This window comes from Providencia sp. PROV076, from assembly GCF_028483405.1.
In the GTDB taxonomy this organism is placed as follows: Bacteria; Pseudomonadota; Gammaproteobacteria; order Enterobacterales; family Enterobacteriaceae; genus Providencia; species Providencia huaxiensis.
Window position 1 is genome coordinate 1 of sequence record NZ_JAMPRR010000008.1, and the last position, 115,343, is coordinate 115,343.

Annotated in this window: 102 protein-coding genes and 1 tRNA gene (1 of these 103 running past the window's edge); 51 read left to right on the forward strand and 52 right to left on the reverse strand. The window is 40.9% G+C overall.

From position 1 onward, the window contains the following. From PSF67_RS06475 to PSF67_RS06495, 5 genes are all read right to left on the reverse strand, one after another. Positions 1-330: Ig-like domain-containing protein (locus tag PSF67_RS06475; protein ID WP_272676661.1), on the reverse strand; the 330-nt coding region annotated here is incomplete at its 3' end. Positions 331-629: 299 nt separating this feature from the next. After that, positions 630-773, reverse strand: coding sequence for a hypothetical protein (locus tag PSF67_RS06480; protein ID WP_272676662.1), 144 nt, complete (start codon positions 771-773; stop codon positions 630-632). Positions 774-836: 63 nt separating this feature from the next. After that, positions 837-1,346, reverse strand: a complete 510-nt coding sequence (locus tag PSF67_RS06485) for a cell envelope biogenesis protein OmpA (protein ID WP_166265886.1) — start codon at positions 1,344-1,346, stop codon at positions 837-839. Between the two features lie 945 nt (positions 1,347-2,291). After that, a complete protein-coding gene (gene adiA, locus PSF67_RS06490) occupies positions 2,292-4,565 on the reverse strand; it encodes an arginine decarboxylase (protein ID WP_272676663.1) in 2,274 nt (757 codons plus the stop codon). Between the two features lie 104 nt (positions 4,566-4,669). Continuing rightward, on the reverse strand, positions 4,670-5,530 hold the full coding sequence (locus PSF67_RS06495) for a MurR/RpiR family transcriptional regulator (RefSeq protein ID WP_102138899.1): 861 nt from the start codon (positions 5,528-5,530) through the stop codon (positions 4,670-4,672). A 255-nt stretch (positions 5,531-5,785) separates the two neighbouring features. On the opposite strand from PSF67_RS06495, the gene murQ reads away from it, so the two are divergent. From murQ to PSF67_RS06515, 4 genes are all read left to right on the forward strand, one after another. Then, complete coding sequence (gene murQ / locus PSF67_RS06500) at positions 5,786-6,697, forward strand: N-acetylmuramic acid 6-phosphate etherase (protein ID WP_206276975.1); 912 nt, start codon at positions 5,786-5,788, stop codon at positions 6,695-6,697. A 26-nt stretch (positions 6,698-6,723) separates the two neighbouring features. Next, positions 6,724-8,187 (forward strand): PTS N-acetylmuramic acid transporter subunit IIBC, encoded by a 1,464-nt coding sequence (murP, locus tag PSF67_RS06505; protein ID WP_102138897.1) that lies wholly within the window; start codon positions 6,724-6,726, stop codon positions 8,185-8,187. 114 nt (positions 8,188-8,301) lie between these two features. Further along, positions 8,302-8,658 carry a type II toxin-antitoxin system RelE/ParE family toxin gene (locus PSF67_RS06510; RefSeq protein WP_272676709.1) on the forward strand — a complete coding sequence of 119 codons (357 nt, stop codon included), beginning with the start codon at positions 8,302-8,304 and terminating at the stop codon, positions 8,656-8,658. Next, positions 8,642-8,941, forward strand: a complete 300-nt coding sequence (locus PSF67_RS06515) for a helix-turn-helix domain-containing protein (protein WP_102138896.1) — start codon at positions 8,642-8,644, stop codon at positions 8,939-8,941. Before PSF67_RS06510 ends, PSF67_RS06515 begins: the two co-directional genes overlap by 17 nt. A gap of 44 nt (positions 8,942-8,985) precedes the next feature. On the opposite strand, the gene PSF67_RS06520 is transcribed toward PSF67_RS06515, so the two are convergent. Beyond that, positions 8,986-9,591, reverse strand: coding sequence for a LysE family translocator (locus tag PSF67_RS06520; protein WP_195698081.1), 606 nt, complete (start codon positions 9,589-9,591; stop codon positions 8,986-8,988). Between the two features lie 101 nt (positions 9,592-9,692). On the opposite strand from PSF67_RS06520, the gene PSF67_RS06525 reads away from it, so the two are divergent. From PSF67_RS06525 to PSF67_RS06535, 3 genes are all read left to right on the forward strand, one after another. Continuing rightward, a complete protein-coding gene (locus PSF67_RS06525; RefSeq protein ID WP_102138894.1) occupies positions 9,693-10,676 on the forward strand; it encodes a hydrolase in 984 nt (327 codons plus the stop codon). Beyond that, positions 10,673-10,891, forward strand: coding sequence for a YheU family protein (locus PSF67_RS06530; RefSeq protein WP_102138893.1), 219 nt, complete (start codon positions 10,673-10,675; stop codon positions 10,889-10,891). Before PSF67_RS06525 ends, PSF67_RS06530 begins: the two co-directional genes overlap by 4 nt. A 178-nt stretch (positions 10,892-11,069) precedes the next feature. Continuing rightward, entirely contained in the window at positions 11,070-11,939 is an 870-nt protein-coding gene (locus PSF67_RS06535) for a phosphoribulokinase (protein ID WP_004265947.1), read from the forward strand. A 90-nt stretch (positions 11,940-12,029) separates the two neighbouring features. Here the strand turns inward: PSF67_RS06535 and PSF67_RS06540 are convergent, their stop codons facing one another. Next, positions 12,030-12,431 (reverse strand): OsmC family protein, encoded by a 402-nt coding sequence (locus PSF67_RS06540; RefSeq protein WP_102138892.1) that lies wholly within the window; start codon positions 12,429-12,431, stop codon positions 12,030-12,032. A 355-nt stretch (positions 12,432-12,786) separates the two neighbouring features. Between PSF67_RS06540 and crp the strand changes: the two genes are divergently transcribed. Then, positions 12,787-13,419, forward strand: a complete 633-nt coding sequence (gene crp / locus PSF67_RS06545; protein ID WP_006813718.1) for a cAMP-activated global transcriptional regulator CRP — start codon at positions 12,787-12,789, stop codon at positions 13,417-13,419. A 192-nt stretch (positions 13,420-13,611) separates the two neighbouring features. Further along, positions 13,612-14,991, forward strand: a complete 1,380-nt coding sequence (locus tag PSF67_RS06550; protein ID WP_272676664.1) for a hypothetical protein — start codon at positions 13,612-13,614, stop codon at positions 14,989-14,991. A gap of 49 nt (positions 14,992-15,040) precedes the next feature. Here the strand turns inward: PSF67_RS06550 and PSF67_RS06555 are convergent, their stop codons facing one another. The 3 genes from PSF67_RS06555 to ppiA all read right to left on the reverse strand — a co-directional run bounded on the left by PSF67_RS06555 (position 15,041) and on the right by ppiA (position 17,981). Continuing rightward, positions 15,041-16,255 (reverse strand): aspartate aminotransferase family protein, encoded by a 1,215-nt coding sequence (locus PSF67_RS06555; RefSeq protein WP_272530534.1) that lies wholly within the window; start codon positions 16,253-16,255, stop codon positions 15,041-15,043. A gap of 129 nt (positions 16,256-16,384) precedes the next feature. Then, positions 16,385-16,960 (reverse strand): aminodeoxychorismate synthase component II, encoded by a 576-nt coding sequence (locus tag PSF67_RS06560; protein ID WP_102138889.1) that lies wholly within the window; start codon positions 16,958-16,960, stop codon positions 16,385-16,387. A 448-nt stretch (positions 16,961-17,408) separates the two neighbouring features. Further along, a complete protein-coding gene (gene ppiA / locus PSF67_RS06565; protein WP_102138888.1) occupies positions 17,409-17,981 on the reverse strand; it encodes a peptidylprolyl isomerase A in 573 nt (190 codons plus the stop codon). A 322-nt stretch (positions 17,982-18,303) separates the two neighbouring features. On the opposite strand from ppiA, the gene yihA reads away from it, so the two are divergent. Continuing rightward, the gene (gene yihA / locus PSF67_RS06570; protein WP_102138887.1) at positions 18,304-18,915 is read left to right on the forward strand and encodes a ribosome biogenesis GTP-binding protein YihA/YsxC; all 612 of its coding nucleotides are present in this window, start codon (positions 18,304-18,306) and stop codon (positions 18,913-18,915) included. A 113-nt stretch (positions 18,916-19,028) separates the two neighbouring features. Here the strand turns inward: yihA and PSF67_RS22085 are convergent, their stop codons facing one another. From PSF67_RS22085 to PSF67_RS06590, 5 genes are all read right to left on the reverse strand, one after another. Beyond that, positions 19,029-19,076 (reverse strand): hypothetical protein, encoded by a 48-nt coding sequence (locus tag PSF67_RS22085; protein ID WP_438361642.1) that lies wholly within the window; start codon positions 19,074-19,076, stop codon positions 19,029-19,031. A 337-nt stretch (positions 19,077-19,413) separates the two neighbouring features. Continuing rightward, the gene (gene polA, locus PSF67_RS06575) at positions 19,414-22,206 is read right to left on the reverse strand and encodes a DNA polymerase I (protein ID WP_166265913.1); all 2,793 of its coding nucleotides are present in this window, start codon (positions 22,204-22,206) and stop codon (positions 19,414-19,416) included. Positions 22,207-22,603: 397 nt separating this feature from the next. Beyond that, on the reverse strand, positions 22,604-23,224 hold the full coding sequence (dsbA, locus tag PSF67_RS06580) for a thiol:disulfide interchange protein DsbA (RefSeq protein WP_102138885.1): 621 nt from the start codon (positions 23,222-23,224) through the stop codon (positions 22,604-22,606). Positions 23,225-23,257: 33 nt separating this feature from the next. Then, positions 23,258-24,253: a serine/threonine protein kinase gene (locus tag PSF67_RS06585; RefSeq protein WP_102138884.1), complete on the reverse strand. Its 996-nt coding sequence runs from the start codon at positions 24,251-24,253 to the stop codon at positions 23,258-23,260. A gap of 6 nt (positions 24,254-24,259) precedes the next feature. Next, a complete protein-coding gene (locus PSF67_RS06590; RefSeq protein WP_004262581.1) occupies positions 24,260-24,529 on the reverse strand; it encodes a YihD family protein in 270 nt (89 codons plus the stop codon). 216 nt (positions 24,530-24,745) lie between these two features. On the opposite strand from PSF67_RS06590, the gene mobA reads away from it, so the two are divergent. The 8 genes from mobA to PSF67_RS06630 all read left to right on the forward strand — a co-directional run bounded on the left by mobA (position 24,746) and on the right by PSF67_RS06630 (position 33,386). Next, positions 24,746-25,339, forward strand: coding sequence for a molybdenum cofactor guanylyltransferase MobA (gene mobA, locus PSF67_RS06595; protein ID WP_272676665.1), 594 nt, complete (start codon positions 24,746-24,748; stop codon positions 25,337-25,339). Beyond that, on the forward strand, positions 25,336-25,872 hold the full coding sequence (mobB, locus tag PSF67_RS06600) for a molybdopterin-guanine dinucleotide biosynthesis protein MobB (protein WP_102138882.1): 537 nt from the start codon (positions 25,336-25,338) through the stop codon (positions 25,870-25,872). The genes mobA and mobB overlap by 4 nt, the downstream gene beginning before the upstream one ends. 224 nt (positions 25,873-26,096) lie before the next feature. Continuing rightward, positions 26,097-26,939: a BglG family transcription antiterminator LicT gene (licT, locus tag PSF67_RS06605; protein ID WP_272676666.1), complete on the forward strand. Its 843-nt coding sequence runs from the start codon at positions 26,097-26,099 to the stop codon at positions 26,937-26,939. A gap of 190 nt (positions 26,940-27,129) precedes the next feature. Next, positions 27,130-29,034, forward strand: a complete 1,905-nt coding sequence (gene bglF / locus PSF67_RS06610; RefSeq protein ID WP_210848646.1) for a PTS beta-glucoside transporter subunit IIABC — start codon at positions 27,130-27,132, stop codon at positions 29,032-29,034. A gap of 10 nt (positions 29,035-29,044) precedes the next feature. Further along, positions 29,045-30,436 (forward strand): 6-phospho-beta-glucosidase, encoded by a 1,392-nt coding sequence (ascB, locus tag PSF67_RS06615; RefSeq protein ID WP_102138879.1) that lies wholly within the window; start codon positions 29,045-29,047, stop codon positions 30,434-30,436. 142 nt (positions 30,437-30,578) lie between these two features. Further along, the gene (locus tag PSF67_RS06620) at positions 30,579-31,883 is read left to right on the forward strand and encodes a carbohydrate porin (protein ID WP_102138878.1); all 1,305 of its coding nucleotides are present in this window, start codon (positions 30,579-30,581) and stop codon (positions 31,881-31,883) included. Positions 31,884-32,038: 155 nt separating this feature from the next. Then, positions 32,039-32,737, forward strand: a complete 699-nt coding sequence (locus PSF67_RS06625) for a helix-turn-helix transcriptional regulator (protein WP_272676667.1) — start codon at positions 32,039-32,041, stop codon at positions 32,735-32,737. A 49-nt stretch (positions 32,738-32,786) separates the two neighbouring features. After that, entirely contained in the window at positions 32,787-33,386 is a 600-nt protein-coding gene (locus PSF67_RS06630) for a glutathione S-transferase family protein (RefSeq protein ID WP_272676668.1), read from the forward strand. Between the two features lie 55 nt (positions 33,387-33,441). On the opposite strand, the gene gorA is transcribed toward PSF67_RS06630, so the two are convergent. Further along, entirely contained in the window at positions 33,442-34,794 is a 1,353-nt protein-coding gene (gene gorA, locus PSF67_RS06635) for a glutathione-disulfide reductase (protein ID WP_102138925.1), read from the reverse strand. A 138-nt stretch (positions 34,795-34,932) separates the two neighbouring features. After that, positions 34,933-35,775 carry a 23S rRNA (adenine(2030)-N(6))-methyltransferase RlmJ gene (locus PSF67_RS06640; RefSeq protein ID WP_102138875.1) on the reverse strand — a complete coding sequence of 281 codons (843 nt, stop codon included), beginning with the start codon at positions 35,773-35,775 and terminating at the stop codon, positions 34,933-34,935. 233 nt (positions 35,776-36,008) lie between these two features. On the opposite strand from PSF67_RS06640, the gene PSF67_RS06645 reads away from it, so the two are divergent. Together PSF67_RS06645 and yhjD are read left to right on the forward strand one after the other, a co-directional pair. Then, positions 36,009-36,413: a DUF1090 domain-containing protein gene (locus tag PSF67_RS06645; RefSeq protein ID WP_166266209.1), complete on the forward strand. Its 405-nt coding sequence runs from the start codon at positions 36,009-36,011 to the stop codon at positions 36,411-36,413. A 204-nt stretch (positions 36,414-36,617) separates the two neighbouring features. After that, on the forward strand, positions 36,618-37,610 hold the full coding sequence (yhjD, locus tag PSF67_RS06650) for an inner membrane protein YhjD (RefSeq protein ID WP_272676669.1): 993 nt from the start codon (positions 36,618-36,620) through the stop codon (positions 37,608-37,610). Positions 37,611-37,650: 40 nt separating this feature from the next. Here yhjD and PSF67_RS06655 read toward each other — a convergent pair whose 3' ends face one another. Then, complete coding sequence (locus tag PSF67_RS06655) at positions 37,651-38,718, reverse strand: NAD(P)H-dependent flavin oxidoreductase (RefSeq protein ID WP_206276280.1); 1,068 nt, start codon at positions 38,716-38,718, stop codon at positions 37,651-37,653. 210 nt (positions 38,719-38,928) lie between these two features. Here PSF67_RS06655 and PSF67_RS06660 point away from each other — a divergent pair, with 210 nt between their 5' ends. Beyond that, positions 38,929-39,945: a serine hydrolase domain-containing protein gene (locus PSF67_RS06660; protein ID WP_272676670.1), complete on the forward strand. Its 1,017-nt coding sequence runs from the start codon at positions 38,929-38,931 to the stop codon at positions 39,943-39,945. A 48-nt stretch (positions 39,946-39,993) separates the two neighbouring features. On the opposite strand, the gene PSF67_RS06665 is transcribed toward PSF67_RS06660, so the two are convergent. The 11 genes from PSF67_RS06665 to glyQ all read right to left on the reverse strand — a co-directional run bounded on the left by PSF67_RS06665 (position 39,994) and on the right by glyQ (position 53,929). Further along, positions 39,994-41,490 carry an insulinase family protein gene (locus tag PSF67_RS06665; protein WP_102138870.1) on the reverse strand — a complete coding sequence of 499 codons (1,497 nt, stop codon included), beginning with the start codon at positions 41,488-41,490 and terminating at the stop codon, positions 39,994-39,996. A 169-nt stretch (positions 41,491-41,659) separates the two neighbouring features. Then, positions 41,660-42,358 (reverse strand): HAMP domain-containing protein, encoded by a 699-nt coding sequence (locus PSF67_RS06670; RefSeq protein WP_102138869.1) that lies wholly within the window; start codon positions 42,356-42,358, stop codon positions 41,660-41,662. Between the two features lie 195 nt (positions 42,359-42,553). Next, positions 42,554-43,558 (reverse strand): dipeptide ABC transporter ATP-binding subunit DppF, encoded by a 1,005-nt coding sequence (gene dppF, locus PSF67_RS06675; protein ID WP_195698069.1) that lies wholly within the window; start codon positions 43,556-43,558, stop codon positions 42,554-42,556. Then, entirely contained in the window at positions 43,555-44,535 is a 981-nt protein-coding gene (dppD, locus tag PSF67_RS06680) for a dipeptide ABC transporter ATP-binding protein (protein WP_102138867.1), read from the reverse strand. Before dppD ends, dppF begins: the two co-directional genes overlap by 4 nt. 12 nt (positions 44,536-44,547) lie before the next feature. Continuing rightward, positions 44,548-45,450 (reverse strand): dipeptide ABC transporter permease DppC, encoded by a 903-nt coding sequence (dppC, locus tag PSF67_RS06685; protein WP_102138866.1) that lies wholly within the window; start codon positions 45,448-45,450, stop codon positions 44,548-44,550. Between the two features lie 10 nt (positions 45,451-45,460). After that, positions 45,461-46,480, reverse strand: coding sequence for a dipeptide ABC transporter permease DppB (dppB, locus tag PSF67_RS06690; RefSeq protein WP_272676671.1), 1,020 nt, complete (start codon positions 46,478-46,480; stop codon positions 45,461-45,463). Between the two features lie 168 nt (positions 46,481-46,648). After that, positions 46,649-48,256, reverse strand: a complete 1,608-nt coding sequence (dppA, locus tag PSF67_RS06695; protein ID WP_102138864.1) for a dipeptide ABC transporter periplasmic-binding protein DppA — start codon at positions 48,254-48,256, stop codon at positions 46,649-46,651. 618 nt (positions 48,257-48,874) lie between these two features. Beyond that, a complete protein-coding gene (locus PSF67_RS06700) occupies positions 48,875-50,467 on the reverse strand; it encodes a ShlB/FhaC/HecB family hemolysin secretion/activation protein (protein WP_272676672.1) in 1,593 nt (530 codons plus the stop codon). 177 nt (positions 50,468-50,644) lie between these two features. Then, positions 50,645-50,721: transfer RNA gene (locus PSF67_RS06705), tRNA-Pro, on the reverse strand. Between the two features lie 220 nt (positions 50,722-50,941). Beyond that, positions 50,942-53,011 carry a glycine--tRNA ligase subunit beta gene (gene glyS, locus PSF67_RS06710; RefSeq protein ID WP_272676673.1) on the reverse strand — a complete coding sequence of 690 codons (2,070 nt, stop codon included), beginning with the start codon at positions 53,009-53,011 and terminating at the stop codon, positions 50,942-50,944. 9 nt (positions 53,012-53,020) lie between these two features. Beyond that, complete coding sequence (glyQ, locus tag PSF67_RS06715) at positions 53,021-53,929, reverse strand: glycine--tRNA ligase subunit alpha (protein ID WP_102138861.1); 909 nt, start codon at positions 53,927-53,929, stop codon at positions 53,021-53,023. 202 nt (positions 53,930-54,131) lie between these two features. On the opposite strand from glyQ, the gene PSF67_RS06720 reads away from it, so the two are divergent. Together PSF67_RS06720 and PSF67_RS06725 are read left to right on the forward strand one after the other, a co-directional pair. Then, positions 54,132-54,695 carry a DNA-3-methyladenine glycosylase I gene (locus PSF67_RS06720; protein WP_102138860.1) on the forward strand — a complete coding sequence of 188 codons (564 nt, stop codon included), beginning with the start codon at positions 54,132-54,134 and terminating at the stop codon, positions 54,693-54,695. Between the two features lie 205 nt (positions 54,696-54,900). Then, the gene (locus PSF67_RS06725; RefSeq protein ID WP_195698067.1) at positions 54,901-56,157 is read left to right on the forward strand and encodes a valine--pyruvate transaminase; all 1,257 of its coding nucleotides are present in this window, start codon (positions 54,901-54,903) and stop codon (positions 56,155-56,157) included. Positions 56,158-56,477: 320 nt separating this feature from the next. On the opposite strand, the gene PSF67_RS06730 is transcribed toward PSF67_RS06725, so the two are convergent. Further along, positions 56,478-58,136, reverse strand: a complete 1,659-nt coding sequence (locus PSF67_RS06730; RefSeq protein ID WP_102138858.1) for a putative transporter — start codon at positions 58,134-58,136, stop codon at positions 56,478-56,480. Positions 58,137-58,526: 390 nt separating this feature from the next. On the opposite strand from PSF67_RS06730, the gene PSF67_RS06735 reads away from it, so the two are divergent. Next, complete coding sequence (locus tag PSF67_RS06735; RefSeq protein WP_102138857.1) at positions 58,527-58,841, forward strand: YceK/YidQ family lipoprotein; 315 nt, start codon at positions 58,527-58,529, stop codon at positions 58,839-58,841. Positions 58,842-59,148: 307 nt separating this feature from the next. On the opposite strand, the gene PSF67_RS06740 is transcribed toward PSF67_RS06735, so the two are convergent. Then, on the reverse strand, positions 59,149-60,477 hold the full coding sequence (locus PSF67_RS06740) for a DUF3748 domain-containing protein (RefSeq protein ID WP_195698066.1): 1,329 nt from the start codon (positions 60,475-60,477) through the stop codon (positions 59,149-59,151). 122 nt (positions 60,478-60,599) lie between these two features. Between PSF67_RS06740 and PSF67_RS06745 the strand changes: the two genes are divergently transcribed. Continuing rightward, entirely contained in the window at positions 60,600-61,214 is a 615-nt protein-coding gene (locus tag PSF67_RS06745) for a trimeric intracellular cation channel family protein (RefSeq protein WP_102138856.1), read from the forward strand. 27 nt (positions 61,215-61,241) lie between these two features. Here the strand turns inward: PSF67_RS06745 and ligB are convergent, their stop codons facing one another. Then, the gene (gene ligB, locus PSF67_RS06750) at positions 61,242-62,966 is read right to left on the reverse strand and encodes an NAD-dependent DNA ligase LigB (protein ID WP_272676674.1); all 1,725 of its coding nucleotides are present in this window, start codon (positions 62,964-62,966) and stop codon (positions 61,242-61,244) included. Between the two features lie 316 nt (positions 62,967-63,282). On the opposite strand from ligB, the gene gmk reads away from it, so the two are divergent. Genes gmk through recG form a run of 5 tightly spaced genes read left to right on the forward strand, consistent with a single transcriptional unit; the run spans position 63,283 to position 69,208 of the window. Continuing rightward, positions 63,283-63,906, forward strand: coding sequence for a guanylate kinase (gmk, locus tag PSF67_RS06755; protein WP_166265946.1), 624 nt, complete (start codon positions 63,283-63,285; stop codon positions 63,904-63,906). A gap of 56 nt (positions 63,907-63,962) precedes the next feature. After that, entirely contained in the window at positions 63,963-64,238 is a 276-nt protein-coding gene (rpoZ, locus tag PSF67_RS06760) for a DNA-directed RNA polymerase subunit omega (RefSeq protein ID WP_102138853.1), read from the forward strand. A 19-nt stretch (positions 64,239-64,257) separates the two neighbouring features. After that, positions 64,258-66,375 (forward strand): bifunctional GTP diphosphokinase/guanosine-3',5'-bis pyrophosphate 3'-pyrophosphohydrolase, encoded by a 2,118-nt coding sequence (gene spoT / locus PSF67_RS06765; protein WP_102138852.1) that lies wholly within the window; start codon positions 64,258-64,260, stop codon positions 66,373-66,375. Positions 66,376-66,397: 22 nt separating this feature from the next. Continuing rightward, positions 66,398-67,111 carry a tRNA (guanosine(18)-2'-O)-methyltransferase TrmH gene (gene trmH / locus PSF67_RS06770; RefSeq protein WP_195698064.1) on the forward strand — a complete coding sequence of 238 codons (714 nt, stop codon included), beginning with the start codon at positions 66,398-66,400 and terminating at the stop codon, positions 67,109-67,111. A 15-nt stretch (positions 67,112-67,126) separates the two neighbouring features. Next, on the forward strand, positions 67,127-69,208 hold the full coding sequence (recG, locus tag PSF67_RS06775; protein WP_272676675.1) for an ATP-dependent DNA helicase RecG: 2,082 nt from the start codon (positions 67,127-67,129) through the stop codon (positions 69,206-69,208). 97 nt (positions 69,209-69,305) lie between these two features. Here recG and gltS read toward each other — a convergent pair whose 3' ends face one another. Then, on the reverse strand, positions 69,306-70,520 hold the full coding sequence (gene gltS / locus PSF67_RS06780; protein WP_102138849.1) for a sodium/glutamate symporter: 1,215 nt from the start codon (positions 70,518-70,520) through the stop codon (positions 69,306-69,308). 235 nt (positions 70,521-70,755) lie between these two features. On the opposite strand from gltS, the gene PSF67_RS06785 reads away from it, so the two are divergent. Next, on the forward strand, positions 70,756-72,144 hold the full coding sequence (locus PSF67_RS06785; RefSeq protein WP_272676676.1) for a uracil-xanthine permease family protein: 1,389 nt from the start codon (positions 70,756-70,758) through the stop codon (positions 72,142-72,144). A gap of 125 nt (positions 72,145-72,269) precedes the next feature. After that, the gene (locus PSF67_RS06790) at positions 72,270-74,027 is read left to right on the forward strand and encodes an AsmA family protein (RefSeq protein WP_272676677.1); all 1,758 of its coding nucleotides are present in this window, start codon (positions 72,270-72,272) and stop codon (positions 74,025-74,027) included. 92 nt (positions 74,028-74,119) lie between these two features. Here PSF67_RS06790 and fabY read toward each other — a convergent pair whose 3' ends face one another. The 3 genes from fabY to yihX form a co-directional block, all read right to left on the reverse strand. Continuing rightward, positions 74,120-75,034, reverse strand: a complete 915-nt coding sequence (gene fabY, locus PSF67_RS06795) for a fatty acid biosynthesis protein FabY (protein WP_181490012.1) — start codon at positions 75,032-75,034, stop codon at positions 74,120-74,122. Between the two features lie 23 nt (positions 75,035-75,057). Continuing rightward, positions 75,058-75,495, reverse strand: coding sequence for a D-aminoacyl-tRNA deacylase (dtd, locus tag PSF67_RS06800; protein ID WP_166265963.1), 438 nt, complete (start codon positions 75,493-75,495; stop codon positions 75,058-75,060). A 61-nt stretch (positions 75,496-75,556) separates the two neighbouring features. Then, positions 75,557-76,171, reverse strand: coding sequence for a glucose-1-phosphatase (gene yihX, locus PSF67_RS06805; protein ID WP_004266093.1), 615 nt, complete (start codon positions 76,169-76,171; stop codon positions 75,557-75,559). Between the two features lie 351 nt (positions 76,172-76,522). On the opposite strand from yihX, the gene PSF67_RS06810 reads away from it, so the two are divergent. Next, on the forward strand, positions 76,523-77,125 hold the full coding sequence (locus PSF67_RS06810; protein ID WP_272676678.1) for a hypothetical protein: 603 nt from the start codon (positions 76,523-76,525) through the stop codon (positions 77,123-77,125). Positions 77,126-77,210: 85 nt separating this feature from the next. Here the strand turns inward: PSF67_RS06810 and typA are convergent, their stop codons facing one another. Beyond that, a complete protein-coding gene (typA, locus tag PSF67_RS06815) occupies positions 77,211-79,034 on the reverse strand; it encodes a ribosome-dependent GTPase TypA (protein ID WP_102138844.1) in 1,824 nt (607 codons plus the stop codon). A 432-nt stretch (positions 79,035-79,466) separates the two neighbouring features. Here typA and PSF67_RS06820 point away from each other — a divergent pair, with 432 nt between their 5' ends. From PSF67_RS06820 to PSF67_RS06885, 14 genes are all read left to right on the forward strand, one after another. Continuing rightward, the gene (locus PSF67_RS06820) at positions 79,467-80,333 is read left to right on the forward strand and encodes a PadR family transcriptional regulator (protein WP_232368219.1); all 867 of its coding nucleotides are present in this window, start codon (positions 79,467-79,469) and stop codon (positions 80,331-80,333) included. Positions 80,334-80,728: 395 nt separating this feature from the next. Further along, positions 80,729-82,138: a glutamate--ammonia ligase gene (gene glnA / locus PSF67_RS06825; protein ID WP_004262716.1), complete on the forward strand. Its 1,410-nt coding sequence runs from the start codon at positions 80,729-80,731 to the stop codon at positions 82,136-82,138. A 156-nt stretch (positions 82,139-82,294) separates the two neighbouring features. After that, a complete protein-coding gene (glnL, locus tag PSF67_RS06830) occupies positions 82,295-83,344 on the forward strand; it encodes a nitrogen regulation protein NR(II) (protein ID WP_102138843.1) in 1,050 nt (349 codons plus the stop codon). Between the two features lie 9 nt (positions 83,345-83,353). Next, positions 83,354-84,826 (forward strand): nitrogen regulation protein NR(I), encoded by a 1,473-nt coding sequence (gene glnG, locus PSF67_RS06835; protein WP_272676679.1) that lies wholly within the window; start codon positions 83,354-83,356, stop codon positions 84,824-84,826. A 671-nt stretch (positions 84,827-85,497) separates the two neighbouring features. Next, positions 85,498-86,022, forward strand: coding sequence for a fimbrial protein (locus PSF67_RS06840; RefSeq protein WP_102138834.1), 525 nt, complete (start codon positions 85,498-85,500; stop codon positions 86,020-86,022). 59 nt (positions 86,023-86,081) lie between these two features. Further along, positions 86,082-86,750 carry a fimbrial biogenesis chaperone gene (locus PSF67_RS06845; RefSeq protein ID WP_195698051.1) on the forward strand — a complete coding sequence of 223 codons (669 nt, stop codon included), beginning with the start codon at positions 86,082-86,084 and terminating at the stop codon, positions 86,748-86,750. A 26-nt stretch (positions 86,751-86,776) separates the two neighbouring features. Next, positions 86,777-89,287 (forward strand): fimbria/pilus outer membrane usher protein, encoded by a 2,511-nt coding sequence (locus PSF67_RS06850; RefSeq protein WP_206276008.1) that lies wholly within the window; start codon positions 86,777-86,779, stop codon positions 89,285-89,287. Between the two features lie 14 nt (positions 89,288-89,301). Further along, a complete protein-coding gene (locus PSF67_RS06855) occupies positions 89,302-90,261 on the forward strand; it encodes a fimbrial protein (RefSeq protein WP_231068097.1) in 960 nt (319 codons plus the stop codon). A 9-nt stretch (positions 90,262-90,270) separates the two neighbouring features. Then, positions 90,271-90,786, forward strand: coding sequence for a fimbrial protein (locus PSF67_RS06860; protein ID WP_004262778.1), 516 nt, complete (start codon positions 90,271-90,273; stop codon positions 90,784-90,786). Positions 90,787-90,799: 13 nt separating this feature from the next. Beyond that, positions 90,800-91,297 carry a fimbrial protein gene (locus PSF67_RS06865; RefSeq protein ID WP_166265995.1) on the forward strand — a complete coding sequence of 166 codons (498 nt, stop codon included), beginning with the start codon at positions 90,800-90,802 and terminating at the stop codon, positions 91,295-91,297. Between the two features lie 51 nt (positions 91,298-91,348). Next, positions 91,349-91,633 carry a helix-turn-helix domain-containing protein gene (locus PSF67_RS06870; RefSeq protein ID WP_206276010.1) on the forward strand — a complete coding sequence of 95 codons (285 nt, stop codon included), beginning with the start codon at positions 91,349-91,351 and terminating at the stop codon, positions 91,631-91,633. A 9-nt stretch (positions 91,634-91,642) separates the two neighbouring features. After that, positions 91,643-92,629, forward strand: a complete 987-nt coding sequence (locus PSF67_RS06875) for a fimbrial protein (protein WP_272676680.1) — start codon at positions 91,643-91,645, stop codon at positions 92,627-92,629. Positions 92,630-92,817: 188 nt separating this feature from the next. Beyond that, complete coding sequence (locus PSF67_RS06880; RefSeq protein ID WP_272676681.1) at positions 92,818-93,039, forward strand: helix-turn-helix domain-containing protein; 222 nt, start codon at positions 92,818-92,820, stop codon at positions 93,037-93,039. Positions 93,040-93,137: 98 nt separating this feature from the next. Next, on the forward strand, positions 93,138-93,425 hold the full coding sequence (locus tag PSF67_RS06885; protein ID WP_272676682.1) for a helix-turn-helix domain-containing protein: 288 nt from the start codon (positions 93,138-93,140) through the stop codon (positions 93,423-93,425). A gap of 78 nt (positions 93,426-93,503) precedes the next feature. Here the strand turns inward: PSF67_RS06885 and PSF67_RS06890 are convergent, their stop codons facing one another. Then, a complete protein-coding gene (locus PSF67_RS06890) occupies positions 93,504-94,385 on the reverse strand; it encodes a LysR family transcriptional regulator (RefSeq protein ID WP_272676683.1) in 882 nt (293 codons plus the stop codon). Between the two features lie 182 nt (positions 94,386-94,567). On the opposite strand from PSF67_RS06890, the gene ampC reads away from it, so the two are divergent. Beyond that, entirely contained in the window at positions 94,568-95,710 is a 1,143-nt protein-coding gene (ampC, locus tag PSF67_RS06895) for a class C beta-lactamase (protein WP_210848634.1), read from the forward strand. 175 nt (positions 95,711-95,885) lie between these two features. Here the strand turns inward: ampC and hemN are convergent, their stop codons facing one another. The 14 genes from hemN to greB all read right to left on the reverse strand — a co-directional run bounded on the left by hemN (position 95,886) and on the right by greB (position 110,347). Then, entirely contained in the window at positions 95,886-97,259 is a 1,374-nt protein-coding gene (hemN, locus tag PSF67_RS06900) for an oxygen-independent coproporphyrinogen III oxidase (RefSeq protein ID WP_102138824.1), read from the reverse strand. Between the two features lie 207 nt (positions 97,260-97,466). Then, positions 97,467-97,982: a Der GTPase-activating protein YihI gene (yihI, locus tag PSF67_RS06905; RefSeq protein WP_166266012.1), complete on the reverse strand. Its 516-nt coding sequence runs from the start codon at positions 97,980-97,982 to the stop codon at positions 97,467-97,469. A 366-nt stretch (positions 97,983-98,348) separates the two neighbouring features. Continuing rightward, positions 98,349-99,683 (reverse strand): NCS2 family permease, encoded by a 1,335-nt coding sequence (locus PSF67_RS06910; protein ID WP_102138822.1) that lies wholly within the window; start codon positions 99,681-99,683, stop codon positions 98,349-98,351. 185 nt (positions 99,684-99,868) lie between these two features. Next, on the reverse strand, positions 99,869-100,621 hold the full coding sequence (locus PSF67_RS06915) for an amino acid ABC transporter permease (RefSeq protein WP_166266015.1): 753 nt from the start codon (positions 100,619-100,621) through the stop codon (positions 99,869-99,871). A 1-nt stretch (position 100,622) separates the two neighbouring features. Beyond that, positions 100,623-101,375, reverse strand: a complete 753-nt coding sequence (locus tag PSF67_RS06920; protein ID WP_272676684.1) for an amino acid ABC transporter permease — start codon at positions 101,373-101,375, stop codon at positions 100,623-100,625. Between the two features lie 110 nt (positions 101,376-101,485). Beyond that, on the reverse strand, positions 101,486-102,325 hold the full coding sequence (locus PSF67_RS06925; RefSeq protein WP_272676685.1) for an ABC transporter substrate-binding protein: 840 nt from the start codon (positions 102,323-102,325) through the stop codon (positions 101,486-101,488). A 339-nt stretch (positions 102,326-102,664) separates the two neighbouring features. Next, positions 102,665-103,381, reverse strand: coding sequence for a phosphate signaling complex protein PhoU (gene phoU, locus PSF67_RS06930; protein ID WP_102138818.1), 717 nt, complete (start codon positions 103,379-103,381; stop codon positions 102,665-102,667). Between the two features lie 13 nt (positions 103,382-103,394). Next, positions 103,395-104,171, reverse strand: a complete 777-nt coding sequence (gene pstB, locus PSF67_RS06935; RefSeq protein WP_004262838.1) for a phosphate ABC transporter ATP-binding protein PstB — start codon at positions 104,169-104,171, stop codon at positions 103,395-103,397. Between the two features lie 38 nt (positions 104,172-104,209). After that, positions 104,210-105,091: a phosphate ABC transporter permease PstA gene (gene pstA, locus PSF67_RS06940; protein WP_036958603.1), complete on the reverse strand. Its 882-nt coding sequence runs from the start codon at positions 105,089-105,091 to the stop codon at positions 104,210-104,212. A 1-nt stretch (position 105,092) separates the two neighbouring features. Further along, on the reverse strand, positions 105,093-106,049 hold the full coding sequence (gene pstC, locus PSF67_RS06945; RefSeq protein WP_004262847.1) for a phosphate ABC transporter permease PstC: 957 nt from the start codon (positions 106,047-106,049) through the stop codon (positions 105,093-105,095). 130 nt (positions 106,050-106,179) lie between these two features. Continuing rightward, a complete protein-coding gene (pstS, locus tag PSF67_RS06950; protein ID WP_102138817.1) occupies positions 106,180-107,223 on the reverse strand; it encodes a phosphate ABC transporter substrate-binding protein PstS in 1,044 nt (347 codons plus the stop codon). Positions 107,224-107,697: 474 nt separating this feature from the next. Next, the gene (gene envZ / locus PSF67_RS06955) at positions 107,698-109,029 is read right to left on the reverse strand and encodes a two-component system sensor histidine kinase EnvZ (protein ID WP_102138816.1); all 1,332 of its coding nucleotides are present in this window, start codon (positions 109,027-109,029) and stop codon (positions 107,698-107,700) included. Next, positions 109,026-109,745 (reverse strand): osmolarity response regulator transcription factor OmpR, encoded by a 720-nt coding sequence (gene ompR / locus PSF67_RS06960; protein ID WP_004266122.1) that lies wholly within the window; start codon positions 109,743-109,745, stop codon positions 109,026-109,028. Before ompR ends, envZ begins: the two co-directional genes overlap by 4 nt. Before the next feature lie 116 nt (positions 109,746-109,861). Next, entirely contained in the window at positions 109,862-110,347 is a 486-nt protein-coding gene (gene greB, locus PSF67_RS06965; RefSeq protein ID WP_102138815.1) for a transcription elongation factor GreB, read from the reverse strand. Between the two features lie 183 nt (positions 110,348-110,530). On the opposite strand from greB, the gene PSF67_RS06970 reads away from it, so the two are divergent. The 3 genes from PSF67_RS06970 to feoB all read left to right on the forward strand — a co-directional run. After that, positions 110,531-112,861, forward strand: coding sequence for a Tex family protein (locus tag PSF67_RS06970; RefSeq protein WP_239978516.1), 2,331 nt, complete (start codon positions 110,531-110,533; stop codon positions 112,859-112,861). Between the two features lie 341 nt (positions 112,862-113,202). Next, complete coding sequence (gene feoA, locus PSF67_RS06975; RefSeq protein WP_004262866.1) at positions 113,203-113,433, forward strand: ferrous iron transporter A; 231 nt, start codon at positions 113,203-113,205, stop codon at positions 113,431-113,433. Between the two features lie 30 nt (positions 113,434-113,463). Next, a protein-coding gene (gene feoB, locus PSF67_RS06980) for a Fe(2+) transporter permease subunit FeoB (protein WP_272676686.1) crosses the window boundary here: on the forward strand, positions 113,464-115,343 show its 5' portion. Its footprint extends 439 nt past the window's final position; 1,880 of the gene's 2,319 nt are visible here — the first part of the coding sequence; it begins with the start codon at positions 113,464-113,466; the stop codon falls past the right edge of the window.

A 115,343-nucleotide genomic window follows, 5' to 3' on the forward strand; every position in this document is an offset into this window, starting at 1 on the left:
TTTGACGGTGTAGGTGATGGTGTCAGTCCCCACTTCCCCGCGATTTGGGGTGTAAACCAGTTTGCCATCAGCGTCGAATGTTGCCGTGCCTTTGGTACCGTTAGTCACAATGGTGACGGTGCTTGGGTCGATATCGCCATCCAAGTCAGTGTCATTTTTCAACACATCCATTGTCACTGGCACGCCGTCTTTGGTCACACCACGGTCATCTTTTGCTTCGGGGGCATACTCTACTGGTTTAGAGCTACTACTTCCGCCACCTGAACTTGAAGCAATAACACCAGCAATAGGAATAAGCGCAGCTAACCACCATGGGTTAAATGCCCACACTGGTGCTAATGCATCACCGCCAATGGCTTGCCCTGTCGCTTGACCATCCGCTAATTGACTAATTGCATCACTTTTTTCGGCACTTTCTGGAATGTATGGGAAATACTGGCCATTTTCATGTTGACCAATAATTAGATTAGAACTTCCCTCGTGATAGCCAATTTCACCATTATCTGCAAAATAATTTTCGATAATAATATCTGGTTGCTCGATATCACTACCTTCAAAAGCAATAAATAAATTTTTATCAACTCGTTTGACTGCGATATTTTCTGGTGCAAAATTAGTTTCTTCATCAATTAAGAGATAATTAACATTTTTTTTGCATTAATATGTAATGGCTGATTTTGTTGGCCTATACCCTGTTGCCCGGCAATAATAGAATGTTGCTCAATTGTTTTTTCGCTATTATTAATCTTAATTGATATTTTTTTTATAGACATAGTTATCCATTGCCTCATTGAAGACAATTATTCATTGTTTTAAATTTATTGGAGTATTTTCAGTTATTGACAATCTTTGAGCATGTCAACACGCGATAAGGTATGAGACTGAACACTTATATTTCCTTTAATATCATTCAGTTCCTTCTCATCCATCGCTCTTAGTTTAGTTTTCCCATCAACTTCAACAATCAAAAATAGATGCTTTTTTCCAGCGTCTAATTGGAAAAAATCGGAAGAATTTAATTTAGTATTATAGCGTTCTTTTACGTCTGTCTTATGAGCTGTTAAATTGTTTCTTCCAGCACACAACTCAATGCCCTTAACGGAATTACTTTCTAGCGAAGTTAAATATTCATTATTCACAAATATATTAATTGTTTTCCCTTTGACTTGATTGTCTAGGCGATAAAATAAAACCAATGCTTTATTATCATTGACCACATTATATTCTTTAAGAGTGTTCTTATTGTTCCATGACTCTTTATTATAACCATGTAGTCCATTATTCTTCATGCAGCCAGAGAGTGCAATTACACACAGTATTATTGCAACCCCATATACTTTTCTCATAACAACCCTTTTTGATACAGTCAATTTTTATTTAAAACGGAAGCTATTCCCTTATTTAAATAAGGAAATTAATATTGAATTGGTGACATCTAGAAATTGGATTTAATTAGAACCCAATAGCAAAAATATATGATTTGTACTCTATTGTTCTAACCTTATAATTTCCCCTCGCAAGGTAAAATATTTAGTTACATGTTGAAACTTTTGGCATTATATAGTTTGCAATTGATATACGTCAAATAAATAACCAATAGCTATATCAATCGAATGAATAGATATCAATATTGGCCGTTATTTTTTCGATTGACTTTAACCTGCTGTTTTATAACACAAAAAAATTGTTTAAAGTTTAAAATATTTTTTTATAACTCTTAAGGAGTAAAGAGCAAAAGATTAAAAAACAATTAAAATAAATATATTAATTTGAAAATATCACCTTTGTAAGTGTTTTAAATATTTTCAATCCTCTCTTTAATATGTTGCCAATTTGTTTTTTATTTGTTTAATTTGCGTATAATTTAGCCATGAGCAAGCAGAAAAACAGATATTTTCATAGCGTAATATTCCTATTATATATAGGGTTATTAAAGCATGATGTGAATATTCACATATGAAAATTAAATACGTTCTTTATCGAAACAATTATAAATTAGGAAATCTAGACTTTATTCAGGAATTATTATTCTCTTTTTTAGCATGATTATTCCTAGTTGAACGTTATCAAAGTATTCTTATTTAGATGAATAGAACTATCACATAATACCCATATAAATAATTGGGTTAATCCCCTCTTTCACGTAAAACATAATATTAGAATAACTTTTAAAGATATTTAATTATTAAGTCATTAAATATTTCTAATGACTTAATAATCCCTGACAGCTTAATAGTTAAATATACTTATCCTATGATTATTTCTCTTTCTTAATGTTTTACTAAAAAAGATTAGTTAATTTCCCGTACACACATCACATAATACTGGCCATCAATAATTTCAGTACCTTCGGTTTCATGCTCAAAACCCGGAAACTCGCTGTCCCATGCTTGAAGACTATGCAAGTAGCCGATATGCGGGCTGTTTTTATCGCCAAAGCTTTCACCCGATAACAACATAGGGATACCCGGTGGATAAGGAATAATCGAGTTAGCCGCAATACGTCCGGCAAGTTTATCTAAAGGAACCGCCTCAACGCGGTTAGCGACAATTTCTTGATAAGCATCGCGTGGGCTCATCATCACGGCAGGAAGTTGCTCATAAGCCTGATTTAACTGCCCTCCAGGGTTATTTTTTTGCAGATACACAAACATTTTATTGCCTAGATCACGGAGCCCCATCTCACTATAGATCTCAGGAGCCGCTTCAACGACTTCAGGTAATACCTTTTTCAGTGCCGTATTGTTGTCATAATGGCGCTTAAACGACAGCAGCGCATTGACCAGCGTTCCCCATTTCCCTTTTGTAATTCCCATCGAAAACAAGAACATAATTTGGAAATCAGTCGTACGGGTCGGCACAATACCATAGTGATTTAACCATGCCGTGACTAACGCAGCGGGGACGCCGCTACCCAGTAATTTACCGTCATCTCCCATTCCCGGTGACAAGATACTCACTTTAATCGGGTCCAGCATTGCCCAATTTTCAGGGATATCTTTAAAACCATGCCATTTATCTTCGGGGTTCATCACCCAACAGCTTTGTTCTTTCATCAACAGCTCAACAGGGGCGTCTTCAAAAGCATAGCGCTTGCCTGTTGCTGGGTCTTTTACCATTTCTTGATTCCATGGTTTGAAGAACCATTCATCGTCATTAATAAATTCTTTGTATAGATAGCCCAGTGATTGACGGAAGTCTATGGCTTCACGGATCACTTCATCAGTAAGTGAGCGCCCACTGTTACCGTCCATCATGTCTGCGGCAATATCATTTGAGGCACAAATTGCATATAGCGGCGAAGTGGTCGCATGCATATGATAGGCTTGGTTAAAACGATTGAAATCAATCGAATTACGGCCATTTCGAACGTGGATAAATGAAGCTTGCGAAAGCGCATTCAATAATTTGTGCGTAGAGTGAGTCGCAAAAACAGTGGGTTCATCGTCTTTTCTAGGATCATCACGCATCGCAAAGTGGTCATGGTAGATAGGGTTAAAACGTGCGTAGCCGTACCATGCCTCGTCGAAATGGATTCTATCTAATGATTTATCCAGCAAATCCTGTACTTTACGTGCGTGATAACATACGCCATCGTAAGTACAGTTGGTTACGACGCTATATGCAGGTCGTTTGCCTATTTTATCCGAAGTTAATGGATTTTCAGCGATTTTCTCAGCAATCGCTTCCGGTGTCATTTCTTGAGGGTAAATCGGGCCAATGATGCCATAACGATTGCGGCTTGGTGTCATATAAACCGGTTTTGCTCCAGTTAAAATCAAACCTTGCTCAATAGATTTGTGGCAGTTGCGGTCAATCACAACAACATCGTCATCCGTCATGCAAGCTTGCATGATCGTTCGGTTCGAACCTGATGTTCCCACGACCACGGAATAAGATTGGTCAGCCCCAAAAATGCGTGCGGCATTCCTTTCACATTCACCAAATGCGCCAGTGTGGTCTAACAGTGAACCCACAGCAACCCGCTCTATACCAATATCCGTACGAAATAAGTTCTCCCCAAAGAAATCATGATAGATGCGACCTGCGGGGGTTTTGGTGAACCCAACACCACCTTGATGCCCCGGTGCTGCCCATGAATATTCATGTACATCACTGTATTTAATCAAGCTTTTCATCAACGGGGGTAATAAATTAGCACGGTAACGGATAATCGCGGCAAGGACACGGCCTGCAATAAAATCTGCGGAATCTTCTAAAATCCACGCAAATTCATCGACTTGTTCCATCATCTTACGGTCAAATGCCGTCAAGGCTTCTTCACGATCACTTAATAAAAAGACAGGGACATCTTCTTGCCTGCGGTGAAGTTGGGTAATTAACTGATGTGCTTGCGTTTGTTCCTGCGTGTCTGACATATCACGACCATATAACAAACAGTCAATACTGGTATTTGACCGAATGTATGCCATCCCATCTTCAAAATTACGAATGATCACGGTTTCTACGTGCTCATCTTTAAGTTCACTGGCGAGTCTTGCTACGGCATGGCTAATAACGGAGTCGTCATCGGTTAATTCCGTATAAACTATGAGTGCTCTCATCAATAACTCCCTTTTAACGTTTTAAAATCAAAATACTTATGATATTAGTCTTAACGCAAATAAAGCTTGATTGCAAAGTTATCGATGAGGATCTAAGCCATCAATCATTCATCTAATTTATTAATCACTACTCTTGCATTCATAACCAATGACTTCGCTTTCGCTTCCCTTCGTTGCAATAACGCCATAAAGATCAAATCAGTCAGTGTGTTTTGTGCAGTTCTTGATGAAATTGACGAACTACGCCATTCGTCCTCCTCTGCGATACTTTCAAGAACATAATCAGCAATTTGCCCCAATGGTGAATCACCATCACGAGTAATCGCGATAACGCACGCCCCTTGTTTACGTGCAATGTTCGCTGCTGTTAGCATGTCTTTACGCCTTCCTGTAAAAGAAATGACGATTTGTACATCATGGGTATTAAGCGTGAGCGCAGCCGCTATTTGCACATGATGGTCTGACTCCACGAGTGTTGTAATACCAATTTTTTGTAATTTGTAACTTAAATCTTTCGCTGTTAATCCTGACCCACCAATACCGACAATTTGAACTCTCTGTGATTGGTCTATTCGTTCAACAATTCTTTCAAATTGCTTGAAATCAATTAGTTTTGTTGTTTCTGTGATTGAATGATTTTTTTCCATTGCCAATTTCTGAGCAACAACCATCAAGTTGTCATCAGGCGCAATACGATTATGTAGAGCAGAATGAGGCGCTCCTTCCTTAAGTTGCTGGCGCCCAATAATCTCACTAAGTGCGAGTTTCAAAGCGGGATACCCCTTTACCCCAACTTTCTGACTAAACTTAACGATAGCAGACTGGCTGACATCTAAAATTTCCGCTAATTGCTGAGATGACAGATTCAGTACATTTTCGGGATTTTCAAGGATAAATTGTGCAATTTTGCGTTGGTTTTCCGCTAATCGCGGTAATGAGCAAGTAATGATATCTAATAGTGTCATGACACCCTCTCGAGATTAGCGTTCTTTTTTCGTTTTACAGAATAAATTAATAATAAATTATTCCTATTTTATTTGACCGATGACTTGAAAATAATTGTTTAAATTCAATCAACAATAGACATTCAATCTAAACTAAGTAACAAAATATTCTTTTATATTCGCAAATTAGAATAGGTAACACCGTGATTTTAATCACACCAAAGGAATAAATAATTCCTTAATATTAGTTCAATAACTGATTTAGGAGCAATTTTTATGACTATCGACTTAAGCAAAATGGTAACTGAAAGCCGTAATGAGGCCAGTACCAATATCGACCAACTCTCAACGGCTGAAATGCTGAAGGTCATTAATGATGAGGACAAGCTCGTTCCGTTAGCGGTTGAAAAAGTGCTCCCTGAAATTGCCCAACTGGTTGATAAAGTTGCAGAAGCCTTTTTAAAAGGGGGTCGTTTGATTTACTCGGGTGCAGGAACCTCTGGCCGTTTAGGGATCCTTGATGCCAGTGAGTGCCCACCAACTTATGGAACGCCCCATGAACAAGTTGTCGGTTTAATTGCCGGTGGTCACCAAGCTATCTTCCGTGCCGTAGAAAATGCAGAGGATAAGCCTGAGCTGGGTGAACAAGACCTCAAAGATATTCAATTCAATAAAAATGATGTACTCGTCGGCATCGCGGCCAGTGGGCGTACTCCCTATGTGTTAGGCGCGCTCGCTTACGCACGCCAAATTGGTGCCACCACCGCGGCTATCAGCTGTAACCCTAATAGCCCTGTGGCTAATAGTGCTGATATCGCCATCACACCCGTTGTTGGCCCAGAGGTCGTTACGGGTTCTTCCCGTATGAAAGCGGGAACAGCCCAAAAATTGGTACTAAATATGATAACCACAGGGGCAATGATCCGTATCGGAAAAGTGTTTGGTAATTTAATGGTCGATGTCGAAGCAACAAATGCCAAACTTATTGAAAGACAAACAAAAATTGTGATGGAAGCGACACAATGCGATAGAAACACCGCAGAGTCTGCGCTTCAACAATGTGATAGGCACTGTAAAACCGCCATTTTAATGGTGTTATCTGGCTTGAATGCCGATGAAGCACGCCAGTTACTCTCTAATAATAATGGCTTTATTCGCACAGCACTCAATATCGCTACCTCCGCCTAACCTGCGGATTTTATGAGATAAATAGCATGGCTAAAATAACAATAGAAATGATGCAGCAAGTTCTGCAACACGTTGGTGGTCGTCGCAACATTAAGTTAGCAGGCAACTGTATGACACGCCTACGCTTGACGCTCAATGACGATCAGTTGGTCGACAAAGCCGCACTTAAACAAATCGCAGGAGTCCTTGGTGTTATTGAAAGTGATGAACAACTGCAAATCATCGTGGGCCCCGGCAAAGCACAAACTGCTGCGGATTTAATGAATCAATTGCTAGAAAGTGAAGATGACGACCATCAGGAGCCATCTTCCCCTCAAGACCTGAAAGATATTGCATCCGCAAACAAGCAGCAACTGAAAAAGAAACAAACCAGTGCCGTTCACCGATTTTTATCAAAATTTGCCACGATATTTACACCATTAATTCCGGGTTTTATTGCTGCTGGCTTATTATTAGGTTTTGCAACACTGGCAAAACAGAGCTATTTTCCTGCGGGTCTCCCGACAAAGCCTGAAGAACAAACCCTACTCGTACATACTATTTTATATATGTCAGTATTTAGCAAAGGGCTGTTTAGCTTTCTAAGTATTCTTATTGGTTATAACACTCAAAAAGCCTTTGGCGGTAGCGCAGTAAATGGCGCCATCATCGCTTCACTGTTTGTTCTTGGATACAACCCAGAAATAGCCAAAGGGTTCTATTCTGACATGAATAGCTTCTTCGGGTTAGCTATCGACCCAAGAGGTAACATTATTGGGGTCTTGATTGCATGTATTTTTGGCGCATGGGTCGAAAAACAGGTACGTAAAATCATCCCAGCTAACCTTGATATGATTTTAACTTCAACAATTACCCTGTTAATTGTTGGTGCTGCGGTGTTTATCTTCATCATGCCAATTGGCAGTTGGTTATTCTCTGGCATGTCATGGCTTTTTGTGCATTTAAGCAGCAACCCATTCGGAACGGCAATACTAGCAGGGCTGTTCTTGATTGCAGTAATGTTTGGCGTGCACCAAGGTTTTGTTCCGGTATATATGGCATTGGTTGAAACTCAAGGCTTTAACTCACTTTTCCCTATCCTAGCGATGGCAGGTGGTGGGCAAGTTGGTGCCGCAATGGCGTTGTATGTTAAAGCCGCGAAAGATTCGATATTACGTAACCAAATTCGTGGGGCCATCATTCCAGGTTTCTTAGGTGTCGGTGAGCCGCTGATCTACGGTGTCACTCTTCCGCGGATGAAGCCGTTTGTCACAGCATGTTTAGGTGGTGCTGCGGGAGGTTTCTTTGTTGGATTAGTGGCTTGGATGGGGTTACCGGTTGGTTTAAATACCGTCTTTGGCCCATCCGGCTTAGTCGCTATCCCAATGATGACCTCTGCTGATGGCGTGTTCCCAGGAATGTTAGTTTATGTAGGCGGGTTATTCACATCCTACTTATTCGGTTTTATTTTTACTTACTTCTTTGGGACAAAAAATGTCGATTTAGACTAATAACTCGATCAAACAAAAAAGCAGCTAGTTGGCTGCTTTTTTGTTCTTGACATCATAAGCCACAGCTTATACTTTCTGTATACGTCATAGCTTATGCAAGGATGCATCGTGTGGATAGTCATATTAACACCTCGTTTTGAAACCTGGCTAAACAAACAAAATGGGCGCACTCAAGAAAAAATTTTAGCTGCACTTAGAAATTTAGAAGTTTTTGGCCCAAGATTGCCTCGCCCCTATGCCGATACAATAAAAGGCTCTAAGTACAGCAACATGAAAGAGCTCAGGGTTCAACATGCAGGCAAAGCCCTCCGCGCATTTTTTGTATTTGATATTCAGCGGCAAGCGATTGTTTTATGTGATGGTGATAAAAGTAATGACAAACTTTTTTATCAAACTATGGTACGAATCGCGGATGATGAGTTTACTGCATATCTAAAATTGATGGAGAAAAAAAATGAAGACCCTACATGATGTAATTGCTGAACGCTGCCCAGAAAGCCAAGCAAGAATTAACGAGTTAGCGGATGAAATGATACTTGCAACGGGGCTTCAGTTAATGCGAGAGGAACTTAATATTTCGCAAAAGATGCTAGCCAGCCGCCTTGGTATTTCTCAACCAGCTATTACTCAAATTGAACAACGAGGCAATGATCTTAAACTGGCAACATTAAAACGCTATGTTGAAGCAATTGGAGGTAAACTCAGCCTTACGATTGAATTACCGACAGGTAATAGCCGAGTCTTTCATATCTAGATTCACCAAGAAGCTCAATTATACTCGCTTCTTGGTAAAGCTGATCATTCCAACCAAATTAACGGCACACACAGTGCGGTTAATAAGCCCATTACCCAGTTAAAAATAAACCAAGCACGGCGGCTGCGTAAAAATAAGCTAATTAAAGAACCAAACCCCATCCAAATCAGGCCAGCCAGCAAATTCACGATCACAAAGGCAACACTCATCATTAAAATTGATTGAGTAAATAACTCACCGGGGAGGCTAAATCCCCCTACAGCACCTAAACCCATCATCCACGCTTTTGGGTTTAAAAATTGCAATAAGCCCCCTTGATACCAAGTCACGCTTTTCGCGACTTCGCTATTGGTCTTAAGTGGTGCATAATTAGCGGTGGCGGTTTTCCATGCGAGCCAAAGTAAATACAAGCTCCCAGCAATTTTTAATGCGATATGAATGGCGGGATAAAGCAGTAAAAGTGCAGCAATACCGAATGCAGAAAGATAAAGTATGGATTGCATGCCTAACATAATACCAAAGCATAATGTTATCGTATGGCGAAAACCGTAGTTTGCTGCACTTGACGTTAGCAACATATTGTTAGGGCCGGGAGTGACTGCAGCAATGAATAAAAACGTAAAAAGAGAAAAAACCAGCCCCAATGTCATTTATAATTTAGCCTCAAACTCAAATTTGTTTACTTGCATCACAAAAAAATAACAGTATGTTATGTGACTCACAAGAGTCTCCATTAAATAAAAATAAGGCTATGTCAGAAAACTTTCGTCCAATAAGTTGGGCTAAAAATCCACACCTCCAAACATTACTGCCAAGGATTTTCCGTAGAACACCGAAAATCAAACCGATATGGCAGCGCCTTGAATTGCCAGATGGCGATTTTATCGATCTCGCTTGGAGCGAAAAACCTGAGCTAGCGGCGCACAAGCCACGTTTAGTGATATTCCATGGCCTAGAAGGGAATTTTAAGAGCCCTTATGCCCATGGGATGCTAGAAGCTGCCCAAAATAACGGTTGGTTGGGTGTGGTTATGCATTTTAGGGGTTGTAGCGGTGAGCCAAATCGCCAGCAGCGAATTTACCATTCTGGCGAAACAAATGACGCCCGCTATTTCCTACGTTGGCTAAAAAAGACCTTTGGGGATGCACCAACCGCAGCTGTTGGTTATTCTCTTGGGGGCAATATGTTAGCGTGCTATCTCGCAGAAAGTGGGCAAAATGCAGATATCGATGCAGGTGTTGTTGTTTCTGCCCCTTTGATGTTGGAAGCCTGTTCTTTGCGAATGGAAAAAGGGATATCTCAATTCTATCAACGCTATTTACTAAATGGCTTAAAACGTAATGCAACGCGTAAATTAGTGCGCTACCCGGGATCACTCCCTTTAAACCTACTGCAATTGAAGCAGCTTAAGCGGATCCGTGAGTTTGATGATGTGATTACTGCGCGTATTCATGGGTTTGATGATGCTACCGATTATTATCAAAAATGCAGTGCATTGCCCAAATTAGCTTATATCACTAAACCAACGTTAATTATTCACGCCAAAGATGATCCATTTATGGCACCTGAAGTTGTGCCTGATTTATCATTTTTACCCCACAATGTGGAATACCAAATGACGGAACATGGCGGACACGTAGGCTTTGTGAGCGGTACCTTGAGAAAACCGCAAATGTGGTTAGAAACCCGCATTCCCCAATGGTTAATGCCTTATTTAAATAAGGAAATAATGTGATTGTTCCATGGCAAGAACTTGCCCCTGAAACATTGGAAAATCTGATTGAAAGCTATGTTTTACGAGAAGGGACAGACTATGGCTCCCATGAAAAAAGCTTGCAAGATAAGGTTAACGATGTGAAACGGCAGTTAGTTTCTGGTGAAATTGTGCTAGTCTGGTCTGAATTGCATGAATCGGTTAATTTCATGCCTAAGGGAAGTTTTTCTTTATGATATTTTTATTCCGTGGTTCATTTTGACGTCATCATCTACCATAAATTAAGTTGGGTGTTTTCTAACGCAACCATGTTGTAAAACTATCAAATAAGGCTCATAACCCTAACACCCGTTAATCCGCTTCATGCACTGTTGATTAAAATAGTGCTTATTAGCGCAACACAGGGAGTCTGCGATGTCCAAAAAGCACCCAATCATAGCCATCACCGGTTCAAGCGGTGCTGGCACAACCTCAACTAGCCAAGCATTTCGTAAAGTTTTTCACCAATTAAATATCCAACCGGCAACACTGGAAGGGGATAGCTTTCACCGCTATACACGTCCTGAAATGGATATGGCTATCCGTAAAGCCAGAGAACAAGGGCGGCACATCAGTTATTTTGGCCCCGAAGCGAATGATTTTGCTTTGCTTGAACAAACCTTAGTCGACTACGCAAAAACCGGCTGTGGGCAGTCCCGTAAATATCTACATACTTATGATGAAGCGGTACCTTATGGCTTACAACCTGGGACATTCACCCCTTGGGAACCGCTGCCAGACAAAACAGATATTTTATTTTATGAGGGGCTGCATGGGGGTGTTGTTACTCCAGAACATAATGTTGCACAACATGTTGATTTGCTTGTCGGTGTTGTCCCTATTGTCAACTTAGAATGGATCCAAAAATTGATCCGCGATACCACAGAGCGAGGGCACTCTCGCGAAGCAGTCATGGACTCGGTTGTGCGTTCTATGGGGGACTATATTAATTACATCACGCCACAATTCTCTCGCACTCACATCAATTTCCAACGTGTTCCAACGGTAGACACATCTAACCCATTCTCAGCAAAAGCAATTCCGTCACAAGACGAAAGCTTTATTGTGATCCGTTTTCGTGGGCTAGAACAAATTGATTTCCCCTATTTGCTATCAATGATATCTGGCTCATTTATTTCCGCAATGAATACAATTGTCGTTCCAGGAGGGAAATTGGGGTTAGCAATGGAATTAATTATGGCACCAATAGTCGAAAAATTAATTAATCAAAAGAACAACAATTAAATTATTTTTTGATTAATAAACAAGATGCTTATCATTAATTAAGATAAGCATCTTTCAATTCAAATATATTAGTAAAAATTAAATTTATTTTTAGTTTTTTATTTCAAAGCTGTGTGTGACTTCAACGGTTTTCTCTAACATCAATGCCACTGAGCAATATTTTTCAGCAGAAAGTTGAACAGCACGTTCGACCGCTTTTTCCGTTAATTCATTCCCAGTTACAATAAAATGCAAATGGATTTTCACAAAATAACGCGGGGCTTCTTCACGGCGCTGTGAGGTTAATTTAACTTCACAATCAGTAACATCGTAACGGCCCTTTTGTAAAATCGAAACGACATCAATCGCGCTACAGCCGCCGGCCGCCATTAGCACCATTTCCATTGGACTTGGCGCTTTATCGCCCGCATTGCCATCCATCATCACTTGGTGCCCAGACGCTGACTCCCCTAAAAAAGAAAGTCCTTCAACCCACTTTACTCTTGCTTCCATTGTATTTCCCCTTGAAATGAAATCGATTTAAAGGCTACATTGTTCCATAGATACAATGAATGTTATATCAACTTTATTTGGCTGAAGCGATACAGGGAAGACTTTCTGTATTGGATATGCTACAAACAATACTTAGTTGATAGGATTAAGATCAAAACTCAACGGTTTAATTGATCATATTATAGTGTTGATATCAATTTGCGTTACCAAAAGCAATCAAAAGCGCTGAAGTAATCAGCCTCTTGATTATTTAAAGGTATATAAGGCAAATTAATATGCTAAGCTAGTGACTTTAAAGCCAGCCTTTCTAGACGTTTTTCCGAATGGCTGCAATAACATACAGAGGATAACGCTAATGGTTCTCGGCAAGCCACAAACAGACCCTACTCTTGAATGGTTTTTGTCACACTGCCATATTCATAAATATCCATCCAAGAGCACTCTTATCCATCAGGGTGAGAAAGCAGAAACCCTTTACTATATCGTTAAAGGTTCGGTGGCTGTTTTAATTAAAGATGAAGAAGGCAAAGAAATGATCCTCTCTTACCTGAATCAAGGGGATTTCATTGGTGAGCTTGGGTTATTTGAAGAAGGGCAAGAACGCACTGCGTGGGTTAGAGCAAAAGTCGCCTGCGAAGTTGCTGAAATTTCATATAAAAAATTCCGTCAATTGATTCAGGTAAACCCTGATATTTTAATGCGCCTTTCTGCGCAAATGGCTAGCCGCCTACAAACAACATCTGAGAAAGTCGGTAACCTTGCATTCTTGGACGTTACTGGCCGTATTGCTCAAACGCTATTAAATTTAGCCAAACAACCCGATGCAATGACACATCCAGACGGTATGCAAATCAAAATCACTCGTCAGGAAATAGGCCAAATCGTAGGTTGTTCCCGTGAAACAGTTGGTCGTATTTTAAAAATGTTAGAAGACCAAAACCTGATCTCTGCACATGGTAAAACCATTGTTGTTTACGGCACTCGTTAATTAACCTTTCAGCCTCACTCCCTTGGTGGGGCGCACACCTTCTAATAGCGTTATATCATGGGTATAACGCTATTTCGCAAAAATACGATTTTTTATATATCATTTTTTAATGAGTGTCGTTTCTTTATATTTTCATACCTGACACTACCCTAATATAGTTTCTAACCATACTATTATTTAGGAACATTTATTATGCTAGAAAATATTAAGACAACGAGTAAGGCCGTGCTCAAAATAGAGAACAAAATATTACATGATAATATCGAATCATTTCAAAATGAAATAGAATCCTTAAAAACTGAAATAAATAAAGTATCATTTAGTAAGAATATTTTTTTCAGCTTAAAAGAAAATGAATATCTAAGTTCCATGCTGGATAATGCATTAAAAATTGATTCAATAGAAATGCAAAATAATGAATTTACCAATATTTTAGAAAAACAGGTAACCCAGATTAGATTATTGATCATAAAACTTGACGATGTTAGAAACACCGGAACTAAGAAATTTTTTAATTATTACGCCAATAACTCAACTTGCTTGAAGAAAGCCCCCCCAAAAGACACAATAAAAAAAACAGATTTTTCAACTCAAACAGATAAAGAATATATAATTAAATCAAGTGGATATGCGCAAATAAAAAAATTACTCAACCGTAGAGAAAATATAAAACATAACGAACAAATCACCAACAGAGAAAATATAAAACATAACGAACAAATCACCAACAGAGAAAATAAAATAAATAAACTCATCACTCATTGCAAAAAGATAAATGACGTTAAAGAAAACAATCTATTTAAAAAAATAAATTCAGACATAGATGATGCCTTACTTTATATTAATGATGAAATTAGAATACCTAATGTAGTTACTAATAAAGAAGATCCATTTAATGGTGTGCTTTATCTTTCAAAAAAAGAACATAGAAAAAGCAATGAAAGTTTATCTTCTAGCTCATCTGGCTATCATTCTGATGATATAAGTAATTATAAAGAAAAGCAAAAAAGCCTAATACCTAAACGAATCAAAACGTACGATTTTTCACAGGTTAAAAAAATAGAGCATCCAATTAAATCAAAAAAAAGCCATATTCCTCAGTTAATTAAAACTAATAGACCATCAACGACGAATAAAACAGAAATACCTACTGAAATAATGGACAGCTATTTACTAAATACAAGCTTAAAAAAACCACTTTATCAAATTCCAAAACCAGGAAAAATTAGAAAGGCCGACAAAATTACCTATGGACATAGTGATTCTACCAATCGACTCCACAAAGGAGAGAAAGCAATCGTTAATTTACCTGAATACCTAAAAGCAACTAATGCTAGCTCCTTAGTAATTAGACAAACGCAATTATCTAGACTAAGACAACGTCTGCCTATTGATAAAACTTCCCAAATTCATAAAGCAACCTCAATGACCCCAATGAAATTGAGTAAAATAGAAAAAGGAATAGAAAAAACGTCTAATGAATTAAAGCAACTTAGTAGCAAGATGCAGAAAGAAATACAGTTTCAAAAAAATACTATTTCAAAATTAAATTCAATAAAAAAAATTAAATAACATTAAAAAATAGATTGCAGAAAATATTTTCTGCAATCTTATCTCATGGTTAACTCAGCAATTTCCCGATCGCCGCATCTAATTTCGCCATCCCACTATTAATTTCTTCCTCAGAAATAATCAGTGAGGGCGTAAAACGCAATACGTTAGTGCCTGCATTTAACATCATTAAGCCTTCTACAGCACTGGCTTGCAAAATATCTTTCGAACGTTTTAATAATTTGCCATCTAACTCCGCGCCGATTAATAACCCCATTCCTCTGATCTCAGAAAAGATGTGGTATTTATCGTTAAGTTTATTTAAATGAGCAACAAATAATTCACGACGCTTTTCGACACCACTTAACACTTCTTCAGTATTAATAATATCAAATGCCGCATTCCCCACCGCACAAGCTAATGGATTGCCACCATAAGTCGTACCGTGCGCCCCCACTTCCATGGTTTTTGCCACTTCTTCAGTGGTGATCATTGCACTGATAGGAAAACCGCCACCCAATGCTTTTGCCGTGGTTAAAATATCAGGCACAACGTTGAAATGCATATAAGAAAATAGTTTGCCTGTACGCCCCATACCGCTTTGTACTTCATCAAAAATCAACAATGCGTTATTGTCGTCACACAGCTTACGAACTCCTTGCAGAAATTCTGATGTTGCTGCGGTTACACCACCTTCCCCTTGTACGGGCTCTAACACCACTGCACAGGTATTTTCATCAATCACCGCTTTGACTGCATCAAGGTCATTAAAAGGCACATGAATAATATCCGCGGGTTTTGGCCCAAAGCCATCTGCATATTTCGCTTGCCCACCAACCGAAACGGTAAATAATGTGCGCCCATGAAAAGCTTGTTTAAAAGCAATAATCTTAGTTTTATATGGGTTATATTTGGTGATAGCGTAGCGACGCGCTAATTTAAACGCGGCTTCGTTAGCTTCTGAGCCGGAATTCACAAAAAATGCACGGTCAGCAAATGTCGCATTCGTGAGCTTTTGTGCTAACTTCAGCGCCTGCTCGTTGGTGAAAATATTACTGACATGCCATAGCTTTTCGCTTTGTTCACGCACAGCCGACACCAAACTAGGGTGGCAATGCCCCAAAGCAAGAACAGCGATCCCACCAGCAAAATCAATATATTCTTTACCTTGCTGATCCCAAACGCGGCTCCCTTCGCCTTTAACTGGAATAAATTCCGCCGGCGAAAAAATAGGCAACATAACTTGATCAAAAGTCTGCCGATTTACTACTGGTTGCTCTGACATACCCCTCACCTGCTCTTATTTAATGCGAAAATGAAAACATAAGCATTAAATATGAATAAAAAATCAAAAAAGAGCAATAGCAATGGGCATAATATGCATAATTAATTTATTCTGAACGATATTTCTAAATTAATATTTCAGAAAATTATTGAGTAATTCATGACCTTGTTCACTCAGAATGCTTTCAGGATGGAACTGAACGCCCTCTATAGGCAAGGTTTTGTGCCGTATTCCCATGATTTCATCAACATCACCATTATTCAGTGACCACGCTGATACATCAAAAGAAACAGGAAGCGTCTCTGCCGCAATCACCAGAGAATGGTAGCGTGTCACTGTCAAGGGGCGGTTCAAGCCCTTGAATACACCTTGATGGTTATGGTGGATAGCAGAGGTTTTACCGTGCATAACTTCTCGTGCTTTAACGACTGATGCACCAAAAGCTTGCCCAATCGCTTGATGCCCTAAGCAAATGCCTAAAATAGGTAGTTTACCTGCAAAGTATTTGATCGCCTCAAGGGAGATGCCAGCCTCATCCGGTGTACATGGCCCAGGTGAAATCACAAGATGTGTAGGCGAAAGCTGTTCAATTTCTTCGATGGTAATTTCATCATTACGTTTTACAACAACTTCAGTCCCTAACTCACAAAAGTATTGGTATAAGTTGTAAGTAAATGAATCGTAATTATCAATAAGTAGAAGCATATTAGCCTATCCGACTGATTTTTATCATTATGTATTAATTCTTATGCATATTTTTATCGTGTTGGCAATCAGAACGATGATTAAAACACCATAAAAATAATAAGGGCGGCTATCATAGCACAGCCAAAGCAGGAAAATAGCCTATTTAAGTCAATGATTGTTTTTTATCGGAGATAAGTTTCCATATAAAAATCATGGAATTATATTTACATCCCTATAACAAACCCGTATTTTGATTAAGATTTACTTTAAATACAACGAAATAAAAGGTTATTAAAAATGAGTAGAAGCTGACACATTTTAGTTAAGGCAGTCAATGAAGGGAAACTCAAAGGGGGGGTGAAAACGTTGTTTTTTATAAAAGTGGGCACGTTAAAGCAACCTACCCACTGTATTCGACACGATAGTTTTTAATCACTACCGTTTTTGATCGCTACCATTTTGATCACTATGGCTTTTTAATCACTTCAGCAGAAATGATTGTAATAGGGTCAACCGGGACATTCTGATATGGCCCCACGTTTTCCGTTTTTACTTTAGAGATTTTATCTGCAACATCCATCCCTTTCACCACTTTACCAAATACAGCGTAACCAAAATCACGTTGGCCGTGATCTAAGAAAGCATTATCTGCAACATTGATGAAAAATTGGCTCGTCGCACTGTCTTTATTCGCTGTACGCGCCATTGAGATAGTACCGCGCAAGTTACGTAAACCGTTATCCGCTTCGTTTTTAATCGGTGCACGGGTTTGTTTTTGTTGTAAATCTTTATCAAACGCACCGCCTTGGATCATAAACCCAGGAATAACACGGTGGAAAGTGGTTCCGTTGTAATAACCTTCATTAACATACTGAACGAAGTTTTCTGTCGTAACAGGGGCTTTTTTGCTATTCAGTTCTAATTCGATATCACCCGCTGACGTGACTAATTTGATATAAGTCTCACCCGCAGATAATGCAAGAGAAGATGCGCTCATTGCGCAGACGGCCAAAAGTGGCACAAAAATTCGTTTTAACATGTAAGATCCCTTTCGTTATAGCTCATTACAACTGCAATCTAGCAATTCTAGAGTGAAGCCAACAAGAATGCTGAAGATTTACCTATATTTACGCCAAAAAATAGAAACACACTAAATACGCTAAATTCTAGACCAATTTCAGTAAAAGACGTCATGAATAATGGCTATTTCTCTATTATTGCCATTTCATCGCACACAACACATAAAAATAAGACCGTCCTCAAAAGGAAAAGTGGCTGAGAGGATATTTCGAGTTGTCGTGAAGCGCTAAGCAAAGCTATAATCCCCGAGCCTTTTGAGGCTAACTCAGGGAGAACGACAAATGGCAATTAAAAATCATAACTACCAGATGGCAAAATTTGTCATCAGTGCACCCGATATCCGTCATCTACCTAAAGATACCGGAATTGAGGTGGCTTTTGCTGGCCGCTCTAATGCGGGGAAATCCAGTGCATTGAATGCATTAACACAGCAAAAAAGCTTAGCACGTACCAGTAAAACACCAGGAAGAACTCAGCTAATCAACCTATTTGAAGTTGAGGAAGGCGTTCGCCTTGTTGACCTTCCGGGATATGGTTATGCCGAAGTTCCTGAAGAAATGAAACGTAAATGGCAACAAGCACTCGGGGAATATCTCCAAAAGAGAGAATGTATTAAGGGGCTTGTTGTATTAATGGATATTCGCCATCCATTAAAAGACCTCGATATGCAAATGATTGAATGGTCTGTTGCAATGAATGTACCCGTTTTAGTTTTGCTCACTAAAGCAGACAAACTTGCCTCTGGTGCAAGAAAGAAACAGTTAACGGAAGTTCGCCAAGCACTTGCTCCACTTGAAGGGGATATTGAAGTGGAATACTTTTCAGCGCTGAAAAAGATTGGTGTTGATAAACTCCGCATTAAGCTAGATAGCTGGTATAACACACCTGCTTGATTTCTCTTATTGTGAGCCAGAAATGGCTCATTACAGCCTTATATCTTCTAATTCTCTGAATTTTAGATAAAAAAATGCTCCAGTCAAAAAACTTTGACTGGAGCAGCTAATATTCAGCTAAATCCGATTACGTGAAGTAAAAGGTCTGAAAGATAGAACATCTTACCTCTGTACCCTACGCCTATTAATGTACTTTATTTTTCGCTCGAAAAAAAGCCTTTTTGTAATTTTTTTTCAAAGCTTTCTACGATTCAGCACGGAAATATGAATAGAATGAGCTAAAAAACGGATTTTAATTACATATTTATGAGATGTATGTCGCATAAAAATGTTAATCATTTTCTTGACTGTCATCACAAAAATAATTGATTTATTGCAGAGTTAGATTAAATTTCTAGTAAATAATTTCAAATGCATAATTATCTGTTATGCCTTTGCTGAACATAAAAAAACCTCCAATGACGTCTTGGAGGTTTGTATATTCAATATGGTTAAAAATTAATGAGCTTCATCCCAGTTATCACCAATTCCTACATCCACTTTTAATGGTACATCGAGTTTCATACTTTGTTCCATTAATGACTGAACTTGAGCTTGGACACGCTCTAATTCTGACTCTTTGACCTCAAAGACTAATTCATCGTGAACTTGCATTAGCATGTCTGCATGTGGTTTTTCCGTTTGCAACCAATTATCAACGGCAATCATGGCTTTTTTAATGATGTCCGCTGCGGTTCCTTGCATTGGTGCGTTGATTGCTTCGCGTTCTGCTGCCTTACGACGCATCCCATTACTTGACTTAATATCCGCTAAATATAAGCGACGGCCTTCAAGTGTTTCAACATAGCCTTGTTCGGAAGCCTGTAAGCGTGTGTTTTCCATATAACGCAATACACCTGGGTAGCGTTCAAAGTAGAGATCCATATAGCGCTGAGCTTCACCACGAGGGATCCCCAATTGGCGTGCTAAACCAAATGCGCTCATGCCATAGATAAGTCCAAAGTTAATCGCCTTGGCACTTCGACGTTGATCGCTAGTAACTTGTTCCAGTGGCACACCAAAGACTTCAGCGGCCGTCGCCTTATGGATATCTTTCCCTTCAGCAAACGCGGTTAATAGGCCCTTATCTTGGGATAAATGCGCCATAATACGTAATTCAATTTGTGAATAGTCCGCTGCCATCACTTTGTAGCCTTCACGCGCAATAAAGGCTTGGCGGATACGACGCCCTTCTTCAGTTCTCACTGGGATGTTTTGTAGGTTAGGATCCCGAGAAGACAAACGCCCTGTTGCTGTGACAGCTTGGTGATAAGAAGTATGAACACGCTGAGTCCGCGGGCTAATCATTAGAGGGAGTTTATCCGTATACGTGGATTTTAATTTGGCTAAACTACGGTGCTCGAGTAACAATTTTGGCAATGCATGGTTCAGCGCCAATTCTTCAAGCACTTCTTCATTAGTCGACGCAGCCCCACTTGGCGTTTTCTTTATCACTGGCAGTTGTAATTTTTCGAATAAAATCGTTTGCAATTGCTTTGGTGAAGCGAGGTTAAACTCTTCCCCTGCAAGTTCAAAAGCCTCTTTTTCCAATTCAGCTAAACGGGCAGTAATCACTTTCGACTGCGCAGCAAGCACGTTTGCGTCAATTAAAACGCCTTTACGCTCCATTCGGACTAATACAGGCACAAGTGGCATTTCAATATTTTGGAAAATGTGATTAAGCTTAGGTTCAGCCTCTAGTTGTGGATATAACGCTTGATGCAGTAATAACGTGACATCTGCATCTTCCGCCGCATAATTAGCGGCTTGCTCTAAAGCAATTTGGTTAAATGTCAGCTGTTTTTTGCCCTTACCCGCGATTTCTTCAAAGCTCACGGTTTTATGGTTCAGATGGCGGTCGGCCAAGCTGTCCATATCATGGCGTCCCATCCCCGCAACACTGTTTAACACATATGACTCCAGCATTGTGTCATAACCAATGCCTTTTAATTCAATGCCATAATTTTCAAGAACTTCTGCGTCATATTTCAAATTTTGGCCAATTTTGAGGATTTTTTCACTCTCAAGTAAAGGCTTCATAACTTCCAAAACTTCTTCCAGAGGAAGTTGTACTGGCGCATCCAAATAGTCGTGACCTAATGGCAAATAAGCGGCATGCCCTGGCTCAATTGCAAATGACATCCCCACTAAACGGGCTTCCTGAGTATCTAAGCTGTCCGTCTCAGTATCAAAAGCAAATAATGGTGCTTTGCTCAACTTTTCAACCCACTGCTCTAAATCGGCTTTTTCCAAAATCGTTTGGTAATTTTCAGCACTCAATGTTGGGACTGCTGGGCTCGATGACTTCACCGGTGACGCTGCTGGTGTTGGGCTTGCTTTTGTACTTGCGCCTTTCCCCTCCATCCAAGTCCCATTCTCAACATCAGTTAACCAACGTTTAAATTCATAACGGCTGAATAATTGATGCAGTTTATCCACATCAGGCTGAGCAACTTGCAGCTCTTCACAAGCTTTATCAAGTTCCACATCGGTTTTGATCGTCGCGAGTTGATAGGATAAAAAAGCCAATTCACGGTTTTCCGCCATTTTAGGGGCTAACGTTTTAGAACCTCTAAAGCCTAATGGGGCAATCGCGTCAAGATCACGATAAATTGCTTCTAAGCTACCAATGCCTTGGAGCAAGGCGAGTGCTGTTTTTTCACCAACACCAGGCACGCCTGGAATGTTGTCTGATGAATCTCCCATTAATGCTAAAAAGTCGATGATAAGTTCAGGGGGAACTCCGTATTTTTCTTTAACTTCATCAGGCCCTAGAATAGTGTTATTCATGGTATTGATTAGCGTAATATTAGGCTCAACTAATTGCGCCATATCTTTATCGCCCGTACTGATTAACACAGGCATACCTTTTCGGCTTGCTTCACAGGCTAATGTCCCGATAACGTCATCAGCCTCTACGCCTGAAACTACAAGTAAAGGCAACCCCATCGCTTCAACCATCTCATGTAATGGGGCGATTTGAGCGCGTAAATCATCAGGCATGGGTGGGCGATGAGACTTATAGCTTTCAAACAATTCATCACGAAATGTTTTTCCCTTCGCATCAAAGACAACCGCTACATGGCTAGGTTTATACTGCATAACTAAACTGCGTAGCATATTAAGCACGCCATACATTGCCCCAGTAGGCTCACCAGCACTATTGGTCAGTGGAGGGAATGCATGATAAGCACGGTATAGGTAAGAAGAACCATCAACCAAAATAAGGGGGTTTTCTGCAATCTGAGCCATAATCTGTCATCATCTTTTTAGTCAGGAACGAATACTAATAGGATGCCATAATGTGGCCTCAGATACATCCCAAGTTTTATATTCTGCTTAGTTAGATAATTAAAAACACACCAAATCATCCACTGTTATAAGTACCCCATTGATTACAGTTAATTAAAATTAATCACGCCGATTAACTAAGTATCTGACTAACATCCTGTGGATAAGCTTGTGTGTAAATTTGTGTTACTTAGTAAATTCAATAAGTAATATGACTATTAACAATATAAACAGAAAAGTAAAATCAAAGGGTTAGCACAAAATTGAATGGGTTTAATACAGGTGAGAGAAAGTCTTTGAATTGTGGATATTAATAGGAAAAAGAGACGATGGTGAGTATACCACCGTCTATTTACGATTATTTTTTATTTACTAAGAAGTTCACAACATTAGAGAACTCTTTACCGTAGTCAGCTGCGTTATCAACTGAGATACCGTTATTGCGAATTTGGTATTTACCATCAACAAATAGTGCAGGAACACCACGCAGTTTTAAGTCTTGCGCTGCATTTTGCTGTTTCGCAACGATAGATTTCACAACGAAGCTATTTAACGCTGCATCATACTCTTCACCAGAAATACCTGCTTTGATAAAGGCATTACGGATATCGGCTTTACTGTTAATAGTTTGCGTTTTTTGGATACCTTCAAACAGGATAGGTGTGACTTTGTCTTCTGCTTTCAGGACAATCGCAACGGCCCAAGCTTGAGTTAAATCAGCGCCTAAAGGACCAAGAAAGTCAACGTGATAGCGTTCCATCTTCACGCCTTCTGGCAAGTTTTTCTCTACTGTTTGAGGCACTTTATACACACTCTCAAATTGATAACAGTGTGGGCAATAAAATGAGAAGAACTCCAGAACTTGAGGTAAATTTGGTACAGCTTTAACATCAGTATACTCTTTACCTTCCGTGTAGTTTGCCGCTGCAGCACTAAAAGACATGGCAATACCAAGCAAAGCCAACATAATTTTTTTCATAGACTACATTCTCCAAAAACAAAAACTTAAAAGTTAAAACTGAGGGGTTAACTGCAAAGGGGCGTCTTGCAACCGTTCAATTTGTTGATTAAATTCGAGCGATTGTTTTTGCCAAAAATCATCAGCTTGTAGCCATGAAAATGCTCGAGGGAACGCAGGGTCTTGCCAACGGCGGATAACCCACCCGAGGTAATGTACCATGCGCATTGCTCTAAGAGGTTCAATAAGCTTCAGCTGTTTTACATCAAAATCACAAAACTCATTATACGTTTCTAATAACGTATCCAATTGAATGACTTGATCTTGACGAGAACCATTAAGCAGCATCCAGAGGTCTTGGATTGCAGGCCCGTTTCGGGCATCATCAAAATCCACCATCCAAGCTTCATCACGCCATAGAATATTGCCTGGATGGCAATCACCTTGTAGGCGAATAGATGAATGTGAATCAGGCCATTGTAATTTTACTTGTGCAATCAATGCATCTAAAGACGCCATAAATTGGGCTTTATACCGTTCTGCAATCAAAGGGCTTGATGCCATCACTTGGCGGGGTTGCGCCAAATATTCATCGAGACCTATTGTCGGACGAAATGCAAAGTTTTTACGCTGACCAATCTGGTGTATACGCCCTAGTAAGTGGCCTACACTTTCTAATTGAAACAAATTGTCGGTTTCATATTGCCGGCCACCAATACTCGGAAAAATTGCAAATATAAACCCACCAAATTCCAATACCGTTTGCCCTGCAAACTCAAGAGGTGCGGCTACAGATAACCCTTCGTCTCGCAGTTCTAAAGTAAAATCGTGCTCTTCTTGAATTTGTGAGCGGTTCCAACGTTCAGGACGGTAAAATTTAACCACATAACGTTGCCGATTTTCGTCTTGGAACTGATAAACACGATTTTCGTAGCTATTTAATTCAAGTAGCCCTGATTCGGGGTAAACCCCAACTTCCATTAAGGCATCTAAAATTAAGTCAGGGGAAATTCCACTAAAATGGAAATTCGAATGTTCTATTTCATCCATCGCGCTTTAGTCTTTAATGATGCCACGGGCACGCAAAATAGCGGTTTTAAAGTCATCTTCATAATCTTTTTTTAAACCCGGGATCGCTTCATTGCTGTCCGAGCCACGCATTTTTAAATGATAAATCAGCACATCGTCTGTTAACTCAGATAAACTACCTTTAAAGCCGGCTTCATCAGCCAATTTTTGCAATAATTCTACCAAGTTTAAATCTGAATTATCTTTCCAGACAGGATGCAGAAGCTCAATAACTTCATTTAAGCGATGGCATTTCATGTTTATTCCTTTATCACGAATATTTGATACAAGTTACCAATAATCATACAAGAGAAAAAGCGAACTGTTGTCAATCTACGTAAAGTTTAACGGCAATACGCACGAATATTCATTGATTTTATAGCAAAATAGAATAAATTTTAGTAATTACTATACTCGAAAGTGTTTTATACGAATGTTGAAACATTTTCTTGAAGATATTCAGGGATATTGAACATGTCATTTCGTCACTCAATAACCGGTGTGATACTCGCTGGTGGCCGAGGCACTCGAATGGGGGGGCAAGATAAAGGGTTGGTACTTTTATCGGGAAAACCGCTCTATCAACATATTTTAGCACGCTTACAACCCCAAGTTGGCGAAGTACTCATCAATGCAAACCGTAATCAGGCACGTTACAGCGAAAGCCAATTGACCGTTATTTCTGACTTAAATAACCATTTTTCTGGCCCATTAGCAGGAATGCAATCTGCTTTGCACCACGCGACAACTGACTGGTTACTGTTTGTGCCTTGCGATGTTCCCGCTTTTCCTCTCAATTTAGTGGAGAAAATGTTTAATGAGAAAGAAAAACATTTAGCCTGCTACGCTTGTGATGCAGAACGAGAACACCCTACATTTGCTTTATTACACCGTTCACTAAAAACTCAACTCGATGATTACCTTGCAAGAGGTGACCGTAAATTAATGCTATTTATGCATGAAGTTAATGCAAAAGGCGTTATTTTCTCACCTGAGTCTGGTTCATTTGCGAATCTTAATACACTGGAAGATAGCCGTAACTGGGAGCTACAACAAAAAGAATCATGAAGCAAAATACTCTACCCCTACTTGGAATTACCGCTTACAGCGGCACAGGAAAAACAACCCTATTAAAAAAAGTTATTCCTCTGCTCAAGCAGCGTAACGTACGCGTTGGTTTAATTAAACACACTCACCATGACATGGAAGTGGATAAACCAGGCAAAGACAGCTTTGAATTACGCAAAGCTGGCGCTGACCAAACGCTTGTTGCCAGTGAAAAACGCTGGGCACTGATGACTGAAACCCCCGACGCGAATGACATGGATCTACGCTATTTAGCCAGCCGTTTCGATCCCGCTTCATTAGATCTGATCCTCGTTGAAGGATTCAAACATGAGACGATCGACAAAATTGCCTTGTTCCGTTCTGAGGTGGGTAAACCGTTAAACGGCTTAATAGATGACTATGTGGTTGCTGTTGCCAGTAATGAAATCATTGATACTCACGTGCCGCAGTTAGATATCAATAGCCCAGAGCAAATTGCTGATTACATTGTGTCTTGGTGGCAAAAAAGTGTCTTGGCAGCAAAAAACAATTAAATAAGCACGATACCGTCATTAGCCATGCAAAAAAGAGATTGGCTGAATTGAGCGTGTGAGTTCACATTTTCATACTTTGCTGTTTGAATAACCCAAAAAGTTTAATTACAGTATTTGAAAATTAAGTTATTGGATTGTTACTGCACTTATTACGCAGGCAAAACCTGATTAGTCAATGAATTGTCATTGTGCTATCAGGTTTTTTTCGTTTCAGGGGAAACAAAATGCAGATCGCAAAAATTTTAAACAACAATGTGGTCGTTGCCCTAAATGAACAACAGCAAGAAATTGTCATCATGGGGCGTGGACTCGCCTTTCAAATGAAGGTTAATGACTTTATCGATCCTAAAAAAATAGAAAAAATCTTTGAGTTACGTAGCCATGAATTAACAAACCGATTAAGTGAATTGTTGAGCCAAATACCGATTTCTGTCATGAAAGTCTGTGACAAGATAATTGAAAATGCGAAAAGTAAACTTGGCAGCCTACATGAAAGCTTATATATCGTTTTAACTGATCACTGTAATTATGCAATTGAAAGGCAACAAAAAGGCCTCGCTATCACTAATACCATGTTATGGGAAATTCAGCGACTTTATCCCAAAGAGTACCAGTTGGGATTAGCGTCACTGGCCTTAATTAAGCAAGATTTAGAGATTGAATTACCCATCGATGAAGCTGGGTTTATCGCGTTACATTTCGTTAATGCACAATTGACGGGTGAAATGCCAATTGTCATGGAAACGATGGAAATCATGAATGAAATCATGAATATCGTAAAATATCACCTACAAATTGAATATCACGAGGACACGCTAAGTTACCAGCGGTTTGTGACTCACTTGAAATTTTTCACCCATCGAATGATGAGCAATGAACCTGTTCCTAATGACGATATTGCAATGCATCTTGTCATCAAAGAAAATTATTCAATTTCTTGGAAATGTGCCGAAAAAGTCAGTACTTTTTTAGCCAAGAAATATCAACGCGACTTAACAGATGAAGAACGAATGTATATCACCATTCATATAGAGCGTATTAGGAAAGAAAAATCGTCACATAAATGACAGGAAGTAAGCCTAAAACTATTTATTAATACAAACTAATAAAAACCAGATGGATTGTTACTGCCTTCCGGCAGGCAAAACCTGATTTATACCACTAATCTTATTCGTATTGGTGGTAAGTCAGGTTTTTTTTTGCTTATTTATCAATAGTAATGTGGCTTTCATTATTGAGGTAATAAAGGAATTAATTATGAAATACCAAGCCTTAGCGGAACAAATTATCGAAAACGTTGGAGGAAAAGACAACGTTGTTGATTTAATACATTGCGCAACACGCCTACGCTTTAAACTAAAAGAAAGCCAAAAATCCAATGCAGAGCAATTAAAGCAAAGCCCTGAGATTATTACCGTGGTCGAAAGTGGTGGTCAGTTTCAAGTTGTAATAGGCAATCACGTTAACGAAGTTTTCCAAGCCGTTAACCAATTACTCGATACAACGCCAAATTCAATCAATCAGCGCCCAAAAACAGATGAAAACGCAGTAAAAAAAGATAAAGAGAACCTATTTAGTTACTTTATCGATATCGTTTCTAGCATCTTTACCCCTATTTTAGGCATTATGGCCGCTTCGGGTATTTTAAAAGGGTTGCTATCATTATCAGAAGCATTAGGTTGGTTATCCTCAAGCAGTGGTACTTATCAAATCTGGTTTGCGGCAAGTGACGCTTTATTCTATTTTTTCCCACTCGTGCTCGGCTATACCGCAGGAAAAAAATTTGGTGGAAGCCCATTTGTTACGATGACGATTGGTGGGGCACTCATTCACCCAATGATGATGAGTGCTTTTCAACAAAGCCTCATTGCTGGCACTCCACCTGAATATTTTTTAGGTATCCCAGTCACTTTTATTAATTATGCGGCTTCTGTTATTCCGATCATTTTCGCTGCTTGGTTAAGCTGCCTGCTTGAGAAGCGACTAAACCAAGTTTTACCTTCAACAATGAAGAATTTCATTACGCCTTTCCTGTGCTTACTCATTATTGTCCCGCTTACTTTCCTTGTTGTTGGGCCTTTAGCAACATGGGTAAGCATGTTAATTGCGGAAAGCTTCCAAGCTATTTATAACTTTGCCCCTGTTATCGCTGGTGCCTTCATGGGTGCAGTTTGGCAAATATGCGTTATTTTCGGCTTACATTGGGGAATTGTCCCAATTGGTATTAATAACTTAAGCGCCCTAGGCCACGATGCGCTGTTCCCTCTACTACTTCCCGCTGTAGCAGGGCAAATTGGCGCCACTTTAGGTGTTTTGTTAGCCACAAAAAATGCAAAAATGAAAATCATGGCGGGCTCTTCAGTCACGGCTGGCTTATTTGGTATCACGGAACCTGCCGTTTATGGTGTTACCCTTCCTCTTCGCCGACCTTTTATTTTTGGCTGTATTGGCGGTGGTGTTGGCGGTGCAATTGTCGGCTATAGCCAAACACTGACATTCTCATTTGGCTTGGTTAATATTTTCACTTTTGCACAGATCATCCCTGAACACGGTATTGATAATACCGTTTGGGGAGCCATTATTGGTACAGCACTCTCTTTCTTATTTGCTGCTACCGCAACCCGTTTTTTTGGTATTAAAAAAGAAGCAATATCTCCTGAAACACCCATTAAAGCGGATATTGCCTCTACACCTCATGAAGCACCTAATGAAGTTCTTGCCCCCCTGAGCGGTGCAGCTATCCCATTAAAAGATACCCCAGATGAAACTTTTGCAAGTGGTTTACTTGGGCAAGGTGCCGCCATTATTCCAAGTACAGGGGAAGTCTATGCGCCATTCGATGGTGAAGTGAGCTCATTATTTAAAACTGGCCATGCATTAGGGCTGTTAAGTCAAAGCGGCATTGAACTGCTCATTCATGTGGGGATCGATACCGTAAAACTAGATGGGCTTCATTTTTCACCTCAAATTAAACAAGGTGATGCATTCAAAGCAGGTGATTTATTGCTGACATTTGACCGAGAAAAAATTCTCAAGGCAGGATATGACTTAACAACCCCTGTCATTGTTAGCAACAGTGATGATTATACGTCAATCGAGTTTGTTGAACTCAATAAATCAATTCAACGCGGTCAAAAATTTATCACCGTCAACCACAAATAAGGAGCTAGGCATGGTTAAATTTCCAAATTCATTTTTATGGGGTGGCGCAATTGCAGCCAATCAAGCTGAAGGTGCTTATTTAACTGCGGGTAAAGGACTCAGCACATCTGATGTTCTGCCTCATGGCATATTTGGCTCATTAATTGAAAGAACGCCAAATGAGAGTTTTATTAAAGATATTGCCATCGATTTTTATCATCAATATAAAACCGACATCGCACTTTTCGCTGAAATGGGTTTTACCTGCTTACGCACCTCTATTGCATGGAGCCGTATATTTCCACTTGGTGACGAATTAACAGCTAATGAAGAAGGCCTCGCTTTTTATGATAGTTTATTTGATGAAATGGCGAAATATAACATTCAACCTGTTATTACTTTATCCCACTATGAAATGCCCTACCACCTAGTGACACAATATGGCGGTTGGGGAAACCGTAAAACAATTGAATTTTTCGAACGTTATGCGCGTACAGTCTTTGAGCGCTATAAAGATAAAGTCAAACTGTGGCTGACATTCAATGAAATCAATATGTCTTTACATGCACCAATGACTGGCGTAGGCCTGCCTGAAAATAGTTCTCCTTCAGCGGTTTACCAAGCAATTCACCACCAGCTCGTTGCCAGTGCAAGAGTCACGAAAGCCTGCCATGACATTATTCCTGATGCCAAAATCGGTAATATGTTATTAGGGGGGCTTGTTTATCCATTAACCTGTAAACCTGATGATGTGTGGGAAACCCTGACGGAAAATCGTAAATGGCTGTTTTTTGGTGATGTACAGTGTAGAGGGCAATACCCAGGCTATATGCTGCGTTATTTTAAAGACCAGCAAATTAATATTACGATAACAGAAGAAGATAAGCGTGATTTACAGCATACCGTGGATTTTATCTCATTCAGTTATTATATGACGGGCTGTGTGACTGCAGATAAAGATGAATATGAGAAAAAACGCGGAAATATTCTCAGCATGGTTCCAAATCCTCATTTAGAAAGTTCAGAGTGGGGATGGCAAATAGATCCCAAAGGGATTAGAACACTTTTAAATTTATTATGGGATAGATACCAAAAACCATTATTTATTGTTGAAAATGGATTAGGCGCTATTGATGAAATAACGCCTGAGGGAGAAATTATTGATGATTATCGTATTCAATATATCAACGACCATTTGGTTCAGATACACGAAGCCATCCAAGATGGTGTAGACATTATGGGCTATACCAGCTGGGGGCCAATCGATATTGTTAGCGCATCCAAAGCTGAAATGTCAAAACGCTATGGTTTTATTTATGTTGACCGTGACAACCAAGGCAATGGCTCTCTCGAAAGAAAACGTAAAAAAAGCTTTTATTGGTATCAAAGTATTATTAAGAGCCAAGGAGAGTTATTACGCTAATAAAATAAACACCTCAATATAATAAAAACCATCTCGGGATAATTTATTTATCTCGAGAGCCCTTAGATTAAAAATACAACTGCATAAACCCATTATCTACTATTGGGTTAAGGCAAACTATTGCTAATAGGTTATTTCCGACATGAATAAAAAACTATTATTCTCTTTGTTATTTTTAACGTTACCTGCTACCGCGAATGAGCAACAATGGAATGGAACTGTTTTAGGCTTTGAGCCCGCTCCTAAAGGAATATTTGGCGATATGTTAGGTATACGTCCTATATTATCCGACCACGGTTTTTCATTTCACAGCAATTACTTGAGCCAAGTCGCCTATAATGCAGGGGGCGGCTACAATAATGATAAACATACTGCTTATATCGACCAATTTGCTTTTACATTCACGCAAGACCTTGAACGTTGGACAGGTATTCCTGATGCCCGTATTGAAGGAAATATTGTCAATCGAAACCATGAAGACAACCTGACCGTTAAACGCCTGCAAGACCCTCGGGTACCGAATAACGACCTTGCACAAGAAAGCTATGGGGGCGGTTCCATAACACGATTAGGATGGCTTACTTTCGCTCGTAGCTTTGATGACCGCCGATTAACCTGGCGTATTGGTATGATGAACAAAGTACAAGAGTTCGACCAAATTATTCCTTGTGATTTCCAATTACTCAGCCAATGTGGTGGAAAATCAGCTAACGCCCTGACATGGAGTAACTGGAATATTCATACTTGGGGAACAACTGTTAGCTATAAAATCACCCCCGGAATCACCATCAAAACAGGGGTTATGGAGCAAAATCCTCAAGCGACAGATAGAAGCCATGCATGGAGTTGGTCAACCAAAGGCAGTAAAGGCATTTTATTACCTTTAGAAATTGAAAACCGTACTTTCGTCAATGGGTTGCCTGGTGCTTATAACCTGGGATTATTATATACCAATGCCAAACAGCATGATCTATATAAAGATAAAAGCTACAACAACACATGGTTTGCCTATGGCGGAATGAACCAACAATTAACTCGCCACCAAGACGATGAAAATCGAGGTTTAAGTTTATCTATTAGTGGCAGCTACCATGATGAGCGCAGTAATTTCATGAATTATGTTGTCTCAAGCTCCCTTCGCTACCGCGGGGCTTTTGATGCCAGACCTGAAGATTGGATTGGCCTCGGTGTTTCCTATATTGAGCTCAGTGACCACTTTGCAAAAAACCAAAAAATACAAAATGAGCAGCTAGGGATCACCGATTATAATGACCCGCTATATCATCCTATTACTTCAAACGCATTAAATGCAGAACTCTATTATCGCTTTAAGCCTGTTCATTGGCTGGAACTCCAACCAAGTATGCAATATTGGCATCAACCGGGCGGTGTCAAAAAAACATCAGATGCATGGGTCTTGGGGCTGAAAACTGTTTTAACGTTTTAAATGATATTACCGTTTATTTTATCTCTATTGATAAAGGGAGCTCCCCACTCCCTTTATCGCCAATAAATTAGCATTCTGCTTATTATTTTTTTACTATAGATAGACAAATTATCTTTGCTGTTTTTCTCACTCTATAATATTAAGCAGACAACTTCATGACCCGCACGCAGCGCCTACTCACATTATTGCAGATACTCAAAGAGAATCGCTATCCTATTACGGCAGAAGCACTTTCATCACAACTGCAGGTCAGCGTGCGTTCGATCTATCGGGATATAGAGTCATTACGTGACCAAGGTGCGGAAATTATTGGTGAAGCCGGTATTGGCTACCAATTAAAAACAGGTCTGTTATTACCGCCTTTAACTTTTGATGAAAATGAGCTCGAAGCCTTAATATTAGGTTTGCGTTGGGTAAAAAGTAACACAGATACAGAACTCAAAAACTCGGCAATACGAGCGATAAGTAAGATTAATGCGGTGGTGGCAGGTCATTCACAGAAAATCTTAAATCAAAATACCTTATTTGCCCCAACCACTCATTTCTATGACATTAATGACACAATAGCTAAAGATTTGCGTTTAAGCTTGCGCGAAGAATGCAAAGCTCAAATGACTTACCTAGATGGCCAAAACCAACCTAGCGAACGTATTATTTGGCCAATTGCGATTGGTTATATGAAAGATTCACAAGTGTTGGCCGCTTGGTGTGAATTACGTGAAAGTTACCGCCATTTTCGTTTAGATCGCATTCAGTCTTATCATGCTCTTTCAGATAAACTACCTTATCCCAAAAGTTACCTACTAGAGCGCTGGCAAAAAGAAGTATTGTGCGTCTCTCCTGACAATTTCTGACACTCCGCTCCCTTATAGTAAGCACTCAACTTCATATAAGGAAATCACCATGAGCGAACTGGTTCTGTTTACTAATTCAATGTCACGTGGCAATACTGTCGACCTACTTTTAAAAATTTTAGACGTTCCTTACAAACGTATTGAATTAGACTATGGTGCAGATATGCACACAGCTGAATATCTTGCAATTAATCCCATGGCAAAAGTCCCTGCGCTTGTTGATGGTGATGCCGTCGTCACTGAAACCGCTGCAATTTGTTTGTATTTAGCCGATAAGTTTATTGAAAAAGGTTTAGCACCAGCTTTGAATAACCCTAAACGTGCAGATTACTACCGTTGGTTCTTATTTACTGCTGGCCCAATTGAATCTGCCTTTACCATCAATAACTTAGGCATTCAATTAGACGAAGAGCAACAAAAGTCTTCTGGTTTTGGTTCTGTCGAACGCACAATGGCTTGTTTAGAAGTGGGTTTAAACAGCGCGAAACCGTTTATTTGTGGTGAACAATTTACTGCTGTCGATGTGTATGTTGGCGCATTTGTGATGTTTTTAGTCAAATACCAAGTCATGGAAACCACCCCTGCGATGCAAAAATACCTTGATAGCTTAGCGACCATCCCCGCAATTACAGAACTGTTGGCGAAATAATGCAAAAAAAAGCTAAGTTCGAATGAACTTAGCTTTTAATTTAAATAACCAAGACTTAACGCATGGTCACAAATTCTTCTGCCGCTGTTGGGTGAATAGCAACAGTATTATCAAAGTCTTTTTTGGTTGCGCCCATTTTTAATGCAACTGCGAAACCTTGTAACATTTCATCCATACCAAAACCAATACCATGGATACCGACGATTTTTTCATCGTCGCCAACACAAACTAGCTTCATGCGGCAAGGCTGACGGTGCGAAGTAACCGCGGTGTACATTGCTGTGAAAGATGACTTATAACATTTAACTTTATCCGCGCCATATTTTTCAATCGCTTCTGGTTCAGTTAAACCAACAGTGCCAATTGGTGGGTGTGAAAACACCACAGTTGGAATATTACTGTAATCTAAGTGCTCATCCGGTTTATTATTAAATAAACGCTCAGATAAACGACGGCCAGCCGCAACCGCAACTGGGGTTAATTCAACCGCTCCAGTGTTATCACCCACCGCGTAGACACCCGGTACATTGGTGTTCTGGTATTTATCAACCTTGATATAGCCTTTTTCATTCAGTGCGACACCTGTGGCTTCAATATTCAGGTTATCAGTCATTGGTTCACGGCCAATTGCCCAAATTAATGCATCTACTGTTTGTTCTTGGCCATTTTCCAATTTTAATGTCAGTGAACCATCTGAATTTTTCACGACTTCTTTTGGAATTGATTCTGTGTGCAGTTTTGGACCTTCCGTATTCATGACTTCCACTAATGTTTCAACAATAAGTGGGTCAAATGAACGTAACGGGGCATGTTTACGCACGAATAAATGCGCCTCTGCACCTAAACCATTTAATACACCTGCGAGTTCAACGGCAATATAACCGGCTCCCACAACCGCAACACGTTTTGGCAAGGCTTCAAGTTCAAAGAAACCGTCAGAAGTCATCCCGTATTCCGCCCCTGGGATAGCAGGGATCACCGGGCGACCACCTGTCGCAATCAAAATATGGTCGGCCGTATAGGTTTCACCATTCACTTCAACAGTATGCGCATCAATAAAACGCGCAAACCCATTGATAACATCAACTTTATTATTACCTAAGACACGGTCATAAGATTGGTGAATGCGGTCAATGTAAGCAGTACGGCTATCAATCAATGTTTTCCAGTCAAAACGATTAATTGTCGCATCAAAACCATAATCAGGGCCATAATTGCGAATAGCTTCAGAAATTTGTGCCGCATGCCACATCACCTTTTTCGGTACGCAACCCACGTTAACACAAGTCCCACCTAATGCTTTCGCCTCAATTAAGGCACATTTTTGCCCATACATTGCTGCACGGTTCATCGACGCAATACCACCGCTTCCGCCACCAATTGCGATATAGTCGTAATGTTTGCTCATAATTTGGTTATTCCCATTGATTGAATGATTTATGAATGCATTTTCTCGCATCATGCTATTGATTGTCATGGCATAAATAGCGCTTTACGATAGATAACACCTGTTAATTTAATTGGCATTATCTATCAAAAATATAGGTTACTCTGGCACAATCCAGTCAACTAACGTATGTCCAGTGCCTTCTGGGACGAGTGTTTTATGTAACCACGGCAGCACATTCTTCATTTGCTGCTCAAGTTTCCAAGGTGGGTTGATCACTATCATACCAGACGCTGTCATTCCACGTTGGTCGCTATCAGGGCGTACCGCCAATTCAATTTGCAGTATTCTACGAATACCCGTTGCTTCTAATTGATTGACCATACGCTTAATTTGTTGACGTAATACAACAGGATACCAAATTGCATAAGTTCCTGTTGCGAAGCGTTTATAGCCTTCTACCACCCCTTTCACGACCGCTTCATAATCCGTCTTCATTTCATAAGGAGGATCCATCAGTGCAAAGCCACGTCGGCTCTGTGGGGGTAATTTCGATTTCAGTTGTTGATATCCATCTTCCTTGAAAACTTGTGCGCGGTTATCCCGTGAAAATTCGGTGCGCAATAATGGATAATCGCTCGAATGTAATTCAGTTAATACCAGTTTATCGTGTTCACGTAATAGATATTTTGCTAATAATGGTGAACCTGGGTAATAACGTAAACGCCCATTATCATTCAATTGGCGCACAATATTCATGTACGGCAATAATTCCTCAGGTAAATCAGGTTGCTCCCAAATACGCGCAATCCCTTCAAGATATTCACCTGTTTTTTCTGCATGCTCCCCCGTTAATTGATAACGGCCAGCACCTGAGTGCGTATCTATATACAGAAACGGTTTTTCTTTCTCTTTCAGAGATTCAATGATCAAGCTCTGTACTGTGTGTTTTAACACATCAGCATGGTTGCCTGCGTGAAAGCTGTGACGATAACTTAACATGTAACGTTTATTTCCTGAGGAAATTCAATATTAGCCACTAGGATGACTATTATTAAATAGATTCTTTAAAGATAGCCTTTTTGAACAAAAAATAGACCGGATTTATTCTTCCGCCCCATTATAGCTAAATTTGGCTACAAATGTCATAACCATAGTCACGCTAAAATTCACATGACTGAAAAGAAACAAAACGCTATCCTAAACACAAATACCAAAACAAACAGAGGTAAATGATGAATAAACTACTCCTTACAACTAGTATTTGTATTGCTTTTTTTACTAGTGCATCAGTAATGGCAGCAAAAACACAAAATGGCTGCGAAATAAAAAAACAACGCATTGAAGAGCAAATTAATTACGCTAAACAACATGGAAATCAACATCGAGTTAGAGGATTAGAAGAAGCACTAGATAATGTGAATCGTTATTGCACACCAGAATCTTTATACCGTGATAGCCAAAAAGCGGTGGATGAAAAGACAGAAAAAGTGCAAGAGCGAGAGGCTGAGCTACAGGAAGAAAAATTAAAAGGTGATGACAGCGACAAAATTAAAAAACGAGAAAGAAAACTCGCAGAAGCTCAAGCTGAATTAAAAGAAGCCCAAGCTGAACTGCAAGTTTATAAAGATGCGCTTTAATTTCTAACGTCCCTTTTTCTCTGATTAATTAACCAGTTGCTTTGACTTTAAACAAACGTTCCAATGACTATTCATCTCTTAAAATAGTCATTGGGATGAAGTTACTGGCCAATTTAAGCTATAGTATTATGCATATCATTCATTTATAGGCATTAAATAGGTCGAAAAGTCAGACAATTTTTAGTTGCGGGAAAAGGGGATTAAATGTCGAATACGCAGGAAGAAGAACAAAAAGATACCAATAAACTGAAAGCGACACTGAATAGAAGCATTGATGGCAGTAAAAAAGCAGTGACCTTCTCAATGCGAGTTGTGGACTTTATTTGTGCAATTCCTTTTATTACTCATATCATTCGTACCGTGCAACGCTTTAACGACCGAATGGGGAACCAGTTTGGGGCTGCAATTACCTATTTCTCCTTTCTCTCTTTAATTCCTGTTTTAATGTTTTCATTCGCCGCTGCCGGTTTTGTATTAGCCAGTAATCCTGAATTACTTGAAAAATTAGTTCGTGGAATTTCTGCAAATATTACTGACCCTACGCTCGCAAATACATTAGAAAGAACAATAGATACAGCAATACGTCAACGTACGACAGTGGGGCTGACAGGGTTAGCTTTAGCGGTATACTCAGGGGTTAATTGGGTTAATAACTTACGTTTAGCTATTTTGGCGCAATCACGCCCTGTGTGGGAGCGCAATGAAGATGAACATGAAAATATTATCTTCCGCTATATTCGCGACTTCTTTGCTTTAATTGGCCTACTTATTGCCTTAATTGTGACAATTACGCTTACCTCTGTTGCTGGCTCTGCACAAGCGACGATTGTCAGTACACTTGGGTTAGATGGTATAGAATGGCTTAAACCTGCTTGGACACTGATTGGCTTAACAATATCAATTACAGCTAATTTCCTGTTATTTTTATGGATTTTTTGGATCCTACCTCGCATGCAACATCGCCGTAAGTCACTCTTTAAAGGAACATTACTGGCTGCCATTGGGTTTGAAATCATTAAATCCATCATGACCTGGATTTTGCCTAACCTTGCTTCATCGCCTTCTGGAGCCGCATTTGGTTCAGTGCTTGGGCTAATGGCATTCTTCTACTTCTTTGCGCGTTTAACCTTATTTTGTGCAGCTTGGATAGCGACTGATGAACCAAAAGGTTCATTGGATAACGAAATGATTAAATAACAACTTGTTGGGGCGGTAAGACAAACCGCCCTACCACCGTTTAAAGCGAGCGTTTCATTTCTTCGGCCAACGTTCTAACCAATAAAGACGCTGACATCTCGCGAGCTTTCGCCACATTCTGCCCCGCCCAATACGCCGCAAACTCATCACTACCTGACTTTATTGCCGCTGCATTGAGCTGCTTACCAATATCATAAACCAATGGATAATCAGGTAATTGACTTGTCTCATAGCCGTTACCTGCTCGAATAAATTGATTAATAATCCCTCTCGCTGGGCGCCCTGAAATTGCAGACGTTAGTTGAGTGTGATCCGCTGTTTGCTGCTTGACCTTAGCCCGATAGCCTGTATTCGCGGCAGATTCAGGGCAAAGCAAAAATGCAGTGCCCAATTGAGCGGCAGCAGCACCGCAGTCTAAAGCCATATTAATACCTTGCCCATCCATCATGCCACCAGCTGCAATCACTGGTAAATCAATATGTTGAGATATTAACGTCACTAATTCATAAGTGGTCAGTTCTTCATCTAAAGCCTGCAAATCAAACATGCCTCGATGCCCTCCCGCTTCAATACCTTGTGCGACAACAGCATCAATTCCAGCCAATTCAACTTGTTGCGCTTCTTGTAAGTTCGTTGCCGTCGCCATGGTATAAATACCATGTTGTTTCAATTGCTGGACTACCTTGATGGATGGAATATTAAAATGAAAACTCACTACTGCAGGTTTTGTTTCAAGTAACATAGATAACATTTCTGAGTTATCTAAAAAAGTGTCATAAATTTCATTGAGATAGGAAGGTGGAGTCTCATTAAATTGAGCAAAATAAGGCGCCAAATACTGGCTCCATGCTAGCTCATTATCAGGATGACGTTTCGCAGGTAAATGGCAGAATAAATTGACATTGAATGCTTTACTTGTCAGTGCTTGCGTTTGAGTAATCAATTGGCGAGCTTGTTCCACTGAATTTGCACCTAGGCCTAGTGAGCCAAGCCCGCCCGCCTCTGAAACTGCAGCGGCTAGCGCTGGGGTGGAAACTCCTGCCATCGGAGCTTGTATAATGGGATAACGCAAGCCTAACCGTTGTAGAAATGTATTCGAGTTGTTCATGCTATTTCCTTTACATCAATATCTGGGTACATTTTATGTTCTTATATTGAGAACAAACATAGCACCAAATTTATATAAAAAGAAAAAACACTTACCATAGTATGGATGCCATATTACTACTTTCAGCGCATGTAAAGCGTACATTGGTTCGTATGAATATGATTAAGATGGCATGTATCCTCATCTTAATCATTTAATAATGAGATTATTATGACCACCTCTATTCAACAACTCGAAAATTTAACTTGTGGTGTCGTCCTTTACTACCATAATCAACCCCAAAATAGCGTGGGAACCTTCTGCGCTAGAGGAGCAGATCTTGAAGGTATGCCCCTCTCTGTTGATACACCGCTGCGAATTGCCAGTAATACAAAGACATTTACTGCGGCTACAATTTTACGTCTTGCTGAAATGGGGAAACTTAGTATTTATGATGCAATATCTGAATATATTGACCCACAATATAATGCGCTACTCAGTACCCAATATAACACTCACACTATCACCATTCGCCATTTACTGGAGCACAGCAGTGGCCTACTAGACCATGCTGATGGTGACTACCTCAAAGCCGTTCTTAAGCAGCCTAATTATGTTTGGAGCCGAACAGAGCAAGTCGAAATGTACATGCGTAAACAATTTCCAACGTTTTCGCCTTCTAAATCCTTTATTTATTCAGATACGGGTTATATTTTGCTCGGTAATATTATTGAACGAATTACGGGACAATCTCTTGGCCTAGCTGTTAGGGAGCTTTTGCATTTCGACTCTATTGGTCTTGAAAGCGCATATTGGGAGTCATTAGAACAACCACCGGAAATCGCGACACCACGGGCTCGTCAATATTTAGGTAAATGGGATGGCACACATATTCATGCCTCCATGGATGCCTATGGCGGTGGTGGTTTAGTTATGTCCTCGAAACAAATGGCGATATTTCTAGAAGCGCTGTTTGAGGGAAATATTTTTTCATCACCAAATACGCTAGAGACTATGCTAAGTATGGGTTCTCACGATGGCGCAGAAAATTATAGATTGGGCATCATGGTAAATGTTGTCAATGGCATCACCCTGTATTCCCATTTAGGTTTTTGGGGCTCTGTAGCCTATTACGCACCAAAAGCAAAAATCAGTGCGGCGGGGTTTGTTGATGACAGAGAGTCACGAGAGACGCTGATCCACGTTATTGAATCGCTATTAAGCCAACAACATGAAATGAAAAGATAACCACTGGATATTCAATGGCTATCTTTTCATATAACTATCTTTTCATATTTATTGTGCAGTAGATTTTTCTTCTACAGGTGAAGCAGGTGCGGCTTCTGTTGATACTGGCGCTGCAATCTGAGGCCATAGCACTTTGGTAAATTTCTGGCGAATTTGTTCCGCATCCATCAATTGCTTATCTTTTGGCTGCGCTAATACAAAAGCAGCTTCTTGAGATAATAACCTGCGGGCTTCCATATTAACGTGTTCGAGGCTCTGTGACGCCAAGAAGGCTTGCCTTAACCGCTGATACTGTTCAGGAGCGATATCAACGACCCCATTTTGTTGAGAAATCAAACGTTGGCTAATCAGAACGTCGGTACTCGTACGCGCATAAGCGGCAAACAACTGCGATAACTGCACCTGTTTCTCTTTGAGCATGTCGTCAAATAACTCAGCCGCAATACCATTTTGGTTAATTGATGCAAGCTCACTCGCGACAATGTCTGTCACCGCTGCCATTTTTTCAGGCGCTGCCGTGACCGTTAATGTACAACTGGCTTTTTGATATTGCACACGACAATCTAACCCCGGAACGACTTCCCCTTGATTAAATTTTTGATTGAACGCTTTTTGCAAGGAGCGATAAACTGCTTCACGCGCTAAGTCACTGGACCAATAACGCAGTAAGACATTTGAGTCTTTAATGGGTAGCCAATCAATATCCCAAATTAATGAAAGCGTGTCCTGTGCAGGTTGTTCCTGCAAGATATCAATAGATTGTGGTTTTACTGACGATAACACGGCAACAGAAACCGGTTCAGAGCGCCGACCTTCTAATGAAGAGAAATTTTGTGAAATTGAATCAGATAACATTCGAGCATCCACATGGCCCGCGACATACAATGTCATGACATCCGGTGTATACCATTTTTGATAAAAAGAATTCACACTTTCAAGCGCCACAGCACCATTCGGTTTTTGGCCTGGGTCGTACCCCATCATTGTTGATCCCTTTAAACGCGCTCGCCAAACGGGATCGTTGGCATTTAAAGGCAGTGTTGCAACTGGGACATTTTGTGCCGTCAAACCATTATGCAATGTCGTTTCTGTATACTCAGCACCTGCAACAGAAGTTGCTAACCAACTTAGCGCTTGCTTGATTAGGTCTGGGCGATTATTGGGTAAACTTAAGCTATAAATAGTGTAGTCATAGGAAACAACAGCGGGTGGAATTGGCATGTCAGGGTCTGCTGCCTGACGCCAGAATTCTTGTAATGTTGCAGTTGGAAACGCTTCTGTTTGATGAAACAACGCCATTTTAGGAATGAGGTAACTGTATCCTTTCTCGCTCGCTTTTTCTGTTAATGAGCCTGTTTTAATTGCTAACCTGAGCTGGATACGGTCATTTGGACGTTGTGGTGTTTGTAATAATTGCCAGCTAAAGCCATTTTCTAGCTTCCCTTGCTGCCATGCTGGATCGGGTTGTAAGGACTCAGCCCCCGCTAAATGCGCGACGGAGAATAATACAACACCAATGATATACCGAACTTTCAAGCCCTGCATGTAAACCCCTATGTGTTTTATATCTTTATATTTAACCGCGAATAACGACAGATAAATTAACGAAAAACGCGAACTTATCGGGTTAAACGATATAGTTTGGCTTTATTCCATTTTTCATTGTCACCACTATAACGATATTAGACCATAAAGCTGAGTTCATGTTCATGGCTTAGTCTGATTTTTGCTGTTTTCTTTGACGATTATACCCTTTTGCAAGTAAACCGAGCTCATCGTCACGATGATATTCAGACACAGTAATTTGATTAACTTCAGAATTTGTCTGTAATTCAATTGCGATTTTACGCAGTGGCCTTATTATCATTCGGCTGACACACCACGTCATTCCAATAGCAATAATGAGCACCAACAGCAAATAAGTGGTTGTCATCAATGCGAGTGTGTTTAGCGCGAACCGATAAACACGGTTAGGGTCAACCTGTAATGTTAAATACCCTTGAGGCTTCGCTTGCAACACAACATTGCCGTATGCATACAGCGGCACGGTCATTTCGACAGGTATCCCCACAAAATGCGTTACCCAATCAGGTATCGGCTTAGGCGTTGCAAAGCTTAGATTCATTACCGTTGTGCCATCAACCGTAATAATCGCATTTCCCATAATGCCTGATGTTTTTAAGCTTATCAGTAGCCGTTTGACTTCGTTAAGGTCAGAACTTAACAATGAATCAGTTAATGGTTCTTGAATTTGCACTACAGCGTTACTAAGTTGGTCTAAATAATCTTGCTTACGTTGGTCAACTAAATAGCTGAATTGAATAGCTAAAAAAAGCGCAAGTGATAGCAACGTAATCATAAAGAATACGACCATACTTTTTAATGTTAGTGAGCGTTGGACTCGGGTATTCATTTGGCCACAACCTTTCTAATCAAGCAGCTTTTTTAAAGAAAACGGAAACGTCAGCCAGTATACTTGATTTTATCTGCAAAAGAGTAGCTTAAAAAGAAAGATTGGGGATTTAGGACAAACAACACGTTAAAATAGCTTAAAGGCACACTTGAATAAAAAACGGTAGAAAATCAGCCTTTTCTACCGTTTCACACATTAACTCATAACAATCGTCTGTTTTTCATCTTCATCAACCGCAAAGCACGCAACCAACTGTTGGTTATATTCCTTCAGTGTTGGCTGGAATTGCGTACACTGACCGAATGCTCTACGGCAACGCGCTGCAAATGCGCACCCCGGCGGCGGGTTCAAAGGGCTTGGCAACTCTCCCGTTAACTTAATACGTTCGCGCCGAGCATCTGGGTTCAATCTCGGTGTAGCGGATAATAACGCTTGGGTATAAGGGTGAAGAGGGTTATTAAAAATCTGCTCTTTTGTCCCTTTCTCCACACAGCGGCCTAAATACATCACCATGACTTCATCAGCAATATGCTCTACCACTGATAAATCGTGTGAAATAAAGACATAAGACAAACCTAAATCTTGCTGTAAATCCATCATCAGATTTAATACTTGAGCACGAACAGACACATCCAGTGCGGAAACGGGTTCATCTGCAACCACGATATCAGGGTCAAGCATTAAACCACGAGCTATCGCGATACGTTGACGTTGGCCACCAGAAAACATATGGGGGTATCGGCTATAGTGCTCTGTTTTCAAACCCACTTTAGCCATCATGGATAATACTTTTTCTTTGCGTTGCTCTTTCGATAACGAAGTATTAATCAATAGCGGCTCTTCCAAAATTTGCCCCACCTTTTTACGTGGGTTCAGCGAGCCATAAGGGTTTTGAAATACAATTTGGATTTTTTGGCGACGCAATTTCTCTGCAGACTTATCTTTTACTAACAAGTCTTGGTCTTGATAATACAACTCACCTTCAGAAGGTTGCTCAATCATGGTTAATAAACGACCCAATGTCGATTTACCACAACCGGACTCCCCAACCACTGCCAGTGTTTTACCTCTTTCTAGTTCAAAAGAGACTCCATCCAATGCTTTTAAGGTTTTCTCAGCAGCAAAAACCCCTCTTTTGACAGAATAATATTTTTTCAAATCCACCGCTTTGAGCAATGGAGTGTGTTGTTTGTCACTCATAGTGTTGGCCTCCCCATATCATCCAGCGGCATATGGCATTTGACTTGGCGATCACCAACGGTTTGTAACATTGGCTCTTCTTGACGGCATATCTCCGTTGCATACGGACAACGTGGGTTTAATAAACAGCCCACTGGCCTATCGTATTTTCCCGGTACCACACCAGGAAGCGAGGCTAAACGGGATTTATTCGTCGCAAATTCCGGCAAGGCACGTAATAGCGCTTGTGTATAAGGATGGCGTGGATGTTTAAAAATATCACTTGCTTTGGCGGACTCAACCACCTGCCCCGCATACATCACAATAATATGATGTGCAGCTTCTGCCACTAAAGCGAGGTCATGAGTGATAAGCACTAATGCCATATTTTCTTGTTGCTGCAATTCCAACAACAATTCAATGATTTGGGCCTGAATAGTGACATCTAGCGCTGTTGTCGGCTCATCTGCAATCAATAATTTAGGTCGACATGCGATCGCCATAGCAATCATCACACGCTGGCTCATTCCTCCTGACAACTGGTGAGGATACACATCTAAACGTGATTGTGGGTCAGGGATCCCCACCATATCTAACAGGTCGATAGCCCGCTGTTTGCGTGTACTTTTGCTCCCGCCTTGATGCACTTTCAATGCTTCAATGATCTGATACCCCACGGTAAAACAAGGGTTTAAACTGGTCATCGGATCTTGGAAAATCATCGCAACATCGGCACCAACAATCTGCCTGCGTTCTTTTTCAGGGATCGACAGCAAATCACGTCCATCAAATTTTAATGAATCTGCCATTACTTTCCCGGGGTAATCGATCAACCCCATAATCGCGAGTGAACTCACCGATTTACCTGAACCCGACTCACCAACAATACCAACGACCTGGCCTTTATCAACGCTATAGCTGATGCGGTCAACGGCGCGAAACGGTGCTTTTTCGTCTCCGAAATGTACCGAAAGTTGTTCTACATTTAACAATGCCATTTAGTTACCTCATCACTGCTTGAGTTTTGGATCAAATGCATCACGTAACCCATCACCCATCAGGTTGAACGCAAGCACCGTCAATAAAATTGCTAATCCAGGAAAAGTCACTACCCACCATGCGCTTTGTGCAAATTGCAACACATCAGACAGCATCGTTCCCCATTCAGGAGTCGGTGGCTGTGCGCCCATTCCGAGGAAACCCAAAGCAGCCATATCTAAAATGGCATTCGAAAAACCTAAAGAGGCCTGTACAATCAAAGGTGCCAAACAGTTAGGCAAAATATTGACAAACATTTGACGAGCCGCTCCTGCACCTGCAACTCGGGAGGCAGTGACATAATCACGGTTGACTTCCACCAGTACTGCCGCACGCGTCAGCCTGATATAATGTGGCAAGGCAACAAACGTCAAAGCAATAGAAGCGTTAACAATGGACGGGCCGAAAATGGCCACCAGCACCAATGCTAATAATAGGCTTGGTAATGCCAGCATGATGTCAACAACTCGCATAATTAATGCGTCAACGACACCGCCAAAATAACCTGCGATTACTCCGATGGTAACACCCGCAATTAGTGATAATACGACCACCAAGCAGCCAACTAACAGCGATAAACGAGCGCCATACATTAAGCGAGAGAGTAAATCACGCCCAATATCATCAGTTCCTAAAATAAATTGCCAACTTCCCCCGTCCTGCCAAACAGGTGGAACAAGTAAAAAATCACGAAATTGTTCATCTGGGGCATGCGGAGCTAATACTCCCGCAAAAATCGCAATCAGCACCATCAGGATAATGTAGAACATCCCGACAACGGCCCCTTTGTTACGTTTAAAATAGTGCCAAAACTCTTGTAATGGTGTCATCGGCTGCGGGGCGCTGACAACAGTTGGCTCAGTAGATTGAGACATTTAGCGCTCCTTATTTCTTATGGCGAATACGTGGGTTTACAATGCCATACAGCACGTCGACCACTAAGTTTACGAGGATGATCAGTGTAGCAACCAGCAGGACGCCCCCTTGTACTACAGGGTAGTCACGGCGCTGTAGTCCTTCGATTAACCAGCGTCCTAACCCAGGCCATGAGAAAATAGTTTCTGTTAAAATAGTCCCTGCTAGCATCACCCCAACCTGTAAGCCAATTACCGTGACCACTGGTAATAATGCGTTGCGTAATGCGTGAATTAAAATGACGCGCGCGCGGCCAAGACCTTTGGCACGAGCAGTCCGAATATAGTCTTCTCCCAATACTTCCAACATTGACGAGCGAGTCATGCGCACAATAACGGCTAATGGGATCGTACCTAAAACAATAGAAGGCAATATTAAGTGCTCTACTGCATCAATAAAGTCACCATCCTCCCCCCAAATTAGGGTATCAATTAGCATAAAACCGGTCAGAGGCTGGGAGTCATCAAGAAAAACGGTGTCACTGACTCGGCCGGCTACTGGAGTGAGGTCTAACTGCACCGACACTAGCATGATGAGCATGATCCCCCACCAGAAGATAGGCATTGAGTAACCCGTTAAAGAAAGGCCGATTGCAGTATGGTCAAAAATTGACCCACGTTTTACTGCCGCTAAAACTCCAACAGGGATCCCAACAGAAACCGCAAAAATCATGGCGCAAGTGGCCAGTTCAACGGTCGCTAAAAAACGAGGTAAAAACTCTTCCCACACACCAATACGGCTTTTTAGGGAAATCCCTAAATCACCATGAAATATCCCATTGATGTAATGGAGATATTGCTTCCAAAGTGGCTGATCAAGCCCTAGTTCAGCCATTAAATAAGCATGCCTTTCAGGGGATAATCCCCTTTCACCTGCCATGATCATCACCGGGTCACCCGGGATCATGTGGACAAAAGCAAAGGTTAATAATGTAATACCGATAAACGTGGGGATCACAAGCCCCAATCGTCGGAGGATAAATTGCAACATATCCTGAATCTCTTTAATAATGCCGTTGACGGCTCTTAGTCCGTTTGGCTACTCAGAAAATCGCTTTTCCGGGTGCTCACAAACAACTTAACTTTTCCGCTTCTTCTAGAGAAGAAAACGCCCTCCGCTCTAAACCAGCAACGAAGGGCATAGACAGATTAGATACGATTACTTCTCAATATCGACGTTTTCGAAGTGGTGTTTGCCTAGTGGGTCAACCACATAGCCTTTGACTTCTTTACGTACCGGCTCAAACACCGTGGAGTGTGCAATGATGAGGGCTGGTGCCTGTTCATTCATCACAACTTGCGCTTGCTTGTACAGTTCAACTCGTTTGTCGTGATCTGCTGTTTGGCGTGCTGGTTGGATCAAGTTCTCAAAGCTTTCATTACACCATTTTGAGTAGTTAGAACCTTGCTCTTTTGCTGCACAGCTAAATAAGGTTGCAAAGAAGTTATCAGGGTCCCCATTGTCACCCGTCCAACCCATCATTACCGTTTGTGGCTCGCCATCTTTCGCACGTTTGAGGTATTCGCCCCACTCATAGCTAACAACCTTTGATTTAACGCCAACTTTAGCCCAGTCTGCTTGGATCATTTCAGCCATACGGCGTGCATTTGGGTTATACGGTCGTTGAACAGGCATCGCCCACAAGTCAATTTCAAAGCCATTCGGGAAACCTGCTTCTGCTAATAGGGCTTTTGCTTTTTCAGGGTTATATTCGTAGTCGTTTACAGCGTCGTTATAGCCCCACATTGTCGGTGGGATCAGGTTTTTCGCTTTTTGGCCTGCACCTTGATAAACCGCTTCAATAATTGCATCTTTGTTCACCGCCATAGACAGCGCTTGGCGAACTTTTTGATTATCTAACGGTTTTTTCTCGACATTATAAGAGAGGTAACCGACGTTTAGGCCTGGTTGCTCCATTAACGTAATGTCTTTATCTTGCTTCATACGCTCTAAATCAGCCGGATTTGGATATGGCATGACTTGGCATTCATTTTTTTGCAGTTTTGCATAACGAACGGAAGCATCTGGCGTGATAGAGAAGACTAAACGGTCAAGTTTAGGTTTTGTGCCCCAATATTGGTCGTTGGCTTTATAAAGAATACGGGAGTCTTTCTGATACTGTTGCAGAACAAATGGGCCTGTTCCGATTGGGTTTAAGTCTACTTTTTCTGGCGTACCCGCTTTCAACATCTGGTCTGCATATTCAGCAGAAAGAATGGATGCGAAATCCATTGCCATATCCGCTAAGAATGGAGATTCAGGACGAGTTAACGTAATTTTTACTGTGTTATCATCGACTTTTTCAACTTTATCGATAATTTTATCCATATCCATTCCCATAAAGTATTCATAGCTGCCACCTGAAACTTTATGGTATGGGTGATTTGCATCTTTTTGACGCATAAATGTATAGATTACATCGTCCGCATTCAAATCACGGCTTGGCTTAAATTCTTTATTCGAGTGCCATTTGACACCTTTACGTAGATGGAAAGTATATTCTTTACCATCATCACTCACTTCCCAGCTTTCCGCTAGGCCCGGTTCGATTTCCGTCGTTCCTAATTTGAATTCCACTAAGCGGTTATACAGTGGAATTGAACTTGCATCATAGGTTGTTCCTGACGTGAACAACTGTGGGTTAAAGCCCTCAGGGGAGCCTTCTGAACAATAAACTAACGTTTTTGCCTGTACTGATGCTGATACTGCTAATGCTGCCAATGTAAGCCCTACAGTCAGTAGACCTGTCTTTTTAATAGAGCGCATCTGTATGCTCCTATGGTGTTCATGTTGTTTTGCTTGATGCCTAAATCCGTCATAAAAGCGACAGATGTAGTATCTGTATTTTTTGTTATTCATTGTGCAATTAATCAACTGTTACTCACTTCGTCAATAGCCACATTTATGACTCACCCACAATCTATGTAACACATTAGAAACAATTAGCACTGCAATTTAGCTTAAAATTTCACAGTAGAGGACAAGATGCAGGCGTTATAACCATATAATTAATAGTGAATAGGGTTTTATGTTGAGGTTATTTATTTTTATATTTGTGATTAAGTGCTGAATTACTGAACGAATATAGTGCTTTTATTGGTGTAGTGCGAAATAAAACACTAAAGAGAATTGATATGGAAATTATTTTAGTATGTAATAATTTAGTTTGTTTTATAAGCAAATAAAAAACATTCAGCTGACTATGCTAAACAAAATTTTAACCAACTGATAACTTAAAGAATAAAATAACACTGATAAGGGTTTGTATTCTATTTGCCCAAATACAGAATATGCTTTAATACCAACGATAAAAGCTACAATTACCTAGTATTAATTCGGTCATTCCTCAATGATGCAATTGTCTATCTTAACCCTATGATTTAACTAATAATGAAACCTTACCTGAAGACCCGTACTCATTGAATTAACCAACAGCTGATCAGTTTGCCAAATTGGAGTCTCCGTAAATAAATGATATGACAAACGCCCTATTTGGCCTTTAGCTCCAACTCTACCACCCAGCAATAGATTTTCTTTCCAAAAGGTCCCCCTATCATTTGATGTTGTTCCTAAACCTAACGAGGTATATAAAGCCATATATGGCCATGGGCTCTGCCAGAGGACCTCACTTTGTAGCTTTAAACTATTATCTCCCATATCAAAGGACTCGGCTCCTCCAATAAAACCGCTAACGCCTCCAAAACCAATAAATGACTCTTGCTCTAATAAAACATCTAACTTATCACGACTTAGTTGCACATCAAGTTGGCTTTCATATTGAAAAGGAGAGGCCACCCTCATTGCAGAAGCCGAAACTTGTAAAACCTGTGGCTTATTTAAACCTGTAACTTGCTGTGCATTTGCACCAAACCAGCTAGTTCCTTGTTTATACTTTAATGCAATTAAAGCGCTACCCTGTAAGAAGTTAACCTGATGAGTCAGCTCACCAATAATGTAATGAGCCAAACGTTGTTGTGTTTGTAAGTGTAGGTTGGACAAAAACGTGTCGCTCCTTTGGCTTTCAGACCCTAGGCTTAATGAAGTCATCGCGTTTTCTGTTCGCTTTAATAAATACTCGGCTTGTAATAATAAGAAACTGTTATGCTGCTTCAGTGGTAGAACAACATCATTGCTGGCAATGACCGTTTTATTTTTCTGGTATCCACTCAATATTGAAAACAACCAGTATTGATAAGGAAGAGAATAAAACAGCATGGCTGATTTGACTTCGGTTTCTTCGGTGTTACTAAATTGACGGCTAATATTTGAATATAAAAAATCATTTAGTAACAAAGGATTAGCAACCATAAAAGTATGGCTAACTGTATTTGTATTGCCTACCTGATGGGCCTTTGAGTGTGACTCAAAGGAGAGAGTACCTTGAAATTCGCGCCGATGCTGGCCTAGCACTATAATTTGAGTGGCGTTTTCATGCTTATCATCTGCAATTAATTTGACTTGAAAAGGGATTAAAGATGCATTTTGTAAGTTATACAAACCTTGCTCAACTTGTCGCAGATTAAGCGTATCCCCTAGCTGAAAAGGAAATATATGTTGAAGTGATTTATCTTCTGCCTGCTCATGTTGATAAACCACTGAAGAAACTGTTCCTGCTATTATTTTTGCTTGCAAGATACCAAATAGAAAAGTTTGCTCTGGGTAATACAAGTAAGAGGTTAAATAGCCTGCATGAACTAGCTCTGCCGTAATGTCATCCGCATATTTAAGCAAGCCTTGTTCATCAATGCACTGGCCTTCTATTTTTTGCCGCCATCTATTCACTTGGCTACGAGCGATTTCCTTTACTTGATCAAGCCCAATGAAATGTACTTGATTCATCATGATACAAGTAGAGGGGACTTGGATAATACCATTTGGAGGCGCTATAGGCGTGCTATAAGCTTTAAAGCCAATAATGGTACAAAAACTGAATAAGAAGCAGCAAAGATGTATCGATAAAACGTTATCAACTTTCATTAACGAGTCCTTGTAATGAAAAAGCGTTTTTACCTAAAACAACATGAGTGAGTCAGCTTATATATCAACAGAGATAGGTTATTGAGTGCAAGCCAAGTTAGTCTGAAATAGTTGAGGTGAAAAATAGGAAGGGTTAAAAACGAAAAAACCCACCTCAATGAGGTGGGTTTTAGAATTTGGTCGGCGAGAGAGGATTCGAACCTCCGACCCACTGGTCCCAAACCAGTTGCGCTACCAAGCTGCGCTACTCGCCGAAAACGGTGTGAATAATACTGCCAAGAACGGAGGTCGTCAACCCATTTTTCGCCAATTCTGTTCGTTTGCCGATAAAACCACCAAAATGGTAAGGTTTATATGCAAGCCGCCTTATTTAAAGCAAAAAATAAGCACTAAAATATTTTAGTGCTTATTTATCAAACAGGTTAGAGTTTATAAAAATAGCATTAACAACACGCTAATAACTCAATTTTAAGCCTATTGCAGTAAAGAAATATCCGCTACTCTTAAGAATAACTCACGTAACTGGCTTAATAGTGTCAAACGATTAATACGAACCGCTTGGTCTTCATCCATTACCATCACATTTGCAAAGAATTCATCCACGATATCGCGTAAAGAAGCTAATTCAACTAAGGCCTCTTGATAATTCCTTTCTGCAAACATTGGCGCAAGCTTATCTTGTAATACCACAACGTGAGTCGCCAGTTTGACTTCTTCAGGCATTTTTAGAACAGAGGCTAAAACGTTGTCCGCAAGTTTTTCTTCTGATTTGCTCAGAATATTGGAAACACGTTTATTTGCCGCTGCAAGTGCCTGTGCTTCGTCTAATGAACGGAAGTGAGTAACTGCTTTCACTCGCGCATCAAAGTCAGCAGGTTGTGTTGGGTGACGAGCTAATACCGCTTGAATGGTATCGATACTATAGCCTAATTCTTGATACCAAGAACGGAAACGACCAAGCATGAACTCAACAACGTCACTAACCACATTTTCATTGGTTAATTTATCACCGTATAAGCGAGCCGCTTCTTCTGTCATCTCAACGAGATCAAGCTGATAGCCTTTCTCAACAATAATGCGTAAGACACCTAACGCAGCACGGCGCAGAGCAAATGGGTCTTTATCGCCTTTAGGATGTTGGCCGATACCAAAAATCCCCGCAAGCGTATCCATTTTTTCAGCCAGTGCTAATGCTGCTGAAACGTCAGTCGATGGAAGTGCATCCCCTGAAAAACGCGGTTGGTACTGCTCTTTTAAAGCTAATGCAACATCTTCTGACTCACCATCATGGCGTGCGTAGTGCATTCCCATAACACCTTGAGTGTCTGTGAACTCAAACACCATGTTAGTCATTAAGTCACATTTTGCTAATAGACCAGCTCGTGTTGCATGATTTACATCCGCACCAATTTTGCTCGCAACCCAGCCAGCTAATGCTTCTAAACGGTCTGTTTTATCACGCAATGTACCTAATTGTTTCTGGAACAATACGGTTTCTAAGCGTGGTAAGTTATCTTCCAAACGTTGTTTACGGTCAGTCTTAAAGAAAAATTCGGCATCCGCTAAACGTGGGCGTACGACTTTTTCGTTACCTGAGATGATTTGCTGAGGATCAGAAGACTCAATATTGGCCACAAAGATAAAGTTAGGCATTAGCTTGCCAACCTTATCATAAACTGGGAAATATTTTTGGTCCCCTTTCATGGTGTAAACGAGCGCTTCTGAAGGAACTTCTAAGAATTTCTCTTCAAATTTAGCTGTTAAAACGACTGGCCATTCAACCAATGACGTCACTTCTTCAAGCAAGCTATCCGTTAAGTCAGCTTGGCCACCAAGAGCCTGAGCTGCTTTTTCTGCATCCGCTTTAATCACCGCTTTACGTTCTTCGTAATCCGCCATGACTTTACCGCGTTCACGTAAAATGGCTGGATATTGTTCAGCGTTATCAATAGTAAATTCAGCTTCACCCATAAAGCGGTGGCCACGAATTGTGCGCCCGCTCTTGATACCTAAGATTTCACCATCAATCACATCACTACCTAGCAGTAATGTGACTGTATGAACAGGGCGAACGAATTGGGTATCTTTATCAGCCCAGCGCATTAATTTAGGAATTGGTAGTTTTGCTAGCGCACGGCTAGTCATATCAACCAATAACTCACTAACGGCCTGCCCTTTCACTTGAGCACGATATAGTAGCCATTCGCCTTTATCTGTGGTCAAACGCTCAGCTTGATCAACGGTAATACCACAACCACGAGCCCAGCCTTCAGCGGCTTTAGTCGGTTGACCATCTGGACCGAATGCCTGAGAGATAGCAGGGCCGCGCTTTTCAACTTCACGGTCTGGCTGTGAAGCCGCTAAATCAGCGACTTTAAATGCTAACCGACGGGGAGCAGCAAACCACGTTACTGCACCATGAGCGATATCAGCACCATCAAGTTCAGCCGTAAAATTTGCAGCAAATGATTCAGCTAATGAACGAAGAGCCTTCGGCGGTAACTCTTCGGTGCCGATTTCCACAAGGAAAGTCTGTTGAGTCATGACAGCCTCTTAGTTCTTATGACACATAGGGAATCCAAGCGCTTCACGAGAAGCATAGTACGCTTCTGCAACCCCTTTAGTTAGGGTACGAATACGTAAAATATAGCGTTGGCGTTCAGTAACAGAAATGGCTTTACGTGCATCTAGTAGGTTGAAAGTGTGAGCCGCTTTCAAGATACGTTCGTATGCAGGTAGTGGAAGTGGCGTTTCCAAAGCCAGCAAGTGTTGAGCTTCTTTTTCATACTCGTCAAAACATTTGAACAGAAAATCAACATTTGCGTATTCGAAGTTATAGGTTGATTGCTCAACTTCGTTTTGATGATAAATATCACCATAGGTAGTTTTACCCAATGGACCATCACACCAGACAAGGTCATACACGCTGTCCACGCCTTGAATATACATGGCTAAGCGTTCTAGGCCGTATGTAATTTCACCCGTTACCGGTTTACACTCAAGACCACCGACCTGCTGGAAGTAAGTAAACTGAGTCACTTCCATCCCGTTAAGCCATACTTCCCAACCTAGTCCCCAAGCACCAAGTGTTGGGTTTTCCCAGTTATCTTCAACAAAACGAATGTCGTGAACGGTTGGGTCAACACCTAATTCTTTTAAAGAACCAAGGTATAATTCTTGGATGTTATCGGGTGATGGTTTGATGATCACCTGAAACTGATAATAGTGTTGTAGACGGTTTGGGTTTTCACCATAGCGACCATCAGTAGGTCGACGGGATGGTTGGACATAAGCCGCAGCAATAGGCTCAGGGCCTAATGCACGCAAACACGTCATTGGGTGAGAAGTTCCTGCGCCGACTTCCATGTCCAATGGTTGAACAATGGTACAGCCTTGACGCGCCCAGTAGTCCTGTAATGTCAGGATTAGACCTTGGAAGGTTTTGGTATCAAACTTTTGCATGTTAGATCCGCACGCGATACGTAAAATTTAATGAAAGTACGCCAGTATACCCTTTGACCGCAAGATATACAGCATTGAATATGTCTGTATTTATTCTAAAAATAAAAAAAAATACTTTCACCCCTTTTAAACTGGTTATTTATACAGTATAAATAATTTGTTTTTTGAAACAAGGTTATTGAAACTGTAAAAAGGATGAAAAATGGATACTTCCCTGACACGCTGCCATTGGGTTAATCAAGATCCTGAATATATCGCTTATCACGACCATGAATGGGGTAAACCCACTTATGGCAACTTAGCATTATTTGAAATGCTTTGCCTTGAAGGCCAACAAGCCGGGCTCTCTTGGTACACTATTTTAAAAAAACGCCAAGGATATCGTGACTTATTTCATCATTTCGATCCTACAAAAATCGCATTAATGAGTGAGAATGATGTTGAACGACTTATGCAAGATACTCGAATTATCCGTAACCGACTAAAAATTAATGCGATTATCGCGAATGCAAAAGCCTATTTAGCGATGAAAGACAATGGTGAAGATTTTTCCACTTTTATTTGGCAATTTGTAAATGGTCAACCCATTGTCAATGGTTGGGAAAAACCATCACAAGTCCCTGCGGAAACTGAAATTTCTAAGCTTCTTTCCAAGGCGCTCAAAAAACGTGGGTTTAAATTTGTCGGTTCGATCACTTGTTATGCCTTTATGCAGGCAACTGGCATGATTAATGACCATTTAGTGAATTGTTGCCAATTTAAATAAATTAGTTTTTATCGGTGTAACTTACCAAGGAAAAAGAAAAATAAACCACCAAGGCATTAACATTGCAATATTTTAACTCGACAAATTAGAAACTTTCGATATTTTACATTAAAAAAAGATGTGAATGGGTGGTTGAACTCTGAGAAGTAGCAGAGTATGTTTTAAATTCCATTAACAATCTAATAAATATATGTGAATAAATGCGATGATATTTTCTAAATTTGGTAATAAATTTGCTCAAAATTCAGGTATTTCATTATTAATGAAAGACTTGAATGAAGGCATAAGAACCCCTGGCTCCATTATGTTAGGGGGTGGAAATCCAGCTCATATCCCTGAAATGGATAAATATTTCCAAGATCTATTAGCTGAAATGTGTGCTAATGGCCAATTGACGGACACTTTATGTAATTATGATGGTCCTCAAGGTAAAGATGCCATGTTGAAAGCGCTTGCAGCAACGCTAAAAGCAAAACTAGGTTGGAACATTAGCGCGAAAAATATTGCCCTATCTAACGGCAGCCAGAGCGCTTTTTTCTATCTATTTAACTTGTTAGCCGGTCGCTTTGAAGATGGTATCACCCGTAAAGTCCTCTTCCCTCTTGCCCCTGAATATGTCGGTTACGCGGACTCAGGGCTTGACGATGACTTATTCGTCGCGAACAAACCACAAATTGAATTTTTACCTAATGGCCAATTTAAGTACCGGGTGGACTTCAACACATTAGAAGTTACTGATGACATTGGTGTTATTTGTGTGTCTCGTCCAACAAACCCAACCGGTAATGTCATTACAGATGAAGAAGTTGAGCATTTAGATCAATTAGCTAAACAACATAATATCCCATTATTAATAGATAATGCTTATGGTGTTCCTTTTCCTGGCATTATCTTCAGCGAAGCTACGCCATTTTGGAACGAAAATGTCATTCTTTGTATGAGTTTATCTAAACTTGGTTTACCTGGAACTCGATGCGGCATTATCATCGCTAATGAAGAAATCATTGAAGCCGTTAGTAATATGAATGGTATCATTAGCCTTGCGCCTGGTGGCATAGGCCCTGCACTTGCTTTAGAAATGCTCAAAAAAGATGATCTTATCTCATTATCTAAGAATGTAATTGGCCCTTTTTATAAGCAACGTGTGGAAGAAGCCATCGAAATTATTCGCCGCTATATTCCAGAAGATAAATGTTTGATTCATAAGCCTGAAGGTGCCATTTTCCTTTGGTTATGGTTTAAAGACTTACCAATTAATTGCTTAGAATTATACCAACGCTTAAAGAAACGCGGTGTATTGATGGTTCCTGGCCACTACTTCTTTCCCGGTATCGAACAAGATTGGCCACATGCACATCAATGTATGCGCATGAACTATGTCCCTGAACCAGAAAAAATTGAACAGGGGATCAAGATATTAGCTGAAGAACTAGAAAAAGCTTATCAAGAAGTAACCTGTTAGGTTGCAAAATAACAAAGGGCTTTTAAGCCCTTTAATTGCAATTTTTAGGTAAAAAAAAGCCCTTTCATGCAGAAAGGGCTAAAAATTAGCGAGAACTCCGTAATTGAAATCAAATTAATTTTTCAATACGAATATCATTCAGAACCATTAGAACATCTTTTCTATTTGGTTATTGCTTGAACAAAAGCACTTTTTGCCCCTATATATCGTGATACTTTTTAATGGCCTTCTTCTATATCCATCATGAATACTCACCTATCCAATTGAAAAACAAGCCTTAAACAGTGTTAGTTCTTCATCAAGTGGATTATCACATTTAACTAAACGGCCCAAAATAAAATGGCGAGTAATTGAGGAGAAATAATCCTTAAAAACATCGCTAATGGATAAACTGTTGCATAAGATAATGCGGGTGCACCGCTGGTCGCATGAATATTATTTGCAAATGCTAATGCAGGAGGGTCCGTCATGGAACCTGCTAGCACCCCGCAAAGGCTCAGATAGTTCATTTTGCCAAAAATTCGAGCTACAACACCTGTAATAAATAGCGGCACAAACGTGATCAATAACCCATAGCCAATCCACGTCAGCCCATCGCCTTTAATTAAAGTATCAATGAAGCCACCACCTGAATTGAGCCCAACCACAGCGAGGAACATGACAATCCCCAACTCTCTCAACGCCAAATTTGCACTCGGAGGCATGAACCAATATAAACGCCCGATAGTCCCTATACGACCTAGAATTAATGCAACAACTAGTGGGCCTCCCGCTAATCCAAGTTTTAGCGCTGCAGGAAAACCTGGAACAAAAACAGGTATTGACCCCAGTACAACCCCAAGCCCTATTCCAAGGAACACAGGTAACATTTGAACTTGCTGTAGTTTTTGTTTCGCATTGCCTAACAAAGCGGTGACAGCTTCAATTGACTCAGGACGCCCAACAATATTTAAAATATCGCCAAATTGTAAAACTGAATTGTTATTAGCCACTAAATCAATACCCGTACGGTTTAATCGTGTAACAACAACGTCATATTTTTGTTTTAAATTTAAGTCTTTAAGCCTTTTACTTAATACGGCATCATTCGTTACTACTACACGAACGGAATGCAAAATAGAGCTTGATGTCGAAAGGGATGCATCAACTTCCTCACCTAATATTAAGCGAACTTTATTTAAATCGTCTTTCAAACCAACAACGTGCAATAGATCCCCTAAATGGATCTCTGTTGTGGGCTGAGGGACAACAAGCATATCTCCACGTTTTAATCTTGAACAAACAATCGCTTCACTACCAAGTAGTGGGATGTCTTGCATCATTAAGCCATCAAGATTAGCGTTACGAATGGCAATATTCATGGTCTGCAGAGAATCGCGCTGTTGAAAATTAGAACTATTAAATGCGGAAGCTTCTTTATCTACTGAGATCCTAAAAATAATGCGTACTAACCACATTACTAATAATATGCCACAAATCCCCATAGGATATGCCATGGCATAACCCATTCCCATCTGGTCAACAAGGTTAGGATCAGAGCCTAAATCAGATAAAATTTGCTGACCAGCACCTAAAGATGGGGTATTCGTGACTGCACCTGAAAAAATACCTAAAATAATAGGTAATGGGATATTCGCAACTTTATATATAATTGCCGTTACCACCGCACCTAAGACAACCACCATCAGCGCAAAACCATTTAGTTTCAGGCCAGAAACACGTAAAGAAGAGAAAAAACCAGGCCCGACCTGAATACCAATCGTGTATACAAACAGTATCAAGCCAAACTCTTGAATAAAATGCAGCATGTCTTTATTCAGTTGTAAGCCGTAACTTTGGGCAAAATGCCCAACGATGATCCCCCCAAATAGGACACCACCAATACCCAGCCCAACACTACGGATCTTCCAATTACCAATCCATAATCCTAAAGCAGCAGCTAACGCCAACAAACTTACAGTAAGAGCTAATTCACTCATAGACCGCATCCTTTTGACGACAAGTTACCCATTAAACACACCCAAATAGGCGATAAAACAGACTACTGAATCGATTATGCCAAATAGCCTGAGGGTAATATGTGCCATAGAGCACAGTTCAGAATGAATAAGTGACCTATTTTTTTAGAATTTTCAAACTGATAACAAATATAAAATAGTATGTCTTTATTTCTTAACGTTATTTACCATTCATCGAATAGATACTGAAGGTAAACATTTTTAGTTAATAGCTACAAGGAAACTATTAACTAAAAAAATACATACGGTTAAATAAAATAATAATATGACGCCATTATTGTGAATTTCTTGTTTTTCGTTATTATAAGTCAATATTAGGAATAACAAACTAAATACAGGTTAACAACGTCTATGCCGAGTTTAATTTCAATACGATTCTGTTTCCTTATCGCACCTCTTATTTTGAGTGGTTGCTCGAGTATTATGACCCATGCGGGCCCATCAGAAGGTTATTACCCTGGTTCTAAAAATAGTATTAAAATGATAAAAGATGATGAAACTGGTTGGGTCGTTAAACCTTTACTTGCTATTGATTTACCTTTTTCTGTTGTTATGGATACTCTTTTAATTCCTTTAGATTACGCTAAATCAGGTAATGATGATAAAGCTGATTCACCCAAAAAACGTATAGAAGAACTTGAAAAGAAAGATAAAACGAAAAAGTAATTTAGGATCAATCAAACGTTTATAATTAAAATGTCATTGTGTACTAAATGTATTTATTAATACATTATTTTTAACCTAACTAAGATCTGGCAAATCATTCATGTAATATTACTTTAATTATTAATTTTTTATGACAATAGCCTTTCTTAACTTAAATATTCTATTTGTAAACATCGCCATACTCGACATGCGAATAATTAACAATTAAATGATTAGAATTTTAATTAGAGTGTAATAAAAATAATTACGAATAAAAAAGTTAATCCGAACTTTTTTATCCATAATTATAGAAACCTAATTATTTTATTTACCGCTTTAAACCCGTTTCTACTGTATAAATCTGCCTAAATCCATCAATATCACGCATGAATGCGATCAATTCATCATTAGGTGAAAATACAATGGCATCAGCAACAGGAGCAGGCTCAGTCCATTCTGTTAATTTTTGCATAACCCCAGTCACAACATGACAATACATAACGCTATTGTCACGAATAAAGCAGATATGCTCACCTTTACTATCCCAGTTAAAGGCAGACTGAAGCGGTGAAGAGCCATGCGTTATTTGCCTTTGCATTCCAGTTAGCGTATCAACTAACCATAACTGAGCGTTGCCGTCATCATCATTCATCAAACAAGCGATCGATTTACCATCTGGCGAAGTTCTAAGCCAATGTCGTGGTTGTTTTGCTAAACCAGGAAATTTTTTATCCTGTGTGTAAGTTAAACGCCTTTGCTGTATCCCCCTCGGAGGAGAAGGCATGCTCGATTCTGTTCCTTGGATGGGAAATTCCCCTGCAATCATGTAATCCTCAAGCTGTGAAGGCAAATCAACAATGTAGATCTCAGGGATAATTTCTCCATTTGTAGAATGAGTATCGCCAATAAATACCAGTGCTCTTTCCTGCCACTCCCCACTCTGTTTTTGATAGCCTTTTTGACCTACCCAGCCCTCTTCGTATGCACGGCTAATTTCATCGCTGCAAGGTTTAGGCTGCGGTGTAGTCTGGGTCACAACACAACAAAAATAGTCGCCATTGTATTCTCGGTTATGTTTTTTGGGATTTACATTGACAGGCCCGATAGGTACAGCAATCGCAACATTCCGTTGGTCTAATTGCACATCTAATTCATGCATTACATGGTCGTTATATGTAAAACTCAGCCACTTTCCGTCTGGACTAAAAACATGAACATGAGTGCCCCCACGTAACGCCCCCACTAAATAAGGCGGAGTAATACACATAGCATCAATGGGGTGAACGACGTTTAATTGTTCGTCTTTAACATACACCCCTCTTCGGTGGTGAAAATCATATTGCCACTGATCATCTGGGTACTCAGGGCCATGTATAAACGCATATTGAATTGGCGGTTGAGGACTTACAGTTACCACCCCAACGTGAGCCCCATGACTTGCACGGTAAACCTCAACGACCTGTTGTGTTTTTACATGAATTTTTTCTATAGATAAACCTGTAAAAGAACTACCATTTGGCCTTATATCGTACGCTAGCCACTGGCTATCTGGTGTCCAGACATTAATGTTCGTTAGTTGATGGCTTCGCTCATCGTACGTTAAACGTGTTTCTTTATAGGGCAATTTATTATTCAATCTGTTATCCTTTGACATCATTTAATATCGCTATCGGATTACTTTAACTAATCTAGTTTAATCAACACTAGAAAATCTCAGTCGAGAAGTTTCACAAGTAATATTACCCTTTAGCAACAACCTTAGTCCTGAACAAAACTACCATGTTATTAAGTGTACTTTATATTATTGGTATCACCGCAGAAGCCATGACGGGTGCGCTTGCCGCTGGCAGGCGAAAAATGGATGTCTTTGGTGTCATCATTATTGCGTCTGCGACAGCGATTGGCGGTGGTTCCGTACGTGATATGTTACTTGGCCATTACCCCTTAGGCTGGGTGGAACACCCTGAGTATATCCTGACAGTTGCGGGCGCTGCTATTGTGACAATTTGGATAGCTCCGATGATGAAACATTTACGTCGATTGTTCCTCATATTAGATGCTATCGGGCTAATTGTGTTTTCTATACTTGGTGCCCAAATTGCCCTCGATATGCACTACAGCCCAATCATCGCTGCCATTGCAGCAGTAATTACTGGCGTTTTTGGCGGTGTGTTAAGAGACATGCTATGTAATACAATCCCTTTAGTTTTCCAAAAAGAGGTCTATGCTGGCGTCTCTTTCGCTGCCGCTTGGATCTATATTGGCCTATTACAAACTCCTCTGCCTAAAGATATCGTGGTAATTATCACACTCGTTGTTGGTTTAAGCGCAAGGCTAATAGCCATTCGTTATCGTCTTGGTCTACCTATTTTCAATTACGAAAACCAAGATTAACCTAATTCAGCAACAGCTCGTCAGCCATTAATAATTTACTATTGATGGCTGAGTGGCTTTCATACCAGACAAAATACCTAAAATAGATTGGATTTCCGGTTCCGCCAACCAATTAGCCAATTTTTTCCTTTGTAATTCTGTCAAATTTATACTGTTAACCCATGAGGGGTCATACAGCATACCTATGTCAGTCACTTTTCCTACTTGTACCTTAGGCAGTGGAATTGCCAAACCTTTTAACCAAAACCAAATAGGTTGAGCCTTTGCCATTTTCAGTTGCTTTACTAACAGTTGGTGCTTTTTCCCCTTAGGTAAATCGTTTTGCCATTGCTCTGACAACCAAGTTGTTAGTTGAGTAAGGTTATTGTTCTCTACCCATTGGTGCCATGTGGCTTCATTTATCCCTCGAATACCGAGTTGTTTGCCTAACCATGTTAGCCTCGCTACAAATTGCTGTGAGCAAGACTTCGTATAAGTCAGGCAGCTGAGCGCGTGAAACTGCTTTAAGCTTGATGTATCTGGATATTCACGTTTCTCTCGCCGCCAAACAATGTCTTCAATTTTTGGACTTCCGAGACCTGAAAGAGAGACAAGTATTTTATCTCCAACAAGTAAATCTCGCTTTTCCCATGATGATAGTGAGCCAGCATTTACCTTTGAAATAGTTTTCGAGTCAATATTGACGGGAGTGATTTCGGCAACGACACTGACTCTTCCTGTTCTGCCTATATTGAATTTGAATTTAGTTACCTCTGATAACACACTGCGCAATGGGTATTTCCATGCAATCGCCCAGCTATTTTGTTTTGATTGCCAAGCTGATGCCGCTGGTGCTGGAAAATTTTTAAGTACTATGCCATCGGTAGCAAACGGTAATTGACCTTGGTAATAGTATTCCCTTAATTCCTTAGCCTGGGTTTTATTTTCAATTTTATGGCTATATTGCTCAGCAAGCGGAAAACCTATCTCAGAAAGTAATGTTAATTGTGTTTTTGGATTAGCATCTCCCGCAGGCCACGCCCAGATAAAAACACCAATATTTTCTTCAGGGGCCGTTGGTGCACTTTTTCGCATTAACCACCCAGCAATCTTATTACGCACATTTACTCCCCCCCTTTTAGCTTGAATGTGCCCATTCATACGCCAAAATAGTTCCCCTTGAAGCACTAACGTACCTGAATATTTGATTTGTTTGGGTATTGCAGGAATGAAATCTGCTTTTGCTCGCCACTCTATTCCTTCAACACTATTTCCTCGGCTGATCATGGAAACAAGCTTGCCATTCTTATAAACCAGCGTTACCGCAACACCGTCGACTTTAGGTTGCAACCAAATATTTTTACGTGTTTCTATCCAACTATGAACTTCTAATTCATTAAGTTTCTTCAACCCTGTGTGAGGAATTGGATGCGTAGTTAGCTGTGATTTTTCAGGTAATAGCACTTCCGGCAATTCTTCGGGGAGTTGCTGGCATCGTTGCAAAAAACGCCATAAATTAAATAGCTGGTCATAAGCTTCATCACTAATCGAACTGCTACCCGCCAAACGGTAAGCTTGGTTCCACTGTTGTAATTGTTTCCCTAACCGGTAACTCTCCTGCCTAATTATTTTACTATTTTGTTCTTCACACTGTTCATTAATAGCGCTTTGCTGCGCGGCTTGGGCAATATTAATACATACCATTACTCCCAAAATTAACCCGCTCAACCTATAAGCGAACGCTAACCAATAACCATACAAAATATGAATCATAACTATTCCTTGTTATTACTAATCCATTGTAATGCTATCTTTAAAGCATTTTCCTCATTCGCTAAGCATGAAACACCTTTTCTCTGCCTTCATCCCCAAAAGAAATTATTTGCAAAAAGCTTCGCAAAACGAATGTTGCTTTCATGAGTAATAAGTTAATTTCTCGAGCCCGTTCACAATTTAGTTATGAATCAAATTCATTTAATTAAAATTCATGATTTATTGATATCGCTGCATGTTGATGCAAGTACGTGTATACTATGTCGGGTTTATCACCATCTTTTATGTTTAATCCTCGACTATTCAAGAAATCATCATGATACAAGGCACGTTATATATTGTTTCTGCCCCTAGTGGTGCAGGGAAATCAAGTCTGATTCAGGCTTTATTAAAAACACAACCATTGTATGACACACAGGTTTCCGTTTCTCATACAACTCGAGCTGCACGTCCAGGAGAAGCCCATGGCGAGCACTATTTCTTTGTATCTGAAACTGATTTTTTACAAATGGTCGACAAAGGCGAGTTCTTAGAACATGCCTGTGTTTTTGGGAATTATTATGGGACGTCCAAACCCATCATTGAAGATGTATTAAATAGTGGTGTAGATGTTTTTCTTGATATCGATTGGCAGGGAGCCCAGCAAATTAGGGATAAAATGCCTGAAGCACGCAGTATTTTTATTCTCCCACCATCAAAAGATGAACTTTATCGTAGGCTACGTGGACGTGGGCAAGACAGCGATGAAGTTATAGAAAAGCGTATGTCACAAGCAGTAGGTGAAATTGAACATTTCAACGAGTATGATTACCTTATTGTTAATGATGATTTCAATACCGCGCTAAGCGATTTACAATCTATTATCCGTACTGAGCGTTTAAAGTTAGCGCGTCAGATTCAGCGACATGATGCTTTAATCAGCAAATTACTAGCAGACTGAGAATAGTTTCAGTATCATATCAGGTCATTTTTTTATTTCTTTGGAGTAGCACACTTATGGCACGCGTAACTGTTCAAGACGCAGTAGAAAAAATTGGTAACCGTTTTGACCTCGTATTGGTTGCGGCACGTAGAGCTCGTCAGTTACAAACGGGTGGAAAAGACCCTTTAGTTCCTGAAGAAAATGATAAATATACTGTTATCGCATTGCGTGAAGTAGAAGAAGGTTTAATCAACGGTCACATTTTAGATGTGCGTGAGCGCCAAGAACAGCAAGAGCAAGATGCGGCTGAAATGCAAGCGGTTTCTGCAATCGCTGAAGGTCGTCGCTAATCACTAAGGTGGGTCTGCCTTGTATCTGTTTGAAAGCCTTAATTTAGTTATTCAAAAGTATCTTCCTAAAGAACAAATTGAATTACTAAGAAAAGCCTATGTTGTTGCACGGGATGCCCATGAAGGACAGACCCGTTCGAGTGGTGAGCCTTATATTACTCATCCAGTTGCTGTTGCTTGTATTCTTGCTGAAATGCGTTTGGACCATGAAACACTAATGGCAGCGCTACTTCATGATGTGATTGAAGATACTCCAGCGACATTTCAAGACATAGAAGAATTGTTTGGCACCACCGTCGCCGGTCTCGTTGAAGGTGTATCCAAACTAGACAAGCTCAATTTTCGCGACAAAAAAGAAGCTCAAGCAGAAAACTTCCGCAAAATGATCATGGCGATGGTAAAAGACATCCGTGTCATTTTGATAAAACTGGCAGACCGCACTCACAATATGCGCACGCTAGGGTCACTTAGGCCCGATAAACGTCGGCGTATTGCACGTGAAACCCTTGAAATATATAGCCCGTTAGCCCACAGGCTAGGTATACACCACATCAAAACAGAGCTTGAAGAGCTTGGTTTTGAAGCGTTATATCCCAACCGTTATCGTGTTATTAAAGAAGTCGTCAAAGCGGCTCGCGGTAACCGAAAAGAGATGATCCAAAAAATTCTCTCGGAAATTGACGGTAGGCTTACCGAGGCGGGTGTTCCTTGTCGCGTCAGCGGCAGAGAAAAACATCTTTATTCCATCTATCGCAAAATGCACCAAAAAGAGCAACGTTTCCACTCCATCATGGATATCTATGCTTTTAGGGTAATTGTGAAAGATGTGGATACTTGCTACCGCGTTTTAGGCCAGATGCACAGTTTATACAAACCGCGTCCGGGGCGTATTAAAGACTATATTGCTATCCCTAAAGCCAACGGCTATCAATCGCTACATACCTCACTTATTGGGCCACATGGCGTTCCTGTAGAAGTGCAAATTCGCACAGAAGACATGGACCAAATGGCTGAAATGGGGGTTGCTGCACATTGGGCCTATAAAGAGCAAGGTGAACAAGGTACAACGGCACAGGTTAGAGCTCAACGTTGGATGCAAAGCCTACTTGAGTTACAACAAAGTGCAGGTAGCTCGTTTGAATTTATTGAAAGCGTTAAGTCGGATCTATTTCCAGATGAAATCTACGTTTTCACCCCAGAAGGCCGTATTGTTGAATTACCTACGGGTGCAACACCTGTTGATTTTGCATATGCGGTACACACAGATATTGGCCATGCTTGCGTGGGGGCTCGTGTTGACCGTCAGCCTTATCCACTTTCGCAATCCCTGACGAGTGGCCAAACTGTTGAAATTATTACTGCGCCAGGTGCTCGTCCAAATGCAGCATGGCTCAATTTTGTTGTCAGCTCGAAAGCGCGAGCCAAGATCCGCCAATTATTGAAAAACTTGAAACGCGAAGATTCTATTAACTTAGGTCGCCGTTTGCTCAACCATGCACTAGGGACAGGAAATAAACTCACTGATATCCCTCAAGCCAATATTGATGCAGAATTAGCACGCATGAAGCTGCACTCTATAGACGACTTGCTTGCTGAAATTGGGTTGGGTAACGCAATGAGTGTGGTTGTCGCACGAAACCTACAAAACAATCCACAAAATGCACCTGAAGAACAAGTGTTAGTTGAAAGCCGAAATAAACTGTCTATCAAAGGTGCAGATGGCGTTTTAATCACCTTTGCAAAATGTTGTCGCCCTATTCCCGGTGACCCAATTGTTGCACATATTAGTCCTGGAAAAGGTCTGGTTATCCACCATGAATCCTGCCGAAATATCCGTGGTTATCAAAAAGAACCCGATAAATTTATGGCGGTTGAATGGGACAATGACACCGACACCGACTTTATCGCTGAAATTAAAGTGGATATGATTAACCATCAAGGCGCTTTAGCGAATTTAACCGCTGCTATTAATGACGCTAACTCAAGTATTCAAAGTATGAATACAGAAGAAAAAGATGGCCGTGTATATTGTGCCTTTATTCGCCTTACGACTAAAAACCGTGTTCAATTGGCAAATGTGATGCGGAAAATCCGTATTATGCCTGACGTTCTACGTGTTAGCCGAAACCGTAATTAACGACCATATTTAATTAATCACTATGAATGAACGCCGCTACCGCCGCATTTGCCAAATGATGGCGATGCGGCAGCCTGACCTAACTCTCTGCCTCGAAGAAATTCATAAACCGCACAATGTTTCTGCTATTGTACGCAGTGCAGATGCCGTAGGGATCCACCAAATTCATGCTATTTGGCCTGACCAACAAGTCAAACTGTCCGTATCTTCTGCAGCGGGGAGTAATAGCTGGGTTAAAATTATTTCACATGCATCGACCAAAGAAGCAATTTCCCAAATAAAATCACAAAACATGCAGGTTTTGGCAACTAACTTGTCAGAACATGCCGTTGATTTTCGTGAAATTGATTATACTTTGCCAACTTGTATTATGATGGGGCAAGAGAAAACAGGGATTTCACAACAAGCCCTCGCACTGGCTGATAAGCACATTATTATTCCAATGGCTGGTATGGTGCAATCTTTGAACGTTTCCGTCGCTTCTGCACTAATTTTATATGAAGCCCAAAGGCAGCGGCAACAAGCGGGGATGTACGATCGTGAACACTGCTTACTTTCACAAGATGAACAACAAGCTTGGTTATTCGAAGGTGGTTACCCTGTACTCGCTGAAGTTGCTAAACGTAAGGGGCTTCCTCGCCCATTTATCAATAGCCAAGGGCAAATTGAAGCTGATGACTCGTGGTGGGCACAAATGCAATTAACCGAAAAAATGAAAAGACGACAGTTGGGTTAAATAGAAGGAAATAACATGAATAATGGGCTACTTGATACCATTTCACTGACCTCATTGCATGGTGTTGGTGCAAGTCAGTCAGAAAAAATGCGTAAAATCGGTTTGAACACCGTTCAAGCCCTTCTTCTTCATTTCCCTTTGCGCTATGAAGACCATACTCGTTTATATCAAATAAAAGATCTCCTTCCCGGTACGACAGCAACAATCACAGGCGAAGTCCTGCAAACTAAAGTCGTCTTCGGCCGAAAAAGAATGATGACCTGCTTAATTTCCGATGGAACAGGCAACCTCACCTTACGTTTTTTCAATTTTTCAGCGGCAATGAAAAATAATTTAGCGGAAGGAAGACAGGTTACCGCCTATGGGGAAGTTCGCAGAGGAAATACAGGGCCGGAAATCATTCACCCTGAATATAAAGTATCTAAAGAAACCAGCAATATCAGCTTGCAAGAGAATTTAACACCAGTATACCCAACCACTGAAGGTGTTCGACAAGCGACTTTACGCAAAGTCATGGAGCAAGCACTCGGGTTACTTGATAGCGGGGAAATAAAAGAATTACTTCCTGAAGAACTTAGCCGTGGAATGATAAGTTTGCCAGATGCCATTCGCTTATTACACAACCCACCACCGAATGTAGCACTGAGCGAGCTAGAAAAAGGCCATCATCCCGCACAAAAGCGGCTAGTCCTCGAGGAATTACTCGCTCACCATCTAAGCATGTTAGCTATCCGCGCAGGTAATGAACGCCTATATGCCCAGCCGTTAGTCGCAAGTGGTCAATTAAAATCTCAGTTACTTGCACAATTACCATTTTCACCAACAAACGCACAAAACCGTGTTGTTAGCGAAGTTGAAGCAGACCTCGCTAAAAACGCCCCTATGATGCGTTTGATTCAAGGGGATGTCGGGTCAGGGAAAACTCTCGTTGCAGCCTTAGCGGCCGTTTGTGCCATCGAGAATGGCAAACAAGTGGCACTGATGGCTCCCACTGAAATTCTTGCAGAGCAACATGCCAATACTTTCAAACAGTGGTTAGAACCTTTAGGCGTCAAAGTAGGTTGGCTCGCGGGTAAACAAAAGGGTAAGGCACGTCAGGCTCAGCAAGATGCCATCGCAAGTGGAGAAGTCGCGATGGTTGTTGGAACACACGCTATTTTTCAAGAGCAAGTGAGCTTTAAAGCACTAGGGCTTGTTATCATTGATGAACAACATCGCTTTGGCGTTCATCAGCGGCTCGCTCTGCGTGAAAAAGGTGAGCAGCAAGGTTACCACCCTCATCAATTAATCATGACCGCTACGCCAATCCCACGGACGCTGGCGATGACAGCGTATGCAGACTTAGATACCTCTGTCATCGATGAACTACCTCCAGGACGAACACCCGTCACCACTGTCGCCATACCGGACACTCGCCGTAACGATATTATTGAACGCGTTCGCCAAGCCTGTATTGAAGAAGGCCGCCAAGCCTATTGGGTCTGTACACTCATTGAAGACTCTGAATTATTAGAAGCGCAAGCGGCTCAAGTGACCAGCGAAGAGCTTGCACTGGCACTACCTGAATTAAAAGTAGGCTTAGTCCATGGCCGAATGAAACCTGCTGAAAAACAAAGCATTATGGCGGCTTTCAAACGAAATGAAATTCAACTGCTTGTTGCTACAACGGTCATTGAAGTCGGTGTGGATGTGCCTAATGCAAGTTTAATGATTATTGATAACCCTGAGCGCCTTGGTCTAGCTCAGTTGCACCAACTAAGAGGGCGAGTCGGCCGCGGGGCTATAGCATCTCACTGTGTATTATTGTACAAGACACCGTTAACCCATACCGCTAAACAAAGACTACAAGTATTACGGGATAGTAATGATGGCTTCGTTATCGCACAAAAAGATCTCGAAATTCGCGGGCCAGGGGAATTATTAGGCACTAGACAAACAGGAAATGCAGAATTTAAAGTCGCAGACTTGTTGCGTGACCAATATATGTTGCCAGAAGTGCAACGCCTTGCTCGCCATATTCAACAAAATTACCCTGAAAATGCACAACAACTTATTGAGCGTTGGTTACCTGAGCGAGAGCAGTACAGCCACGCTTAAGTCTTATATCTTCTTTTTATTCGTTCCCTAAAATGAAAATTGCCGTGAATATTTTCACGGCAATACCTGCTTTACTTGATTTATTATTAAATGAAGGTTAACCAGCAATCGTTGGGAATAATGGCAGCATCAGATACAGTTTAATAACTATCGCATTAACAATATCAATGAAGAATGCCCCAACCATTGGTACAACCAAGAATGCTAAGTGAGATGGACCTAATCTATCCGTAACAGCTTGCATATTCGCAATAGCTGTTGGTGTCGCACCAAGACCGAACCCACAGTGACCTGCAGCTAAGATTGCAGCGTCATAGTTTTTGCCCATCACGCGGAAAGTCACAAAAATAGCATATCCTGCCATCACACAAGCCTGTACAGCAAGAATGATAATCATTGGGATTGCAAGTGATGCTAATTCCCACAGTTTCAAGCTCATGAGTGCCATTGCTAAGAATAATGAGAGGCTCACGTTACCCATGACAGAAACAGCGCGGTCGAATACTCGGTAAAAACCAAGCAGTGATAAGCTGTTACTTAAAATTACACCAACAAAAAGTACGCAGACAAACTTAGGCAATGCGAAAGGAGTATCGGCTAATTGGCCTGCAATAAAACTTCCCACCAATAGACAAATAGCGATCAGTGCAATAGTTTCAATTAAAACCATTGAAGTGATCATGCGTCCAGATTGTGGTTTCTCAAATGCTGTTGGAACGTCTTTATCATCTTCAGCCGTTCCTGGCGTTGGAATATTACGCGTTAGAAAACGTGCAACAGGTCCACCGATTAAACCACCGAGAACAAGTCCAAATGTAGCACAAGCCATTGCAACTTCTGTTGCACTTTGGAAACCATAGTTTTCAGTGAAAATTTTCCCCCATGCCGCGCCAGTTCCATGACCACCAGATAAGGTAATTGAACCAGCTAATAGCCCCATGAGAGGGTCTAATCCCAATAATTCAGCAAGAGCAATCCCTACTGTATTTTGGACAAGCAATAAACCAACAACCACAAAAATGAAGATAAACAATGCTTTACCACCAGCCTTCAAACTAGCAAGGTTGGCATTAAGACCAATTGTGGCAAAGAATGCCAGCATCATAGGTTCTTGCAGTGATAAGTCAAAAGAAAGGCTCCAGTCAAATAATTGTTTAAGCAATAAAAGACTAAAAGCAACTAACAACCCACCTGCAACAGGTTCAGGGATTGTATATTTTTCAAGGAAAGGGACTGATTTGACCAGTTTACGCCCAAGCAATAGTACTAAAGTAGCAGCTACCAGTGTACCGTAGACATCGAGATGATACATTCACGTACCTCGTCTGTTGTTAAAATTATCAAAAACTAGTAAGACGTTAATTTCTTCCTTAAAACGCCAAAAGCAGGTTATAGGATTAGAAAAAAAAACTGTTATAAATACAAGTTAAAAGATATAAAAATGTGACAGCCTTATTTAACATTGATCAATGTTTTTTGCGCGCAAACGATTGCTTTTTAATTTCGACACATTACAATGCGTTTTTTGTTGGCGAGAAATGAAGGCAATGAATACTGCGACGTCTGAAAAACAAACTACTGAAGCGACCATACAAACGCAAAGCGAACTCATCTATAAATTAGAAGACCGCCCACCGCTGCCGCAAGCCTTGTTTGCCGCTGGGCAACATCTTCTGGCGATGTTTGTTGCGGTGATTACCCCTGCGATGCTGATTTGCCAGGCATTAGGACTACCAGCTCACGACACCCAGCGCATCATTAGTATGTCTTTATTTGCCTCCGGTATTGCTTCTTTAATTCAAATTCGTGCGTGGGGCCCTATTGGGTCAGGCCTGCTTTCGATTCAAGGAACCAGTTTTAACTTTGTTGCACCTTTAATCATGGGTGGTGTTGCACTTAAGCAAGGTGGCGCTGATATTCCGTCGATGATGGCAGCCTTATTCGGCACATTGCTAGTTGCGGCACTCACCGAAGTGATTCTTTCTCGCTTCTTACATCTAGCCCGTCGAGTCATTACACCACTAGTTTCAGGTGTTGTTGTCATGATTATCGGCCTATCCTTGATTCAAGTCGGGTTAACATCCATTGGCGGTGGCTATAGTGCAATTAGTGACAACACTTTTGGTTCCCCTGATTATTTGATTTTAGCTGGGGTTGTTTTAGCGGTTATTATTTTACTTAATCGGCAGAAAAACCCTTACTTACGTGTCGCATCTTTAGTCATTGCTATGGCTGTTGGCTATATTGCTGCTTGGTGGATGGACATGTTGCCAAATGCGCAACCAATGGAAGCCAACCAGCCAATTATTACTGTCCCTGAGCCTTTCTATTATGGCTTATCCTTCGACTGGAACCTGTTGATACCATTAATTCTCATTTTTATGGTGACTTCCTTAGAAACGATAGGTGATATTACCGCCACTTCTGATGTATCTGAGCAACCTGTTCGTGGCCCTTTATACATGAAACGTATAAAAGGTGGCGTACTTGCTAATGGGTTGAACTCAATGGTTTCTGCGGTATTTAATACTTTCCCTAACTCTTGCTTTGGGCAAAACAACGGTGTTATCCAATTAACAGGGGTGGCAAGTCGCTATGTCGGCTACATTGTCGCTTTAATGTTAGTGTTATTAGGGTTGTTCCCTGCGGTTGCAGGCTTTGTGCAACAAATTCCAGAGCCCGTATTAGGCGGAGCAACAATTGTAATGTTTGGTACCATTGCCGCTTCAGGTGTGCGCATTGTATCTCGTGAACCACTCAATCGCCGTGCCATCATGATTATTGCGCTTTCCCTCGCAGTGGGTATGGGCGTTTCACAGCAACCCTTGATTTTGCAATTCGCCCCTGATTGGCTAAAAACCTTGTTTTCTTCCGGTATTGCTGCAGGTGGTTTAACTGCAATTGTTCTGAATTTAGTCTTCCCTCTCGAAAAATAACCTTCATTCTAGCCGCCAGTGTTGAACACTCTGGCGGTTTTTCTGTATGCTATCCTTAAATTGTCGCTATATTAGGCAGTCTCTTCCTGCGTCTATTCGTCAACAAACCAAAGGAGCAGTAAACTGTGAAATGGTTAATCAAATTTACTACCTATGCACTTTTGTTACTGCTGCTATTGTTTATTTTTACTTATATCGGGCTGCAAACCCGTTGGGGTGCATCCTACTCCAGTCAATTTTTAAGTAAATTCACCAATTACGATATTGATGTAGGAATTATGGGGCATGAATTTTCTAACCCCGGTGAATTCATCTTCCAAGATGTCAAATTAGCTGCTAAAAACAGTGATCTATCTTTAGACTCACGGCAAGTCGTGCTTGATGTTAACTGGCAAAATATATTTAGCGGCACCGCTATCAAACGTTTGGTTATCACTCAAGGAACATTATCTACAACAGTCACACCCGATACGATACTGCTACCTATTTCCGCTAATATTTTGCAATTTGAAAATAGCCAAATCACGCTTAAAAAAGGTGATGATACCGTGCAAGTCACTGGCTTCACGGGGGGAATTACCCCTTGGAAACCCACCGAGAACACGCCTTTTGGTTACGGTGATTTTCGATTTACCTCTAACCAATTAAAATTCAATGACCTTTCATTCAAGAATGTTGCCATTACGGGTAAATTACAGCAGCAAGGAACAGAAATAAGCCAAGCAAGTGCCTACTTAAATAACGGCTATATTGCGGGTGCTGGAAAGGTACTTGACGATGGCTCTATCATGGTTGACTCCCTCACCATGAATAAAGTCGGCTGGGAAAATAAAGTTGATTTCGATTCACTATTTGATGCAATAACGAGTGAAAAATCATTGCAGGTCAAAAAGGTAGAACTAACCAATGTTGATATTCAAGGTAAAGATTGGGCACTTTCTGGCCTGAGCACCGAAATTGACCAACTCAGCTTCACGAGAGGGAGCTGGACGAGTTCCGAAAGCAACATTAGCTTTAATGTTGACCAATTTGTCGTGAAAGACCAGCAACTGAGTACCTTAATTGGTGACCTGAAAATTAACGGTGACAACCTGAGTATCAACAAGTTATCGGGTTACTATAATAAAGGCGTCTTTAACCTCAGTGGGTCTTGGCAGCGCAATGATCGAGTACTGACTATCGACGAAGGCAAACTAGCGGGTATCTTATACACACTGCCTGAAACTTGGCTATCATTCTTTGCAGAGCCTACACCAGCTTGGTTATCCGGTTTAAGTATCAAAAAATTCACCCTTTCCCAATCACTTTTGATGAATATCCAACCGCAGTTTCCTTTCGAACTGACCGCGCTCAGTGGCAATATTGAAAATATCGATTTGATTAAACAAAAGCAGTGGGGAATTTGGAGCGGTAAAGCGACATTCACTGCAGATAGCGGCACAATCAACCAAGTTCTAGTACGCCGCCCGTTTATTGAAGTGCGTCAAAGTGGTAAATCTTCAGCTGCAGCGAGCTTAACAGTCAGTACCGATAAAGGCATCAGTAAGATTGGCCTGCTGGTAAAACAAGAACCGAAAAAAGTCCCCTTCTTACTGAGAGCATCGGGTTCGAATATTGATCTCGTTGATTTAAACCAATGGGGTTGGGCAGGCTTTCCAGCTCAAGTCATCGGTGATTTTGATGCGACATTACAAGGGGATTTACTCGCCCCATCTCTGGCAAAAAGTCTGAATGGGGAATTGATGGCAGTCCCATTGCAAGGCAAACGCCTATTCCGTACCGTTGTAAACGGGGTTGTCACCTCATCGGTGGAGTCCGATGCTGACTTACAACCAATTGAGCCTTCGTTAGTAGAACCGCTTCCCGCACTTAGTAATCAATAAAAACCAGCGTTCAATAAAAGCTAACAATCAATAAAAACACAAAAGGCAGGTCAATCAAACCTGCCTTTCTTTTTAATATTCAATGGATAACTTTATTTTTTTGCTTCTACAGGTAACACCATATAGACACCACTGAATACTGCGCCCACTTTGCCATCAGGGTTACTAACCTCGACTTTCAGCTTTACTCGCGCCTTGCTACCTCGCGCTAAACGGTCAAGGTCACCGCTCATATTTGCTAAGTCCGCTGTCGCTGTCGGCCTACCGCTTACAGGCTTACCATAACGAATACTGGCATCGACCAACACAATATCACCACCAAGCTGGTGTTCTTGCATTAACAGCCAAATCAGCCCCCATCCTGTCAAGGTAGCTAGTGAAAATTGGCTTCCTGCAAATATTGTTTCATGAGGGTTTTGGTTGCCCGCTTCCGGCATGGTGGTAATAAAACGAGTCCCCGTGTATTGGTCGACTCGGACCCCCATTTTCTCACTCAATGGAATGTACTTATACCAGGCTTGCTGTAGCTCACCACACCAATCTGGACGATGTAATATTTGGTCTAGCGTCTCTATGGGTTTAATCATCAAATAGTGGCGTACTGGCGTTTTTAACTGCCCAGCAACTTGGCCACGGTTCTCAAAACCCATTTTGTCGAAAAATGGTACGGCTTCTTCACGAACGCTCGACACAATGCGTTTTACGCCTTCTTGCCGCGCAACAGACTCCAGGGCCATGATAATTAATTTGCCGAGTCCTTTACCTTGCATGACAGGGTTAACGGCTAAAAAACGGATAGCGCCTTCGTTATCGGCATTGATATATAAGCGGCCAATAGCAAGAATACGGTTTTTATCATCCACGACCATTTGATGGTGTGCGGTTAAATCATAACCATCTTTTTCTGAACCAAGGGGCTGATTAAACGGTTTTCGTAACATTTCCCAGCGAAAATGGTAATAAGTTGCGAATTCAATATCATCTTTCGGTGTACGTAAATGGTACATCGCTTCCCCCTTTAAAAATGGACTCACACTTGTAGCCAGAAGGTAACAGGGCCATCATTGGTTAGATTCACTTGCATATCAGCAGCAAATTCACCAGTTTGTGTTTCAATCCCTTTTAGCCGGCTTTGTTCAACGAAGTATTGATACAAGGTATCTGCTTTCTCAGGTTCTGCTCCCCCTGAAAAACTCGGCCGCATACCTTTTTTGGTGTCAGCCGCTAAAGTAAATTGAGAAACCACCAATAGGCTGCCTCCCGCTTGTTGAACATTGAGATTCATTTTCCCTTGTTCATCGCTAAAAATACGGTAGCCTAATACTTTTTCACACAAACGCTTGGCTTTCTGCTCATCATCATCTTTTTCAACGCCAAGCAAAACCAACAACCCGGTATTTATTTGCCCTACTATTTTCTGATCAACAACCACACTCGCTTGAGTGACTCTCTGGATTAATGCAATCATGATGGCTCTTTACAAAACGATAGAGCAACGTTAAACGTTGCTCCACGATAAAATCAGGATGTTATTCAACTTCAGCACTGAAATCGTAAGTGCGGAAATATTCAGGAATGGTGTCTTTATTCACGACATGAATACTGCGAATACCAAGAGCTTCTGCGGCTTTTATATTTTCTTCGACGTCATCAAAGAAAATAGCATCCGCAGCATCAAACTCTTCTGATTGCAGCACATATTTGTAAATTTCTGGATCAGGCTTACGCATGCCTAAATCCTGGGAGAGATATAGGAAATCAGAGGAAGCTGCAATTTCTGGGTAGTGTGCTGGCCAGTAGTCTAGATGTAGACGGTTGGTATTCGATAAAACGACCACTCGGTGCCCTTGTTCACGAAGGCGCTCCATAATATCAATGACTTCAGGTCGTAACGAAATAAAAATAGCGTGCCAGCCTTCAGCAAAGTCTTCAAAGCTTAGTGTAATGTCCATTTCTTCACAAAGCAGCTCAGCAAACTCGATGTCTGAAATTTTTCCACACTCATGTAATTGAAAGATATTACCAAAAGTAAAACGTGATTTGATTTCTTCACTTGGTGTACCACTGAGTTCAGACCATTTATCAAATACACGATTAAAGTCGATATCAATAATCACATTACCCATATCGAAGATATACAGCATAAATTTTCCTCATTGTTATTCACTAAATTTACTTTAATCATTATTCGGGCAACTGAACAGCCCTAATTAGTGATAATTCACGTTATTTTGTCAATTTATCGATTAAGCAATCCACACTTAGCGCAATTAATGAGCAACAAACTGAACGATTTGCTCCGTTAATGAGAAAACACTTTTTATCCCAAAGGTGCTATTTCACTTAGCACTATCGGTTTTTGATACTAAATGTTAAGTCCCTCCACAAGCTTTTTGCATAATAGTTTTTACGTAGCAAGTCATACCACAAGCAATGTGAGCTGATATCTATGCGATATCAGTAATAAATAAATCTTAAAATATAAAAGTCATACTATGAAAATAGATAAAACAATCTCTTGGCCGATTGTTATTCTCTGGGGAAGCTTATTTTTAATTCCATTATTTAACAATCTCCCCCTGAATTTCAATATCGACCTCACAACAAAAATTATTGAACATTTTCAATCAATTACCCTAATTTCCTGTGCCTTTTTTACTTGGTTTTATATGAAACCATTACAGCAAAAAAACCAAGGAATGAAACTATTTTGGTTATGGGCAACTATCTGGTGGGTAACATTATTTGGCAGAGGAACAAATTGGGGGCGCGAATTTTTTCCTAATCTGGATCACACCTATTTTAGGATAATTTCTATCGTCTTGATTGGCGGCTTAGTTTTGATGCTATGTGCTTCTTCATTAAGAAAAAGTATTGCTTTTCACCTAAAAAATACAGCGATTCCAATTTGGAGCTTACTACTGACTCTTTGTGCTTTCTTGATTTCAGATAGTGTTGAACACCATCGATTTCTGAGTTCCATTTTTCTACATCATTCTGAGCTACAAAGCCTTATTGAAGAATTGTACGAAATCCCTTTAATTATCGGACTGTTTATTTCATCACTGTATTTTATGAAGAAAGACAAGTCATTATAAACCTCATAAATAAGTAAGGCGCCTTTCGGCGCCTTACTACACACATCACTACAATAACGTAATAAACAACATCACGTAATGGTAATTAGTCTTCTTTAGAACGGCTTGCACGACGGCGGTCGTTCTCAGTCAAGTGACGTTTACGCAGACGAATAGACTGCGGAGTCACTTCAACTAACTCGTCATCATCAATGAACTCAAGAGCTTGTTCCAGAGTCATTTTGATTGGTGGTGACAGCGTTGTTGCTTCGTCAGTACCTGATGCACGCATGTTAGTCAGTTTTTTACCGGTTAAGCAGTTAACGGTTAAGTCGTTAGAACGTGAGTGAATACCAATGATTTGGCCTTCATACACTTCAGCACCGTGACCTAAGAACAATTTACCACGATCTTGCAGGCTGTACAGAGCATAAGCAACCGCTTTACCTTGACCGTTGGAGATCAGAACACCGTTTTGGCGGCCACCGATTTCACCTGGGCGAACATCATCGTAATGGCTGAATGTTGAGTACAGTAAACCCGTACCTGATGTCATTGTCATGAATTCAGTACGGAAGCCAATCAAGCCACGGCTTGGGATAATGTAGTCAAGACGCACACGGCCTTTACCGTCTGGCATCATGTCACGCAGGTCACCTTTACGCTCACCTAAAGCTTTCATGATGTCGCCTTGGTGCTGTTCTTCAACGTCTAAAGTCACTTGTTCGAACGGCTCTTGTTTACGACCATCGATTTCACGAATGATAACTTTTGGACGAGATACGGCTAATTCGAAGCCTTCACGACGCATGTTTTCGATAAGAACAGATAAGTGCAGCTCACCACGACCAGATACACGGAATGCGTCTGGGTCTTGAGTTTCTTCAACACGCAGTGCAACGTTGTGAACCAGTTCTTTATTCAGGCGGTCAAGGATCTGACGTGAAGTCACGAATTTACCTTCTTTACCGCAGAATGGTGAGGTGTTAACACAGTAGAACATGCTAACTGTTGGCTCATCAACCGCTAACGCAGGCAGTGCTTCAACGCTACCCACTTGGCAAATAGTGTCAGAAATGTTTAGTTCGCCTAAACCAGTCAGCGCAACGATATCACCCGCTTCCGCTTGCTGTGAATCGATACGCTCTAAACCTAAGTGAGTTAACACTTTACCGATTTTACCGTTGCGAGTTTTACCTTCGCTATCGATAACAGTTATTTGTTGGTTAGGCTTAACAACGCCGCGCTTAATACGACCGATACCGATAACACCTAAATAGCTGTTGTAATCCAATTGCGAAACTTGCATTTGGAATGGACCGTCAACGTCAACTGCTGGAGGCGCAACGTGTTCCACGATAGCTTCGTACAGTGGGGTCATGTCTTCAGCCATGTTTTCGTGCTCAAGACCTGCGATACCGTTTAATGCAGAGGCATAAACGATAGGGAAATCGAGTTGCTCATCCGTTGCACCTAAGTTCACGAATAAGTCGAATACTTGGTCAACGACCCAATCAGGACGTGCGCCAGGGCGGTCAACTTTATTGATAACAACAATTGGACGTAAACCGTGATCGAACGCTTTTTGCGTTACGAAACGAGTTTGTGGCATTGGGCCGTCCATCGCATCAACAACCAGCAGAACGCAGTCAACCATAGACATTACGCGCTCAACCTCACCACCGAAATCGGCGTGGCCTGGAGTGTCTACGATATTGATGTGATAACCATTCCATTGGATTGCAGTATTTTTAGCAAGAATGGTAATACCACGCTCTTTCTCCAAGTCGTTGGAGTCCATAACACGCTCATCGACAGTTTCACGTTCGCCGAACGTACCTGACTGTTGCAATAATTTACCAACCAGTGTGGTCTTGCCATGGTCAACGTGAGCGATGATGGCGATGTTTCTTAAGTTTTGAATTGACAAGGATTTTTACCGTTTAATTGACAGGAAAGGAATATGTTTTTTGCGGCATTCTAATTACCCAAACATACTTTCTACGTTAATTTGCTGTTATTTTACACGTTTTTCCGCACAAGTGGAATAAATGTGAAACCCATCACTGTATAAAAAGTTTTTAACGAAAAAACATTCAGTTGCGAGACTGAGCCAAAATACCTAATAAAAATAGGCCTATCAGCACTGTGAAATCACAAAGTGACAGAATAATACGCTAAAAACTTAATATTAGCAGCCCAAAAAAAGAACAAAAAATAGACTTTCTTTCTTAACTGCCAGTTTAAATATCTTTTTGTGTTATTTAGATATATCTAAATTGACTAATTAGATATATCTAAATATAGTAAACCCATAAAATAAATTCGATATATCTAAAGTTACAAGCTAAGGAGTAACTATATGCTAATTAAATCTTGTCGTCATGTATATTATGCACACCACGATGAAAATCAACGTGGCCACCACGGTGGATGTTGCCACAATGATGACCGTCATGGTCATGGACACAGTGAGCGCTGCCACGGTGAAGGCCGTCATGGCCACGGGCACGGTGAGCGCTGCCACGGTGAAGGCCGTCATGGCCACGGACATGGTGAACGCTGCCACGGCGAAGGCCGTCATGGCCACGGGCACGGTGAGCGCTGCCACGGTGAAGGCCGTCATGGCCACGGGCACGGTGAGCGCTGCCACGGTGAAGGCCGTCATGGCCACGGGCACGGTGAGCGCTGCCACGGCGATGACCGCCAAAGAGGCCGTGGAAGAGGCAAAGGGCTGCGTCGTTTATTCGACCATGGTGATCTTCATATTATGGTACTTTCGTTAGTCGCTAAAAAACCAAGCTATGGCTACGAAATTATCAAAGATATTCAAGAAGCCTCAAATGGCTTATATGTGCCTAGTCCCGGTGTTATTTATCCAACTCTAACACTGTTAGAAGAACAAGGCTTCCTAGAGTCTCAGATTGTTGAGCGTAATCGCAAAAGTTTTACCATTACTCCTGAGGGAGCAGCCCATCTAGCCCAAAATAAAGAAATTGAAGCTGTTATTGCTCGCAAACTAGCAAAAGCGCGTGATATGCAACAAGGCAGTAATTTGGCGGAAGACATTGAAATGGCTGTTAGTCGCTTTAAAGCATTATTACGTCACAAAATGGTTTTAAAACAGCTAAATGAAGAACAAACTCGCCAAATTGCCTCAATTATCAATGATGCAGTAAAACAAATTGAAGAAGTGAATACGTTATTAACAAATAGCGATGAAGATTAATGTTGCTGTTTCACCTTGAGCAACCTTATTTCTTTTTTATCTCGTCAGCATTGTGCTCTAGCAGAGCACAATGCTAATTTTTTATTTGAATTCTCATCTATAAACGCCATTCGCACCAATTTGGTGCAAAAACAGAACCATTAGCACCAAACTAGTGCATTACATATAAAGAAAGCTAGATGGCTCCCCTCGTCCACACGTAACAATCAGTATTTACTATAATTAAAAAGTTGGCACGCTTTTCGCTTATCTATTTATAGAGCGCGTGCTAACTATTTTTATATAACTCATTTTATATAACTCATTTTATATAACTAACACGCCAGACAAACAACAGACATACTGTCAAATGATAGCTTGTGATTTGTTGATTAGACCCGACCAGGAGAGCCGAGATGTCCGCTGAACATGTTTTATCGTTAATTAAAGAGCACAATGTTAGATTTATTGATCTGCGTTTTACCGACACAAAAGGTAAAGAGCAACATATCACTATCCCTGCTCATCAAGTTGACGAAGACTTCTTTGAAGAAGGCCAGATGTTTGATGGTTCATCTATTGGTGGCTGGAAAGGCATCAATGAGTCAGACATGGTATTAATGCCAGACCCATCAACTGCAATGTTAGACCCGTTCTTTGCAGATATTACGTTAATTATACGCTGTGATATTTTAGAACCGGGCACTATGCAAGGTTATGACAGAGACCCTCGTTCAATTTCAAAACGTGCAGAAGATTTCCTGCGCTCAAGTGGGATCGCCGATATCGTTCTCTTTGGGCCAGAACCTGAATTTTTCGTTTTTGATGACATTCGTTTTGGCAACAACATGCACGGTAGTTACTACCATATCGATGACATCGAAGCGGCATGGAATACGGGAACCAAATACGAAGGTGGTAATAAAGGCCATCGCCCTGCAGTAAAAGGCGGTTATTTCCCAGTTCCACCGGTTGATTCATCACAAGACTTGCGTTCAGCTATGTGTACCACTATGGAAGAGATGGGCTTGGTTGTTGAAGCTCACCACCATGAAGTGGCAACCGCTGGGCAAAACGAAGTCGCAACCCGCTTTAATACCATGACTAAAAAAGCGGATGAAACCCAGATTTATAAATATGTTGTTCACAATGTTGCCCATGCCTACGGCAAAACAGCGACCTTTATGCCAAAACCTTTAGTGGGTGATAACGGCTCTGGTATGCACTGCCATATGTCTTTATCTAAAGGCGGCGTTAACCTGTTCGCAGGTGACAAATACGGTGGTTTATCCGAAATGGCGCTGTATTACATTGGCGGTATTATTAAGCATGCTCGTGCGCTGAACGCATTTACAAACCCAACAACTAACTCATACAAACGCTTAGTTCCGGGCTTTGAAGCACCTGTAATGTTGGCATATTCTGCACGTAACCGCTCTGCTTCGATTCGTATTCCAGTCGTTGCGAGCACGAAAGCACGTCGTATTGAAGTTCGCTTCCCAGACCCAGCTGCTAACCCATATTTAGCGTTTGCTGCTCAGTTAATGGCAGGCCTTGATGGCATCATTAACAAGATCCACCCTGGTGATGCGATGGACAAAAATTTATATGACTTACCACCAGAAGAAGCCAAAGAAATTCCAACCGTTTCAGGCTCTTTAGACGAAGCGTTAGCGGAATTAGATAAAGACCGTGAATTCTTAACCCGTGGTGGTGTATTCACTAATGACGCTATCGATGCGTATATTGAATTAACCCGTGCCGACATCCAGCGTGTTCGTATGGCACCACACCCTCTCGAATTTGAAATGTACTACAGTGTGTAACACGCCGTTCCACTGTTAGTCTTTGTTGCCGTGAAGCACTTGCCCCATCTTTTGATGGGGCCTTTTATCTCTAACGTATTTACGCAACAAAAATCAAATATCGGTTGTTTGGTCTATCAGGTATAATGCACCAAAATAGTGCAGGAGCAACATTACATGAAAACCGAACATTTGCCAGCACCGGAACACATTCTCGACTCCCTCATTAATAGCGTGCTAATTTTGGATTACGATTTGGTTATCCATTACGCCAACCATGCTGCACTCCAGATCTTAACCCAAAGCCAGCGCAAGCTATACGGTACGCCTCTACCACTGTTATTCAGTTATTGTTCACTCAATGATGAACTCATGCTCAATAGCTTAAAAGAAGGCCATAGTTTTACCGAAAATGAAGTCACCTTAGTGTTTAACAACCATTCCCATGTGATGTCATTCAGCGCACAGCCTTTTTCAGAGCAATTTATTTTAGTTGAGCTTTCGCAATTAGATAGCCAACGGCGCTTGAGCCAAGAACTCGCACAGAATGCCCAGCAATTGGCCGCCCGCGAACTGATCCGTGGGCTTGCTCACGAAATCAAAAACCCTCTCGGAGGTTTGCGAGGCGCTGCGCAATTGCTATCTAAAGCGCTGCCTGACCCACAATTAAATGAATATACTCAAGTGATTATCGAACAGGCTGACCGCCTGCGAGCACTGGTTGATCGGCTGCTTGGCCCACAATATCCAGGGCCGAAAACACAGCAAAGTATCCATCATATTATGGAAAATGTAACGCGGTTGGTGTCATTAGAAAAACCCGATAACGTGACATTAATTCGTGACTATGACCCAAGCCTGCCCGAATTAGAGTATTACCCAGACCAAATCGAGCAAGTGCTTCTAAATATCACCCGAAACGCATTACAAGCTCTCGCTGAAACGGGGGGTTATATCACCTTGCGTACACGAACTGCTTTTCAAGTCACACTGCAAGGTGAGCGTTATCGATTAGCTGCACGTATTGATATTGAAGATAACGGTCCCGGTATTCCATTGGCAATTCAGGATACGTTGTTTTATCCCATGGTGAGTGGACGGCCTGATGGGACCGGACTTGGCCTATCAATTGCCCGCAGTTTAGTCGACCAACACGCAGGAAAAATCGAGTTCACCAGTTGGCCAGGTCACACTGAGTTTTCCATTTATCTACCAATTAAGAAATAGGAGATAACCATGACGCAGGGAAAAATTTGGGTGGTTGATGACGATAGCTCCATTCGTTGGGTACTTGAGCGTGCATTAGATAATGCAAAGTTCGCTTGCACCTGCTTTGACAGTGCGGACGCTGTACTCACCGCATTAGAAAATTCACTCCCTGATGTGTTGTTATCTGATATCCGTATGCCAGGCACAAATGGTATTGAACTGCTGAATACCATCAAACAATCATATCCCCTCCTGCCGATTATTATCATGACAGCACACTCTGACCTTGATGCTGCCGTAAATGCCTACCAGTCAGGTGCCTTTGATTACTTACCAAAACCTTTCGATATTGATGAAACCGTCGCATTAGTCGAACGCGCTCTGAATCATAGCCGTGAACAAAACCATACTGGCCGTGAAGCTAAACAGCCCGCTCCTGTTGTCTCTTCGACCATGATCGGAGAAGCACCGGCTATGCAAGAGGTTTATCGCATTATTGGTCGTTTATCGCGCTCATCAATTAGTGTGCTTATTAATGGTGAATCAGGAACAGGGAAAGAGTTAGTTGCCCACGCACTACATCAGCACAGCCCCCGTGCTGATGCCCCTTTTATTGCATTAAATATGGCCGCCATTCCCAAAGATTTAATTGAATCTGAGCTATTCGGCCACGAAAAAGGCGCATTTACGGGTGCGAATCAAGTACGTCAAGGGCGATTTGAGCAAGCTAACCATGGATCTCTGTTTTTAGATGAAATCGGTGATATGCCACTTGATGTACAAACTCGCTTATTACGCGTTCTGGCGGAAGGCCAATTCTATCGTATTGGCGGTTATACCCCAGTTAATGTGGATGTGCGAATTATTGCCGCCACCCACCAAGACCTTGAAAAACGGGTTAAAGAAGGCTTATTTCGTGAAGACTTATTTCACCGGTTAAATGTCATTCGAGTGCAATTACCGCCATTACGTGAACGCACTGAAGATATCCCACGTCTCGCCAATTATTTTCTACAAAATACGGCGAAAGAACTCGGTGTCGAGGCTAAAGTTCTCCACCCTGACAGCGAAAAGATTCTTCAGCGCTATTACTGGTCGGGTAACGTTCGCCAATTGGAGAATGTCTGCCGTTGGTTAACCGTGATGGCAGCAAGCCAAGAAATCTTACCGCAAGATTTGCCCGATGATTTGCTTGAAGAGCATCCACAACAAAATACAGTGGTAAAATCATCGCAAACCGACGCCATGCCAACACAATCGTTATCATCACACAATCCTAGTTCTGCTGCTCAGTGGTTTGAACTACTTGAAGAGTGGACTGATAACGCATTAATGGAGGGTAAAGAAGATCTCTTTGCACAAACCATCCCCTTACTTGAGCGTACAATGCTAAATTGTGCGTTAAAATACACCAATGGCCATAAGCAAGAAGCTGCCCGTTTATTAGGATGGGGAAGAAATACGTTAACTCGTAAGTTAAAAGAGCTAGGAATTGAATAACCCCCCAAATTGACTATCCTATTAAGATAAGCGTGACTTAATTTATTATTTCATGCTTATCTTAATATTCAATAATTCGAACTTAACATTCAAAAATTCATTATTAATTCTACTATTCAAAAGCCAATTAACACAATGAATACTAATTTGATAGTAATTTAATGATTCCTTAGAACCAAGCCCCCTATTTTTATTCACTTACTGAATGGCAACACCCTTTCATCTATAAAAAATCAAATAAATAGCACATTTAGACCTACCAAATCCGATAACTATACTATTATTTCATTTTTCGATAGTAAAAATACAACATCCACTGTATGTGGTCTAATATGTCAAAACCGTATAACCCCAAATAATCACCATATGAGAGATAAATTAAACTTATATCCCTCCTTATAATTATTCTTGGTTTCATATCGTTATTTAACTTTAGTCAAAAAACCATTGAAAATTATATTTAACTTAGTTCAATATAGTATATCAATCCCTCTCTTATAGCGTGTTAACTCAATTAAAAAACTTAAATTCATTAATATTTGATTATATATTTCCAATTTTAACAAAACTTGTTTATTTTAAAAAATAGCCCCAAAATACTCTTCAATTGAGTAACTATTGCTTTTATATACTCAATGAAAAATAAATAATTATCTTTTGGAGAAAAACAAATGAAAAAGAACTTACTTGCATCATTAATTGCTGCAACCTCAATCGTTGCTGTTAATAATGCATTAGCAGCAGATGGTACTATCGACTTTACAGGTGAAATCATTGACCAAGCATGCGAATTAGCAGCTGGCTCTGATGCACTAAAAGTAAACTTAGGACAAGTATCTAAAAAAGCATTGCCAAACGCAGGAAGTACAGCGGCAGCAACTAAATTTACAATTAAATTAATTAATTGCCCTGCTACAGTAACAACAGCTTCAGTGAAATTTGATGCTGATTCTTATATTGGTGATGATGAAGTTATTAAATTAAAAGAAGAAACGGGTGTTGCAACTGGCGTTGGTATTCAAATTACTGATGATACGAATAAAATTGTTCCATTATTTACTGCCTCTAAAGCATATCCATTACAACAAAATGTGGAAAATAATTTAGATTTCAGAGCGCGTTATATTGCTAAGTCTGACACAGTGACTCCTGGTCCTGCAAATGCGACAGCAACTTTCACAATCAATTATAACTAAGTAATAAATAAGGTTTAAAGGGACTTAAGCCTTATCTAATAATAATCAATGGTGGTATTATGAAATCTATTATCTATATTTTCATTTCCTTATTAGCTCTAATAAACACTGCGAATGCTGGTGTTATTATTGGTGGAACCCGTGTTATTTATAACGAGGGAAACAAAGATGTCAGCATCAGTGTAGAAAATCCAGATAAAATCCCTTATTTGATTCAATCTTGGATAGATAATATAGATGAAAAAAAGCAGTCTGATTTCTCTATTACACCACCATTATTTAGACTAAATGCAGATAGAACTAATGCACTTAGAATATTTTTAACAGAAAATAAATTACCTAATGATAGAGAATCATTGTTCTGGTTAAATATAAAAACGATCCCAGCAACAGAAAGAACAGAAAACTCACTACAAATTGCCTTTAAAACGCAAATGAAATTAATTTATCGCCCTAAAGCATTAAAAGAGGTTAATTTTATTGAAGAGCAAAAAAAATTAGTGTGGTCTAAATCTGGAAATAAAATTACGGTTAAAAACCCAACGCCGTATTTTATGAATTTCCAGAGCATCAGCTTTAACGGAACAAAGGCTAATGATGTTTCTTATGCGGCACCTTTCTCAAGTGCAACTTTCGACGTTAATAACTCAACTACTAATGGAACAATTAAATGGGAAGTTATTAATGATTATGGTGCAGCACCAGAAGCACTCGAAAAGAAAATATAAAATTATAAAATAAGTTGGGCTTTATCATGAAAATAAATAAAATATCTCTAGGCCTACTATTATATTTAGGCTATACCGCATCGCTATATGCTGAAGAAAAAACAGAAAATAATGTCTACTTTGACCCTGACTTTTTAGAGTTACCAAATAAAGATTCGGTTGATTTGTCGCAGTTTGAGAATAATGAACAACTAGCTGGTGCCTACTATGTTGATATTTATGTCAACACTAACTTAATTGGTGCTAAAAATCTTAAATTTGAAAAAAATAACCATAACCAATTAGTTCCGTGTTTATCACTGGCTGATATTAAAGAATTTGGTATCAAAACAGCGGAATACCCTGAATTGCAAACCGCAGGCAGTCACTGTGTAAACCTTGCAGCTATTCCTGATGCCACAAGTAATTTTGAATTCGATTCTCAACGTTTATATTTAAGCATCCCCCAAATCGCATTGGATAGAAACCCAAGGGGTTACGTTGACTTAGCCAATATCGATAATGGGATCAACGCACTGCTATTAAATTACAGCTATAACGGCTCTAAAAATTACGATCGCAAAAGTAGTGGTTCGGATAATACATCTCATTATGTAAATTTAAGACCCGGCTTAAATATTGGAGCGTGGCGGTTACGCAATTACACAACATGGTCAAGTAGCACTGACCAATCCGGTAAATGGGATACTATCTATACCTACGCATCACGTGGCATTAATAGCATCAAAAGTCAGTTAACCTTGGGGGATAGTGTTTCACCTTCGATGGTTTTTGACAGCGTGCCATTCCGTGGTGCCCAGCTTGCGACAGATGATGATATGTCCCCTGAGAGTTTACGCGGCTACGCCCCCGTCGTTCGTGGGATTGCCCGCAGTAACGCACAGGTGACGATCCGCCAAAATGGTTACATTATATACCAAACCGAGGTTGCTGCAGGCCCTTTCGAAATCAATGACTTATACCCAACAGGGGGAAGTGGTGATTTACATGTCACAATAAAAGAATCCAATGGTAGCGAGCAATATCAGATCGTTCCTTTTGCCTCATTACCCGTATTGCAGCGTGAAGGATATTTTTCTTATAGCGTAACGGGCGGTGAATACCGCGCTTATGACAGTAGCATTGATAAAACAAAATTTGGTCAGTTCACCTTAATCTATGGTTTACCGTATGGTATTACCGCTTATGGTGGTAGCCAAGTGAGTGAGCATTACCAATCTTACTCCATCGGTACAGGCCAAAACCTTGGACGGTTTGGTGCATTATCCATTGACGTTACTCATGCAAATTCAACGCTGAGTAATGACGTTAAGGAAAAAGGCCAGTCATATCGTTTCCGCTATAACAAAAATATCAACGATATTGGTACTAATATCGCATTAGCTGGTTACCGTTACTCTACTAAAGGCTTTTACAGTTTAGCAGAAGTCTTTGATGGTTATAGAAATACAAACTATGCTCCAGAAATTGAACGCCGCCGTAATCGTGGTGAAATTACGCTCAGCCAAAACTTAGGGGATAACTTTGGTTCAATTTCCGTGGGCTATATCAATGAAGACTACTGGAATAGTGACCGTAAAACACAATCTGCCACCGTGGGTTACAACAACAGTTGGCAAGGCATTAGTTATAGCTTGAATTATACCTATAACAAAAATACCAATAGCTACTCCTATAGCTCCGGCAGTCGCACGAAAAGTGAAGATGACCATCAATTAGCGTTCTCGGTCAGTGTGCCGTTTACTGTGTTTGATAACACCTTCTATTACAACTTTAACAGTAACAGCAGCAGTAACGGCCCAAGCACAGGCAGTATTGGGCTTTCTGCTTCACAACTCAATAATCGCTTGAATTGGAGCATGCAGCAGGGTTTCACCACTCAAGAACAAGGTACGAGCGGCAATATGAACGCCTCTTATAAAGGCCAATATGGTGAAGTTTCAGGCGGAACTGGCTATAGCAAAGACAACTATAACCTTTATTACGGGGTTAATGGCAGCTTAGTGGCTCACTCTGGCGGCCTTGTACTCGGTCAACAATTAGGCGAAACCGCGGCTATTGTTGAAATACCAGATGCAGGTGATGTACCCGTCTTAAACCAAGCAGGGGTTGTCACTAATAACCAAGGTTATGCACTCGTGCCCTATGTTACTGCCTACCGTAAAAATGTGATTGATATCGATACTTCTGAGCTACCTGAAAATACGGAAATGGAGCTAACTAGCCAAAGTGTTGCACCAAGCCGTGGTGCACTGGTGAAAGCCAGCTTTGCCGCAAATGTCGGATATCGAGCCATTATGATATTAACTTTTGCTGATGGCAAACCTGTACCTTTTGGTGCCCAAGCGATATTTAAAGATAATCCACAGTTAAATAACATGGTTGGTAATGATGGTGAAATTTATTTATCTGGTTTAGCTGAAAATGGCAGTTTTATTATTCAATATAACGATAAACAACAGTGCCAAGTAAATTATAACTTAGCAGGCATATCGAATTATATGGGTTTATATAAAACAACTGCTGTTTGCCGATAATAAGGAGGCCAGTTATGAATAATCTTATTTATAAATCAATATTAACTATGAGTTTTATATATTTATACTCAGGATATGCTAATGCAGCTTGTGTTCAAAATCCCACATGGAGAAACATACAAAAAACAATACCTAATGAAACAATCAACATACAATATGATGACACTAGGTCTTATCAATTAAAATCTATATCTTTACCGATTTATTCGGGGACTTATAACCCGACTAATGGTGTTGGTCAAGATTGTGGCGGAAATCAAGTTGGTATTTATCTAGCACCAGTCAGTAATGGTATGGCCGTAAGTGGAATTAATGGTATTGGTATCAAAGCGAGAATTAATAGCTTTGGGCCAGATACTTTCTTTCCTGTAAATGGTCCATATACGGCAACTACATGGACATTTACGAATCCGACATGGGATATTCGTATAGAAAAAACAGGTCATGTTACTTCTGGTGGGATTATTTCAACACGGCAACTCGCTAGATTTTATCAACAAAATAGAAAAACAGGTACTGATTTTATTATTTCAACTGTCTCTTTTTCCACTAACTATCGAATAAATGTACTCAGTTGCTCACTAAAAAATTCAGTTCCTACCATTAACTTAGGTGATTGGTATGATACCCAATTTCCCGCTGTTGGCAGTACCAGTACAAATATCAATATTCCCATTACATTAAACTGCATGGCGGGCACCAATATTAAAGCGACGGTAACAAGCTCTAAATATGAAGATACGGCTACAGGAAAATTAGCTCTAACGGGACCTGGTAGTGCCACTGGTGTCGCAATACAATTGCTGGATAAAAATAATAACCCGATCAAATTGAACACTATGAATAGCCTGCAAAATAATGTGCCTGCTGGTGACTATATGTTCAATTGGAAGGCTCGCTATATCAAAACGGCCGCGAGTATCACGCCAGGTACAGCAAACGCCTCTGCGACTGTAAATATTCGCTATGAGTAGGAATAAAAAATGAAAAAAATATCTAAAAATTTACTTTTACTTAGTAGCTTAATATTCAGTGGAAATTTATTTGCTGCTAGCACAGTGACATTGAATTTTACCGGAAATATTAGAGCCGCAACTTGCAATATTACCGGTGGGAATAACATTGATATTGACCTGAAAAATATTTCTGCTGATGTATTTCGTAATGCAAGTTCAGGTTCTAACTGGAACACATTTAATATCAGCCTAAATAATTGTTCATCTTTTATTAACCAAGTAAAACTGACATTTACAGGAACCGCGGATACTGCGGATGCAGCCAGCTTATACAAAAACCAAGGTACGGCTAAAAACCTAGCTGTTCAACTACAAAATGGTAATGGAACAACCGCTTTAGGTAACCAAAAAGTATTACAAGTTCCGACAAATGGGCAAGCGAATATTAATATTCCATTACGCACACGTGCCTTTAGCTCATTAGGTAATGCCACTCCGGGAACTATTTCCGCCAATATTACGGCAACCATTACCTATTTATAAAAGAGAGAATAATATGAGACATTTTATCCTATTACTATCACTAATGAGCTGTTCTTTAACTGCATTTGGGCTAACAGCAAATATTAAAGTGCATGGCGTCGTTATTGCAGCGCCTTGTGAGGTTGAAAAAAATAACTATTTAATCGATTTGAAAAAAATTAATATTTGGAATATCAAAGATACGCAAAAGTCTCCGTGGGTTGATTTTTCCGTGAAGCTAAAAAATTGCCCTGTCGGCACCACCAAAGCTGTAATGAAAATATCCGGCACACCAGACTCAACAGTAACTGAACATTTTATTAATAATGGTACGGCGAAAAATGTGGCATTAAATTTAGCCAATACCGCCAATAAAACAACAATAAAAAATGGCGATACCATTACCGCGAATGTGAATACACAAACGCGAAATGTTGAAATACCACTATCAGCACGAGTCTCGGGTTATGGAAGTGGTATGGTTGCAGGTTCATTTAAAAGCCATTTAGAATTTACATTTACATATCAGTAAGTAAGTTTGTTTTGATTATATCAGTTTTAATAGGGGAAAGGGGAAAGCGGTATGCCTAATTACTATCCTATCTCAAAAATAATTGGCAATAAAATCACCTATTACCGAAAAATGAAAGGAATGACATTAGAAAGTTTATCTAATATCGTGGGAGTGAGTGAGCAACAACAGTCACGCTATGAGCGTGGTATTAATCGAATTAATATTGATAGGCTTTATCATTACTCTAAGATATTTGAAATTGATATTATAGCTTTCTTTGTTTTCAATTCTAAGGAGATAAATGAGATTGAGCATATAGAAGAAAAATATTTAAATAAAAAAAGTAAATATTAAGGATATTTTATGACTAAAAAGAAAACTTTACTTGTAATAATAGGCTCGGCTTTTGCTTATTCTGCATATACACAAGCAGCCTGTATTCAAAATCCTAATTTACGGAACGTTGTGGTTAACGTCCCTTCAAGAACCTTTTCACTGCAATATGATGATACTGGAGCACGAGACATCGATACTATTCGCGTCAATTTTAAAGGCTCACATATCAATACATACTCAGGCCCAATGAGTAATGGCCTGTGTGGTGATGCCTATTTACATGCTGACTATGTGAACGGTTGGGTACCAAACGGTAATAAAATTGCAGCTAGTAATATATCGGGTATCAGTATTCAAGTAAAAGCAACCAATATCGGTTTTTTAAATACACGCTATGGACCACCAACATCAGCTAACCCAGCCGCTTGGGGTATTGAGAACCCATATTGGACTATTACTATCAAAAAAACAGGGCAAGTCACACAAGGTGGAAATTTAAAGGCAGGGCATGTGGGAAGACTAACACAACGTAACCCCGCACCACATAACAGTACGTGGAATTTAACATCGTTGAATATTCCAGCAGGTGCTATCAAAATTAATGTATTAAAGTGCTCAACAAAAGCAAATAGTTACAATGTTAACTTAGGAACTTGGTATGACACTCAATTTAAATCTGTGGGCTCTACCAGCAATAGTGTCAATATACCCATTACATTAAGCTGCGCTGCGGGCACCAATCTAAAAGTGACAGTCACAAGTAGTGCTGGGTATGTTGATACCAATACAGGGAAGATTAAATTGTCTGGGCAAGGGCAAGCGACCGGAGTCGCTATCCAATTATTGGATAGAAACAGTAACCCGATAAAGCTCAACTCAAAGTTCACTTTGCAAAACAATGTTGCAGGTGGCGATTATATTTTTAATTGGAAAGCTAGATATATTAAGACTGCTAATAATATAACTGCAGGAACTGCAAACTCAACAGCGTCGGTTAACATAAGATATGAATAAATAGCATTCAACATTCATCATAAAAAGATATTAATTTATTTATAATTTGATTTTTATTGCTAACATCGAAAAATATCATTGAACAATTGATAAATAGCAAATTTACTATTTTATTAAAATGGTTAAAATAGAGGAGTAATCTTTCATAGTGTTTATTTAGAAATAAAAAGATAACTATAGGAGTATACATGCCTTATTCAGTATCTTACCTAATTGGCAAAAAAATACTTTTTTATCGGAAAACGAATGGACTTTCAGTTAATGAATTATCCGAGGTTATTGGCATCAGCCCACAACAGCAGTCACGATATGAACGAGGAATAAATAGAATTACTTTAGATAGATTGTTCCAATATGCAACGTATTTTGAGATTGATATTAAAAAATTCTTTCAGTCTCATGATATTTAATGAATAAATTAAGTAGTAATACCAACACTAAAAAAATTACATTAAAAATATTTAATTATATTCCATTGCAATATTTAAAATAAATTAGAGAGAGAATCATGAAACGAAAAATATCTAAATCCGTCGGTTTAAAAATAAGATCATTAAGAGAAAGTCACGGAATGAGTGGTAAAGAGTTAAGCATGTTGTTAGGTATTAGCCAACAGCACCAATCACGCTATGAAAATGGTGAAGTTAATATTCATGTCGATACCATTTACCAATTTGCACAAATATTTAATGTTTCGCCAATCTATTTCTTTACTGAAACCATTACGAATATTAATAGTACAGAACTCCCTATTAATAAAAAGAATTATTTCTCTGCTGAAGCTTTGGTATTCTAACAGCTAAATATGAGCATTATAATATGCCAATAGATTAAATATCGGTGCTATTTCTATTTATAGCATAGCACCGAATTATTATTCTTTTTTAGACTCCTCCACCAACCAATTGCGAAATATCGCCATCGCTGGTGTCATGACTCTCGATTTTAAACGGCTTAACCAATATCCACCCAGTGTTACAGATACATCAAAAGGTTGAACTAACTCCCCTGCACTTAATTCATGGCTAAACATGCAACTTGGCACCAATGCCACGCTGTCAGTTAATAACGCAGCCTCAACCATTAAACGTGATGAATCAAATATTGGGCCTTTGACACGCCAAGGTTCAATCTCCGCAGCTAAAAACCATTTTTCCCATTCATCTTTACGATATGAACGCATTAACTGGTGGGATTTTAAATCTAATGGGTGCCTAAGTAAGCTCGCGACTTTCTCTGAACAAAGCACCGTATGCGCCGTTGAAAATAAGGGGATATTTTCTACCAGGGGCCATAGCCCTTCACCAAAGCGAATTGCAAAATCAACGCCTTCAGCGGCTAAATTCACCACATTATTATGAGTCATAATGCGTAAATCAATATAAGGATATAGCTCCGAAAATTGCGTTAGTCTTGGCAATAACCAGCCCACAGCAAATGTGCCAACAACTGAAATACTTAAGGTTTCTCGATAATGACCATCTTCAAATTGCAACAGTAGTGACTCAATTTGGTCAAAAGAGCGGCTCAAAACAGGCAATAATGCAAAACCTTCTTCAGTTAATGCAAGCCCTCGAGGTAAACGAATAAATAGTTCTAGTCCCAATTGCTCCTCTAACAGCCTAACTTGTTGGCTGACAGCGGCCTGAGTAACATTCAATTCTATTCCTGCTCGCGTAAAGCTTAAATGCCGTGCAGAAGCTTCAAAAGCCCTAAGCGCATTGAGAGGAAGCCGATGACGATAATTTTCTGCCATAAGATTTTCTTTTACCTCATCGAATTTTATATCGTTTTAAATAATGATTGAAAGCATGCATACTACTTTGAAATCGCGGTTTAACCGCCTAATAGCCTATATTAAAGCACTTTATATTTACAATGAAGCGCTTTCAGTTCCTGTTAGCAATAACTTAAACTTGTACTTATTGGAATAACTCTATGAAAACCCTTTTTCGTCAGGGGCGAATTTTTGTCGCTCTGAGTTTGGCGTTAACCACGCTATCCGCTAATGCGTTCACTCAAAAGGATGTGGATGACATTATTAAACCTCTGATGGAACAAAAACAGATCCCTGGGATGTCTGTCGCCATTTCCGTTGATGGAAAACACTATATTTATCATTATGGTGTGCAATCTAAGCAAAGCTTAGTGCCTGTCAGTGATAAGACTTTATTTGAGATTGGCTCTTTATCTAAAACATTCACAGCCACACTCGCAGCCTATGCACAAAACCAAGGAAAACTCGATTTCTCGCAAAAGGTAAGCCACTATCTTCCTGAATTAAAAGGGTCTGCTTTTGACCAAATCACAGTAATGAACTTGGCAACTCACACTTCGGGTTTATCGTTATTTGTGCCTGATAGCATTACGAATTCAGCGGAATTATTCCGTTATTACCAGCAATGGCAACCTGAAAAAGCTATTGGACAATATCGCTCTTACTCAAATCTTGGCGTGGGATTACTCGGCATCGTTACGGCTAAACAACTCAAAATGCCATTTGAACAAGCGATGGAAAAACTGATGCTGCCTGCGCTTGGGCTGAAACATACCTATATTCATGTCCCTAAAAATCAACAGAAAAATTATGCTCAAGGCTATAATAAGAACAATCAACCCGTTCGTGTAACACCACAAATTTTAGATGCTGAATCTTATGGTTTGAAATCTAGCGCTAAAGATCTAATTCGCTTCTTAGATATTAATATGCAAACAAAGAAAGTCTCTAAATCGTGGCAGGAAGCCATAGAGAACACGCATGCTGGGTTCTATATGACCGATTCATTTGTGCAAGATATGATGTGGGAAAGTTATTCATGGCCTGTATCCATTTCTCAATTACAGCAAGGTAACCGAGATGAAATGGCATTACAGCCACAAAAGGTCGAAGCGATTACACCAGCACTACCGCCAGAAACACAAGCTTTCTACAATAAAACCGGCTCAACCAATGGTTTTGCAACCTATGCGGCATTTATTCCTGAAGACCGAATTGCGGTTGTGATTTTGTCCAACAAATGGTATCCCATCCCTGACCGCATCAGTGCGGCTTATCAGCTAATCGAAAAAGCGAAATACTAGCCCCCGCAGAAGATGCTGAATGTGGAATAACGCTATAACGAATATTTAATACTCAAAATAGTTCGTTCTGCCGCTAGGCGGCAAGAGAAGCTAAGCCCTAGGAGCATACATAAAGTATGTGACTAGGGTTAGCGAACGCAGCCAACAACGCGACAGGGCGAAATATGAAGAGTATTTAGATGACACGGGAAAACTGCCGCTGCCTCATCTGATTCCGTAAATAAACATCAAAACACATACAAACATTCCGAATAAGTAAACGCCCTTGCGGCGTAACTTTAATACCTTTGTCTGTCATTTCGACCAACCCATCTTCTGCCATTGGCTTCAATAACTCTAAATCCTCTTTAAAATAGGATTTAAAATCAATTGGATAGATTGCTTCAATTTGGGCAAAATCCAATTGGAAGTTACAGATTAAAATTTTGATGACATCACGGCGTAGGCAATCGTCATCGGTTAAAACGAGGCCACGCCACAGCGCTTGGCCTTTCTCTTCAACTTGCGCATAATAGGTTTTCAAATCTTTCTGATTTTGCGCGTAGTTATCACCTAACATACTGATTGCAGAAACGCCTAGCCCCAGCAAATCACAGTCGCCTTGAGTTGTATATCCTTGGAAATTACGGTGTAGAACCCCTTCCCGTTGTGCCACGGCAAGCTCATCTTCAGGGCGAGCAAAGTGGTCCATACCAATAAATTGATAGCCATCTCTGGTGAGGGTCGCGATTGTGTCTTGCAAAATATCGAGTTTTTGCTCTGCGCTCGGTAAGTCTTCATCTTTAATTTTACGCTGCGCTGCAAATAAATTAGGTAAGTGTGCATAATTGAACACACTTAAGCGATCTGGTGATAATTCAGCCACTTTTTTTAGGGTAAACGCAAAGCTTTCAGGGGTTTGCTTAGGTAAGCCATAAATTAAATCAATACTCGTTGAGGAAAACCCCGTCTCTTTGGCCCGTTTAATTAGGGAAAAAATAAATTCTTCATCCTGTTCACGGTTAACCAGCACCTGAACCTCTTTATTAAAATCCTGAACGCCCATGCTTAGGCGGTTAAACCCTTCATGGCGCAGATGGTCTATCATATCCAGTTCAATTTCACGCGGGTCGATTTCAATCGACATTTCCACATCATCCGCAAAATTAAAGTGTTTTTTCAATAAACCAACTAAATGACTAACTTGGACTTTATCGAGATAAGTTGGAGTACCACCGCCCCAATGCATTTGAGTCACAATGCGGTCTTTTAATAAAGCGGCTCGTTGGATAATTTCTTTTTCAATTACTTTAAGGTATTCATCAGCTTTATGTTTTTGGCGTGTCACTAATTTATTACAGCCACAGAAATAACAAAGCTTATGGCAAAAAGGGATGTGGACATAGAGCGATAAAGGTCGATTGGGATAACGTTTTGTTGCTTGAACAAACGCATTCTCATCGTAGTCTTGGTTGAATTCCAAGGCTGTAGGATACGAGGTATAACGAGGCCCTGAATAATTGTATTTTTGAATGAGAGAAAGATCCCAAACAATATTTTGCTCTGACATAACATTCCTCAATTGACCAAAAGCTCAAACCATAATAACGGGTTGCACCTTATTTAATTGTTATTTGGTGAGTGTGAAAGTTTCACAACTTAAATAATATTATAAAGTATGTTAGCGAAAAGAGATTTGATACAACATCAAAGAAAAGTGAGTTAGCAGAAAAAATAGCTAAATCCCCCGCTAGCACGAGGGATCTTTTAAACGAAATTATTTACTTTTTAAGATGCGCATAATGTCATCAAGTTTTTCTTCGTCTTCTTCCTCTTCTTCTTCGCTATATTCAATACCGAGAATATTCATCAATTCATCAATGCGATCTAAACAGGTATCAACATACTGCTGCTCTTGTGCTGTGATGGTTTCGCCATCTTCCAGACGCGCTAAAATGCTATCTAAACGATCATCGCTTTCCAGCATTTCCAGCTCTTTTTCTGGCGTCAATTTTTCTTTGACAGTCGGCTGTTTTTTCTCAACCACAGGTTTCGTGGCCTGTTTTTCATCCACAATTAAAGGCACAGGCTTTTTGCTACCTAAACGAGGGTCGGTTGAACTATTTTGCCCGCCATTTTGCTTGTTAGATGCTTGTTCTACATAACGGCTACCGGATTTATGACCACGATGTTTTTTCTCGCGTTTACGCTCACGGCCTTCCGCATTAATTTCTTCTTTGGTTTTACGGTATTTTTTCTTTGGCTTAGCAGCCGGTTTTTTTGGTGCATTCATGGTCTGATACCTTGATAAAGTCAGTTTCTGCTGCGAAATCTAGCAGGATCCCATAAAGGGGGAAAGCACTAGTTTGCAATTTCAGCGGATTTTTTATCCCACCCTGCCTTCGCAACAGTACTTTATTGATTATACCTTAAATAATTTGTGTTGCATGCAAGTAACAAGACGGGAAAGCCATCCGAAGGGGGATTAATCTTCCAAGTGGTTTTACCTAAAAAAATAGAGAGCCATCTTGAGAAATATTCTAAATAATTCAAGTTGTGGCTAGGCGTCAATCGAGGTTATCTCGGGGAGCATACATAAGTATGTGACCCGAGTAGCCGAGTGAAGACAACAACGCCACAGCTTGAAGTATGACGAATATTAGGCGTCGACGAGCACCATTTTTAGTAGGAACATCGCCGCCACTAAAATCACGCACAGACCCAGGTCACGCCAGCGTCCGGTACCAATTTTCATTGCACAGTACGCAATAAAGCCTAGCGCAATACCTTCTGTGATTGAGAAACTAAATGGCATCATCACAGCGGTAATGAATGCGGGTACAGACTCGGTTAAGTCATCCCACTTCACGCGAGTTAAGCTTGAAGTCATCAGCACGCCCACGTAAATCAAGGCACCCGCAGTAGCATAAGCTGGAACCATGCCTGCAAGAGGTGAGATAAACATGGTCAATAGGAATAAAACACCAACGACAATCGCAGTTAAACCTGTGCGCCCACCGACAGAAACACCAGAAGAACTTTCGATATATGCAGTGACAGAAGAGGTCCCCATCGCTGAACCTGCGACAGAACTCAAGCTGTCCACATATAACGCTTGTTTCATTCGTGGGAAAGTCCCGCGTTCATTCGTAATACCCGCTTTGTCAGTCACACCTATCATGGTGCCTGATGAGTCAAACAAGTTAACTAACATAAAGGCAAAAATCACACCGGATAGCGCTAAGTCTAAAGAGCCAGAGAAATCAACTTGCCCCACAACGCTCGTGATACTCGGCGGCATTGAGAATATCCCAGAATATTTCACATCCCCTAGAGCTAGGCCAATCAATGTTGTCACTGCAATAGAAACTAATACCGCGGCATGAATATTGCGTGCGGCAAGAATAGCGATAATAAAGAAACCGAGTGCTCCCAGCCAAACATTATGGTGGGTTAAGTTACCGATAGAAACTAACGTGTCCGGGTTCGCAACAATAATACCGGAATTTTTCAGCCCCATCATGGCAATAAATAAACCGATACCGCTGGTAATACCAACGCGTAGGCTAAGAGGAATATTGGCGATAATCCAATAACGAATGCGAAATAGCGTCAGAATAAATAACCCGACAGCTCCCCAGAATACCGCGCCCATCGCGATTTCCCATGAATACCCCATCGCTCCAACAACAACAAAAGCAAAGAAAGCATTCAGCCCCATGGCTGGCGCAACAGCAATAGGTAAATTCGCCAGTAATCCCATCAAAATACTGCCAATAGCCGCAATCAAGCAGGTAGTGACAAATACCGCTTTGATATCCATTCCTGCAACTGAGAGAATTTGAGGGTTAACGAAGACGATATAGACCATCGTTAAGAAGGTAGTGAAGCCAGCAACAACCTCAGTTCTTGCTGTGGTGCCATGTTCTTGTAATTTAAAAACACGCTGAAACAAGCCCTGCGGTTGTGCCGAGCTAGAAGATTGATTACTCATTAGATATCGCGCCCAAAAAAAGTTTTTTTCGCCCTATACTACAATTAAAAATCACAAAAGAAAACGATTGCGTAAACTGTAATGGGCAAAAATGTCCTAACTAACTGATACACTTGAGTGAAATAATAAAAGAATTGATGGTAACTAATAGAAGAAGTGGCGGTTATTTCACCACCACGTTTAATTTAAGAAAGTGCTAATAGTTTTTGTCGACGCCAAAACAATAAACGATGTTTCGCTGCCAGTTTCTGAGGCTGATGTTGCGCGCTAAGCCTTTTCGCCACCCTATTTGCAATGATTTCTACCGCAAAGCACATCACAAAATAAATAAATGCGACGAATAAGAAAACTTCAAGAGGATAAACCATTTCACGGTTATTCACTTGTGTCGCCAAAAATGACAGCTCAGCGACCCCAACAATATAAGCCAATGAGGTATCTTTAATTAATGCCACCCACTGGTTAATAAATGACGGAACCATCATACGTAAAGCCTGTGGTAATACGATATTCCACAATACCTGCCAGCGGCTAAACCCCAAGGACATCCCGGCTTGCCACTGCCCTTTACCTATCGCTAAAATACCCGCTTTCACGGCATGAGCCAAATATGCAGAGGTAATCAATGCCAATGCACATACAACTGTCGCTATCCCAGGAATTTCCGTGCCCAATAACATCGGCAACAAGAAATAGGTCCAAAAAATCAGCATAATTACTGGAATTGCACGGAAAAAACCTAATACTGCAGCGAATAGGTTAACCCAAAAACCTCGCAGCATGGCTAATGCAATCCCCCCCAATGTACCTAATACAATAGAAGCTGCACCTGCAAGCAAGCTAATGACTAACGTCAGTGCTGCGCCTTCTAATGGGCCATCCGGGAAAGTGCCAAATAACAAATATTGCCAGTTCTGCTCAATAATCGAAAAATCCATCTTATACCCCCTGAGCCAAATTACGCTGCTGGCGCCACTGGCCCCAACCTTCCATCACTGCAATAATGGCAATATACAAAACGGTTGCCACGCCAAAGGCTGCGAAGGTTTGTAATGTCTGGCTATCTACTTGGCGAGAAACATAAGACAGTTCCGCTACACCTATTGCCATTGTTAATGATGAATTTTTCACCACATTCATATATTGGCCTAGTAGCGGAGGCATAGCGATTTTTACTGCTTGCGGTAATACCACCAGTTTCATGGCCTGCCATGAAGTTAGCCCTAAAGCAAATGCCGCATATTTTTGCCCCTGACGAACACCACGGATCCCAGCTCGTATTTCTTCAGCAATAAATGGTACGGTATACAGGGTCAAACCAATAAAGCCCGCTAAAAATTCAAATGACGGCCAACCCACTGTTATTCCAAGTAAATGGATTTCATGGGGGGTATTGAGCCACTCCATCGCAGCAGTAGGTAAAATTTCACCGGAAGCGAAGTACCAAAAGAATAACTGCACCAACAAAGGTGTATTTCTGAAAATAGAGATATAGATACTCACGGTCCAACGCACAGGAGCAATTTGGCTATCCTTTGCTGATGCAACGATAAAACCCAATACAGTGGCTGCAACAATGGTACAAATCGAGATCCAAACAGTGATCAAAAAGCCGTAGCCAAACCACTCTAGATACTGCGGCGCTAGTAAATGAGCAGACCAAAAATCACCATTTAAAAATTTTTCAAACATTGTTCACGACCTATTGCCTTCACCGCTTGTGATTAAAAACTCATCCCTTATAACCAAGAACCCCACACAGAGTGCGGGGCTTCAACTCACTGAGTACTTACTGTTACCCATTAAGACTGTGGCTGTTGCTCACTCAGTGGCGCGAATTTAAAGTCTCCGCGTGGTTGTGCTGCTTTAGTATCTGGCCCAAACCAACGGTTATAGATCACCTCGGCTTTACCGTCTTTTTCCAGTTTCAGCAGTGTTTCGTTGACGTTTTCAACCAAACGAGTTTCACCTTTGCTTGCTGCCAATGCTTGGTATTCTTTTGTTAGGCTAAATGGAGAGATTTCAAAGTCTGCCTTCACTTTTTCAGGTAAATTACCTAGTAAGCCAACCAATTTGGCATCATCTTGAGTGATAGCTTGAACGTTACCATTACGCAGTGCCGCGAACGCTTGCGGGGTATCGTCATAAGAAATCACTTTTGTGTCAGGGAAACGTTCACGTAAAGTGACTTCCTGCACAGTGCCTTTATCTGCGCCAATACGCAGTGGTTTGATGTCATCAGGTGTTTTTAATACGCCTTTACGGGCAATAAATTTTTGGCCTGTCGCAAAATCAGGAATAGAAAAATCAACTTGTTTTGCGCGTTCATCTGTAATGGTGAAGTTAGCACCGATTAGGTCAACTTTACCTGAAGTCAGGAGTGGAATACGGTTTGCTGGGTTAGTGGGGCGAAGCTCTAGTTTCACACCTAGGCTATTTGCTATTTCTTGTGCAATATCAATATCATAACCCGCTAATTTTTTAGTTTGTGGGTCAATAAAACCAAATGGTGGGTTACTATCAAATACCGAAATACGGATCACACCCGCTTGTTTGATATCATCTAATTTATCTGCGCTAGCGACATTCGCTGTCAGCGCTAAACCTGTAAGTAAAACAGTCGTTAGAATACGAGCTTTCATTGAACACCCCTGACGGTAAATTTTTGTAAATCGACCATCACAAGCTATCAACTATTGCTTAGCACTTGAAATAATATTAAATAATATATTTATATCAAAATGAAATATAAGACCAAACAAAAAAGGGCCACCTTGATAACAAAGTGCCCCAAACATGGTTAAACCATCAATAGACTCTTATTGAGCAAGAAGAAAGTCGGTAGAAGAACGTGTTAGAGTATTCATCGTAATAAATAGGCTATCGAATACATTAACCTCATTCATCAATACTCTAAATTGTTCGTGTTGTGGCTAGCCGAGCGAAGCCAACACCGCCACAGCACGAAATATGACGAGCATTTAATCGTCTTTAGTCAACATTTTTTCGAGACTATCTCCCCCCACATGGCGGAAATCTTGCCCCTTCACATAGTAGAAAATAAACTCACAGATATTTTGGCAACGGTCGCCGATACGCTCAATTGAACGAGCGCAGAACAGTGCTGTTAATACACTCGGGATCGTCCGTGGGTCTTCCATCATATAAGTCATCAATTGGCGCACGATGCCCTCATACTCTTGGTCAACTTTCTCATCTTCACGATAGATACGAATAGCTTCTTCGAGATCCATTCGTGCGAATGCATCTAATACATCATGTAGCATTTGTACTGTGTGACGGCCTAATGATTCTAAACTCACTAACAGAGGCTGATGTTGATGAGAGAATTTTTCCAATGCGGTTTGGCAAATTTTGTCCGCAACATCACCGATTCTTTCCAGCTCAGCAATGGTTTTTGAAATCGCCATAATCAGGCGCAAATCACTCGCTGTTGGTTGGCGCTTCGCGATGATTTTAACGCATTCTTCATCAATGGCCACTTCCATCATATTGACTTTATGGTCATTTTCGATAACTTCACGCGCTAGGGCTTCATCCTGATTATGCATGGCAGTAATGGCTTTGGTAAGCTGCTCTTCGACCAGTCCTCCCATCGTCATCAATTCAGTATGGATATGTTCCAGTTCAGCATTGAACTGCCCCGATATATGTTTGTTGTGATTCAGCGTATCCATCGTCGGCTCCATATCAACCGTAGCGGCCAGTAATATAATCTTCAGTTTGCTTCATTTCTGGGGTAGTAAACATTTTGTCAGTATGATTAAACTCGACTAACTCCCCTAGATACATGAAAGCCGTATAGTCAGAACAGCGTGCTGCTTGTTGCATATTATGGGTAACAATAACCACGGTGTATTCTGACTTTAATTCACTAATCAGTTCTTCAATTCGACCGGTTGAAATTGGGTCAAGGGCAGAACAAGGCTCATCCAACAATAAAACCTCTGGGCGAATAGCAATACCACGAGCAATACAGAGACGCTGTTGCTGCCCACCCGACAAGCTATAACCACTTTGGTGTAGCTTATCTTTGGTTTCATTCCATAATGCAGCCTTTGTTAACGCCCACTGCACGCGTTCGTCCATTTCCACACGGGATAACTTTTCAAATAAACGCACACCAAATGCAATATTATCGTAGATTGACATCGGAAATGGTGTTGGTTTTTGGAATACCATACCGACTTTTGCACGTAACAGCGCGATATCTTGTTTATCAGTCAGGATATTTTGGCCATCCAGTAAAATTTCACCTTCTGCGCGCTGCTCGCCATACAGTTCATACATTTTATTGAAGGTACGCAATAGTGTCGATTTACCACAGCCTGATGGGCCGATAAACGCAGTTACTTTATTTTTTTCAATGTCTAAAGAGATATTTTTCAGTGCGTGAAACTTGCCATAATAGAAGTTGAGGTCACGGACTTTAATTTTACTGTTTGCAATATCGTTTGCATTAATCATGGTTTGCTTTTCTCTCTAAATCTTTATTTATCTGGTGCTTAGTGTTTTTTCTGTGCGAACACAACACGTGCAATGATGTTAATGAGCAGGACACATAGGGTAATTAACAGAACCCCTGCCCATGCAAGCTCTTGCCATTCAGAGAACGGGCTCATTGCAAATTTGAAGATTGTCACTGGTAAGTTGGCGATGGGTTCGCTCATATCTGTACTCCAGAACTGATTTGACAGTGAAGTAAACAGAAGCGGTGCGGTTTCCCCTGCTATACGCGCAATTGCAAGTAAGATCCCAGTGATAATCCCTGACACCGACGCTTTTAACGTAATAGATAAAATCATTTTCCATTTTGGTGTGCCAAGTGCATAAGCGGCTTCACGCAAGCTATCTGGAACTAGTTTCAACATGTTTTCAGTGGTTCGGATAACAATTGGAATTTGCAGCAATGCAAGCGCCACAACCCCAGCCCAACCCGAGAAGTGCTGCATTTGAGCAACCACAATGGTGTACACAAACAACCCGACAACGATAGATGGAGCTGATAATAAAATGTCATTAATAAAGCGGGTAACTGAAGCTAACCATGACTTACGGCCATACTCTGCTAAATAAATTCCCGCTAAAATCCCTAAAGGCGTACCAATAACTGTCGCCCATAAGATTAATAAACCACTTCCTACGATGGCATTTGCCAGCCCGCCACCTTCCGTATTCGGTGGTGGAGTCATTTCAGTAAACAGATTGAGGGACATGCCATCAATCCCTTTAGTGACAGTAGAAAACAAAATCCACACTAACCAGAACAAGCCGAAAGCCATGGTTAACATTGAAACAAATAGAGCCATTCTGTTAACTTGGCGGCGCCACGCTTGACGGCGTGCTCGTTCTTTTTCATTCACTGCGATAGGTTGAGATATCGACATATTAACGGCCCTCATTCTTCGCAAGACGCATGACCATCAACTTGGAAATTGCTAACACAATGAAAGTGATAACAAACAGGATAAGTCCAAGCTCCATCAAGGCCGAGGTATGTAAACCGCTCTCTGCTTCCGCAAACTCATTTGCGAGTGCCGAGGTGATACTGTTACCAGGCATAAACAGTGATGCGCTATCAAGTTGGTAAGTATTACCAATCACGAAAGTCACCGCCATGGTTTCACCCAGCGCACGACCAAGGCCTAACATCACACCACCAATGACCCCATTACGGGTATACGGCAACACGATATTCCAAATCACTTCCCATGTTGTACAGCCAATCCCGTAGGCTGACTCTTTCATCATCACAGGTGTTTGTTCAAATACATCGCGCATCACTGACGCAATATAAGGAATAATCATAATCGCGAGGATAATCCCCGCTGCTAAAATACCGATCCCGAATGCAGGCCCCGAAAATAATTCACCGACAATCGGCACACTCGACATCACATTACCAACTGGTTCTTGGAAATATTCGGCAAACAGAGGTGCAAAGACAAATAACCCCCACATCCCATAAACAATACTTGGGATAGCAGCAAGAAGTTCAATCGCGATACCAAGAGGACGTTTTAACCAATTAGGCGCCAGCTCTGTTAGGAATAACGCTATACCAAAACTAACGGGAACGGCGATAATCAGAGCGATTAACGATGTAACGATAGTGCCGTAAATAGGCACAAGGGCACCGAATTCTTCCGCTGGAGCATCCCACTCTTTGGTCCATAAAAACGAAAACCCAAACTTTTGCATACTTGGCCAAGATGCAAAAATAAGGGAGATAATAATGCCTCCGAGCATTAACAAAGTGATGAGCGCGGCAATCTTTACCAGTGCACTAAAAATCACATCACCTGATTTGCTGGGAGCTCTAAATGCCGTTGTTTTCTCGGCCATGCGCTTTGTTCTCATTTCATTCCTGCTCTTTTTCACAGGATTGCGTTACAACGATGAGCGGGTAAGCCCTGTTCCTCAGCACTTACCCGCCATTTCCAACCCTAAGTGCACTTAGAAAACCTAAGCTCACCTAGAATAATGCTTTACCTTGGCTATCTTTAACTTCTGTTTTCCATGCTGCACGTACTGCGGTCACGACTTCTTGAGGTAGAATTGCGTAATCTAATGCTTCCGCTTGTTTACCACCTTTATCATAAGCCCAGTTGAAGAAGTCAAGAACTGCTTTGCCTTTTTCCGCATTCGCTTGCTGCTTGTGAACTAAGATGAATGTGGTTGAAGTAATCGGCCATGCATTCGCGCCATCACGGTTTGTTAAATCTTGAGCAAAAGATTTAGACCAGTCAACTTTCTTCGCTGCTGCACTGAAGCTTTCACCCGTTGGTGAAACCGCTTCGCCATCGGCAGAGATTAATTTAGTATACGCAAGGTTGTTCTGTTTTGCGTAAGCATATTCAACATAACCGATAGAACCTGGTAGACGCTGTACGAAAGCGGCAACGCCATCATTTCCTTTACCGCCTACGCTATTTTTCGGCCAATTAACGGTTGAACCTGCACCAACGTCTGATTTCCAGCTTGCGCTGACTTTAGCAAGGTAGCTCGTGAATACGAACGTGGTACCCGAACCGTCAGAACGTCTAACGACTGCGATAGCTTGGTCTGGCAAGCTAACATTTGGGTTCAATTTAGCGATTGCTGGGTCATTCCATTTAGTGATTTTGCCTAAATAGATGTCACCTAATGTGTTGCCATCTAAAGTCAGTTGCCCTGACTCAATACCTTTTACATTGACAGCCAGTACCACACCACCGATAACAGTAGGGAATTGGAACAAGCCATCCTCTTTTAATTTTTCATCAGTCAATGGGGCATCGGATGCACCGAAATCAACTGTTTTTGCATTAATTTGTTTGACACCACCAGAAGAACCAATCCCCTGATAGTTTACTTTATTAGCTGTTTCTTTCTGATAAGAGTCTGCCCACTTCGCATAAACAGGAGCAGGAAAGGTCGCGCCAGCTCCGGTCAGGCTGGTAGCAGCAAAAGAAGACATTGCGGTCAGAGATAAAGTTGCTGCCATTACGCTTGCTAAGGTGGTACGCGTCATTTTCATAATCCCTCCGGGGATGTATAGAAACAATCAAGTATAAAATTGTTGGGTGTATGTCACGGTAGGAAAAATAGGACAATTTAGTTACGACAACATGTCGTTTTTATGACAGTTTTATGACAATTGCTGATTTTTTCACTGGAGAGAAAACAAAAACGAAGGGAAGTGAATATTTATATTATAAAATTCAAATAGTTAAAAAATTTCAGTTTCAACATTGATACCAAAAAGAAAAATGACAGACTGTCATAAAAGCGAAAAATTTTTTTATCCTGCAACCATAAAATAATACTCAAAACAATTTGTGTTGCAGCCAACAACGCTGCGGCGCAAAGTGTGAAGAGTAGAAAGATAGCTCTAAATAGTTCAAGTTGTAGGTAGGCGCCAAACGAAGATATCCCTAGGAGCATACACAAGTATGTGACTAGGGTAGTTGAGTGTAGGCAACACCCCTACAGCTTGAAATATGACGAGATATCAGTCTTCTTTTTCTTTAAGAGGGAGAAGAGCCCTAATCGCAAACCCACCACGCTCACTCTTATGGATCTCAATACTCCCTTCGTGGGCATCAACAATTCGGCGAATAATTGCCAGTCCTAGCCCTGTTCCTTTGTTGCTACGGGCTTTTTCACCTTGCACAAATGGCTGGAACAGACGATGAATATCTTCTTCTTTGATACCTGCTCCGTCATCTTCGACTTGGAACCAAACTGAGTCTTCCGTTTTACCACTACTGACCTTGATCCAGCCATTACCATAGCGGTAGGCATTAACAATCATATTGGTAATCGCGCGTTTAATTGCTAATGGGTTACCATTAACAATCATTGAGCCAGGCTCAAGTGCGGTTTCAATTTCGCCTACGACGTTACTTTCTGAGTTCACTGCTTCCATCAAGATAGCGTTAAGGTCACAGAATTCCATATCCATTTCTTGACCCGTTTTCAGGTAAGACATGAATTGGCCGATGATCGCATCACACTCTTCAATATCTTTATTAATGGATTCTGCCAGGTAGCTATCTTCTGGGCTCATCATTTCTGTTGCTAAACGAATACGGGTTAAGGGGGTTCTTAGGTCATGGCTTACCCCTGCCATTAAGACAGTTCGGTCATTTTCTAAGGTTTTAATTCCTGCTGCCATGTGGTTAAAAGACCGAATAGCGGCCCTGACCTCGGTGGCACCTTTTTCCTGCATTGGGGGTAAGACAAACCCCTTACCAACTTCTCCGGCGTGGTATTCTAATTCAAGTAATGGCTTGTTTTGGTAGCGTATATACAACCATACCCCCGCAAAAATGGTGAGAAAAATCGTTAATGTATAGCGAAAAACAAGGGAGAACTGGTTTTGCCCAATTTCAGTCAGTGGAACTCGCACCCAAATATCAGGTGCAAGATAAGACGTTAACCATAGAATGGGGTACTCTCGGCCTAATTCGAGGTGAACACTTGCCTTGCCACCAATATATTCCGACATATGTTCGCTTAGGAAATCATACTCTTTTGCCCAATTCAGCCCTTCTTCCATCGCTGCTGAGTGTGCATAAAAGGTGATCCCTAATTCATTGTAGATTTTCTTACGCAACGCGGGAGATACACGCACTGAGGTTCCATCTTGTAGGACCATTTTCTCTGTCATTAATGTTCTTACTTCGTATGCCAGCACCTTATTGAATTGTTGTAAGCTAGGCATCACAACAAAATTCAACACAACCATATAGCTGGTTACGAGGCTCGCAAACAGTAAGGCTACAAATAAAAATAACGAGCGAGAAAATGTACTACGCCTTGAGAACCTCAGTCGCTTCATGCTTTACTTCCATCAGGAACAAACACATAACCCAATCCCCAAACCGTCTGAATATAACGAGGATGTGCTGGGTCTTCTTCAACCATGCGACGCAAACGTGAGATCTGAACATCAATAGAACGTTCCATCGCACTGTATTCACGGCCTCGCGCTAAGCTCATTAGCTTGTCACGCGACAACGGTTCCCTTGGATAAGAAACCAATACTTTTAACACCGCGAATTCACCGCTAGTTAACGGCATATTTTCATCACCTTGAAACATTTCTCGCGTCCCAAGATTTAATTTGAATTTACCAAAGGTAATTATCGCATCATCTTGAGATGGCGCGCCCGGTAATTCATTAGCTTGACGACGTAATACCGCACGAATACGAGCTAGCAATTCCCGTGGATTAAAAGGTTTTGGAATATAGTCGTCCGCACCGATTTCTAAGCCAACGATACGATCCACTTCTTCGCCTTTCGCTGTCACCATAATAATTGGAATTGGGTTATTTTGACTACGTAAGCGACGACAAATTGATAAGCCATCTTCGCCCGGCAGCATTAAATCTAAGACGATCAAGTGAATAGATTCCCTCGTCAGGATTCTGTCCATCTGTTCAGCGTTTGCAGCACTTCTTACCTGAAAACCCTGCTCAGTGAGGTAGCGTTCCAGCAGCGCACGTAAACGCATATCATCATCGACGACAAGAACCTTATAACTTTCCTGCATTTTGTAGCCCTCAAGATGTGCATCTTTCAAATTATTTTTTTAATGAATGTAAGTAAAACAATATTAATGCTCACTAATTTACCACTAACATGGGATTTAATGAATCATTTTACACTTCAGACGGTTAGTGGCTTGTAGCTTATTTCTAATACAAAATAAGTCACCTGCCCTCCCGGCGTATTTACTGTTATTTCATCATCAACCTGTTTACCTATCAAGGCTCGCGCTACGGGAGAATCAATTGAAATCCATTGTTTCGTAGGGTTGAATTCATCAGCACCGACGATACGGAATATTCTGATATTTTCATTTTCATCTTCTAGTTTAACCCATGCGCCAAAAAACACACGGCCTTCTTGGCGAGGATCAGGCTCGATAATCCTTAACTGATCTAACCTTTTAGATAAAAAACGGATGCGTCTATCAATTTCACGCAACCTTTTTTTGCCGTAAATATATTCTGCATTTTCTGAGCGATCCCCTTGAGCTGCGGCCTCTGAAACAGATTGAGTTACCCGAGGGCGTTCATCCTTCCACAGGTATTTCAATTCTTTATCTAACGCATCCCAACCTTCACGTGTAATTAAAAGACTTTTAGTCATAACCTTCAAATATTAGCCAATGGAGCCCATAATTATAATATTTTATAGAACATAATCTGAGACTTTCCTACCAATAGGCTCAAATTCAGTCTGGAAATTCTCGTTACCACCAAGTATAACAGTGCAATAAATTTTTAACTGTTCTTCCAGTAGGTATTTAAACAGTAGGTATTGAAACTCGACATGAATGAAACTCTAAGCCAAATTATTGCAGCGGAACTGCAAGCCCAGCCGAAACAAGTTTTTTCTGCCATCACGCTATTAGATGAAGGAAATACTGTCCCGTTTATTGCGCGTTACCGTAAAGAGGTTACCGGTGGGTTGGACGATACTCAGCTTCGCCAGCTAGAAAGCCGTTTAGGGTACTTGCGCGAATTGAATGACCGTAAGCAAACCATCCTCAAGTCGATAGAAGAACAAGGTAAATTGACACCAGAGCTTGCCTCCGCTATCAACACAACGCTCAATAAAACCGAGCTTGAAGACCTGTATCTTCCTTATAAACCAAAACGTCGCACCCGCGGGCAAATTGCTATTGAAGCAGGGCTCGAGCCTTTAGCGGATACCCTGTGGAATGACCCAAGCCAGTCACCTGATGAACTCGCAAAAACCTATATCGATGCAGATAAAGGTGTGGCGGATGTTAAAGCCGCTTTAGATGGTGCTCGCTATATCCTTATGGAGCGTTTCGCCGAAGATGCAGCTCTTTTAGCGAAAGTTCGCGACTACATTTGGAAAAATGCCCACCTTGTTTCTGTTGTTGCTGAAGGTAAGCAAGAAGAAGGGGTAAAATTTAGTGACTACTTTGAACATCACGAACCCGTTGCTCAGGTTCCTTCTCACCGAGCCCTTGCAATGTTCCGTGGTCGTAACGAAGGGATTTTACAGCTTTCATTAAACTGCGACCCTCAGTTTGATGAACCACCAAAAGAAAGTTACTGCGAAGAAATTATCACCCGCCATTTAGATATTCGTTTAAATAATGCTCCTGCTGACCAATGGCGTAAAGCCGTGATCAGCTGGACATGGCGTGTCAAAGTATTACTGCACTTAGAAACAGAAGTCATGAGCTCACTGCGCGAAAAAGCTGAAGAGGAAGCTATTAACGTCTTTGCTCGTAACCTCAGTGACTTACTGATGGCGGCTCCAGCGGGAATGCGTGCCACCATGGGCTTAGACCCTGGCTTGCGTACTGGCGTGAAAGTTGCTGTCGTGGATGCAACAGGTAAATTAATTGCAACGGATACGATTTATCCACATACCGGACAAGCCGCAAAATCGGCAACCATCGTTGCGGCACTTTGCCAAAAACATAACGTCGAATTAGTGGCCATTGGTAACGGTACAGCTTCTCGTGAAACGGAACGTTTCTTTGCTGAAGTCCAAAAACAGTACCCTGAAGTCACTGCGCAGAAAGTTATTGTCAGCGAAGCTGGCGCTTCTGTTTATTCCGCTTCTGAACTTGCGGCTTTGGAATTCCCAAGCTTAGATGTGTCTTTACGTGGTGCCGTATCTATTGCTCGTCGCCTACAAGACCCACTGGCTGAATTAGTGAAAATTGACCCAAAATCCATTGGGGTTGGCCAATATCAGCATGATGTCAGCCAAACACAATTAGCGCGTAAACTCGATGCAGTTGTCGAAGACTGTGTAAACTCCGTTGGTGTTGACTTGAATACCGCTTCCGTTGCCTTACTGACTCGCGTTGCCGGTTTAAGCAAAATGATTGCGCAAAACGTGGTGGATTGGCGCGACCAGAATGGCCAATTTAGTGATAGAAAACAGTTGCTCAAAGTTGCACGCCTTGGGCCAAAAGCCTTTGAACAGTGTGCGGGCTTCTTGCGTATCACCAATGGTGAAAACCCGTTAGATGCTTCTACTGTTCACCCTGAAGCTTACCCGATTGTTGAAAAAATTCTTGAGTCTGTCCGCCAGCCACTCAAAGAAATTATGGGCAACTCACAAGTGCTTAATACCTTGAGCCCACGTGACTTTACCACTGAGCAATTCGGGGTTCCAACTGTCACCGATATCATTAAAGAACTGGAAAAACCGGGTCGTGACCCACGCCCTGAGTTTAAAACTGCCACCTTTGCCGAAGGTGTAGAAACCATGAAAGACTTGACTTCTGGCATGATCTTAGAAGGCGCAGTCACCAATGTGACCAACTTCGGCGCTTTTGTGGATATTGGTGTTCACCAAGACGGTTTAGTTCATATTTCTTCACTTTCAAATAGTTATGTCGAAGACCCACACAAGGTAGTAAAAGCGGGCGACATTGTGAAAGTCAAAGTGTTAGATGTGGATATTGCACGCAAACGTATTGCGTTAACGATGCGTTTAGATGAACAAGCGGGTGATTCTAACAGCGCCCCTCGCCGTGCAGCCCCTGAACAGGACAAAAATGCGCGTAAGGCGCCTCAATCAAGAGGTAACTCACGCCAAAACAGCGCATCTTCAGGTAACAGCGCCATGAGTGATGCCCTTGCCGCGGCATTCGGTAAGAAACGTTAACTTTCTTTATGGGCATCGCAATGTACCTATTGTGATGCCCATTTCAATAAATAATGCTGTGATTGATTAGTTCAAACAATATATTGGGTATAATTCAGCCATCTCCCCTTCACTGACTCCACCATTAATTTCGCTAGCGGAACACCGTAAACTCAATGCTTCGTTGATCCATATCAAGTCAAATTGACGAAAAAAGAGGCTAAATATAACAAAAGGTGGATGATTATGATTCTCATTGTTAATTAGATTTATTTTTGTTTGGCGACTTTATTACCTGAGCAATTGCACTCTTTAACAATTGTCATCGATATCATTATTAATTAAATGATTAGGAAGACACTATGGCAATACTTCCTCAATGCAGTTACAAAATACTTGGCTTCTCTCCAGAGATTAGTCCTGCATACCGACAAAAACTGCTCTCACTTGGTTTACTTCCGGGTTCTGTCTTTAAAGTGGTGCGCTTAGCGCCTTTTGGTGATCCTGTTCAAATAGAAACTCATCGTGTCAGCTTAGTGCTACGCAAAAAGGATCTTGCCCTACTCAACTTAGATGAAGCGACCACCGCTTAAGTATTTCTTTTTTTATTATTGGCAAACACTATGAAACGATTAACGATCGGCTTAATTGGTAACCCCAATGCAGGCAAAACGACCTTATTCAACCAGCTCACAGGGTCAAGGCAGCGGGTCGGTAACTGGGCGGGGGTCACTGTTGAACGAAAAGTGGGCCGCTTCCATACAGATGACCACAAAATCGAACTTGTTGACCTACCCGGCACCTATTCTCTGACCACTATTTCTGAGCAAACCTCTCTTGACGAACAAATCGCCTGCTACTTTATTTTAAGTGGTGAGGCAGACATGCTCATTAATGTTGTCGATGCGTCTAATTTAGAGCGTAACCTCTACCTGACATTGCAATTAGTCGAGTTAGGCGTTCCATGTATTGTCGCCTTGAATATGTTGGATATCGCTCAAAGCCAACATATTGATATTAATATAGCTGAATTAGAAAAACAGCTCGGCTGCCCTGTGATCCCAATGGTTTCAACTCGAGCAACCGGTATCGATAAACTGAAAAAAGCCATTGATACACATCCACAAAATAGCCAGCAAGCCCTTGTGGAATATCCAGCACAGTTATTGCAAGCTGTAGACTCACTATCTGAACAAATTTCAGCACAACAATTTAGCCACCAGCAGCGCCGCTGGTTAGCATTACAGATCCTCGAAGGGGACATATATAGCCGCCAACGCGCAGAAATATCTGAAGGACAATTGCTGGCGATACGCCAAACACTGAAAGAAGGCTTAAACGAAGAACCTGAATTACTCATTGCCGACGCACGTTATCAATCTATTGCGACCATTTGCAATGCTGCGATTAACAATAGTGCCGCTGAACCAAATCGACTAACACAATCACTGGATAAATTTATTCTGAGCCGTTGGCTCGGCGTACCTATTTTCTTGTTTGTGATGTATTTGATGTTCGTTTTAGCCATCAACATCGGTGGCGCCTTACAACCCTTCTTTGAAGGTGCGTCAGAAGCGATATTTATTCATGGTATTCAGTGGGTTGGTGCCTACTTTAGCTTCCCTGATTGGCTAACTATTTTCCTTGCCCAAGGTGTTGGTGGCGGTATTAACACGGTTTTACCGTTAGTGCCACAAATTGGGATGATGTATCTGTTTCTTTCAATACTGGAAGATTCTGGCTATATGGCGCGAGCCGCTTTCGTGATGGACCGCCTCATGCAAGCCTTAGGTTTACCGGGTAAATCTTTCGTTCCTTTGATTGTCGGTTTTGGCTGTAACGTACCGTCAATTATGGGTGCACGCACGCTCGACGCACCGCGCGAAAGGCTAATTACGGTCTTAATGGCACCATTTATGTCTTGTGGTGCAAGATTGGCTATTTTCGCCGTTTTTGCTGCCGCTTTCTTCGGCAAAAATGGGGCGAGCGTGGTCTTTTCACTCTATATTTTAGGGATTGTTGTCGCTATCTTAACTGGGTTACTACTAAAACATACTCTAATGCGTGGCGAAGCTTCTCCGTTTATCATGGAACTTCCGGTTTACCATGTGCCACATATCAAAACACTGCTGATTCAAACATGGCAGCGCCTAAAAGGCTTCGTGGTACGTGCAGGTAAAGTCATCATCGTTGCCAGTATCTTTATTGGCGCATTAAATAGCTTCTCTTTCTCTGGTAAACCTGTTGATAATATAAATGATTCCGCACTGGCTTCTGTCAGTAAAGTGATAACCCCTGCTTTACAGCCTATCGGTGTTCATGCAGATAACTGGCAAGCAACTGTTGGGTTGATTACCGGGGCGATGGCCAAAGAAGTGGTAGTGGGAACACTAAATACCCTGTATACCGCTGAAGCCATTACTTCTGAGCCGTTCGATGCAGAATCTTTCAATTTATGGGAAGAACTGGGAGATGCGGTTTCTGAAACTTGGGATAGCTTAAA

What these genes read in the sequence shown, in the direction of transcription:
- PSF67_RS06480 (WP_272676662.1), bottom strand. Translation starts at nt 773, where the DNA reads ATGTCTATAAAAAAAATATCAATTAAGATTAATAATAGCGAAAAAACA.
- PSF67_RS06485 (WP_166265886.1), bottom strand. Translation starts at nt 1,346, where the DNA reads ATGAGAAAAGTATATGGGGTTGCAATAATACTGTGTGTAATTGCACTC.
- adiA (WP_272676663.1), bottom strand. Translation starts at nt 4,565, where the DNA reads ATGAGAGCACTCATAGTTTATACGGAATTAACCGATGACGACTCCGTT.
- PSF67_RS06495 (WP_102138899.1), bottom strand. Translation starts at nt 5,530, where the DNA reads ATGACACTATTAGATATCATTACTTGCTCATTACCGCGATTAGCGGAA.
- murQ (WP_206276975.1), top strand. Translation starts at nt 5,786, where the DNA reads ATGACTATCGACTTAAGCAAAATGGTAACTGAAAGCCGTAATGAGGCC.
- murP (WP_102138897.1), top strand. Translation starts at nt 6,724, where the DNA reads ATGGCTAAAATAACAATAGAAATGATGCAGCAAGTTCTGCAACACGTT.
- PSF67_RS06515 (WP_102138896.1), top strand. Translation starts at nt 8,642, where the DNA reads ATGAAGACCCTACATGATGTAATTGCTGAACGCTGCCCAGAAAGCCAA.
- PSF67_RS06520 (WP_195698081.1), bottom strand. Translation starts at nt 9,591, where the DNA reads ATGACATTGGGGCTGGTTTTTTCTCTTTTTACGTTTTTATTCATTGCT.
- PSF67_RS06525 (WP_102138894.1), top strand. Translation starts at nt 9,693, where the DNA reads ATGTCAGAAAACTTTCGTCCAATAAGTTGGGCTAAAAATCCACACCTC.
- PSF67_RS06535 (WP_004265947.1), top strand. Translation starts at nt 11,070, where the DNA reads ATGTCCAAAAAGCACCCAATCATAGCCATCACCGGTTCAAGCGGTGCT.
- PSF67_RS06540 (WP_102138892.1), bottom strand. Translation starts at nt 12,431, where the DNA reads ATGGAAGCAAGAGTAAAGTGGGTTGAAGGACTTTCTTTTTTAGGGGAG.
- crp (WP_006813718.1), top strand. Translation starts at nt 12,787, where the DNA reads ATGGTTCTCGGCAAGCCACAAACAGACCCTACTCTTGAATGGTTTTTG.
- PSF67_RS06550 (WP_272676664.1), top strand. Translation starts at nt 13,612, where the DNA reads ATGCTAGAAAATATTAAGACAACGAGTAAGGCCGTGCTCAAAATAGAG.
- PSF67_RS06555 (WP_272530534.1), bottom strand. Translation starts at nt 16,255, where the DNA reads ATGTCAGAGCAACCAGTAGTAAATCGGCAGACTTTTGATCAAGTTATG.
- PSF67_RS06560 (WP_102138889.1), bottom strand. Translation starts at nt 16,960, where the DNA reads ATGCTTCTACTTATTGATAATTACGATTCATTTACTTACAACTTATAC.
- ppiA (WP_102138888.1), bottom strand. Translation starts at nt 17,981, where the DNA reads ATGTTAAAACGAATTTTTGTGCCACTTTTGGCCGTCTGCGCAATGAGC.
- yihA (WP_102138887.1), top strand. Translation starts at nt 18,304, where the DNA reads ATGGCAATTAAAAATCATAACTACCAGATGGCAAAATTTGTCATCAGT.
- polA (WP_166265913.1), bottom strand. Translation starts at nt 22,206, where the DNA reads ATGGCTCAGATTGCAGAAAACCCCCTTATTTTGGTTGATGGTTCTTCT.
- dsbA (WP_102138885.1), bottom strand. Translation starts at nt 23,224, where the DNA reads ATGAAAAAAATTATGTTGGCTTTGCTTGGTATTGCCATGTCTTTTAGT.
- PSF67_RS06585 (WP_102138884.1), bottom strand. Translation starts at nt 24,253, where the DNA reads ATGGATGAAATAGAACATTCGAATTTCCATTTTAGTGGAATTTCCCCT.
- PSF67_RS06590 (WP_004262581.1), bottom strand. Translation starts at nt 24,529, where the DNA reads ATGAAATGCCATCGCTTAAATGAAGTTATTGAGCTTCTGCATCCTGTC.
- mobA (WP_272676665.1), top strand. Translation starts at nt 24,746, where the DNA reads ATGTCATTTCGTCACTCAATAACCGGTGTGATACTCGCTGGTGGCCGA.
- mobB (WP_102138882.1), top strand. Translation starts at nt 25,336, where the DNA reads ATGAAGCAAAATACTCTACCCCTACTTGGAATTACCGCTTACAGCGGC.
- licT (WP_272676666.1), top strand. Translation starts at nt 26,097, where the DNA reads ATGCAGATCGCAAAAATTTTAAACAACAATGTGGTCGTTGCCCTAAAT.
- bglF (WP_210848646.1), top strand. Translation starts at nt 27,130, where the DNA reads ATGAAATACCAAGCCTTAGCGGAACAAATTATCGAAAACGTTGGAGGA.
- ascB (WP_102138879.1), top strand. Translation starts at nt 29,045, where the DNA reads ATGGTTAAATTTCCAAATTCATTTTTATGGGGTGGCGCAATTGCAGCC.
- PSF67_RS06620 (WP_102138878.1), top strand. Translation starts at nt 30,579, where the DNA reads ATGAATAAAAAACTATTATTCTCTTTGTTATTTTTAACGTTACCTGCT.
- PSF67_RS06625 (WP_272676667.1), top strand. Translation starts at nt 32,039, where the DNA reads ATGACCCGCACGCAGCGCCTACTCACATTATTGCAGATACTCAAAGAG.
- PSF67_RS06630 (WP_272676668.1), top strand. Translation starts at nt 32,787, where the DNA reads ATGAGCGAACTGGTTCTGTTTACTAATTCAATGTCACGTGGCAATACT.
- gorA (WP_102138925.1), bottom strand. Translation starts at nt 34,794, where the DNA reads ATGAGCAAACATTACGACTATATCGCAATTGGTGGCGGAAGCGGTGGT.
- PSF67_RS06640 (WP_102138875.1), bottom strand. Translation starts at nt 35,775, where the DNA reads ATGTTAAGTTATCGTCACAGCTTTCACGCAGGCAACCATGCTGATGTG.
- PSF67_RS06645 (WP_166266209.1), top strand. Translation starts at nt 36,009, where the DNA reads ATGAATAAACTACTCCTTACAACTAGTATTTGTATTGCTTTTTTTACT.
- yhjD (WP_272676669.1), top strand. Translation starts at nt 36,618, where the DNA reads ATGTCGAATACGCAGGAAGAAGAACAAAAAGATACCAATAAACTGAAA.
- PSF67_RS06655 (WP_206276280.1), bottom strand. Translation starts at nt 38,718, where the DNA reads ATGAACAACTCGAATACATTTCTACAACGGTTAGGCTTGCGTTATCCC.
- PSF67_RS06660 (WP_272676670.1), top strand. Translation starts at nt 38,929, where the DNA reads ATGACCACCTCTATTCAACAACTCGAAAATTTAACTTGTGGTGTCGTC.
- PSF67_RS06665 (WP_102138870.1), bottom strand. Translation starts at nt 41,490, where the DNA reads ATGCAGGGCTTGAAAGTTCGGTATATCATTGGTGTTGTATTATTCTCC.
- PSF67_RS06670 (WP_102138869.1), bottom strand. Translation starts at nt 42,358, where the DNA reads ATGAATACCCGAGTCCAACGCTCACTAACATTAAAAAGTATGGTCGTA.
- dppF (WP_195698069.1), bottom strand. Translation starts at nt 43,558, where the DNA reads ATGAGTGACAAACAACACACTCCATTGCTCAAAGCGGTGGATTTGAAA.
- dppD (WP_102138867.1), bottom strand. Translation starts at nt 44,535, where the DNA reads ATGGCATTGTTAAATGTAGAACAACTTTCGGTACATTTCGGAGACGAA.
- dppC (WP_102138866.1), bottom strand. Translation starts at nt 45,450, where the DNA reads ATGTCTCAATCTACTGAGCCAACTGTTGTCAGCGCCCCGCAGCCGATG.
- dppB (WP_272676671.1), bottom strand. Translation starts at nt 46,480, where the DNA reads ATGTTGCAATTTATCCTCCGACGATTGGGGCTTGTGATCCCCACGTTT.
- dppA (WP_102138864.1), bottom strand. Translation starts at nt 48,256, where the DNA reads ATGCGCTCTATTAAAAAGACAGGTCTACTGACTGTAGGGCTTACATTG.
- PSF67_RS06700 (WP_272676672.1), bottom strand. Translation starts at nt 50,467, where the DNA reads ATGAAAGTTGATAACGTTTTATCGATACATCTTTGCTGCTTCTTATTC.
- glyS (WP_272676673.1), bottom strand. Translation starts at nt 53,011, where the DNA reads ATGACTCAACAGACTTTCCTTGTGGAAATCGGCACCGAAGAGTTACCG.
- glyQ (WP_102138861.1), bottom strand. Translation starts at nt 53,929, where the DNA reads ATGCAAAAGTTTGATACCAAAACCTTCCAAGGTCTAATCCTGACATTA.
- PSF67_RS06720 (WP_102138860.1), top strand. Translation starts at nt 54,132, where the DNA reads ATGGATACTTCCCTGACACGCTGCCATTGGGTTAATCAAGATCCTGAA.
- PSF67_RS06725 (WP_195698067.1), top strand. Translation starts at nt 54,901, where the DNA reads ATGATATTTTCTAAATTTGGTAATAAATTTGCTCAAAATTCAGGTATT.
- PSF67_RS06730 (WP_102138858.1), bottom strand. Translation starts at nt 58,136, where the DNA reads ATGAGTGAATTAGCTCTTACTGTAAGTTTGTTGGCGTTAGCTGCTGCT.
- PSF67_RS06735 (WP_102138857.1), top strand. Translation starts at nt 58,527, where the DNA reads ATGCCGAGTTTAATTTCAATACGATTCTGTTTCCTTATCGCACCTCTT.
- PSF67_RS06740 (WP_195698066.1), bottom strand. Translation starts at nt 60,477, where the DNA reads ATGATGTCAAAGGATAACAGATTGAATAATAAATTGCCCTATAAAGAA.
- PSF67_RS06745 (WP_102138856.1), top strand. Translation starts at nt 60,600, where the DNA reads ATGTTATTAAGTGTACTTTATATTATTGGTATCACCGCAGAAGCCATG.
- ligB (WP_272676674.1), bottom strand. Translation starts at nt 62,966, where the DNA reads ATGATTCATATTTTGTATGGTTATTGGTTAGCGTTCGCTTATAGGTTG.
- gmk (WP_166265946.1), top strand. Translation starts at nt 63,283, where the DNA reads ATGATACAAGGCACGTTATATATTGTTTCTGCCCCTAGTGGTGCAGGG.
- rpoZ (WP_102138853.1), top strand. Translation starts at nt 63,963, where the DNA reads ATGGCACGCGTAACTGTTCAAGACGCAGTAGAAAAAATTGGTAACCGT.
- trmH (WP_195698064.1), top strand. Translation starts at nt 66,398, where the DNA reads ATGAATGAACGCCGCTACCGCCGCATTTGCCAAATGATGGCGATGCGG.
- recG (WP_272676675.1), top strand. Translation starts at nt 67,127, where the DNA reads ATGAATAATGGGCTACTTGATACCATTTCACTGACCTCATTGCATGGT.
- gltS (WP_102138849.1), bottom strand. Translation starts at nt 70,520, where the DNA reads ATGTATCATCTCGATGTCTACGGTACACTGGTAGCTGCTACTTTAGTA.
- PSF67_RS06785 (WP_272676676.1), top strand. Translation starts at nt 70,756, where the DNA reads ATGAATACTGCGACGTCTGAAAAACAAACTACTGAAGCGACCATACAA.
- fabY (WP_181490012.1), bottom strand. Translation starts at nt 75,034, where the DNA reads ATGTACCATTTACGTACACCGAAAGATGATATTGAATTCGCAACTTAT.
- dtd (WP_166265963.1), bottom strand. Translation starts at nt 75,495, where the DNA reads ATGATTGCATTAATCCAGAGAGTCACTCAAGCGAGTGTGGTTGTTGAT.
- yihX (WP_004266093.1), bottom strand. Translation starts at nt 76,171, where the DNA reads ATGCTGTATATCTTCGATATGGGTAATGTGATTATTGATATCGACTTT.
- PSF67_RS06810 (WP_272676678.1), top strand. Translation starts at nt 76,523, where the DNA reads ATGAAAATAGATAAAACAATCTCTTGGCCGATTGTTATTCTCTGGGGA.
- PSF67_RS06820 (WP_232368219.1), top strand. Translation starts at nt 79,467, where the DNA reads ATGCTAATTAAATCTTGTCGTCATGTATATTATGCACACCACGATGAA.
- glnA (WP_004262716.1), top strand. Translation starts at nt 80,729, where the DNA reads ATGTCCGCTGAACATGTTTTATCGTTAATTAAAGAGCACAATGTTAGA.
- glnL (WP_102138843.1), top strand. Translation starts at nt 82,295, where the DNA reads ATGAAAACCGAACATTTGCCAGCACCGGAACACATTCTCGACTCCCTC.
- glnG (WP_272676679.1), top strand. Translation starts at nt 83,354, where the DNA reads ATGACGCAGGGAAAAATTTGGGTGGTTGATGACGATAGCTCCATTCGT.
- PSF67_RS06840 (WP_102138834.1), top strand. Translation starts at nt 85,498, where the DNA reads ATGAAAAAGAACTTACTTGCATCATTAATTGCTGCAACCTCAATCGTT.
- PSF67_RS06845 (WP_195698051.1), top strand. Translation starts at nt 86,082, where the DNA reads ATGAAATCTATTATCTATATTTTCATTTCCTTATTAGCTCTAATAAAC.
- PSF67_RS06850 (WP_206276008.1), top strand. Translation starts at nt 86,777, where the DNA reads ATGAAAATAAATAAAATATCTCTAGGCCTACTATTATATTTAGGCTAT.
- PSF67_RS06855 (WP_231068097.1), top strand. Translation starts at nt 89,302, where the DNA reads ATGAATAATCTTATTTATAAATCAATATTAACTATGAGTTTTATATAT.
- PSF67_RS06860 (WP_004262778.1), top strand. Translation starts at nt 90,271, where the DNA reads ATGAAAAAAATATCTAAAAATTTACTTTTACTTAGTAGCTTAATATTC.
- PSF67_RS06865 (WP_166265995.1), top strand. Translation starts at nt 90,800, where the DNA reads ATGAGACATTTTATCCTATTACTATCACTAATGAGCTGTTCTTTAACT.
- PSF67_RS06870 (WP_206276010.1), top strand. Translation starts at nt 91,349, where the DNA reads ATGCCTAATTACTATCCTATCTCAAAAATAATTGGCAATAAAATCACC.
- PSF67_RS06875 (WP_272676680.1), top strand. Translation starts at nt 91,643, where the DNA reads ATGACTAAAAAGAAAACTTTACTTGTAATAATAGGCTCGGCTTTTGCT.
- PSF67_RS06880 (WP_272676681.1), top strand. Translation starts at nt 92,818, where the DNA reads ATGCCTTATTCAGTATCTTACCTAATTGGCAAAAAAATACTTTTTTAT.
- PSF67_RS06885 (WP_272676682.1), top strand. Translation starts at nt 93,138, where the DNA reads ATGAAACGAAAAATATCTAAATCCGTCGGTTTAAAAATAAGATCATTA.
- PSF67_RS06890 (WP_272676683.1), bottom strand. Translation starts at nt 94,385, where the DNA reads ATGGCAGAAAATTATCGTCATCGGCTTCCTCTCAATGCGCTTAGGGCT.
- ampC (WP_210848634.1), top strand. Translation starts at nt 94,568, where the DNA reads ATGAAAACCCTTTTTCGTCAGGGGCGAATTTTTGTCGCTCTGAGTTTG.
- hemN (WP_102138824.1), bottom strand. Translation starts at nt 97,259, where the DNA reads ATGTCAGAGCAAAATATTGTTTGGGATCTTTCTCTCATTCAAAAATAC.
- yihI (WP_166266012.1), bottom strand. Translation starts at nt 97,982, where the DNA reads ATGAATGCACCAAAAAAACCGGCTGCTAAGCCAAAGAAAAAATACCGT.
- PSF67_RS06910 (WP_102138822.1), bottom strand. Translation starts at nt 99,683, where the DNA reads ATGAGTAATCAATCTTCTAGCTCGGCACAACCGCAGGGCTTGTTTCAG.
- PSF67_RS06915 (WP_166266015.1), bottom strand. Translation starts at nt 100,621, where the DNA reads ATGGATTTTTCGATTATTGAGCAGAACTGGCAATATTTGTTATTTGGC.
- PSF67_RS06920 (WP_272676684.1), bottom strand. Translation starts at nt 101,375, where the DNA reads ATGTTTGAAAAATTTTTAAATGGTGATTTTTGGTCTGCTCATTTACTA.
- PSF67_RS06925 (WP_272676685.1), bottom strand. Translation starts at nt 102,325, where the DNA reads ATGAAAGCTCGTATTCTAACGACTGTTTTACTTACAGGTTTAGCGCTG.
- phoU (WP_102138818.1), bottom strand. Translation starts at nt 103,381, where the DNA reads ATGGATACGCTGAATCACAACAAACATATATCGGGGCAGTTCAATGCT.
- pstB (WP_004262838.1), bottom strand. Translation starts at nt 104,171, where the DNA reads ATGATTAATGCAAACGATATTGCAAACAGTAAAATTAAAGTCCGTGAC.
- pstA (WP_036958603.1), bottom strand. Translation starts at nt 105,091, where the DNA reads ATGTCGATATCTCAACCTATCGCAGTGAATGAAAAAGAACGAGCACGC.
- pstC (WP_004262847.1), bottom strand. Translation starts at nt 106,049, where the DNA reads ATGGCCGAGAAAACAACGGCATTTAGAGCTCCCAGCAAATCAGGTGAT.
- pstS (WP_102138817.1), bottom strand. Translation starts at nt 107,223, where the DNA reads ATGAAAATGACGCGTACCACCTTAGCAAGCGTAATGGCAGCAACTTTA.
- envZ (WP_102138816.1), bottom strand. Translation starts at nt 109,029, where the DNA reads ATGAAGCGACTGAGGTTCTCAAGGCGTAGTACATTTTCTCGCTCGTTA.
- ompR (WP_004266122.1), bottom strand. Translation starts at nt 109,745, where the DNA reads ATGCAGGAAAGTTATAAGGTTCTTGTCGTCGATGATGATATGCGTTTA.
- greB (WP_102138815.1), bottom strand. Translation starts at nt 110,347, where the DNA reads ATGACTAAAAGTCTTTTAATTACACGTGAAGGTTGGGATGCGTTAGAT.
- PSF67_RS06970 (WP_239978516.1), top strand. Translation starts at nt 110,531, where the DNA reads ATGAATGAAACTCTAAGCCAAATTATTGCAGCGGAACTGCAAGCCCAG.
- feoA (WP_004262866.1), top strand. Translation starts at nt 113,203, where the DNA reads ATGGCAATACTTCCTCAATGCAGTTACAAAATACTTGGCTTCTCTCCA.